This window comes from Algoriphagus sp. (assembly GCF_039969895.1).
Classification (GTDB): Bacteria; Bacteroidota; Bacteroidia; order Cytophagales; family Cyclobacteriaceae; genus Algoriphagus.
Genome location: NZ_JBDVMZ010000025.1, coordinates 1 through 114,924, shown reverse-complemented (window position 1 = coordinate 114,924; position 114,924 = coordinate 1). Strand labels below are relative to the sequence as shown.

The following is a 114,924-nucleotide window of genomic DNA, read 5'->3' as shown; positions in this document are numbered from 1 at the left end:
TTCTATGATTTACTCCAGAGCCAACAATCCCAATCGGCACGCTTTGGAGAGGCTGTTGGCAGGACTGGAAAAAGGTGCAGATGCAGCGGCTTTCTCCTCAGGTAATGCCGCGGGAGTTGCAGTTTTCCAAGCTTTGGAGCCTGGATCGCATCTTATTGCGCCGGACGATATGTACCATGGGTTGAAAAATGCCATACTTTCCATTTTCAAAGGAGTGCTGGAAGCCACTTTTGTGGATATGACGGATTTGGAACAGGTAGAGAGTGCCTTTCGCCCCAATACACAATTGGTATGGGTGGAGACGCCCTCAAACCCACTTTTGAAGATCACGGATATAGCGGCAGTCGCCAAATTGACAAAGGATAAAGGTGCCATTCTAGCTTGTGATAATACCTTTGCCACTCCTGTTTTCCAGAACCCACTAGAACTGGGAGCAACTATCGTCATGCATTCTAGCACTAAATATTTTGGAGGACACTCCGATATTTTGGGTGGAGCTTTGATCACTCGTGAGGCGGATGAGTTCTGGGAAAAAGTAAAAAATGTCCAAATCGGTGGGGGAGCAGTGCCTTCCCCTATGGATTGCTATTACTTGTGTAGAAGTATCAAAACGCTTCCTTACCGGATGAAAGGCCATGCAGAACATGCGATGGTTTTGGCTAATTTTCTTTCTCATCACGATAGGGTAGAGAAAGTTTATTATCCGGGATTGAAAGACCATCCCGGGCACATGATAGCCGCCAATCAAATGACAGGATTTGGAGGAGTGCTTTCTTTTTTGGTAAAAGATGGGGCGGACGCTGCAGATCGAGTGATCTCCAAATTGAAATACTTCACCAATGCGACCAGCCTAGGAGGAGTGGAAAGTCTCATCGAGCGGCGTGCAGCTTCCGAAGGTCCAGATACGCTGACTCCGCAAAATTTGATTCGAGTGTCCGTTGGGCTAGAGCATTTGTATGATCTTTTGGAAGATTTGGAAGATGCATTGAAATAATGACTTATGCCTCAGAAGGCAAGGAGCATTTCGCAGACAGCGCAATAGAAATTAATTTCATTAAACCTTAAACTAACGAAACCCAGCCAACCGGCCGGGTTTTATTAGTTAGTTTGTCTGGATCATGTCTCCCGACCTGCCTGACTGGAAAGCAGGCTTGGACCTCATTCATTGCAGTCTTCAGACTGAGTTCAGTGAAACCCACGTTTGGTTTTACAGGATGAGTGATTTTTATACTGATTTTCGAAATGCTTTTATTGATACCAGTTTCTTAATCTAACATCCACTTTTGGTGCAGATTCATTCACCAAAGTTTTGAATTTCTCTACATCACTCAAGCCTTCTGTACCTCTGTAATGATAGGGATAAACTATCGTCGGTTTGAATTCTGCTACGGCACTTGCAGCTTGTTCTACGTCCATCGTGTAGGGTAGATTCATACAGACGAATGCTACATCGATATTCTTTAGCGCACGCATTTCTGGAATATCCTCCGTATCTCCAGAGAGATAAATTTGCTTGCCTCCGAGATGAACTATATATCCATTCCCTCTACCTTTTGGATGTCTTGAATCAGAGGTTTCAGGAAGATTATACATAGGAATGGCTGTGATTTTCACTTTGTTGATGGTTTCACTCAGGTCGTTTCCGATTACGACTATCGATTTTCCACTTCCTTTCGGGAGCTTATCCGCCACTGCCTGTGGCACTACTAAGATGGCCTCTTTCAGATCAAGCCCATTCAGCGTTTCCTGATTGAGGTGATCACCATGGATGTCGGTGATCAAAACCAACGTGGGTTTTTTCTGATCGTCAAAAGCAGCTGCGCCTCCATAGGGATCCACGTAAATCACCTGGTCGTTGTATTCTAATACCAATGTGCCGTGCGTGATAGGGTTGATGGTAATGTCACCGTTTTTGGTGGGAATGATGTCTTGGCAAAATGCGCCGAAGGAGATGAAAAGGAAGAGTAGCGTGAGGTATTTCATGTATTTATGGACTTAGTTTATATAGGAATACAAACTTGAGTACTTGGTAATTGTTTGTTACAATCAATTATCATCCGAAATACCCGATGCCTTTTGCCATCAAGCCAGCCAGAAGCGGAATGATTGTTAAAATCAGAAGTTCTATGCGAAGTAGCATGAAAATAGATTTGGGAATGGAAATGACCTCCTGAGGATCGCCTTTTCCTTGTTTGAGAAAAAATATGGTGGGGTAGATCGATAGAATTCCAAGGGTAGCAAATAGTGTCACCTTGGTGTGGAAAATATAGTTTTTTGAGTAGAACTCAGTTGGCTTACCATACCCACCCAGCCAAAGCGTAAGTCCCACGCCCAAAAGTAGTAAAGCGGCGATGCCATATACCCCATCTATAGTCGAGATTCTTTTAATTTCTTTTCTGGTTAGTTCTTTTTTCAACAAGAGATGCTCGGCCACCAGAGAACCTACAATCGCGAAGATGCTGATAAAGTGAAGGTAGCGGAGGAGGATTTCGGTGGGCATTCTTTAGTCTTTGAATTTTGTGAAATATTGTAAGTCAACTTCATAAACAGTTTTAGGTTTAACACCAAGCTGAACTTTCTCAAACATTTGCACAAGCTTTTTACCATCTACTAACTCAATTTTTGGAGCACCATCTCTGGAGGCTTCATTTTCTGCAGAATTTGTAAATGTCCCAGTGGTAATAATGATACCTTTTTCTGCCCTTCCAATCATAGCGTTTCTGAAATCTCCAACTTGTGATCTAGATACAGATCCTTGATATCTTTTACATTGAAAAAGTACTTTGAAACTAACAAATGGATTGATTTCCAATATACCATAGCCGTCAATTCCTCCATCATGAGATTTACCGGTGACTTCCACGTTTTCAAATCCATGTTCTCTCAGTAATTCTTTACAAACTCTTTCAAATCCTGAGGGTGATAAACTTTGTAAAACTGACAGGAGATTGTTTTCAGCATTAATTTTTACAGTATCTGGATCTGTTTCTTCTTGTTCAATAATAACTTCCTTCTCAGTTTTATTTTTTCTTGCTATTTGATTGATTTCTACCCATTTCAAAAATAGTTGATGAGCTTCGTTATAGGTCAAATGAGTGTTTTTTCCTTTTTCAGTAAGTTTCCATGTCCCCCGAACAGATGAATCTAAAAGCCCTTCCCAAGTCATGTACTGTCTTGCCCAAGCGACCTGATTATGGAATTTGTTGGTTCCAGATTTCAATGTTTGGTCTAAAAAATCATCATCTAATTTTAATTCTTTGGCTATTTTGTCAGAGACTTCTCGCGGTTTGCCAGAATACCCAAGATCTCTCAATGCATCCAGAAGAGGCCCAAACCATTTCACGAATTCAGCCTGCTTATTTCTTTTGGCCATAACTTTAAACTCTTACAATTTTTTTATTTCCTCAATTATCCTATCCCGCCCAGCCTTCTCTATCCAAACTTCTGTACTGTATGGCTTCGGCCAGATGTTCGACTTTGATTTCCTCAGATCCTGAGATGTCAGCTATAGTTCTGGCTACTTTAAGAATCCGATCATAAGCTCTGGCTGATAGACCTAGTCGTTCCATGGCAGTTTTCAAAAGCGTTTTACCAGCCTCGGATATTTGACAGATTTGCTTGGTCAAATGGGAAGGCATCATGGCATTACAAAAAACCTCTGGATTATCTTTGAATCGCTCTTTCTGTTTTTCTCGCCCTCGAATCACACGCTCCCGAATCTCCATACTTGATTCATTTCTACGAGTGGAGGTCATCTCATCAAATTTCACGGGTGTCACTTCCACATGTAGATCTATCCGATCTAGTAGTGGGCCAGAAACTTTGTTCAAATACCGCTGAACGATGCCGGGGCCGCAGACACATTCTTTTTCTGGGTGATTGTAATAGCCACATGGGCAAGGATTCATACTGGCGATCAGCATAAAATTGGCAGGAAAATCCACCGATACTTTTGCTCTGGAAATCGTCACTCGGCGCTCTTCCAATGGCTGGCGCATGACCTCCAGCACAGTTCTTTTGAATTCTGGCAGCTCATCTAAAAACAAGACTCCATTATGGGCAAGGGAGATTTCTCCTGGCTGAGGATTTCCACCTCCTCCTACTAACGCGACATCACTGATGGTATGATGGGGGGAGCGAAAAGGGCGGTTAGCAAGAAGAGATCCATTTTTTCCTAGTTTGCCTGCCACGGAGTGAATCTTGGTCGTCTCTAATGCTTCGATCAAAGTTAGCGGCGGAAGGATCGAAGGAAGTCTTTTTGCTAGCATGGTCTTGCCAGCTCCCGGAGGGCCAATCATGATTACGTTGTGTCCGCCTGCCGCAGCGATTTCCATAGCTCGCTTGATGTTTTGCTGACCTTGCACATCCGCAAAGTCAAACTCAATGTCGTCCAGCGAATGATAAAAAATCTCTCTAGTATCCGTCACTAGCGGGACTATTTCCAATTCTCCCATCAGAAAATCAGTGGCTTGTTGAATGTTTTCTACGGCTATGATATCCAGGTTATTCACAATAGAAGCTTCCTTGGCATTTTCTGTGGGGAGAATGAACCCTTTGAATCCTTTCTTTCTAGCTTCTATGGCTATCGGCAGCACGCCCTTGATGGGTCTGAGATTTCCGTCAAGCGAGAGTTCGCCCATGATCACATAGTCTCCTAGCGTAGGAAATTCCACCTGCTCGGACGCCTGAAGTATTCCCATGGCTATCGGTAGATCGTAGGCCGATCCTTCCTTACGGATATCAGCTGGAGCTAGGTTGATTACCACTTTTTGCCGAGGCATTCTATATCCAAAATATTTCAGTGCGCTTTCTACTCGCTGCTGTGATTCTTTCACCGCGGAATCAGGCAGGCCTACCATAAAGAAACTGGTTCCCTGACCTACATTGACTTCGATAGTGATGATGTTGGCATCTACGCCGGATACTGCGCTTCCAAAAGTTTTAGCTACCATATTTTACGAAAAAAGGAGACCTGATTGGTCTCCTCAATATACTAGTTTGATAAATTTAAAATCTTACTTATCTGTAAAATTTTGTCTTGGAGGGATATTACTCTGCTCTGATTCTGAAGGGGGCGATGTAGGACGGGTACTTGGCCTCACTGGAGTGGCCGGGTGTTCAAAATCATAAATCTTCGCTTTCAAAGCATTGGTTTCACTTTCCATTTTCTTGATTTGGGAAGATAGACTGCTATAGGCCGCATAGCTACTTCCCCACGCGGCTAGGAAAAGAATCAGTCCAATCAACGTGATGGTTACCATGGAATCTGAAGTGATTTCCTGCATGCCAAAGAGTCCTCCTAAGGTGTCAAAGGCTATGAAGAATATTAGAAAAGCGCCAAAATAGACCAAAAGGGCAATTTGGAGGATTTGGTGAAGTTTTTTCATAAGAATATAAGTTGAGTGTTGGTAGTCAATGCCTTTGTCGATTTTCTGAGATAAACTCTCACGATTAAATCTTCTCGGTATTACAACCTTTAATTGGTTTTAGAATATGTTTGAACGAATATACTAAACTGACTGAATAGTAGAAAGCTTCTGGTACAAGCCTTCGATTTGATTCAATTCCGCATGTGTACCTCTCTGTACTACTTCTCCCTGCTCAATCACCAAGATCTCATCCGCATGCTGAATCGTGCTGAGTCTATGAGCGATCACCAGAGTAGTTCGATTACTCATCAACTTGGTCAACGCTTCTTGCACCAAAAGCTCTGATTCAGAATCGAGCGCTGAGGTAGCCTCATCCAGAATCAGGATTGGCGGGTTTTTCAAAACAGCACGCGCGATACTCAGTCTTTGACGCTGACCTCCAGATAGTTTGGATCCACGTTCACCTATACTTGTATGGTAACCTTCTTCCAGCGTGGTGATGAACTCATGAGCATTGGCGATTTTTGCCGCTTCCTGCACCTGACTTTCTGTGGCTCCTTCTATTCCAAATGCGATGTTATTAAAAACACTGTCATTAAATAAAATTGACTCTTGGGTGACTATTCCCATGAGGCTGCGCAATTCTGAGAGGTCAAAGTCTTTTATATTCTGACCATCCAGCAAAATCTCACCTTCGTTTGGATCATAGAATCTAGGTAAAAGATCTGCCAAAGTTGATTTCCCTCCTCCCGATGGCCCTACTAGCGCGATGGTTTTTCCTCTCGACAGCGTGAAATTTATGTTTTTTAAAACGGTAGCTTCTTGATAGGCAAAGCTTACATTTTTGAATTCTACACTTTTTTCAAAGCTCCTCAAAGGGGAAGGGCTAGCTGGCGAACTGATTTTCGGAGGTGTATCTACTACGGTGAAAATACGCTCTGCTGAGGCGATTCCACGCTGTATGCTACTCACTGCTCGTGATATTTCCTTGGCAGGATTTAGGACTTGGGTGAAAATAATAATGTAGGTGATGAAGTCTGATGCTCCCAGATCCGAGGTTCCACTTAGGACTAACCCACCCCCATAGACCAATATACCTGCTACTACAAATACGCCTAGAAATTGAGAGATAGGAGAAGCAAGCTCGTTTTTTCGCGCCATGTTTACATTTACACCAGCATAGTAGTCTGTTTCTTGGTCAAATTTCCCACGCATAAATCGCTCCGCATTGAAAGCTTTGATCACGCGCATGCCGCCTAAGGTCTCATCAAGAATATTCACGATTCTTCCGAGTGATTCCTGACTCTGTACAGCTTTTTTCTTCAGCCTTCTGGTGATCCCGCCGATGATCGCTCCTGTGATCGGGATGATCAAAATGGTGAAAATCGTAAGCCTGGGAGACATAAAGAAGAGTACCGAAAAATACAGAATAATGGTCACTGGCTCACGAAAAACCACTCGAAGCGATTGGACAATCGTATTTTCAACCTCCTGCACATCATTCGTCATTTTTGACATCAGATCGCCTTTTCGTTCATTGGAAAAGTAGCCAAGGTGAAGTTTGCTGACTTGACCAAAAATATCCATCCGCATCCGCTTGATTACCGTGGCACGCACTTCTGCCAATACTACTCCTGATAAATAAGTAAATAAATTGGCGAGAAAGACGGATATCACGATGATGGCACATACATAATAGAGGGTACCCATTTTCCCGTATTCTTCAGCGATTTGAAGAAAGTTATAATTGAACAGGTGGGAAAAGTATTCTAGCGAAAAGCTGAACTCAGGCTTTTCGGAGTATTGGGTGAGGGTCTCAGGATCTACCTGCTCGAAGATCACATCGAAAAGTGGCTTGAGCAAGGTGAAATTCAGCAAGCCAAAAACGATGGATAGAAATGCGTAAATGATATAGGTAGGCACGAATTTTCCGTACGGTTTGGCATAGGATAGAATTCGCAGGTAAGTGTTCATAAACTTATATTCGTGGAATTAGCGCGCAAGTTACGCAAAAATGACAGCTAGACTTCTTCTTAATAGTTGTAGTCTGGCCTCAAAAAGTTCCATCGAAACGCCAGTTGCAGGTATTGGGACGTCTCCGGACTGTCCAGATCTTGAGCGGTTCTTCTCCTGAAAGTATGTGAGGCGTCAATGAAGAAGTTGTGCTTGAGCATGTAGCTGGCGTTAAGGTTGGATTGAATTACGGTGTTTTCGATTCCCTGTCCGATTACATTGCCAAATAATCCCGTAGGACTTCCTTCCAATCTGTTTTTCAGAACATCCCCTCCCCAGTTGGTTTCGGCATCCGGATCTGCTCCATAGAGCTGATGCATTCCAGTGAGCGTCAGGTTAAGCTTAGGAATAGGCTGATAGCGGATGATGCCTATGAATTCCCGGAAGTTTGCACCGCGAGGATGCGTCAATGGTGTTCTCCAGTTGGAAAAGGACTGATGATCGAATTTTTCCTGAAAGGTATAAGGTCGCGCTTGGTTCCATTCCAACTGAAAATCGAGATTGGAGACGCCCAGTACATCCATGTATTTATAGCCCATTTGCACTCCATACTTATTCCTCTTGGAGTTTTTCCCATCTATCCCAAAGAACTCATTGAAAACAAACTCATCCAGCGCAAATTGCCCATAGAGCTCCATGCCGGGAATAAATATCCACTTACCGTCCAGCCCCAGCATCACTTTATCCGGCGTGCCTTGCTGCTGTTCTACCCAGCGCAGGAATATGAGTGGATTGAAATAATTAAAGTTGATTTTATCTGTCATGACAGAGGAATAGAAGCCCAGGTTCAGATTTTTGCCAATATTCATTCCTAGACGATTGAATGAAAAGTACTTCTGTGGGTATCTGCCGTCAGTGGGCCTCCCTCTATCATAAAAGACGTCAGCGGTCATTTGAGTCCAGATATTGGTGAGTTGGAATTTCCATACCTGCGTATTGAATTTTACAAACATGTATGGGTTGGAAAAGTCGGAAAGTATAAATGACCTGTATCCCTCTCCGATAAAGTTCCGGTCATGTCCTACCTCCACTTGGATATGCTTGGTGATATTAAAGCTTACATGCCCCAAAGCGGAAAAATAGCTGTAGCCATCTCCATTGTATTCTTTCCAAAATCCTTCGCCAGGTACGGCGCCGTTATACTCCGAATAGTATTTTACCCAACTAGGAAAAAAAGCCTCAGACGAAGTGAAATAAGTGTAAAAGCCAACCTTGTTGTCAATAGACCCACGGAGCACCAGTCCTCTTGAGAAGCGATTTGGGTTCCGATCATTGTCTGGCTCTACTCCACCATTTAGGTAAAAAACCGGACTGACATGGATGTCAAACTCCTCACTATCGTAATAAGCGAAATCTCCGGGCCTCTTATAGATAGAGTTGAATAGAGGTTTTTTGGATAAAGAGGTCTCTCTGCTGACAAACTCCCAATTGTCTTGGCTCAAATAGTCCAGGTTGAACTGATCGACTCTCGAGCGGATGATGGCGTCATTGGCGATGCTATCTAAGAATTGGGCTACATGATCTCTGCGGTAGGGTTTTGCCCCGGTGTGAAACGCGGGATTGTTTTTGCCCTGTAAAATTTCAAATCGATCTATTTTGTGGTAATAATCACGATCGTATGGAATGTAGCTGCCCTGAGCAAGGACAAAAAGTGGAAGTAAAAAGAAGCTTAAAAGGATAAGCGTACGATAGTAGGACGGTCTTAGCATTGGTTAAATCTAAAAAACATTCATGAATTAGGAATCTTATGAAATTCAAAGCACGCTATATTTGTAAGACTTCTCACCTCTGCTAGCTTCGGATCTTTACTTTTTTATTGCTTTTGATCAATTGACTTAGAAATACTTGACAAAGATTTGGTGAGTTTTCTGAAAAAGCCTAGCTTTGTGCCTCATTTGAAAAAGGACATTATATAACTAGCAATACTATGAAAGCTGATATCCATCCAAACTACAGAGACGTCGTTTTCTACGACACTTCTAGCGAGTTTAAATTTCTTACTAAATCAACTATCGAAACAAGCGAAACTATCACTTGGGAAGATGGAAACGAATACCCACTGTTCAAAGTGGAAGTGAGCTCTCAGTCTCACCCGTTCTACACTGGTAAGAAAATGATGCTTGATACGGCGGGTCGTGTTGAGAAATTCAACAGAAGATACGCTAAGAAGTAATTCTTCTTTATCTCAGGCTAAAACGTCTCCCGGAGCATGGATTCCGGGAGACTTTTTTATTTTTGCCTCATGGACTCAATTTTGTTGTTCGATGATCCCGCCATTCGAGGTTCATTGCTCCCGTTTACTTTTACTCGACCAGTTGCGGACATTCGCATTGGTATTCTGAAAATCTCCGAAAAATGGGAGAAGCTAATCGGGGCTTCAGTTTCATTCCTCACACAAGATTACCTTCAAAAGAAATTTCCTCGCAAAGAAGGAAATGCACTTGCTATAAATGGCGCCTGGCTGCCGGATAGCAAAAGTCTGAACCTATTACAATCACTTTCTGCAGACCAAGCGCTTTACTTTGGAAAAACGCTGATCGCTACCTATATAGGTGAAACTGAGAAAAACCTAAGCGCAGTGAAGGGTAAAGAAGTCATCCAGCTGGATGCAGAACCTACCTTGCTCTTGAAAACCTGGAATATCTTTCAGTTCAATGGTGCGGAGATTAAAAAGGATTTTGAGCTAATTACTAAAGGAAGAAAATCGGGCACGATCACTGATCCTCATACCAAGCTTTACTCCCCTGAAAACATCTTCGTAGAAGAAGGAGCGGTAATTCGGGCTTCAGTTTTGAACGCAGATTCGGGACCTATTTATATTGGCAAAAACGCAGAAATTCAAGAAGGGGCGTTGATTCGTGGGCCATTTGCGCTATGCGAAAGCTCAACTGTAAATATGGGCGCCAAAATAAAAGGTGATACCACTGTTGGTCCTCACTCCAAAGTGGGGGGTGAGCTTTCCAACGCTGTCATCTTTGGCTACAGCAATAAAGGGCACGAGGGATTCTTGGGCAATTCGGTGATCGGCGAGTGGTGCAATATGGGAGCCGACACGAACACAAGTAATCTGAAAAATAATTATTCCCCAGTGAAACTCTGGGACTATACCGTCGGGAATTATGCCAATACGGGTTTGCAGTTCTGCGGCCTGATGATGGCAGACCACTCCAAATGCGGGATCAACACCATGTTCAATACCGGAACCGTGGTGGGAATAGGTGCCAATGTTTTCGGAGCTGGTTTTCCGCGTAAATTTATTCCTTCTTTTGCTTGGGGTGGGGAGGAAGGATTTTCTACCTTTTTGTTTCCGAAATTTCTAGAAACAGCACAAGCCGTAGTGGCAAGAAGAGGGCTGAAGTTAGATTCTGAAGATGAACGCATCTTACGCTCGATTTTTGACCTGTCCAAAAACTATAGAATTTGGGAAACCTCATCCTGATCATTTAATTCATGCAATTCGCAGCCATACCGGGACTTCCCGAGACTAAAACTAACCTGATCAATGCCGTCAACAATAATCATTTGGCGCATGCATTATTATTCCACGGACCTGAAGGATCTGCTAATCTGACGATGGCGCTGGCGCTTTGTACTTATTTGTACTGCGAAAATCCTACCGCTACCGACTCCTGCGGTACTTGTGCTTCTTGCCAGCGAATGAGTCGATTGGTGATGCCGGATCTGAATTTTGCATTTCCTACGATCGCGACTTCGAAGGAAGATGAGAAAGACGACGATGATAAAGTGGATGTTCTGACAAGCTGGAGGAAGTTTGCAACTGAGCAACCCTACGGCAACGTGCATGATTTCATCTACTTCAATAATTTTGAAAAGAAGCAGTTAAACATTTCCAAGGGCGCTGCACGCAAAATCATCCAAGCGCTCTCCCTGATGTCTTTCGAGGGGGGCTATAAAATCATGATGATCTGGGCGCCAGAGTACCTTCATCCTTCTGCGGCCAATGCGCTGCTGAAGATTCTCGAAGAGCCCCAGCCCAAAACGCTGTTTATGCTGGTGACTAGTGCTGCAGATCAGTTGCTGACTACGATTCTATCCAGAACGCAGAAAGTCACCATTCGTGGTTTTTCTGACGAGGAAGTGAAAAGTCACTTGATCGAAAGAGGACTTTGCGAGGAGACTTCAGCAGATCAAATCGCCATGCTGGCTGATGGAAATCTTCGTGAAGCTTACAGACTCGTGGATCAAGTGGAAGACCTTCAGGTGAAAAAAATTAGAGAATGGTTTTTGTCCTGTTACAAGGCAGATTTCAAAGGTATTTTTGGAATGGCAGATGATTTTCACAAGTCAGATAAAGAAGCTCAAAAGTCCTTACTCCTGACTGCATTGAATGTGCTTCGGGAGATTTTGTTGAAAAATGCCGGCCTGGATGAGTTGCTTCGTACCCATGATGAGGATCGGGATTTTGTAAATAAGATCAGCGGCAAAATCCTCAAAGAAGAACACGTGGGCAAGCTGTATGGCGATTTTAATACGGCACATTATCATTTAGAACGAAATGGAAACGCCAAATTTATCTTCACGGATCTATCGATGAACGTGACTAGGTTGATGGCGAAAATCAGTTGAAATGGAGCAAAAAATAATCGGAAGAAAAGAAAAAGTGAGCCTGCCAGACTTAGGCTTGGAATTGGTCTGGGCCAAAGTAGATACGGGGGCTTATACGAGTAGTATTCATGCCGAGAATTTGGAAGTAAAAGAAATCGGTGGAAAGCGAGTTTTGCAATTTCAACCCTTACTTCCCGGTCACAAATCCTACACGGGTGAGGTGGTTACGTTTGAGCACTTTAGAGAGAAGAAAGTCAAAAATTCCTTCGGACATGCCGAGGTTCGCTACTTGATCGAGACTACCTTTGAGCTAGCGGGAGAGGTTTATTCGGCTGAGTTTACGCTTTCAGATCGATCGAGTATGAGAAATGCGATTCTTCTCGGTCGAAAAATCCTTAGAAATCGTTTCTTGGTAGATGTTTGTAGAGTCAACTTGGCGAAGCAATACAGAGCTAAGTAAGCATAAATTCACCTTTCCCACAGGTTCAAACCTCGATATAAACCTGCCATTGATTTACTGTTGAAATCGAGTCTGCCTGAAGTAGATAGGCTTGAATCAAGAGACAGACCAAGGAATCAGCCTTCGTGGAGAGATTTCACTAGCTATCCAGATGCCTATCGGGATAGGGACAATTGAAAAAATTATACTATCATGAAAATCGCAATATTATCCAGAAACCCAAATTTGTATTCTACCCGAAGGCTTTTCGAAGCAATTCAAAAGGCTGGGCACGAAGCAATTATTGTCAATCACGGAGTTTGTGATTTGATCATTGAGCAGCAAGGACCTTCCATTATATATAAAGGGGAGAAAATCACTGATGTGGATGCAATCATTCCTAGGATCGGCGCGTCGGTTACGTTTTATGGAACAGCCGTGGTGCGACAGTTTGAGCTGATGGGGGCTTTTTCTGCAGTGAATTCTCAGGCGATCGTCAGAAGTAGGGATAAACTGCGAAGCTTGCAGATTTTGTCTAGCGCTGGATTAGGAATGCCGAAAACGGCTTTTACCAATTTTTCCAAAGGTGGGGAAAAGCAAATCATAGAACATGTGGGAGGTGCACCACTGATCATCAAGTTACTGGAAGGTACACAGGGACTAGGCGTAGTTTTGGCCGAAACCAAAAAAGCCAGCCAGTCTGTAATTGAGGCGTTTCATGGGTTGAAAGCTAGAATTATCATTCAGGAATTTATCAAAGAAGCTAAAGGTGCGGATATCCGGGCGTTCATTGTGAATGGGAAAGTAGTAGGAGCCATGAAGCGTCAAGGCGCAGAAGGTGAGTTTCGATCTAATCTTCATCGTGGAGGCAAAGCCACCGTTATTAAGTTGAGCAGAGCCGAACGCCAAGCTGCTCTGGGTGCTGCGAAGGCGCTGGGACTGGATGTGGCTGGGGTAGATATGCTACAGTCTGCGAGAGGACCGCTGATTTTGGAAGTGAATAGCTCGCCAGGATTGGAGGGAATAGAAAAAGCTACCGGGATAGATATCGCAGGAGCAATCATCAAATTTATAGAAGAGGGTGTAAATAAACGCCCAATGAAAATATCGAGTCAATGAGGCAAGTAGTGAAAATCGGTACCCGTGGAAGTAAGTTGGCGCTTTGGCAGGCTTACCATGTAGAAGAGTTGTTACAAAAAGCAGGACTTCAAACTGAGATAGTGATCATCGATACCAAAGGCGATCAAATCTTAGACGTATCTATAGCCAAAATCGGAAGCAAAGGGGTTTTCACCCAAGAACTCGAGGATCAATTACTCGATGGTCGTATAGATATTGCCGTTCATAGTGCCAAAGACATGCAGTCTAATTTGCCGGAAGGGTTTGAGATTATAGCTTTCACCGAACGCGAAAAGGAAAACGATGTGCTGGTTTCTCATAGCAAATCAATTTCTCTGAAGGACGAACTTGTACTCGGCACTTCATCTACGCGAAGAGTTTCCACGCTCAAGCATTTTTACCCACATGTGAAAACGGTGGAGGTTCGCGGTAATCTCCAAACTCGAATTCGCAAGATGGAAGAGGGATTGTGCGATGCTTTACTTTTGGCCTATGCCGGAGCGCATCGTATGGAGTATGATCACCTGATAGTAGGCGAGTTGGATTTGGACGAATTCACACCAGCCGTGGGCCAAGGCTCAGTAGCGATAGAGGTGGCAAGTAAAATGTCGGGTGATTTGAAGGCTAAAATTTCCTCTGCTTGCAATCATCAGGAAACTTCCCTGCGACTTCGGGCGGAGCGAGCTTACCTGAGGGTATTGGAGGGTGGCTGCAGTATTCCGGTTTTTGCGCTAGCTAATCTCTCCCAAAATCAACTCAGTCTCAAGGGAGGAATCGTAAGCTTAGATGGGAAAAATCGCATCTCGATTCGAGTAGAAGGAGATGCCGCAGAGCCTGAAAAATTGGGACAAGAGCTCGCGGATCGAGTTTTTGCCGCAGGCGGAAAAGCTATTTTGGATCAAATCAAAACTACCCTGAACAAATGAGAGCTGTAAGAATATTCTTTTTTCTTTTGCTTTGCGCGAGCTCTTTTGCCTGCGCAGGAGAGAAAGACTACCTAGTCACGATAGAGACTAGCCATGGCAAAATCGTCGCTGTGCTCTTTGACGACACACCAGAGCACAAGTCAAATTTCATCAAACTGGCAGAGGCTGGGCGATTTGATTCCACCGAATTCCAGCGCGTGATGAAAGATTTTATGATTCAGGGTGGAGATGTTTTTACCAAAGAAAATCTCCCACCGCAAGACTGGCCAACTTTACCAGCCGAAATCAGGCCGCATTATTTTCATAAGAAAGGCATGATCGCAGCAGCTCGTCAGCCTGACGGAATTAATCCAGACCGACGTTCCAACGGCTCTCAATTTTACATCACCATTGGGAAAGTTTATGACGAACTTGAGCTCACGACTGATATGGGAGAGCTGCAAAAATCTCTGATGAAATACATGGAACTGGGGAGTCAGGCAGCCCTCAGAGAGAAATACATCAGACTGTACAACGAGGAGAAATATGATAGTTTGACTGCTTTGATTCTATCCAAAAGGGATGAGCTAGAGAAGTCGCTGAATGTGAATTTGACGAAGGATTTCACAGCCGAGCAGATCGAAGCTTATACTACGATTGGTGGAGTTCCACATTTGGACAAGGAGTACACGGTTTTTGGAGAAGTGATCCAAGGACTGGAAGTGGCGGAGGAAATATCCAATGTGCCTACAGGCTATAGAGATAGGCCAAACGAGCCGATACTGATGACTGTCAAAGTGGAGAAAATGTCCCGAAAGAAAATTGAAAAAAATTATGGCTATAGCTACCCCAATGAAAACTAAAAAGAAAATTTTTATCACAGGAGCGAACGGACTACTCGGTCAAAAATTGGTGAATCAACTGGTAGATAAGGGAGAGTTTCAGGTCATAGCCAGTGGAAAAGGCGACTGTAGATTGCCCGGAGATGGCTTTGATTATGTGCCGTTAGATATTACCAATGCCTCTGAGGTAGAAAAAATCCTGGCTTCGATTAAGCCCGATGTCATCATTCATGGAGCTGCTATGACTCATGTGGATGAATGCGAAATGAATCAGGAATCATGCTATAATGCTAATGTAAATGCGACGGCCTACTTGGTGAAAGCAGCGGAAGCAGCGAAGTCCCACTTCATCTTTGTGTCCACAGACTTTATTTTCTCAGGAGAAGAGGGACCGCTCGATGAAAATGCGGTCGCAGCTCCGGTCAACTATTATGGAGAAACCAAGCTGGAAGGAGAGAAATTGGTCATGGCTTGTAAAACGAGTTGGGCGATTTCCCGGACAGTTCTAGTTTTTGGAATTGCGCATGACATGAGCAGGACGAATATTGTGCTTTGGGTGAAGTCATCTCTGGAAGCTGGAAAGGAAATCCAGGTAGTCGATGATCAATTCAGAACACCTACACTTGCGGAGGATTTGGCCGCAGGTTGTATTTTGATAGCTGAGCAAGGAGCAGAAGGAGTTTTCAATATTTCTGGGCCCGATTTTCTCACGCCATACGAGATGGCTATCCATGTCGCAGACTATTTTGGTCTAGATAAAAGCCTGATCAAGCGGGCAGATTCCAGTACGTTCACTCAGCCAGCGAAGAGACCGTTAAAAACAGGATTTATCATCAAAAAGGCCAAGGAAGAGCTAGGTTTTGAGCCGAAAACTTTCCAGACGGCAATTGGTATTTTGGCAAAACAAATTAACTTAGCCCGCGCTTAAAAAGCACTTTATACACCCTAATTTAACTTTAAAACAATTTATGGCAGTTAACAACGAAACCGAAGAAAGAGGCGAATTTGGATCTAGTTTAGGATTTATCATGGCCGCAGCCGGTTCTGCCGTAGGTCTTGGGAATATTTGGAGATTCCCCTATTTGGTGGGTGAAAACGGAGGAGGAGCATTCGTATTTGTGTACGTTCTCTGTGTACTTTTCATAGCGCTTCCTTTACTTTTAAATGAAATAGCTCTGGGTAGAAAATCAGGGAAGAACCCGATCGGGGCAGTTCGTGAAACAGGAGGAAACAAGTTTTGGCAGACGGCTGGAGTACTTTGCGTACTAGTTTGTTTCTTTGTTTTCAGCTACTATTCTGTGATTGCAGGCTGGACAGTTGGCTACATTATCACCGAGATAATTAATGTGCCGGTTGATTTTGCGGATTTTGTTCAGACGCCTTTGTATGTCATTCCACTGACCTTCTTGTTTATTCTAATGACCATCCTGATTGTATTGGGAGGCGTATCTGGAGGTATTGAGAAAGCTTCTAAATTCTTGATGCCGGTGTTGTTCATCATCATCATATTCATCGCAGGTAGAGCGGTTACCCTTGAAGGAGCCGGAGCAGGTATTGAATACTATTTGAAGCCTGATTTCAGTAAAATCAATCCGGCGGTAGTGCTGCAGGCTCTTGGCCAGGCATTCTTTTCTATGTCTGTAGGGTGGGGTTTGATGATCACATTTGGATCCTATTTGCCTAAAAAATCAAACATTATCCAATCGGCGGGTTGGATTGCGGGTATGGATACTTCGGTCGCTTTATTGGGTGGTTTGATGGTGTTTCCTGCGCTTTTCGCATTGCTTCCAGGCAAGGATCCTGCTGCAGGTCCAGCGTTGGTATTTGATGTGTTGCCAAAAGTATTTGCTGCGATGCCTGGTGGGCACGTAGTTGGGGCGCTATTCTTCCTTCTGCTGATGGTGGCGGCGTTGACCTCTACTATTTCAATGCTAGAGGTTCCGGTAGCCTACATGATTGATGATAAAAAGTGGGGTAGAAAAAAAGCAACTTGGACTATTGGTATAGCTGCAATGATTCTTTCAGTGCCGTCGGCATTGTCTCAGATTCCTGGTACTTTCTTTGCCAACCTGCACATCAACTTCTTCGGAAATAAACTGGAAGGATTCTTCGGAATCATGGACTTTGTATTTGGTACGTTTGCTGTTATTGTGATCTGTTTGATGCTAGCGCTTTACACAGGTTGGGCATCTAAAATCGCGGATTATGCAGATGAATTAAAACTAGGAGCCCCAGGATTCAAAGGTCCTTATAGAACAGCTTGGATGTTTTTTGTGAAATGGATTTGTCCGGTGGTGATTATTCTATTGATTCTTAATCTTGTTGGGATTTTCGGTACGCCTCAAGCGGCCTAATATTCTACACTGATAGTGTATTGAAAAGGAAGTCTTAGGGCTTCCTTTTTTTGTTTTTTTGACGCAGAGAATTATAGAAGCCAAGCTGAGTTCTCACCTATTTTAATTTTGAGAGACACCAGGTGGATACTTCATATTCAGCAGCACTTCAAATTCCATATTGAAGTTATCCTTCCCTCCGCGACTGAATGACGCTTCCTTTTTCATATCAAACCTTTCACTTGATTTACTGGCTTGGCAGGACAATTGCTAATTTTTCTTAAAATCCATCGTTACTAATTTTACTAAACCAATAACTACATAAGCATGAAAAAACTCATTTTATCATTGGCTTTGTTGGCATTTGCGCTCACGGGCTATTCGCAGGGATTTTCTCTAGGCCCGAAAGTAGGGCTAAGCCAGACTGAACTTGATCTAAAAAGTGACCAATTCAAAAGTGGAAATTCCAAATTCGGTTATCATGTAGGTTTGTTCGCCAGAATAGGATTAGGACCTCTTTACCTACAGCCAGAGGTTTTGTACACACAGACTCAGGGTCAGTTTACTTTTGATCCAGCTGATGCACCAATAAAGGATTACGAAGCAGATTTCAATCGCGTGGATATTCCTGTGATGCTAGGCTTTAAGATGTTCAACTTTCTGAGAATCCAAGCTGGTCCTATAGCCAGTATCAATGTGAACTCAGAGCTAAAGGATGCTGGGAATACCGTGCAGAATGTGGAATTCAAAGATGCGACTATTGGCTACCAGGCAGGACTGGGAATTGATATCGGGAATCTAATTATTGACGCAAAGTATGAAAGTTCTCTGGATGAAGTCTCTGGGAATGTCGGTAATTTCAGTACCGATCAGCGTGTGAATCAGTGGATTTTGTCGGTTGGATTTAAGTTGTTTTAGAGAAAAGGTATTGAATTCAAAAGCCCGATTGATAAGTTCAGTCGAGCTTTTTTTGATGGAGATGTTGTATGCTATTGTTTTGTTAACAGTAGAGAACCAAGGTTCCGCGGAGGACACAAGTTAGTAAGATGTCCTGCTTCTCCAGAAGCTGGACTCCGATTTATAACGCTAACTTATTTCGTTACTAAGCGAGTTTTATAAATCACCGAATAGTCGTTTTCAGCCTCAGAAAAGTTGAGCGAAAACCAGATCTCGTCCTTAGAAACATACTTGGAGAGATTTCCCAAAATGGCTGGCTTGTTGATCAGTCCGCTTATTTGTCTTCCGTCAAAAAGCACAAGACCTACCTTATTGAATTTCAATCCCTCATCAAAAATCTTATTCAGGTCTCCATCTGCATTTGCAGTTGCTTCTTTATAGTCATCATCCGACAGGCCTGCGACGAAATCAACTAAAAAGAGCCCGTCCTCAATTGCAATGAAGCGATTAATAGTGCCTAGGAAAAAATCGCGATAATCGTAGGAGCCTGCTTCTCGATTTTCTTTTGGCTCTTTTTCTATGAAGGTCTCAAAAGGAATGGTTTTTACCGAAGTTGGTGAACTCATCGAATCAAGCCCATTAAAAGGATAGGCGTAGATTTTTGGCTCATTTCTGAAGTTTATAAAAAGTGAGTCCTCCGTAGCACTTAAATTCAAGTAGTAGTTTAACGTAGGGAATGACTTTTCAGAATTGTAAAACTTGGATGCTTGGGGGAAGGGGATTAATGGGGAATATAAACCTGTTTCTAAGTCTAGTACTTCGAGTTGCTTGGCATTTTTTTGAAATTCGACGCCTTGGTATCCATATTTTTCATAGTAACGTCCAGTGAGGTTGGTATAAACTCTATTGTCACGAATCACACTGTTATTGGCGTTACTTATAATTAAACTGACAGAGCTTTTAAAGTCCGGTTTGTAGCTTTTTTGCAATTTCCCTTCGAGGTTATACCTGTAAATACCTCGTGAGGTAGAGATTATGAATTCCGAATTATTCGAAAATTTGGCTATTCCCGTACGATTCCCCGCATAATTATTTGGTCCTTCTCCTTTTAATAGGTATTGCTGAAGAATATCGCCAGAGGCGTTAGCGACGAAAATAGTGTCTGTATTGGTGTCGTTGAGCAGAAAAGTATTCCCATCAGGACTGATATCCATCAAGGCTAAATTCCCCAAATAATCCACCACCAACGAATCATAAATTTCAAATTCAAAGTTTTGCTCTGAAAGAGAGGTGGCAGTGTTAATTTCCTCTTTTTCCCCTGAGCAGGATAGGATGCTGAGTGCAAAAGGGAGGAGGTATAGATAGTGATGGTTTTTCATCTTTGGACCAATTGAAGTTTATAAAAAGTAAGGAAATCCTGCTCTTCACCTAGGTATTCATCGTGTCTGAGAGCATAGAATGGTTTGTCTAGCGACTCTATATTTAGGATAAAATCAATGAATGCTGGAACTTCAATTTCATTGGACAGACCAGACTTTGTATTATAGATTCGAAGAAATTGTTTATTGAAATCAGGATATTTGTAATAGTTGGTTGGCTTTTTTAATTCATTTTGTTTAAAAATATCTTCTTTAATTCCACTTCTATAATAGACAATTACCTTGTCATCTGAGGCGAAAACACCTTCTATTCCGCCTTCATACATAGTGTTTCCGGATACATGGCCTACTTTTTCTTTTTGACCGGGTATAAGGTTGAAATTACTCGGCTCGAAGTTTATACTTTCTAGCCATTTACCTTCCTCGGTTAAAGAGTAAACATGAATTAGCTCCTCGTTAGAAAGTGCCAAATACAATAAATCACCACTTACTGAAAATTGTACATTTGGAGTGTTAAAGAATAAGTCAGAATGGAATTTTGAAGTTTTAGGTAATCTAATTAGTGAATCTGACATTTGGGTTTCAGGATCGAATAGCTCCAATAATGGGTAGTCCCGAAAAAAATGATCTATATACGGACTTATTCCATCTCTGCCGGGATACCAGAGTAGAAACTTGTTTTTCCAGTGAGTGATGTTCTTGGAGTTTCTTCTACCTCCTCTGGATTCTGAGATAAAAGGCATTTCTAGGTCTTCAATCAGATTCAAATTCTTATCAAAATGATGAATTTTCTGAGTATAGGTTGAGGCATATAAATCATCTTGATCAGAAATATTGGTGCTAGAAAACCATTTCACTGCTCCTGGTCCATCTTCAGGATAGGTTTGTTTTGCCACGATGGCACCGGTGGTGTCAAACTTTACTACAGAATTGCTCGAAATATCTCTTAAATAGCCAAAGCCATTCTTAAAGTTTGCATCCCAAATCCTTCCCAAATAATCCACCTGGATAGAATCCACGATCTGAAGCTCCCATTCTTTGGAGGTTTTGACACTTTTTTCTGTGTTTTCAGAAGATGAGCAGGCAAAAAAGCTAGTAATTCCTACGAGAGCTAAAAAGTATCTGGATCTCATTTTTCTGTCAATTTCACTTTGTAAATCCTCAAGAAATCCTCTTCCACTTCACTACTTGGGTTTTTCTGCATCCATAGATATCCTCCTCCTGAAGCAAAAGACTCCAGATCAGCGTTTTTGGGAAGTGATAGATTTCCTAAGAAAGCCAAACTCTTCAAGTCAAAAACCAATATTCCCCTAGACACTTCGGCGTCTAGCTTGTAATACATTTCATCGGCTTCTTCCATTTTGTTTGCCTCATAAAGCTTCGAAAGCTCTGCATTATCTTCAGCTGAGATTCCTCCATAATAGTTGAGAATAAGCTTATCATCGAGGATATGAATATTTTGAATCGCGGAAGTGCTTCCGTTCAGCATCACCATTCCCTCGTCAAATTCAGCTCTCGGCGTGCCTTCGATCCCTGCAAATCCAGGGATAGTAAGATTTACCAGCGTGTCCAACGTTGCTCCTTCAGGAGTAAGCGAGTACCTGTAGAGTGTAGGTTCACCTGCCAGCGCAACGTAAAGCTTGGAATCCTTTGCCTCCACTGCCGGCCAAAAATCACTCTCGAAATATCCCATTCCATCCAAAAAGCGGCTGTTCTGTTCAAAAGGCACAATTTCTACAGAAGACCCGTCAGCTATATTCACCAGTTCAAAATGCTTAAATGTATCGTAGTACTTCTGCTCTCCAGGATAGGTGCCTCTTGTGCGGACCGAGCGGGTTATCAGGTAAGTCTGACTATTCAACTCTACAGTTTCCACCGACTTGCCAGGAAAAGACATAGAACCACCCCCATTCACATCTTCAGGATGAGGGATTTTTTTGATCATCGTTCCTGTCTTATCGTAAAGAAAAATACCAGCCATTCCGACCACAGCAATTTGATCCTCTCCCACAAAGCCCGGCGTTTCCAACATAAACTCATAGGAGTCGGGTGTGTCCTCATTCTTATTGAATTGATTTTGAATTTTACCCTCACTATCTGTTAGGATTATTTCTCTTGACAAAAACTCGTAGAACATAAAAGAATCACCCGATTCACTTACAGAAGTGATCAAGGGGTCACCGAGTACATTCAGGTCTAGAGAGTCGATGATTTCTAAGCCGTATTCGATTCTTGCAGAGTTTTCTGTTGGTTTATTTTCCGTGCAGGAATAGAGGGTAGATAAAATGATGGCCAGGCAAAATTTGTAAGTAGTATTCATTTGATTTCAAGCTTGATAGAAGTTCTATTAAGATACTAGGTAATCTTTTTAGACCAAAAAAAACTCAACGTGCTACGCTGAGTTTCATGTTATATGTTGTTAAATCCCCTATATAAAGCGACTCCACTGTCACGAATTTATCAGGAAAGTTCATTGATTTTTTGTTCTATATAGGGCCATATCGTCTCAAAAACGATTTGGTGTCCTTCTTCGGTCGGGTGGATGCCGTCAGGGAGATTTAGCTCCGGGATACCTCCTACATTTTCCAGTAAAAATGGAATAAGAGTTACATCTTTTTCTTCTGCTACAGCCGGGTACATATCGGTAAATTCACCAGCATATTCCTGACCCATATTTGGTGGGATCTGCATGCCGGCCAAAATGATTTTCGTGTCTGGAAATTTAGCTCTGACCTTGTCTATCATTTTGAGCAGGTTGCTTTTCGACTCGGATACTTTGATGCCGCGCAAACCGTCATTTCCCCCAAGTTCTAATACAAAAATCGCAGGTTCATCTTCTAGAAACCAATCCAATCTACTCAATCCACCGGCAGTGGTTTCACCGGAAAGTCCACCATTGATCACTTTGTAATTCAGGCCAAGGCTGTCAATCCGTTTTTGCGTCAGTCCGGCAAAACCATCCTCTTGATCTATTCCGTAGGCTGCGGTTAGGCTATTTCCGAAGAATAGAATGAGTTTTTCATCTGATTCAGCTTCAGGGGCTTTTTCAGAGATTACCTCCGATTCGGCAGTTTCGATCTTTTTTTCTGAGCAGGAAATCATCACCAATCCAAAAAGAAGGACGACGAAATAAGGAAAGAGACGAGCTAGTTTAGAATGCATCTTATGTAGAACTAAATGTTGTAAATCTATTAACCCAAAAGGATTTTCACGCTAAAAGGTTCGATAAAGGTGCTAATATACCTTTCTTACTACTGTGACTTGTTGGTTGATAGCCTGATTGCTATCTTTCAAAAACTATAGCGAGGGTTTGCCGTTTAGTTTTTGCCAAACCCTTTTTCCCATCCAAGTCCAACACATGAATATTTTATCAGTAGCAAACCTGAGTAAGGTTTACCAAAGTGGCAGCAGAAAGTTGACTGTCCTTGACGAGGTTACATTTGACATTCGAGCGGGAGAAATTATCTCCATCGTAGGGCCTTCTGGCTCTGGCAAAACAACACTTCTTGGGCTTTGTGCTGGTTTGGATTCTGGATCAACGGGCAGCGTGGTATTGGATGGTAAGTCATTGGAGAAACTTTCTGAGGATCAAAGAGCAGCCGTAAGGAATCAAAGTGTAGGCTTTATTTTTCAGAATTTCCAATTGCTGCCAACCTTGACGGCCTTGGAAAATGTGATGGTTCCTCTGGAACTGAAAAAGCGAAAGGATGCTAGAAAGAAAGCGCAGGAATTGCTTGATAAAGTAGGCCTAGGCAATAGAGCGACACATTATCCTACCCAACTATCTGGAGGAGAGCAGCAGCGAGTTTCTATCGCTAGAGCTTTTGCCAACGAGCCAAAAATACTTTTCGCAGATGAACCTACCGGTAACCTGGATACAGAAACAGGCGAAATGATCGAGAAATTGATTTTTGATTTGAACAAAGAAGAGGGAACTACATTGGTTTTGGTCACGCACGATTTAGAGCTGGCAGCGAAAACTCAGCGCATCATTCATATTAAAGGTGGGAAGATTCAGGAGGAGACCAATGCCTGATTTCGAATGGATAATTAAGATGGCTTTTCGGGATTTCCGGAAAAACATCTCACGGCTCTTGCTTTTCGTTTCTTCGATCGTTGTAGGGATCGCGGCGTTGGTTGCAATTAGTTCCTTCGGAGAAAACTTAACAGCAGATATTGATAATCAAGCTAAGGAGCTTCTCGGGGCAGATCTGGTGCTAGAGAATAACAAACCTATTGGCGAGCAGGCAATAGATAGCGCGGCGACGCAGATGGCTTCCGAAGTTAATTTTGCCAGTATGGTGGCTTTTCCGGAGACTGGAGCGAGTCGATTGACACAAGTACGAGCGCTGGAAGGAGCCTATCCGTTTTATGGTTTTTTAGAAACGCTTCCTGCTTCAGGTGATGCGGATTTCCGCTCTGGCGGGAAAAAGGCGCTAGTTGAAAAAACATTGATGGCCCAGTTCAATGCGGAGGTTGGAGATCAGATCAAAGTCGGGAATGTGCTTTTTACAGTAGTCGGTGAGTTGCAAAGTGTGCCTGGCCAAACCGGGATCACAGCTTCAGTTGCTCCGGCAGTTTATATTCCTTTGGCATATTTGGAAGAAACCGGTCTGGTGCAGTACGGCAGCCGGGTTAACTACAGCCAATATTATCAGTTTGCAGAAGGGGTAGATGTAGAAGCACTAATCAAGCCTTATGATGATCAGTGGGAAGAGGAGCGAGTAGATGCCGATACAGTTGAAGATAGGAAAAGGTCCACTGGTCGATCATTTGAAAATCTCGGTAACTTTTTGAGTTTGGTGGCATTCATAGCGCTTCTGTTAGGTTGTGTGGGTGTCGCCAGTGCTGTGAATGTCTTCGTGAAGGAAAAGCTAGCCTCAGTGGCAGTATTGCGATGCTTGGGAGTTTCTTCTAGAGATGTTTTGCTTATTTATCTCACAGAGATCGTCATTATGGGTTTGCTAGGAGCTATCCTGGGTTCATTCTTGGGTACGTTGCTTCAGTTTGTTTTGCCAGCTGTTTTTGCTGATTTCCTACCGGTGGATGTGTCGTTTGGGATCTCTTGGCTTTCTATCGGTTTCGGAGTGACCACAGGTGTATTTGTTTCGGTTCTATTTGCTCTTTTACCGCTTCTGAAAGTAAGAAATGTGTCACCAATGGCCACGCTAAGACCTGAAACTGGCGATTCTACTTTACTGAAAGACCCGCTACGATGGTTAGTGATTTTGGGAATTCTGGGTTTCATCTGGGGATTCTCTTACTATTTATTGGGGCGAATGGATTTTGCTTTTGGCTTTACTGCTTTTGTGGTTTTTGCCTTTGGGATTTTGTGGGGTGTAGCACAAGTAATTATTTGGGCTGTGCGGAAGTTTTTGCCACTATCTTTCACCTACACCTTGCGTCAGTCTCTGGCCAATCTGTACCGACCAAACAATCAGACAGTGTCCTTAATTGCGACGATTGGATTAGGTACAGCGATGATTTCTACACTTTTTTTCCTTCAAAATCAATTGCTGGAAGAAGCGAAGTTTGCAGACAAAGAGGATCAGCCGAATATGTTGATGTTTGATATTCAGACAGCACAAGTGGCAGCTGTGAGGGCTAAAATCGAATCACGTGGACTTCCTATCATGCAGCAAGTACCCATCGTGACTATGCAAGTCAATGAAATCAACGGCATAGATAAAAAAGAAAATGAAGAGTTAGAAGACGATAAAGACTACTCGCGCTTCCTGTATAATCGAGAGTTTCGCGTGACTTATCGAGATACGCTGATAGATTCTGAGACTTTGGTAGATGGCGAACTGATCCCTATGGGAGCTAGAGGCGATAGTATTTTTGTTTCCTTTGACAAAGGGTTTGCTACGGGTAACGGCCTGGCTCTAGGTGATGAAATAGAATTCAATGTGCAAGGAAGACCGATTAAGACGTATATCGGAAGTTTCAGAGATGTGAAGTTTACGCAGGTTTCTACTAATTTCTTGGTACTTTTCCCTGAGGGTGTGCTAGACCAAGCACCTAAGTTCCATGTGCTGATTACCAAAACGAAAGATGATCGACAGGCTGCCGATGTGCAAGCTGAGATCGTGCGGGAGTTTCCAAATATCTCCATCATTAACCTAGGTACTATCGTGGCTACACTGGAAGAGATTCTAGGGAAAATCAGCTTTGTGATCCAGTTTATGGCCTTTTTCAGTATTGCCACGGGTATTCTGGTTTTGATCAGTTCACTGATCATTAGTAAATATCAACGGATGCGAGAGAGTATTCTGCTCAGAACGCTCGGTGCGAGCTCAGCTATAGTGAGTAAAATCAACACCTTAGAATACTTCTTCTTGGGAAGTTTGGCCTCACTGTCTGGGATAGTGCTGTCTTTCGGAGCTACTTGGCTGCTAAGCGAGTTTGTATTCAATTTACCATTCCGTGGAGCATGGCTAGAAGCCTTAATTCTCTACGCCTCCATTACAATTTTGACGATTGTGTTGGGTTGGCTCAATGGTAGAAAAATCATCAATCAGCCGCCGATGGAGATTTTGAGGGGGAATTAAAGTCTGAAATTAGAATTAAAAAATTTGACGAGCTCGCAGCAATGCGGGCTTTTTTTTGATATTCTTTGGTTAAATTTTAAGTATGAAATCCTATGTAAAATTTCTTTTGGAAGATATTCGATTTGCTTTTATGCCAAGGGACCATTTCAGTTCAAAGAGCAAGTCAGAGTCTAACGATGATTTAGACGAGCATTTTGCTGAAATTGAACGTTGGCTGAATATGGATTCGGAACCTAGCTTCGGCAGTTATTGCGGGTTAAAAAGAGCGGATTTTCCTCCAAAGGAATATTTTACGCAAAGAGAATTGAAGGAGGTCGTGATGCTATTTGAGCGAATGATGTTTTCTTGGAATCTCACGCTGGATATACCTCGAAATTTGCCAATAGCCAGGAAATATGAGTTAATGATGGATATTTTGGATAAGCCTACCTTGATAGTGAAAGATGGTTTTGTAGGCTTTGATTATTGCACCGGAAATCCAGAAGGCTGTGAGTTAGGTGAATACTGCCCTTGTTTGAAAAGTGAGTATTATCATCCGAAAAAATCATAAAACAGTTGGGTTATAATAGCTTTTCCAAAGTATAGAGCTTTGGAAAAGTTTTTTTTAAGAATAATGATGAATTGTTCTGCCGTAGCTATCATTCCCAGAAACTCTATTAATCCTATAGCCTCAATTTGTTCTATCATAGGGTGTTCTTACAGTTATTTTTTTTCAATTAGACTTTCAAATTGCATGCTTTTGGGCTCAAAGTGTTCGGATAGAGAGCAGATTGTTTGAATTGGAAAAGATCAAATCTGGAGCTAACCTAAAACAAAAAAAGCCCTTTCTTTTCAGAAAGAGCTTTTGTACCCAGAGCCGGAGTCGAACCGGCACGCCTTGCGGCATTGGTGTTTGAGACCAACGCGTCTACCGATTCCGCCATCTGGGCTTTCGGTAAGCCTGGCCTTACACCTGACTTGGCTCCGTCACTTCCGTAACGGGATGCAAATATGAAGAAAGATTCTTTTTTCTACAAACTCATTTTTCTACTTCTTCTATCTTTTTTGAACTGAAAGCTATCGGCTTATCTGAGAATAGAGTTTTCGTAAACAACCATACTTTTTTAAAAAGCTCAGAATCACGGTATTGATTCAGATGCGCTTCACTTTCCCAATGGCTGTGTGTCAGAAAAATAGATGGATCATTTTCATCCTGCCAGAGTTCTAAGTGACTACATCCAGGGAAATTTCTGATAGATTGCTTGTGAGCATGGAAGTTTTGAAGAAAATCTTCAATTCCCTCAGGCCTGAAAGTCATTCGTACGATTCGGATCAGCATCAGGGGTGGAAGGTTACATAGATCACACTGTCGTACTTCAATCCAAGTAAATCTCCGCCGTGACCATGGTTGATTCCGATCTCCAGAAGATCCAGGCTGTTGAAGAAGGCAAAGCAATCTCCAGGTTCTACTTGGTCGTATCCCTTATTCAATTTGCTTAGAGCTTCTCTACCAAATTCAATCGTGAACTTTCCGGGATTCAATTTTTCGAAGACTTCCTTACTAATATTTGTGATCAGGTTTCCATAGCGATCCACGCGTAGAATATGCCCTATTATCTGCTCTCGATTAGCTTTAGGATGACGGGACATAAGTTTCCTGAAATTATTCAACGGACCACCAAAATCATGAATTGCAGCTCCACTTGCTACCTTGGCAGCTATTGGCGCGAGAATGTCCTTGGTAGGAAAGGTGGAATCTTTCAGATGGATATCGGCAAATTGCACCATGATTCCCGGTTCATGATCTGCCAGCAAACTCAAGATACCATTGTTTGGGCCGATAAAAATATGTTCTTCAAGCTTAACCCCAATATACCCATGGGTGATACTTCCTGTAGTGTTCAGGGAGATCAAATGGACAGTTCCTTTGGGGAAGTCTCTGAAGGTAGAGCGTAGGACGAAAGCCGCGTGGGCTAGGTCAAACGCCTCGATATTATGCGAAATATCAATGATGTTCAATTGTGGATTTACAGAAAGCATTTTAGCCTTTACTGCTGGTACGTAATAATCTTTGTCCCCAAAATCTGAGAGGAATGTCACCAATGCCATAGAAGCAAGTCAATTAAAATTTTTGTACTTTTGTTAGGGAGGGTTACGAACAAAAGTAAATATTTTATTCTTCTACCTTCAATGAAAATCTAATCAGAAGAAATAGTTTGGTCGAAAAAGTAATTACATTAGAAAATGTTCCCTTGGCAGAATTTTTAGGCGAAGCCAATGAGAACATCCGGCAAATTGCCGCCGCATTCCCCCAAAGTAAAATCATTTCCAGAGGCAATGAGATCCGAATTCAAGGCGGAGCTCCTGAGATTCTGCGGATTAATGATGTGCTGAATCTCTTACTGGAGCATATAGACCGCTTCGGTCACCTCACACCGGAAAATGTGAAAGATTACCTGGAAGTGGAAGGAGTTCCCTTCGAAGAGGCTAATCGCGATCAAGTCATTGTTTTTGGCAACAAAGGCTTGGTCATCAAACCTAAATCCGCTAATCAGAGAAAACTGGTCGAGTCGGCCATGCAAAACGACTTGGTGTTTGCACTCGGCCCTGCGGGTACTGGCAAGACCTACATCGCGGTGGCTTTGGCGGTTAGAGCATTGAAAAATCGAGAAGTCAAAAGAATTATCATTACCAGGCCGGCAGTCGAAGCTGGCGAGAATCTCGGATTTCTGCCAGGAGATCTTCAGGAAAAACTAGATCCATACTTGAGGCCGATTTACGATGCACTTCAGGATATGGTACCGCCAGAAAAGCTCAAATACTATCAAGAAACGCGTGTGATAGAAATTGCTCCTTTGGCTTACATGCGTGGAAGGACGCTACACGATGCATTTGTACTGCTGGATGAAGCTCAGAACACTACAAATGAACAAATCAAAATGTTCTTAACCCGTATGGGACCAAATTCCAAAGTGATCATAACAGGAGATCAAACGCAGATTGACTTACCGGTAAGACAAAAGAGTGGGCTATCTGAAGCGCTCAAAATCCTGAAGGATGTGAAAGGGATCGGGGTAGTACACTTGAGTGGAAAGGATGTGATCAGACATCGATTGGTGAAGTCTATCATCGAGGCATACGAAAAGGATACTTATCACAAAGAACAAGAAAGGAATGACGCTGCAGGTAGAAAAAATAACCCGGGATGATCAGCTGACAGCAGCATATTCGATTAGGAAGGAAGTTTTTGTGGACGAGCAGAAAGTTGACCCGGATAAAGAATATGATGAGTTTGAAAATGTGTCCAAGCACTTTATCGCTTATCTTGATGACGAACCCGTAGGGACAGCAAGGTGGAGAATCACCCCGAATGGAGTGAAAATGGAGCGTTTTGCAGTGTTAAAGAAAGTACGAGGGCGAGGAGTAGGACAAGCACTGGTAAAAGCAGTTTTGGAAGATGTAGAAAGCAACCCCGAAGCAGCAACTTTGAAGAAATACCTTCACGCTCAATTATCTGCAGTGCCGCTCTATTTAAAGTTTGGTTTTGAAAAAGTAGGAGATATCTTTGAAGAGTGTAACATTATGCATTATAAAATGCAATTGCCTTAAGCAAAGCTAGACAATAATCAATTTATTAGAGAAATATGTACGCCCTTTCCTTAACTAGGATCGACATTCCACAGGTGTACGAAGCAAGTTTACCAAGCATATCACTAATTCTGGATCATATTTCAGGATGGGCTATGTGACTATTAAAATCAACTACAAAATGATGAAAAAATCAATCTTTACTCTACTAATGATCCTTATAGCAGCGGGATCCAGTTTTGCACAGGAAGTAATATCAAGCAGTAAAGGTTCAACTCCTGTGACTGGTGGATTTACGAATGAAATCCATGTCAATTTCGTGACCTTGATTTGGTTTGGATCTTTAGAAGTAGGCTACGAGCGCTACTTGAGCGATGATACTTCACTTGAATTCAAAGGGCTAATCAACGATAGATTTGGCTTTAATTCCGAGGGAAAAGGTAAAAAATACAAAACCAATTCTGTACAGGCAGCGATGAATTTCTACTTCGGTGATGATCCCAATGGAAGATTTTTCATCTTTCCTCTTGCAAAAGTAAGATTTGGTGACTTCGAGGAGCCTGCTGATGGAGGAGGAATTGACACCACAGATATGACCGCCTTTATCCTCGGAGTGGGCGCTGGTTACAAGTGGGAAATGTCCAAGAATTTCGCATTCGGACCTTTTGCCAGCATGAGTCGTAATTTCAGTAGTGACGTTTCTGATAGATTTTCAAGTATAGAGTTCAACGCCGGCTTTAACTTAGGTTATAGATTCTAAGGCTAAGGCCATTAGTTAAATAAAAGAAGTCCTGCGAAAGCCGGACTTTTTTTATGCCTTTTCAGAATCAGCGAAGTGAGGTTTGGGTGAAAAAATAAGCTACATTTTTTATAAAAATAAGGTAAATTAAATCTCTAATTTTTTGCGATTATGAGATTTGCTGACTTTCCATTTTTACGTTACCTCCCGTTTGTTTTACTGGGGATTTTCTGGGGTAAATCACTTTGGACTCCATCATTTGTCTGGCTGCTTGCCCTGCTGTTTTTTGTTTGGCTAGCTTACTTGGCCACTGTTTATTGGATGGCGAGTCGAAAATCAACTTTCCAGCCTAGCTATTTGGCTTATCTGACTTTGCTAATTTTCGGTGCACTGCTTGGCTCGTTAGAGCAAAACCAATCGCAAAGTTTGTCCGATCTCTCCAGTGTCGAATCTTATCTGGCGGAGGTCACGATGTATGATCAGCAGAAAGCCAATTCCTTCGAAAACTTACTGGAAGTAAAATCTAGTTTTAACGCAGGGAAATGGGAGGACGCGAGCGGCAAGGTGTTAGTTTATCACCAAAGTGTCCTGCCTTTTGAGCCCGGGCAACTTCTTCTGGTGAATAAAAAACCAGAGACGATCCTGAGTCCTACAAACCCCGACGAATTCGATTACAAGGCATTTTTGGCGAGACAGGGCATTACGTATAGGCAGTTTTTAGGTAAAGATTTTCATGTTATCGACTCAATTCCCAGCAAACGACTTGAATACTTTTTAGTGCACCTGAGGTATGCTATAGGTGAGATGCTGAAGGCGAAGATTCCTGATGTGAAATCCGAGCAAATCGCTTTGGCTTTACTTCTAGGGCAGAAAAAAAACCTTGATCCTAGTATTCGCGAAGCTTATACTCAGGCTGGAGTGATGCATATTTTGGCGGTTTCAGGACTTCATGTTGGAATCATCTATGCCTTGTTTTTGCTGATTCTGAAGCCGCTAAAGCTCAAGCGGGAAAAAGCAAGACTTTATCTGTTACTGGTCATTTTGATCATCTGGCTTTACGCTTTTCTGACTGGCTTGTCTCCGTCGGTAGTCAGAGCCGCTACGATGTTTTCGCTACTCACCTTAGGTCAAATGCGGGAGCGACCTCCTTCGGTTTATAATATTTTGGCATTTTCAGCCATTCTGATGATCACTTTCAATCCGGACGTTATCTTCGAAGTGGGATTCCAATTATCCTATTTAGCGGTTTTGGGTATAGTGATGCTTTATCCTATCATTTTAGATTTGTGGTTGCCCCGATCCAAAGCGCTGGAATATATCTGGAAAACAGCTTCTGTAAGTATTGCAGCTCAGTTGGCTACTTTTCCACTTTCTATTTACTACTTCCACGTTTTTCCTACTTACTTTTTGCTGGGTAACCTTCTCATTTTGCCGCTTGCCTTTATCATCATGCAGGTAGGCGTGCCACTTATGATCTTAGGCTGGATTCCGGGTTTGGGAGAGATTTTAGGCTGGACGCTGAGTGGGTTGATATGGGCTCAAAATTGGATTGCGGAGACTATTCGATTGATTCCCGGAGGCAAAATCGATAGACTGACAATGGATATGTCCGGGATGATTTTTGTGTGGGCAATGCTTCTGATATGGACTTCCTGGAGATTTGGTCCCAAAAGAAAACTGACTTGGACTGCACTGACGCTATCGTTTGCTCTGGTGGGATTTCAGTTATACCTGGAATTGCAAACGCCTAGCAAGGAGCTGATTGTTTACCAAGGAAAAAAAGCTCAGTTGCTAGATTTCTCCATTTTTGGGCAAAATGTTTATTCCTGGAATCAGGGGCTAGCAGGTGAGGAAATCAGCTTTGGGGTGGATCCGCATCGTGTTCAAAGACATTGGCCGCAAGTTCCTGAGGAGCTTTCAGCCTATGAACTTGACTCAGGACAGCTTGTGTTTGTCGGAACTGATTTTAGTTTTCTGCCTGATGAGCCGGCGCTATATTTTTCTTCCCCTCCTAAATCAATTCATTTTTGGTCGGATGGTGCCTGGAATGATTTGCCAATTACCAGTCGATTAGCGGTGGATTCTCTAGCTTTCCGAATACTTTTCTGACTTTGATTTTGCAAAGCCTGCTATTGAAACTAACTTGATCCCAAACCCAAATAAATAAGCAAATGAGTGTTGTATTGACAGAGATTAGCGATAGAATAGGAATCATAACACTGAATAGACCTGAAAAGCGAAATGCACTTGGGCCTGACTTGATTGCAGGTTTGCACTCGGCTTTTGAAGCGATGTCTGCAAACGAGGAGGTGAAAGTCATCGTCCTGAGATCTACTGGTAAGGCGTTTTGTGCAGGAGCAGACTTAGCTTATTTGCAGCAGTTGCAGGATTTTTCTTATGAGGAAAATCTAGCAGATAGTCGCAGGTTGATGGAGTTGTTCCGGTTGATTTATTGCTTGCCAAAGGTCGTGATTGCTGAGATTCAGGGTCATGCTTTGGCTGGAGGATGTGGGCTAGCGACGGTTTGCGATTTTGCTTTTGCCGTTCCTGAGGCGCTTTTTGGATACACAGAAGTGAGAATCGGTTTTGTGCCATCTCTGGTTTCTGTCTTTTTGACCGAGCAAATCGGTTACGCTAAAACTCAGGAGTTGCTACTCTCAGGGGAATTTATTTCCTCTGCCAAAGCCGCTGAATTGGGACTAATTACTAAAGTAGAAGCTGCTGAGTTTTTAAGAGAGTCGGTACAAGAGTTTGCGACAAAGCTGGTCACGCAGAATTCTGCCTTCTCTATGAGCAAAACCAAAACACTTTTGCGGCAGCTCAATGAAAATGAAAGGAATAAATCTCTGGATCTAGCAGCGGAAACAAATGCCAATGCAAGAGCTCATGAAGATTGTAAGAAAGGAATTGCAGCCTTTTTATCTAAAACTTCGCCTGATTGGTAGATGCTAAATCGAGCGACTGAGATCCTTCATCAGGTATTTGGACATACTGACTTTCGGCCTGTCCAAAAAGAAATTATCCAGTCCGTGCTGAATGGGGTAGATACGCTTGCGCTTTTGCCAACCGGTGGCGGAAAATCGCTCTGCTATCAGATTCCCGGATTGACGTTGGATGGGATTTGTTTGGTCGTGAGCCCACTCATTGCCTTGATGAAGGATCAGGTGGATGCTCTCAGGTCCAAAGGGATCAAGGCAGCGGCGATTTACTCCGGGATGAGCTATCGGGAGATTGATCGCACGCTGGACAATTGCATTTATGGGGATTATAAATTTCTTTACGTTTCGCCAGAGCGACTGAAAGCCGAGCTTTTTATAGAACGCTTTCGGCAGATGAAGGTCAATCTCATCGCCGTTGATGAAGCACATTGTATTTCTCAATGGGGTTATGATTTCCGCCCACCTTATCTGGAGATCGCGTTGATTCGGCCATATCACCCCAATGTCCCAGTCTTGGCGTTGACTGCCTCGGCTACGCCCCAAGTTTGTGCGGATATCATGGAGAAGTTGGTGATGAAAAAACCTGCGGAATTTCATCAGAGTTTTGCCAGGAAAAACCTCAGCTATTCTGTACGACTGGTGGAAAATAAGTTGGAAAAAGGATTGGAGATACTCAATAGAATCGATGGAACTGCAATTTGGTACGTGAGGAATCGCCAAGGAACACAGCAGATCGCCAAAGCCCTTACCCAGATGGGGATCTCTGCGGCTGCTTATCACGCGGGACTTTCTATGCAAGATCGGGCTAAACGCCAGGAAGCTTGGATGAAAAATGAAGTGCGCGTGATGGTGAGTACCAATGCCTTCGGCATGGGGATCGACAAGCCGGATGTGCGAGTGGTGATCCATAGTGATCTACCAGAAAACATAGAAAATTACTATCAGGAAGCAGGTCGGGCAGGACGAGATAGGGAAAAAGCCTATGGTGTTTTACTTGCCAATAAGCAGGATTTTGAGACCATACTATCCCGTGCCGAACTGGTTTATCCGCCTATTGAATTTGTCCGTAGAGTATATCAATGTCTTGCGAATTACTATCGGATAGCGGTGGGGAGCAATATGCTGAGCAGCTTTGATTTTGAATGGAGTGAGTTTGCAAACACCTATCAGTTGGGTGTGCTGGAGACCTTTCATGTGTTGAAACTATTGGAAGAAGAGGGTTTTATAGGCCTGAGCGAAAGTTATTATTCGCCTTCCAAGGTTCATTTCACTGTAGATCCCTCCAGGTTGTATGAGGTGCAGATTGCTTATGCCAAGCTAGATCCCGTAGTGAAAATCATGCTACGAACCTACGGTGGAAATGTGTTTTCCGAATATGTCAAGATCCAAGAGTCAAAGCTGGCCAAATCGCTCAATATCCAAGAATCCGAGGTAATCAAATCGCTGAAGCAGCTGGAGAAGCTGGAAGTGATGGTCTATGATCAGCGGAAGGATAAGCCGCAGATCACCTTCTTGACTCCGAGGTACGATGCCGGGAAAATGCCACTCAATTTTAAGCGCATTGAGCTGAGGAGGGCATTGACACTGGAGAAGGCTCAACGCATGGCCAATTACGGGCAACAGAAGAGGGTTTGTCGCACCCAGTTTATTCAGGAATATTTCGGAGAACAGACAGATCAGCAATGTGGCGTGTGTGATATATGTCTTTTGCAGCGCAAAGCAAAGCAGCCTGAAACAGCAGAAACAAAACTTAGAAATAAAATTCTGGAAACTTTAAGCGAGGCAGGGGAGTTGACAGAACGACAGCTTTTCGAAACAATTCGATTGCCATTAGCCGAAAAAAACCTTAGAGTTTTGCGCATTTTGCAAGATCAGGGATATATTACACTTCTTGCTTCTGGCTGCTACACCATCATTTCTCATGAGTAATTTTCTCGACGATTTATTCAATAAGGTTTTTAAGACTTCAGGTAAAACTCCAATTTACCATAAAGAAAATATCGTCTTGAAAGAGGAGGAATTAGCTGATGCGATACGCTGGATGGAGTCGGCAGAAGGATTGGGAGTATTTGCACGCATCTCAAAATCCTATCATTTCAAGACTATACAAATAGAGGAGCATCCTCAAGTTCATATCATGAACTCCAAATATGCCAGAGGTTTTGCGGTGAGCTATGATGAACCTTTGGACCAACAAACATTTTCCTTGCTTTTCTTGGCTTTTGCACAGCGAGTTTTAGCTTTGGGATACAGGCAGGTGAGTCTGGATAGAAAAATAGAAGAGATAAACGAGGTGGTGAAGGTGACCGACAAGTTCTATTTGAAGCCACCTCTAGCCGCCTGGGTAGGTGAGAAACAGCTCTCTCAACTCTATGGTAATATTTCGATTGAAAAAATCACGATCAATAACCAACCAAGTTATATCAAGGTGTTGGCCTCGTTCTACTCAGATAGACAATACCAAGACCCTCAACCATTCGATCAATTTATAGATCATTTATTAGAAGCAACTTCATGATGGATAGAAATAACTTAAAAAAACAACTAGCAAGATATCGTACACCATATGAAGAAGAAGCCAGCTTTATACAGGATTTTTTAGAGTTAACTGATGATGTGGACGCTTATCAAAGAGCTAGGCTAGCGGGTCATTTCACCGCATCAGCTTGGATCGTGAATCGAAAGCGTACTCATACGCTACTTACTCTCCATCGCAAACTGGGAAGATGGCTGCAACTAGGCGGACACGCCGATGGCAATGAGAATCTACTCGAGGTGGCGATGAAAGAAGCAGAGGAAGAGAGTGGCCTAAAGAGCTTGGAATTTGTGGACAAAACTATTTTTGACATAGACAAGCATATTATCCCGGAAAGGCCGCATGTGCCAGAGCATTTTCATTTTGATGTACGCTACATTTTGGAAGCAGATCTCTATGAGCCCTTAATCAAGAGTGATGAGAGTATTTCATTGGCTTGGGTGGCTTTTGACTCGGTGCAGGATGTGATAGGCTACAATCCTTCCATCCTGAGAATGCTAGAAAAGACCAGTAAATCTGAAATTTTACTTTGATGCAAAAGATTGATCCCCGTCAGCTGAAGTCAGAGATGACTTTTTGTATTCCTATCCAAGTCAAATTCTCAGATATAGACGGCTACCTCCATGTCAATAATGGGATTTATTTTAATTACTTTGAGCATGCCCGAGGTGAGTTTTTAATGAAACAATGCAACTGGGATATCATGGAGTTTGGTGCAGTGGTGGCGCGTGTGGAAATGGATTTTATCCGCCCTATTCATCTTGAAGATGAGGTAGAAGCATGGTTAAGTTGTACTAGATTAGGAAAAAGCTCCTTTGATTTGGAACAATACCTCGTAGGGAAAACCAAGGAAGGAGAAGAGCTGGTTTTTGCCAAATGCAGGTGCACGGTAGTATCGGTGGATATCCATACCAAACGGCCAAGCCCACTACCGGAAATCTACAGGGCAAAACTTCAGCCCAATTCCTGATAAAAAGGAGGTATTCCCTATCTTTGCCCAAAATTTAAGCTGTGAAAAAACTTTGGATAATTACCGTGTTACTTGCGGGACTGATGGGGTGTAGCCCGAGCGAAGAGGAATTAGTCCAAGCTGGTATCCAGCAGATGGACGCCCAGAATTGGAAAGAAGCAGTCAGCTACTTTGACCGTGTGCTGGAGATCAATCCTGCAAACGGAACTGCACTCAACGCCAAGGGGGCAGCCCTTTTTCAAGAAGAAAAATTTCAGGAAGCTATACCCGTTTTCACGGCAGCTATTGATGCAGATTCTGCCAGTTATAAGGCTTGGTTCAACCGTGGAAATGCCAATTTGAAGCTCGAAAACTTCAAGAATGCAGTGTCTGACTATAATATGGCAACGGTCCTGGATCCTTCCCAAACCGATATTTATTACAACCGTGGCCTTGCGCTACTGGGCCTGGAAGAGTACGAGGACGCGCTATTAGATTTTGATCAAGCGCTCCAAGTGGAACCCAATCAAGCACTCGTTCACTTCAACCGCGGCAAAGCCCAACTTGGCAATAACGATCCTGGAGGAGCGATGCAGTCGCTGACTGAAGCGATTAATCTAGACGGGAAAAACGCCGCAGCTTTTTACCTGCTGGGAGTGACCAGAATGTCTGCTTTGGGTGATGCCGAGAAGGAAGAAGGCTGTGCTGATCTGAAGATGGCGCTACAGTTGGGTTACACGGAAGCCAAAACTTGGATTGACGATTTTTGCGAGTAAAATGGCAGAGATAGGAAAGGACATATCACGCGCGAAAAAGACGCTTGAAGCTGGGGGATTGGTGGCTGTTCCCACTGAGACCGTTTATGGTTTGGCTGGAAATGGCCTAGATCCCGGGGCAGTTGCTTCTATTTTTGAGGCGAAAAACCGCCCAAGCTTTGACCCCTTGATTATTCATGTCTCCTCCTATTTAGAGATTGAAAAATATGTCACAGTCATTCCTGCTCAGCTTGGGCAACTTGCGGAGCGTTTTTGGCCTGGGCCTTTGACATTATTGCTACCAAGAAAAAGCAGTATTCCCGATATTGTGACTTCAGGTTTGGACCGGGTGGCTATTCGGGTACCAGATCATCCACTGACGTTGAAGTTGCTAGCGGAAGTGGATTTTCCTCTGGCCGCTCCTAGTGCAAATCCCTTCGGATACATCAGTCCCACTTCTCCTGCGCACGTAGAGGCACAGTTGGGAGAGCGGGTTTCTTACATTTTGGATGGGGGGAAATGTAAGGTAGGTTTGGAAAGCACGATCGTGGGAATGGAAGGTGAAGCTGTCGTGATCTATCGATTAGGAGGTTTGGAAATATCCGAGATTGAAGACTTAGTGGGGCCAGTAGTTGTAAAAAGCCATAGCAGTTCCAATCCTCAAGCGCCGGGATTGCTTGAAAGTCATTATGCGCCTACCAAGCCGTTTTTCATTGGAGATCTGGATGAGTTGATATCCAAATATCTAGGTCAGGGAGTTGATTTTGCGGTACTTTCCTTGGATAAATCTTTTTCTGTTCTTCCTTTCCGAAATCAAATTGCATTAAGTAAATCCGGAGATTTAAAAGAAGCTGCCACCCATCTTTTTGCGGCTATGAGAACCTTAGATGAGTCAAATGCTGAAGTGATCTTGGCAGAGTGGATGCCTGAGGCAGGACTCGGGCTAGCCATCAATGATCGATTAAGGCGAGCTGCCGCCATCGGTTAAAACTTATTTTAAGAGGGTTTAAGGAAATTGATCTTGTTCGAAAGTCGATTTTTGCCGTAATCTTTAATAAATTCACCCCTGACTTTTACCTATATAATTTATCAAAAGCTATTAACCTTACTATGAACTCTAGAATCAAAAATGTAGATAATCTAAGTTTCGAAGGCAAAAAAGCACTCGTAAGAGTGGACTTCAATGTGCCTTTGGACAAGGACATGAATGTAACCGACGACACCAGAATCCAGGCTGCCTTACCTACCATCAATAAGTTATTGAATGACGGAGGAGCGGTGATTTTGATGTCGCACCTTGGCCGACCTAAGGGAGGACCAGAGGACAAGTATTCATTGAAGCATATTGTAGTTACACTTGAAAAAGCGTTGGGAAGACCTGTGAAATTTGCTCCAGACTGCATTGGTCGAGAGGCTGAAGTTCTATCCGAAGGATTGAAGGCAGGTGAAGTTTTGCTTTTGGAGAATCTTCGTTTTCACGAAGAAGAAGAAAAAGGAGATAAGGATTTTGCGGAAAAGCTGTCCAAATTAGGTGATATCTATGTAAACGACGCCTTTGGCACAGCTCATAGGGCTCACGCTTCAACGGCCGTGATTGCTCAGTTTTTTAACGATAAAGTTTGCGGATACTTGATGCTTTCTGAGTTGGAAAATGCAGATAAAGTCTTGGGCAATGCGGAGAGACCATACACCGCAATCATGGGCGGTGCCAAAATCGCTGATAAGATCTTGATCATCGAGCAGTTGCTGAACAAGGTCGATACGTTGATAATCGGTGGAGGAATGTCCTATACTTTTGCAAAAGCGCAGGGAGGAACTATCGGTGATTCATTGCTGGAAGAGGATAAGTTGGATTTTGTGCTGGAGTTGATGGAGACAGCCAAAGCAAAAGGCGTGAACTTGGTTCTCCCGGTAGATACGGTGATTTCAAAAGCATTTGCCAATGATGCCGAACAAGGTTTAGCCAATAAAGGGGAGATTCCTGACGGTTGGATGGGTTTGGATATTGGGCCAAAAACTGCGGAGCTTTTTGCAGCAGAAATCATGAAGTCAAAGACTATCCTTTGGAATGGCCCGATGGGTGTATTCGAAATGTCATCCTTTGACAAAGGAACCAAAGCGGTGGCTGAAGCAGTGGTAGCAGCTACCAAAGCCGGCGCGTTTTCGTTGATTGGTGGTGGTGATTCCGCCGCAGCAGTGAACAAGTTTGGCTTCGGAGAGGACGTTTCTTTTGTTTCTACTGGAGGCGGAGCATTGCTAGAGCATATGGAAGGCAAAGTACTTCCTGGAGTAGCGGCTTTGGAGCCTTAATAGATGAAAGACCTTCGAGCTTACTACAGTCACGAAGGTCTTTAATATTTTACCACGAAGCGCCAAGGAAGGCACAGATAACATTGCCTCTTTGTTCAGTCCGCCATTCAGAATTCATGTTTCTGAATGGCGGACTATTTATTTATAAGTCTATCAAGACAGGAAATAAAAATGCTGCTTCCGCAGAAGCAGCATAACACAGGGTAATGATGAATAATGCATCCTGAACATTGAATGATGAAGATTTTTAAATCTAAAACTCAACTTCTACTAGTACTGGAAAATGATCTGAAGGGTACTTTTTTCCATAATTATCGGTCAGAATTCCATGTCTAATCACATGTATATCGCCTTTGACAAAGATGTGATCGATGATTCCATCAGGCATTTTTTCCCAGTCAAAACCAGTGAAGGTTCCAGCGGGGCCATAGGCAGAGATAGAGGAGATCAGTCTGCTGTCCTGCCACTGTGGGTTGCTGACGATGGTGGTATAAGCGCCGTCTGTAGGGGTGACATTGAAGTCGCCTAGCAATAGGGCAGGGGCATTTTCGGTAGTGATTTTGGCTACTTGAGTCATTACCAATTTGCTACTTTCCTCGCGAGCCTGTACGCCTCTATGGTCATAATGCACATTGAATACGTAGAAGGTTTTGCCTGCTTCATCTTTAAATTTTCCCCAGGTACACACGCGATTCAGTGCTGCATCCCAGCCTTTGCTTGGCTTCTCGGGAGTCGGCGAGAGCCAGAAGGTTCCCTGATCCAACAGTTCAAACTTGCGCGGGTTATACAGAATCGCAGCATATTCGCCTTTGTCAGTTCCATCGTCTCGCCCCACCCCTATGAATGAATAGCCCAGCTTAGAAGTCAGGTCAATCAGTTGGTTGTGCAGGGCTTCTTGTACGCCTAAAAGCTCAATTTGATGAAACTGAATCAATCCCGCCACCTGCGGTAATCTGTCTTGCCATAGATTTCCTTCATCAGTTTGATTGGCATATCGGATATTGAAGGTGGCGAAATTGTGTGTTTGAGTTTGGGAATAAGCGTTTAATCCTATAATGAAAAGGAAAAGTATTATACCGGATTTCAAAAGATTGCAATAGATTGTTTTCATGGTTTGAGAACTTATTCTTCAAAAATGGTTTATGTAAATGAATTTGAGCTTTAATTTTAGGAATACCAAGATGAAGCACCAAGACTTTGTAATTCAAATTTCAGAAGAATCATCTCACACCCTGCATCAAGCACCCTATAACGCTATCACATGAAAACCATTTATCCAAAAGACCTTTCCACGCCAGAATTTCATGCTTTGCTACAAGGAGCTATAGCGCCTAGACCTATTGCTTTTGCCAGTACGGTGGATCAGGCAGGAAATGTCAACCTGAGTCCCTTTAGTTTTTTCAATCTATTCAGCACCAATCCAGCGATTTTGATCTTTTCTCCCTCTAGAAGAGTTCGTGATAATACCACCAAGCATACCTTGGAAAATGTCTTGGAAGTGCCGGAAGTGGTGATTCACGTGGTTCATTTTGGGATGGTAGAGCAGATGTCACTGGCAAGTACAGAATATGCAAAAGGAGTGAATGAGTTTGAGAAAGCTGGATTTACCCAAGTGAAATCTAATGAGGTGAAGCCACCCAGAATCAAGGAAGCTCATGTGTCCTTTGAGTGCAAGGTGAATGAAGTCAAGTCACTAGGTAGTGAAGGTGGGGCAGGGAATTTGGTGATTTGTGAAGTTCTAGTCGCGCACGTGAATGAGGCGATCTTAGACGAGGCCGGTGTGATCGATCCTCGGAAATTGGACGCAGTGGCCAGACTAGGCGGTAATTGGTATAGTCGGGCAAGTGGAGCCTCGCTTTTCCAGATCCCAAAGCCATTGCGAACGCTGGGAATTGGGATAGATCAACTGCCGCTAGCCGTGAGAAACAGTTCGATTTTGAGTGGAAATAATTTGGGGAGATTGGGAAATGTGGAGGAAATTCCCTCTGAAGAGCAGATTGCGATTTTTGGGAAAAGCGATGAAATTCAAGAGATGAGAGTTCGCTTCCAGCATGATCAAGATTCGATGGTGGATCATTTGCATCTCTTGGCCAAGGAGGCACTGGACGAAGATGATGTGGAACGAGCTTGGCTGATATTGATGCAAGAGGGTTTTGGCGATCAGTAGATAGTTTTAGTGATTAGTATGTAGGATTAAATCGCAGATTGGTATAATTCACCCTCAGGGAAAAGCCAGGAATCCTGGCACTGTTGAGGTGGAATTGATGGCAGCGATTAACCTAGGATTTTGAAAATCGGGATAGTTGGGCTTCGACTTTATTCAGGCTTACTGATTCTAAAAACCTTACTCATACCATTTAGGACGAAAAATGTTTTGCCCTTATGAGTCAACAATGATTAACCACTTCAGGATTTTTGCAAACTCTCCGTGTCTTTGGCTCTCTGCCAGAAACTCTGCGCTCCTTGCGGTTAAAAAATTTTATGAGGAATAAAAAAAGCGGCCTGAGCCGCTTTCTTTATTTGATAGTGATGTCCTGTGGCATCCGGACTTGGATACCTTCGTAGGATTTAAGTTTTTCTACCTGCTGGTATAGCTTATAGTTTTCACCCAATTGACTTTTCAGAACTCTAACCTGAACGTTGTTTCCAAGATCCTCCATTATTGTTTCGAACCATGGTTTTTGAGTAGGGTAATACACTACGCGATAATCATCTGTCGCGCCAATTCTAGCTGCCGCTAACTCGATAGTCGTATTTAGTCCGCCTAATACATCTACTAAACCTCTTTCTTTGGCTTGATTTCCAGTCCAGACTCTTCCTGAAGCAACTTCCTTCACCGCCTCAGGCGACATTCCTCTTCCCTCCGCTACTCTGGAGATGAATGTCTCGTAGCCGTCTTCTACAGTTCCTTGGATGATATTTCGCTCCACCTCGGTCAATGGTCTGGTAGGATTCATGAAGTCTGATAATTCGCCAGTTTTGACAACATCTACCGTGATACCCAATTTGTCGTTTAGCAATTCCTGCGCGTTGAACATCATACCGAATATACCAATGGATCCCGTGATGGTATTTGGCTGGGCTACGATGGTATCCGCTGGGGCAGAGATGTAATAACCTCCAGATGCAGCTACTTCACCCATGGATACATAGAGCGGTTTTGCTTTTTTGGCTTCTGCCATCTCTCTCCAGATCACCTCAGATGCGATCACTGAGCCTCCTGGAGAATTCACTCGTAAGATGATTGCTTTGATATTGTCGTCTTTACGGGCTTTCCTGATTTCTTTCGCAAATCTATCGGAGCTAATAACACCTGAGGCATTTCCTCCGACGATTTCACCTTCAGCGATGATTACGGCTATTATATTTTTGGAAGTGAGATTCTTGGATTTGGCAGCAGAATTAAGGTCGGTTGCATTAATAGTTTCGATATCGTCATCTTCCTCCACGCCAAGCTTTTCTTTTAGCTTCGCTAGCACCTCATCAAAATAGAGCAACTCAGTGGCCAGTCCGTAGCTCACAGCATCCTGTGGCTTGCGAACAAGCATGAGGTCATTGATTTTCTTCAGACTGTCATAAGGAATGCCTCTTGATTCGGCTACTGATTTAAGCGCAAACTGATTCATGTCATCCAGAAAGGATTGTGTTTGAAGTCTTGCTTCTGGACTATTTTCTTCCAGGATAAAAGGCTCCACAGCAGACTTGAATTCGCCTACTCGGAAAATTTCAGGTTGTACACCCACTTTTTCAAAAAGTCCTTTGAAGAAAATTCCTTCTGAAGAAAAACCGTTGAATTCGATGCCTCCCAGTGGATTTAGATAGATTTCATCCGCTACAGAAGCGATGTAATAGCCACCCTCAGTATAAGCTTCGTCATAGGCAACGATGAATTTGCCGGAAGTTTTGAAGTCAACAAGTGCTTCGCGGAGTTCCAGCAAACTAGCCTGCCCGGCCATAATCAAGCCTGTATTTAGGTAAATACCCTTGATGTTGTCATTGGTTTTTGCTTCTCCTATGGCTTTTTTCAGGTTTATCAAACCAGCATTCATGTCTTGGCCAAAGGGATTTCCAAATAGGGATAAATCCAAATCATCCTCCGTGGTACGTTCTACGATTATTCGCCCATTTAAATCCAGGTGCAAAACGGAATTTTCGCTTACAGAAACTTCTTCTGACCCGCTAGATGACGCCACGATTCCAATCAGGCCTAACATAAGTAGCATACCGAGTATGCTGAAAACAAAAAGACCAACGATCACCGCCAGTACATTTCCTAAGAATTTCATAAGCTAAATTATTTGAGGCCTCAAAATAACCTAATTTGGGGCAGGTTTACAAAAGCAATAATACGGATACAATGGTTGAAAAAGTTGTTTTGATTTTGGGAGGAAATAAAGGGGATAGAAACTCACTACTCCGAGCTGCGGTGGAAGCTGTATCCAAGCATGGGGAAGTGGTACTTATATCTAAAGTTTATGAAACGGAAGCATGGGGAGGCGTAGCCAAGGGGGCTTTTTTGAATCAAGTGCTTCAGATTGAGACACATTTATCGCCTATGGAACTTCTCGCTTTGATCCAACAAACTGAAAAAGATCTGGGAAGAAAACGAGCTGAGCCCTGGGGTGATCGAACGATGGATATTGATATTATTTATTTTGGTGAACAGGTGATTGAGACTTCCGAACTTAAAATACCACATCCATTTTTGGCGGAGCGGAAATTTGTACTCGTGCCTTTGGCGGAGATATTACCCGAGTTTATACATCCTGTTTTGGGAAAAAGTAGTTTAGAATTGTTGGAGGACTGTGAGGACAGGAGTGAGGTGTGGGAGTTTTTAAGTGGTGAGAGGTGAAAAGTTTCTAGTAAAAGGTGAGTGGTAAGGTTTGAAAGTAGTAAAATGTGGAAGGTGAAAAATATAATTAATGCGATGCATTACTATTATGGTGCTGAGCTGTTGATAAGGAGAGGATGCAGATACATTAAAATCCTTAAAAACTCGAAGGTTCAGACCAGCTGCCCATTTGATGGGAAAAAGGTTTGAACCTCCGTTTTTCTATTATTTCATCTCCTACACAACAAGCTAAATAGCGAGGAATCTCACTACAAAGTTTGTGGTAAAGATAAGATTATAAGCAAAGCGCTGAGACGTTCCGCCGCCGCGCCGTTGCGAGAAAACTTTACGTAACTAGGGTTAAAGCCCCGATACCTCAGCTTCAGGATGGATTTTTTTCACCAAACCTTGAAGAACTTTTCCTGGGCCACATTCTATAAATTCTACTGCGCCGTCCGCAACCATGTTCTGTACGGATTGAGTCCATTTCACCGGGGCTGTCAGTTGTGCGATAAGATTTGCCTTAATCTCTGAAATCTCAGTCACGGCAGTCGTACTGACATTTTGGTACACTGGGCAGCTTGGGGTGTGGAAAGTGGTGGCTTCGATTGCCTTCTGCAATTTCTCACGAGCAGGTTCCATCAGTGGGGAGTGAAATGCTCCACCCACGGGAAGAGGCAAAGCACGCTTGGCTCCTGCTTCCTTCATTTTTTCGCAGGCTAGTTCTATTCCTTTATTAGAACCAGAGATCACCAACTGACCTGGACAGTTATAGTTGGCTGGCACGACCACTTCTTCAGAAATACCGGCACAGATTTCTTCTACTTTCTCGTCGGCTAACCCTAAAATCGCTGCCATCGTAGAAGGGTTGATTTCGCAGGCTTCCTGCATAGCCAGTGCCCTTTGATAGACTAGGTTTAATCCGTCTTCGAAAGCCAGCGCTCCGTTGGCAACTAGTGCGGACAGCTCACCTAAGGAATGGCCAGCTACCATATCCGGTGCAAAATCAGGAGTGGTCTTAGCTAAAATAACGGAATGAAGAAAAACTGCAGGTTGAGTGACATTGGTTTGCTTCAGCTCTTCTGCAGTGCCCTCAAACATGATGTCAGTGATACGAAAACCTAAAATTTGATTTGCTTGCTCAAATAATTCTTTAGCCTGTGGGTTTTCATTATAAAGTTCTTTTCCCATTCCTGGGAACTGGGCGCCTTGGCCCGGAAAAACAAATGCCTTCATTAACTAGTGTTTTTTGTTCGGGGCAAATATACGGGTTTTCCCAAAGTCAGCTTTATACGTTGCGATCAGTGGGGAAGCTTAATGCCGGTTTGAGCAAGGGTGTCTTCCGAAAGAAATTTGGCTTTTTCGGCAGGCGTAGGCAATCTGCAGGTACTTTTCTTCCCAAACCAGCGATATCGGTTGGTGCCGATCCAATTGTAAATGGGGTCTCGCAGGAATTTTGGGAGAAAAATAAGTGGGTATAAGACTGGCCAAAGTCCGGATAAATGCTTTGCGATTTTGAGTGCGGCGGTACTTTTAAAGTAGATTTTTTCTTGCTCCACTAGTACTATAGAGTCTAAGTAATCTTCTCTGACATCATAGCGCGAGAGTATTTTTTGACTTAAATCCTCTTGCAATGCTCCCACTAAGAATTTGTCATTGGTGTCTCGCTGGATGACAAAATCAATGGAAGCATTACAGAGGTTACATACCCCATCAAAGAAAATGATGGATTTCGGCGCGATCATCTTAGGAGTTGAATTGATCCTTTAAGAGTTTGATTTGCCTTGGCAGGATCAAGTACATCGAAAACAACGTTGCCAGAATAATAGTAGGTACCGGCAGGAAGTTCATTGCCATTCTTATCTGTACCATCCCAGCGAATAAAGATGTCGTTTTCTGTGGATTCTAGGCTATTATAAGTGAATACCTCTACTCCCCATCGATTCACTATCACGATATCTACTCCTACTACAAACCGTGGACACTGAGAGAATGGATTGTCAAAAGCCATGAAGGTCTCGTTAAATCCGTCACCATTAGGAGTGAAGGCATTTGGCAAGAGGTAGTTAGGGCAGTTTTCTACGCAGACCACATTGCTAGGCTCCGATTCATTCCCTGATCGGTCTATAGCTGTGATGTAATAACAACCTCTGTAAGTCGCCAGATTACGAATGGTAGTGGATAGATTCAAAGAAGAAAGTTCTGCTATAAGTTCAAATTGGCTGTCTTCGCCATTGGAAGTATAGTATAATTTATACCCAGCTAGTTCGTCATCACACTCACCCGAGAAATCCGGAACCCAGCTTAGGTCATGCTCATAAGTCGCATTACTGCAAGGCAATTCTGCAAGATATGCGGAACATTCAGGACCTTCGAATGTCAAAACTGGAGGACATGGCAGTCTGTTGTCATCAGGCTTGGCGCAGACGATTTGTGATTTATTTTCCAAAGGATATTCAAGTCCCGCCACATTATAGGATCCTTTTGTGATCACATAATAACAATACTCAATCTCCTTTTCCAGAGGTATTCCGTTGAAGCTCCCATCGTCCAAGAAGGTGAATCCGCTAGTAGTAACATCTACATCTGCTATTTTGACAAAAGTGCTTTCATCTGCTGCGGCGGCATCGGTTCTATTTCTATAAACCTCATGTTTGAATTGGCTGACCGAATTGTTCCAAGGAACAGTAAATTGCCAGTTGACCTCAATCGCCTGATTGATGATAGTGAGCTCAGTCCAGACCGAGGATGCCTTTGATGACGTGTCAATTCGCGTATTTCTGTCTAATAATACCACCTCATAATTATAGACTAAATTTTCAGTGTTGAGACCTGTGTCAGTGAATAAGGTGTCCGCGGTGATGCCTAGTGATGTTCTGTTGGCATTGCCTGTGAAGCCATTACTTCGGAGCAGTTCATAGGTAAATGGACCAGGAAATTGTACCCTATCGATGTCATACGGAGGTGTCCATTTGACAAAGATTTCGCCGGTCGTTGGGTCTGTTTCCTCAACACTAACATTTGTAATGATAGGCACATCCACGTCTATAGTGACACATATCTCCTGAGAGACGATGCTTTCCCCAAGTCTTGGCTCTGGGTAAGCAGCCACCAATCTATAGCAATAGGTATTTCCGGGAGCTAGACCTTCGCCTCCATTCGTATCGATGAAATCTAGCGTCTGCATATTGGTAGTTCCTATCAATTCATACCCTGCTCTTATTCCTGTCTCACAGCTGTCAGGTAGGTAAGGGTCTGAGTTTATTCTTCTCCAGACTTGCATTTCATTTGCTGAATTGGCGCATACGTAAGGATCCCAATTCAATTCTACAGATCTGCCCGGCATCTGCTCGATTTCATCGAACACAGGAGGAGGTCCCACTACTTTGATTCTCCATGTTTTGATGTCCACTAGGGAGGGACCCGAATTAGGATCATCGGTGATTCTCACTCTTACTTCATATTCTCTTGCTCTCACATGGTTGCAGACAGTTTGCCAGTCGAAATTCACAATTCCTGGTGTGGACTGAAATACTGCTTCTGGCGAGTAGGTAGCAGGCGAAGTAGTGATTTCAACAGGCTCTCCGAAGATTTCGATTTTGATAGGGTCGCCGTCAGGATCTTGCCCTTGGATGATTTCTTCGATTTTGGTTCCAGCTTCTACGCAAAGGTCTGGTGGTAATATCAACTCTGGCCTTCTATTATTAGAGTTTTCGATAATGATTTGCATATCTCGGACGACATATCCAATCAATTCCCATTTCCCATTAAGTTTTCTATACTCTTTGATTCGAAAGGCTACGTTGAACTGCCCGGCAGTCCCGGGAGCATCCCATATCAAATCGCCAAAAATGGGATCTAATCTCAAAAATGCAGGTGTAGTTCCATCTTCCTGACTGAAGCTGAATTCTGGAGCAGCTGGGCTTCTGTAGTTATTGACTGGTCTTTGAAAGGCTTGCTTTGGCACGTCCATTTCATAGGCTAAGCTGTCTCCGTCAGGATCATAAGCACCTGGATTGTGAATGTAACGCACATTTACAGCGCCATTGTCAACTGGGGGTATGGTCAATACCGGAGAATTGTTTACTCCAATAAAAGGGTCAATGGTAATTTTAGTCTCTACATAAAAAGGGGTGTCCACCGAATTGTCCATGTTCAGCGTTCGGTCATTTCTGTTGAATTCTTGGAATCGAATGGTATAGGTCCCTGGGCCTTGAAAAGTGTGAGTGATCACAAAAGTATTTTTCTCAATCAGATTCCCTACATCCTCCACAAAGCTAAAATCACTTTCCGTGTTCAGTCCATCGACAATTCTACCGTCTCCAAAATTGATTTCACCTGGGCCGAAAATTACATTAGATCGGGTGTCGGTATAGCCTACCACAGTGATTTTATATGTCAAATTTTGAACAGAAACCCGCTCAGCGATGATTTCACCAGCTCTAATGTGTGTGGCCCAAGCTTCAGAAATTCCAGCAAGTAGGAAGATTAGAAAAAGTCCCAGGGTGATTTTAAGCTTCATATTGGTCAAGTTCATTGTTGGGGAGAAATAGAATGTACGAATTTATCCTCTTTTAAGGTTTTCACTATCATTCTCTTCTGATACGAATTAAATGGAAGTAAGTAGAAAATCCAGCTAAAATCAAACATTAAATCCTGTCATTTAGTTATTGACACATAGAAAACGCTAATGGAAGAAGTCTATTTAGAACTGATTGAAATAACAGAAGTGTTTTTGAATGGATTGTTTCGTACCGGTTCCAAATGTAAATTTGGCGGTATTAATCAATGATTTCGTTTTAAATCTAATCGCAAAAATTGTATGAGCTGGGTTACAAAAACCTTGAGTAGCACACTGGGCAGGAAACTGATTATGGCATTGACCGGTCTTTTCCTGATTCTGTTTTTGACAGGTCACGTATCAGGTAATTTATTGTTGTTTAAAAATGATGGGGGAGAGGCATTTAACATTTATGCCAAATTCATGACCACCAATCCAGCGGTAAAATTGCTTTCTTACTTGACCTACATTTCGATCATAGGTCATGTGATCTTTTCTATATGGCTAGGCAGACTGAATAAAGCTGCGCGTCCGATAGGTTACGGTGTATCTACTCCGCCTTCCACTACCTTTTCCTCTAGGAATATGGGGATCTTGGGTACGATCATTTTGATTTTCCTCGTCGTTCACATGCAGAGCTTTTGGGCTCAGATGCATTGGGGAGATCTTCCTATAGTGACCTATGATGGTGAGCAATACAAGGATTTATACAGCATCGTTTCCTTTGCTTTCCAAAACGAATTGATGGTCATAGGATATGTGGTAGCCATGGCTTTCTTGGCATTTCACCTGTCACATGGGTTTGCCAGTGCATTTCAGACCTTAGGTCTAAACCATGCGAAATATTCTCCAGCCATTGCGGTGATCGGGAAAATTTATTGCATTCTGGTTCCAATCCTCTTCGCCAGCATGCCAGTTTATATCTATTTCACACAGAGCTAATCAGTCCCTCATGATACTAGATTCAAAAGCCCCAATTGGCCCTTTAGCCGAAAAGTGGACTAAACATAAGTTTAACAGTAAGCTGGTGAACCCGGCGAATAAAAGAAAATACGAGGTGATCGTAGTAGGAACTGGCCTTGCCGGAGCTTCTGCTGCAGCATCTCTTGCAGAATTGGGTTACAAAGTGAAAGCATTTTGCTTTCAGGATAGCCCTCGCCGTGCACACTCTATCGCTGCACAGGGCGGTATTAACGCTGCTAAAAACTATCAAAATGACGGTGACTCGGTATTCAGATTGTTTTACGATACCATCAAAGGTGGTGATTACCGTTCCCGAGAATCCAATGTGTACCGTTTGGCAGAAGTATCTGTCAATATAATTGATCAGTGTGTGGCGCAGGGAGTTCCTTTCGCCAGAGAATATGGTGGATTGCTAGCCAACCGTTCATTTGGTGGAGCGCAGGTATCCAGGACTTTCTATGCTAGGGGCCAAACGGGACAGCAGTTGCTTTTGGGTGCTTATTCAGCCTTGAGCCGTCAGGTAGCCAATGGTAAAGTGAAACTTTATCCTCGTACCGAGATGATGGATGTCGTGACTATCGACGGACATGCTAGAGGTATTGTGACCAGAAATCTGATTACAGGTAAGATCGAAACTCACGCTGCACATGCAGTTCTATTATGTACTGGTGGTTATGGGAACGTATTTTTCCTTTCAACCAATGCGATGGGATCAAATGTGACCGCTGCTTGGAGAGCGCACAAGAAAGGCGCATATTTCGCCAATCCTTGCTATACACAGATTCACCCTACTTGCATCCCTGTATCCGGAGATCATCAGTCCAAGTTGACCTTGATGTCTGAATCACTGAGAAATGACGGTCGTGTATGGGTACCAAAAACAAAAGAAACGGCTGAGAAACTTCGCAAAGGAGAAATCAAGCCTAGAGATATCAAGGAGGAGGATAGGGATTACTACTTGGAGAGAAAGTATCCTTCCTTCGGTAACTTGGTTCCTCGTGATGTGGCTTCTAGAAATGCCAAGGACGTTTGTGACGAAGGTCGCGGCGTAAATGAAACTGGCCAGGCGGTATTCTTGGATTTCAGAGATGCTATCAATCGTGACAGCGAAGATGCGATCCGTGCGAGATACGGCAACTTGTTTGACATGTATCAGCAGATCACAGGTGAAAATCCTTACCAAACTCCAATGAAAATTTATCCTGCAGTTCACTATACTATGGGTGGACTTTGGGTTGATTATAATTTATCTACTACCGTTCCTGGGCTTTATTCCCTAGGAGAGGCAAATTTCTCCGATCACGGAGCGAACAGATTAGGAGCTTCCGCTTTGATGCAAGGTCTGGCAGATGGATACTTTGTGATTCCTTATACTATCGGGGATTATTTGGCACAGATCGGCCCAGCACCTGTGGATACCAATCATCCTGAATTTGCGAAAGCCGAAAAAGGCGTGAAAGATGCTATCCAGAAGTTGTTAAGTATCAATGGAACCAAAACTGTGGATCATTTCCATAAAGCTCTAGGACATATCATGTGGGAATACTGCGGTATGGCTAGAAATGCAGAAGGTTTGACCAAGGCTAAGGGTATGATTCAGGAGCTTAAAAAAGAGTTCTGGAAAGATGTGAAAGTGCTAGGTGCAAATGAAGAATTAAACCAGACCTTGGAGAAAGCTAGCCGAGTTGCTGATTTCTTAGAGTTGGGAGAATTGATGATTGACGACGCGCTCAATAGAAATGAATCTTGTGGCGGTCACTTCAGAACAGAATCTCAAACTCCGGAAGGAGAAGCACTTCGAGATGATGAGAACTATGCTTACGTTGCAGCTTGGGAGTTTATGGCGGAGAATTCTCCTGAAACTCTGCACAAAGAGCCGCTTGTGTTCGAAAACGTGAAGCTGACTCAGAGATCTTACAAATAAATTCAAGACTTTAATTCATAGCTATTAATTATGAAACTGACATTAAAAATATGGAGACAGAAAAACGCCAGCGATAAAGGCGGTTTTGTCACCTATCCTATAGATGGAATTTCCTCTGACATGTCATTCCTAGAGATGATGGATGTCTTGAATGAGGAACTTGCTGTCAAAGGAGATGATCCAGTGCACTTTGATCACGATTGCCGTGAAGGCATCTGCGGCATGTGCTCACTTTATATCAATGGTCATCCACATGGCCCGAAGCAGACGACTACCTGTCAACTTCACATGCGTTCGTTCTCTGATGGCGATACCATCACGATCGAGCCTTGGAGAGCTGCGGCTTTCCCGGTAGTGAAGGATTTGGTGGTAGATCGTGGATCTTTCGATAGAATTATCCAGGCAGGAGGCTATGTGTCTGTGAACACCGGTGGTGTTCCTGACGCGAACGAGATTCCTATTCCAAAGAGAATTGCGGATGAGGCATTTGATTCTGCTACTTGTATTGGTTGTGGAGCTTGTGTGGCAGCCTGTAAGAATGCCTCTGCGATGCTCTTTACCTCTGCGAAAATCTCTCAGCTGGCCATGCTTCCGCAGGGTCAGGTGGAAAGAATGTCCAGAGCAGAGAAGATGGTCGCTCAGATGGATGCAGAAGGCTTCGGAGCTTGTACCAATACTGGTGCCTGCGAAGCAGAATGTCCTAAGGGAATCAGCCTGACAAACATTGCTCGTATGAACAGAGAGTATTTCTCTGCTTCAGTGAAGAGCGAGAATGTCTAATTGAATTACGAATTCCTAAAGAATGAAAAAGCCGGCGAGAGTCGGCTTTTTTTGGTTTTGGGGAAAACAGGGGAGGCGTTGTTTATATCTTTTCTATATTTAACTAAAGGAAATATATCATTAGTGGATATCTTTCCAAATAAGGATAATATCACCTATAGGAGATATATACATGTTAGCGTGCATGCTAGGAAACTGATAAACCAAAAGAAAAATGGAAAATTTTTATGTTTACGTTTACATTGACCCAAGAAACTATGAAGAGTTTTACTACGGCAAAGGCAAAGGAAGCCGTAAAGAAGCACATTTGAAATTTGATGAAAATTCCGATAATGACTCTGACAAAACAACAATTATTAAGGAAATCAAAAAAGAAGGACTTGAACCCATAATCAAAGTTATAGCAAAAGGGCTGACTGAAAGGGAAGCTTTATTAGTTGAAAAAACCTTGATTTGGAAGTTAGGTAAAACCTTGACAAATAAATCGTCAGGTCATTTTGCAGATAAATTCAGACCGCACAATAAGCTTCATCTAAACCTCTCAGGTTTTGATTTTGAAAACGGTCTTTATTATGTAAATGTAGGAGAAGGAGACCATCGTTTTTGGGAAGATTGCAAGGAATATGGATTCTTGTCAGCAGGACAACACCCAAAATGGAGCGATCCCTTGAAAACACTAGAAATTGGAGATGTAGTTGTTGCATATTTGAAAAACTATGGATACGTGGGTGTTGGACGGGTTACAGAAAAAGCAGTTAGGGTAAACGAGTTTTTGGTAAACAATAGACCACTAAAAGATTTCAACCTAAAACAACCAAACATTTTTGAAAATTCAGATAATATAAATTCAGAATTTTTGGTAAGGGTAGATTGGATTGAAACGTTAGAAAAGGAAAAAGCAGCTTGGCAGAAAAAGCACAAACTTTTCACCACTCAACTAATCAAAGCCTCTTTAGACAATCAAGCGCATACCCTTTATTTTATTGAAAAGAAATTTGATTTAAAATTCAGTGATATTCTTCATCAAAATGAAGGAAATATTTCAACTGTAAAGCAAATTCAGAAGCTTTCTGAAGAAGAAAAAAAAAGAGATAGGTATTTAGGTTGCATTTTGGGTGGTGCAATTGGAGACGCATTAGGTGCGCCAATAGAATTTTTAAGCTATGAAGCAATAGTTGATAAATTTGGTAAAAACGGTGTGCAAACTTATGTAGAACATTCTAATGGAAAAGGAGAGTTTACTGATGATACACAAATGCTACTTTTTACAGCCGAAGGACTTTTAAGAGCATTGCATAGGTCTGTTATTAAGGGAATTGGTGGTGCTCAAACAACAATTACTTATAATTCTTACTTAAGATGGTTAAAGACACAAGGATACGAAGCGCCTAATTCAAAAATTGAACATGGTTTTGAAGAAGGTTGGCTAATAAAAAGGCAAGAACTGTACAAGCAACGATATCCCGGCAACTCTTGTCTTTCTTCATTACAAAGTGGGAAAATGGGAACACCTGAAAATCCAATTAATGACAGTAAAGGATGTGGAACGGTAATGCGAATTGCGCCATCAGGTTTGGTCTTTAATCATGACAGGGAAGTAGCATTTGAAGAAGGCGTAAAATTATCGGCAATAACCCACGGTCATCCATCAGGATATTTAAGTGGCGGACTTTTGTCATCCATTATAGCAGATTTATCAAATGGCTTAGATTTGGAAACATCCATTGCTAATGGGCTTGAAATATTGAAAAAATGGAAGGACAATGAAGAAGTTTACCAAAAAGTCAAACTTGCATCTGACATCCATAGAAGATATATAAATAAAGAGATTACGAACCTTGAAATTAAAATGATTGGAGAAGGTTGGGTAGCAGAAGAAGCATTAGCTATTTCCTTGCTGTGTACAATGCATTATCCAAATGACTTTAAAAAAGCAGTAATTGTATCCATTAACCATAGTGGCGATTCCGATAGTACCGGAGCCATTACAGGAAACCTAGTAGGATTGATGGTTGGGCAAAATCAAATTCCAAAAGAATGGAAAGAAAATTTAATGTACAAGGAGATAGTTGAAGAAATTGCTGAAGATTTAAGTATCAGGTGCAAAAGCTATACTTATGATGTAGACGAAGAATGGCATTCAAAATACCCAGGATATTGAACAAAAAAGCACGAAACGCTAACAGCGTGTATGTGGCAATAGCGGGTGAAGTGGTAACTCGAAGGTCTATGCATCTAATAAACTTTGTGCCAAACGGACAGGATAGTGCTTTTAATCCGCTACTGCACATACACGCAAAACGTTAGTTGAAATTTCCCCAAACTTCCAATCCGCACTAAAATCACCTGAATCCTCACCTTTACCATGCACCCTTCCAATTTACTTCAACAAGTAGCATTCATCAAAGAAATAGACAAGCTGAAGTACATTCAGCGCAAGACCAAGTTATTCAACAGCGACAGACCCGAAAATGATGCTGAGCATAGTTGGCACTTGGCGATGATGACCATTGTACTGGCTGAGCATTCGGACAAGCCTATTGATGTGCTAAAGGTGGTGAAAATGGTGCTAATCCACGACATCGTGGAGATCGATGCTGGCGATACGTTTATCTATGATTCCACCAAGAACCATACGAATACTGAAGAAGAACTTCTTGCTGCTAAACGGATTTTTGGGCTTTTACCGAAGGAGCAAGCAGAAGAGTTTATAGCTGTCTGGGAAGAGTTTGAGGCTGGTGAAACTGATGAAGCAAAATTCGCAAAAGCCATGGATAGATTTGAACCCCTGCTACAAAACACCTCTAATAATGGTGGAACTTGGGCGGAATTTGATGTTCCCTACCAAAAAGTTTACGATAAGAAAAAAGCAATCAAGCAGGGTTCCGAGGCAATCTGGAGTTATGCAGAGAACTTGATTAACGAAAGTGTGGAGAAGGGGATTTTGAAAAAAGAAGGTGATTAAGAGAACTGGGATGAGAGGCTTCTTCTATTAAGATCTTATTAAAACTAGTCAAAGTGAGGAATCGTTTATTTTTTATATTTGAGTATTAACTTAATGATTTACTGATGGATATTGCTACTAGAAAAATCGAATTTGTTCAGAAATTCCTGAAACTAGAGGATGCTGATTCTCTGTCAAAATTGGAGGTTTTGCTGGAGGAAGAAACTTCAGTAGATGATTTACCAAAGCGATTGACAAAGGAGGATTTGAATAAGCGAATTGATAAATCTGAATCTGATTTCAAAAAAGGAAAGTTTAAAACCACGAAAGAACTTCTTGCCAAGTTTCAGTAATGGAGTTGAAGGTTATCTGGTCAGAATTTGCTGAGCAGAAGCTTGATGATATTTTTGAAAATTATCTTAAAAATGCTAGTTTTTCGGTTGCCAGTAAGCTTTTAGTAGGAATTCTTAATGCTCCTCAGAGCCTAGTGAAAACACCACTCATAGGTCAAGAAGAGTGGTGGCTTGAAGACAGAGAAATAAAGTACCGCTATCTACTTTTTAAAAATTATAAACTTATTTATTCGGTTGATATAGAGAACAGAGTGATTAAAATTGCCGATGTCTTTGATACTCGAATAAACCCTTCTGGAATGACTCGAGGATTGTAGCTTTTTTGTTATACTATCAAAAGTAGTCTTGCATAGTACAGAGCCAGAAAAGAAGTCAATTTTTTTAAACTGTGTGAAGAGCTCATGTTGAATAATTCATTTTTAGAACTATTCCAATCCAAAATTGTATTGAAAGATCAAAATTGCTCTTAAAACCAATTAAAATTTTCAATACGAGCCTTTATGCTTAACTTTGAAAAATTATATTCTAAGAAGATTTTGTTACAAATAGAAAAAAGTCATGAGTTATTTAGATCTGGGGATCTTCGTGGCCTACATGCTGGCTATGCTGGGTGTGGGTTTTTTTTACATGAAAAAGAATTCAGATCAGGAGGATTATTATGTTGGAGGTCGGAGCATTGGACCTTGGCATATCGGGCTTTCGGTCGTAGCCACTGACGTAGGAGGTGGCTTTTCCATCGGACTTGGCGGACTGGGGTTTGTGATGGGGATGTCGGGTTCCTGGATGCTTTTTACAGGACTTTTGGGCGCTTGGCTCGCCGCGGTAGTATTGATTCCGAGAGTAAAGTCAGATCCAGCTTTTGCGAGGTTTTTTACTTTTCCACAGATCATCGGCCATTTGTACAATTCTACCACAGCCAAAGTCGCAGCAGTGATCTGCTTTCTTGGGTATTTGGGTTTTACCTCCTCACAGCTACTTGCAGGTGCCAAACTGGCTTCAGGTACATTCGAAGAGCTCGATCTTTCTTATGCTCTGCTGATCATGGGAGTTATTGCAGTAGTTTACACTGTCATGGGTGGGTTGAAGGCAGTGATCTACACCGATACGATTCAGTGGATTATCTTGATGGCGGGGTTGATGTTTATTGGGATTCCGATTTCATATAATTATGTAGGTGGTTGGGATGGTATTCAGAGCACTTTGCCCCAGGAGTTTTTCTCATTTACTAATTTGACTTGGCAGGATCTTGCGAACTGGGGCATTACAATTATCCCGATTTGGTTTGTGGGGATGACGCTCTATCAGCGGATTTTTGCAGCTCGAGATGTCAAGTCGGCCAAAAAGGCTTGGTTTATCGCCGGGCTATTTGAGTGGCCGATCATGGCACTTTTAGGGGTTTCTTTGGGTTTATTATCCAGAGTGGCCGTAGAGCAGGGTGCGTTGGAAGGGTTTACCACAGCAATGGATCCCGAAATGGGTCTTCCAGTTTTGCTTAGTCAGATCTTGCCTGCAGGAATTCTCGGCTTGATGATGTCCGCTTATTTCTCAGCGGTTCTTTCCACAGCAGATTCCTGTCTGATGGCAGCATCTGGCAATCTTACCACAGATATTATTGGGAAGTACTTCTCACAAAAATCTCTAAAAGCAGAGATGAGAATCTCCCAACTGCTCACCTTAGCCATCGGTATCGTGGCAATTATTATTGCCTGGCAAATGACGGAAGTACTCAGTTTGATGTTATATTCCTATGCATTTATGGTGTCGGGGCTCTTAGTGCCGGTAGTAGCAGGTTTGTTCTTCAATCAGACCAGTGCCAAAGCAGCCACTGCTTCTATGATTACTGGAGGTTCGCTGACTGCAGGATTGATTATCTCTGAGGTGGCACTTCCTTTTGGATTAGATGCTAATTTATTTGGGCTCACGCTGTCCTTGCTGACGTTTTTGTCAGTGATTTATTTCGAAAAAAACAACAGTTCAAAGTTAAAATCTATATGATCAAACTAGAAACTCTATCAACTATTGACTCTGCAACTTATTTACAAAAAAATGAAATTGCGGATTTTCTTTTGCTCCATCTTGGGAAATATGGTGATCCCAAAGAGGATATTATGAAATGCCTGGACTATGCTTTGGATCAAAGCATGCACGCAGGAGGCTTTGTAGTAATGGCTCGGGAAGAAGGTAAATTGGTCGGTGCACTCATCATGAACAAAACTGGGATGTCCGGTTATATTCCTGAGAATATACTCGTGTATATCGCTGTAGATGCTTCGCAAAGAGGTAAAGGAATTGGTGGCAAAATCATGGAAATGGCTATCAAAATGGCCAATGGTTCTATCGCGCTTCATGTGGAGCCAGAGAATCCTGCGAAGAAATTGTACGAACGAATCGGCTTCACAAACAAGTACCTCGAAATGAGGCTGACCAAGTAAAATGGCCTATCTGACTTTAAATAGATCTAAACTCAAGCAGAATTTTGAGTTTTTGAAAGACACTTTTTCAAAAAGTAAAATCTCATGGGGGGTCGTGTCTAAACTGCTCTGTGGCAATCGACTTTTTCTCCAAGAACTGATCGATCTCGGCGTCAAAGAAATCCATGATAGCCGAATCAGTAATTTGGCGATGATCAAATCCCTGAACCCCGATATTCAAACGGTATATATCAAGCCTGTTTCCAAAAGAAATGTCGGAAAAATGGTGCAGTTTGCTGATGTCAGCCTAAATAGTGAGCTGGATACGATCGGATGGATCAGCCAGGAAGCTGTGGAGCAAAACAAGACTCACAAGATCATCATCATGGTGGAGACCGGAGACCTGCGAGAAGGTGTGATGGGGGAGCGATTAGTGGAATTTTATTCCCAAGTTTTCCAGCTTCCGAACATAGAGGTCATAGGTCTCGGTACTAATTTGAATTGCCTGAACGGCGTCATGCCGTCCACCGACAAGTTGATCCAACTTTCTCTTTACAAGCAGATCATTGAACTGAAATTCAATAAAAAAATTCCGTGGGTTTCCGCTGGGACCTCTGTCACTATTCCGCTGATGCTTACGCAGCAATTGCCTAGGGGGGTCAATCACTTTAGGGTGGGAGAGACCTTGTATTTTGGAGTGGATTTATTTGGGGAAAAAGTGATAGAAGGCATGAACGGAGAGGTGTTTGAACTGCACGCTGAGATCATCGAAATGCAGGAAAAACCGCTTTTACCCGTTGGTAATCTGGCTGCTAATCCTCAAGGAGAAACCATTGAAATAGACGAATCACTCTATGGAAAAAGCTCCTTCCGGGCAATCATAGACATAGGCTTGCTGGATGTGGATCCGAAATATTTAATACCCATTGATGGAGATTATGAAATACTAGGTGGAAGTTCAGATATGTTGATCATTAATTTGGGTGAAAATCCTAATGCTTATAAAGTAGGCGACACCCTGAATTTTGACATGAAATACATGGGAGCACTGAGTCTCTTGAACTCAAACTACATCGATAAAAAAGTAATCGGGTAGAGATTGTCTCCCTTCAAATTATTTGGCATGGTCGTGGGACTATTAGTTTTAAACCAACTAGTATTTTGACTATGAAAAAATTATTCTTATTTCTCGCTCTTGGACTTGGTGCCGTCCAGCTGTCTCATGCTCAATCTTCCGAAAAACCAGGAGGTTTTGGTATTAGGGGTGGAGCCAGTTTCTACAACTTAGGCGGAGATGATGTCTCTGAGGCTGATTATACCAACCGCGTTGGATTTCACGTCGGTGGTTACACCATGTTATTTATGACAGATCGATTGGCACTGGAGCCTGGTATTTATTATTCTGTGAAAGGAACTCAGAATGACGATGCAATAAATAGCAGAGCGATTTTCAATTATGTGGAAGTGCCAGTTCTATTTAGATTTTATCCTGCTGATGGGTTTAATATTTTTGCAGGACCGCAGATTTCCTTCTTGGCAAATTCAAAATTTGAAGGTGATTTCTTTGGTTCTACCATCACGCTCGATCCAGATGCAGTCAAAGAAACTGACTTTGCGGCCGTATTTGGAGTGGGTTATAATCTCCCTAAGGGTTTCAATATCCAGGCCTCTTATGATCTTGGACTTACTCCAGTATTCAAAGACAGCGATGCAGATGTATATAACAGAGGCTTTAAATTGTCCGCTGGATATACGTTTTAAAAAACCTACCCTTTAGAAAAGCAAAATGCCTCCATAGATAAAATGGAGGCATTTTTTAGTTAGCAGCAGAGGTCACAGCATGATGCGCAGAGGTCGCGACTCTTTTGTACTAGCTAATTTAAAGTAGGTTTATTCTTATCTGGAATGTTCAATGCGGTCTGAATGAGCGAAGTCGAAGTCCAATTATTCGAATTTCTAAAAACAGATGACTTTTTGTTTTCTTAACTAGTTACAAAAGTATAAGTGCCTTTTCAAGCCAGCTAATTCGTCACAGCGGTCACCGGTCATGTATCACCTTTCACTTCATCCCATTTATCCAATCTTTGATCAGCTGAACACCTTCTTTATGGACGGTAGTTCTTCCTAATTCAGGCATCGCTATCCCCACCTCAGTGGAATTCATTCTGAACGGAAGGATAGATGCGTCAGCTTTGCCCGGCACAATATCAAAGTCAAAACTACCGGCACCGTTCCCCGCGGCAACTGGAATTTTATTCACTCCAAGTTTCAATGGATCAGTTTGATCATACGTGAGAAAAAGCCCTGATGTACTCGCTGGCCCCACTGCACTATGGCAATGAGAGCAATTAATATCCAAGTAGGCCATGGCACGGTCATCTAATGGAAGGCTGCTGTCCTCATAGTTGATCATAGCTGGGTGCGCGCTTTCACTTTCAAAACCTTCTAGCTTACCCAGCTTCGTCCAATGTGCTAATTGGTTTTCTTTTCCCGACTTGAATTCCAGCTCATTGTTCAGATGCTGAACTTTCACGCCAATTGGGGCTAAAGATTCATTCTTGTTATGGCACGTTTTGCACTGATTTTTATTAGGGACGATGTAATTGATCACCTGGTCTTTGCCGCTGTAGTCGGTAAAGGAAACCTCCATTTGCCCGCCTACCACTTTCAGAATCGCTTCCGTCTGGCTTTCGTTCCAGATGTATGGGTAGGCACCCCAGCCATTTTCTTCATGAATCATGAGCCTAGTTTCTATAATTCTTCGTTTGCCCTCCGGCTTTCTGAAATCTTCTGGGTAATAGAAATTCTTAATTAAGATAGTCCCCTGCGGGAAATCAAGTTCGTTAGAAGTCAGCACAGCCTTTTTTCCCTCAGGGAAAAAAACAAATCGGCTTTTCATGGCATAATCTGTAAAAAGCGAAGAGGCAGGCTTGTAAGGAATAACTTCTTCTACGGGATTTAATGCCCGTAATTCCCCCGTAAAGAACCCATAGGTCGATAGCCTTCCATAAGGAAATACGCCAGAGGCTACTTCTTTGCTAAGCGCAGGTTCATCCACTGAGACCTCGGATACTTCTTGCTTACAAGCAAAAGTGGCAAACAGCAGAGCGATCACTAGATTAAAACCCCAGATACTATTTTTCATTCTCATTACCTTTCAGCTAATACATCTACATTGGTCTGTACTCTAACCTCACAGTTTTGGAAAGGTGAGGCATCAGAGAAGCCCTCAATATTATCTTCGCCATTCATGAGGGAGAATCGTGTAAAGTAAAGATCCGCCATGTTTTTTTCTGCTAAGCATATTCTCATCGGGTTTGTGAGGATGTCTTTGCTGATGGACTCATCTAAGATTCCGTCATAGATAATGTCCTGCGTTTTGGCTTTGCCATGGGCATTGTACACACTGATTAATTGTCCCAGTTCTCTGGTTAAATCAGGAAAGCCTTTGGTGCGATCGTATTCATTGTCGTGAATGTAGATGTCGGAGGTGTATGGAGACCAGTTGGGAGCCTCAGCTGGGAAGCCAGTGATATGATAACTAGCAATGCCGATTCCTGTGGTTTTATTGCGCAGGATGCGATTATTATAGATTTCCACTTCTTTGGCTGCTAATAAGATCACTCCCGATCCCGGAGGAATCATCGTCACGGTATTGCCGTTAGGCCCTTCTCCTATTGCTGTCGCAAAATTTTCATGGTTGTTTTCGATGATGTCATTGTCATAGATCTTCGTTTTTGCGCCATCAGCTTTTGGTAATCCTGGAAGGTTAAACACTAAAATTCCACCGGCATTATCTCTGGCAACATTACCAAATACCTCTGCATTGTCGCAGTTTTCGATTTCTATTCCTGCCACATTTCCGAAGGCCAGTGAGTTCTTCACGATGATGTTTTCCGATTGCCCAACGTAGATACCGGCATCCCTGGAATGTGAGGCGATTACCTCATCGATCATCACGTTCTTACATTGAACAGGATAGATGGCATAGGTGCCGTTTTTAGATTTATCTCCATTTGTCCAGGTGACGTTGATTCTACGAAAAGTAATTCCATCTACATGCTGTGCTTTCACTCCGTCTCCAGGTGCGTCCTCTACCGTCAGGTCTTGGATAGTCAGGTTATTGCCTACTAGCTTGATGCCTTCTCCGCCCGTAGTTAAGTTTTTGAAGGAAAGGACAGTTTGCTCCATTCCCGCTCCTTTGATGGTGATGTTTGATTTGTTATCTAGAATAAGTTGAGTTTGAAACTCATAAAAACCTGCTGGAATATCGATTACGGCACTATCTTCGGCAAGGATAAACGCCTCTACTATTTTGTCTGTCTCTTCTACGGTTGCACGAGTAAGTTTGGAAGTGTCAAAAGTCCGCTCATTGGAAGAACTGCTACAACTAACTCCAATAATTGAAAGTAGCAGTAGGATAAAATAGGTTGTTTTTTTCATTAGTTTTTCGATTTTTCAATATAGCTTTCAAAGCTAGGTACTTATAGATGCTTATGTCTTGACTTTTGTCAAGAAATGGTTTATGATGTTTTTAGGAATACTGAAGCCATCTTAGCCAAAGGATTTATTTGATTATGTGCCTATGGCCAAATGTTATGTCCCACAAAAAAGACTGGTTGATGACAAAATTCACTCTTCTGATTGTACTTCTAATTTTTCCTTTTTCATCCAATAAAACAACCGATGAAGGCTTGAAAGATTTGTTTGAAGATAGTTTTTACCTCGGTGTGGCGGTCAATCGCCAGCAAGTTGCAGACAATGAAAAGCAACTATTCCCATTACTAAAAACTCATTTCAACAGCTTAAGTCCAGAAAATGGATTGAAATGGGAGAAAGTGCATCCGCAACTGGATTTATATGATTTTGAGTTTGGAGACGCCTATGTAGGGTTAGGAGAAAAGTTGGGTGCATTTACCGTAGGTCATTGCTTGGTCTGGCATCAGCAGGTTCCGGATTGGGTATTTGAGGATGCAGCAGGTGAACAGCTTGAGAAAAGTGCCTTGCTTTCCAGAATGGAAGACCATATTGCTAAAGTTGCAGGTCGATATAAAAGCAGAATTGATGGTTGGGATGTGGTGAATGAGGCATTCAATGAGGATGGATCTTACCGTGAATCGAAGTGGTTTAAGATTGCAGGGAAAGATTTTATCAAGGAAGCCTTTCGCAAAGCGCATGAAATTGACCCTGATGCTGAACTCTATTACAATGACTACAACATGTGGAAAACCTCGAAGCGAGCCGGAGTTTTGAAGCTTGCCAAGGAGATGAAAGCAGAAGGAATTCGGATCGACGGAATAGGAATGCAAGGACATTATATGTTGGAAGGACCTTCGCTAGCGGATATAGAGCAAGGAATTATAGAGATTGCAGAAGCTGGGTTCACGGTGATGATCACCGAACTCGATGTGGACGTCCTTCCCCGCCCGAGCAATTCAGAAGGAGCAGATCTGAATATGAACTACGCCAATTCTCCTGAGTTTAACCCCTTCGTCAATGGGATTTCTCCTGAAGCGGAGGAGAAACTGGCACAGCGGTACGCAGATCTTTTTCAGCTTTTCCTCAAGCATAAAGACAAAATAAGTCGTGTGACACTTTGGGGTTTGCACGATGGCAAAAGTTGGTTAAATAATTTTCCTGTGCGGGGTAGGACAAATTATCCCTTGCTTTTTGATCGGGAATTGAAGTTGAAAGAGGGGGTTTTTGAGAAACTGAGAGAGGTGGCTGGAGGGTGATTAAGCTTGGTTAATAGTTTTCATGTGCCACTGACCCATTATTGGGTAAGCTATTTGAGAAAACGTTTTTGATCACTTCGTCCATGATATTCTTATTACAGGCTATTATGGCTATTTTACCTGATAGGGTGTGGATTTTTAGCAGGTAAATAGTACGTCAAAAGCGTTAGTCAGCATTACATTTCTTTTTCAAATTATCGCAAATGGAAAAGATTTTTTACCATTTACTAAATAGATCCTACCGATATCTCCTTACTGATTTTATTTCATCCGAATGGAAGTGAATTTCAACCTGAATTTCAATCTAAACTTCTTTCAAGATGAGACTTACAAAATTTTGTATAAGCGCAATAATTTTTTTTGGGGCGTTTAATGGCTTTAGCCAAGACATCATCCAAAAATTGGACAACTCTGTAATTAGTTGTAAAGTTGTAGAGATTAGTGAATCTTCTGTTATTTATAAATTATGGGACCAACTATCTGGGCCAAATCGAAGTTTGGCTAGGGCCTCAATAGTGAAAATAGTTTATGAAAATGGACAGATAGAATTTTTTAATGAAAAGGAATCAACGATTTCAAAACAAACTATTTCAACTGAGGCTCCGGCTGTAAAAAATGGAACCTCTTCAGATATTACACAATCTACCGGTGCTTCAGACGAGTTCGTCAAGCCAGAGTTAGAGGGGCTAAATTATGCTCCTTTACGTGTAACGGCCGCGTTTAATTCGTTAGGGTATTTTTCTCTGGGTATCGATGGGGAATCAAAAATTATTTCAGATTATGTCAACATAGGTTTTGGATATTGGGGACACACTTTCTCAAACATTTCTGATTATACATATTACTCCTTTCGAGCATACACATCAATTTATGCTCCTATAAATAAACTTTCAGGAAAACTTGATAAAGTAAATAGGGGCTTTTTTCCATTCTTTCAGCCTGGTGCAGATATGGTTATTCAATTTCCTGAAGAAGGCGGTACAAACTTCTCTGCAGTCTTTTTTTGGAGAGTAGGCGCGGATTATTACTTGACAGATAAGTTTGGTATTTCTTATTCATTCTCACAAGGAAGTCTAAATAATATAGGCATCAGTTGGAGGTGGTAATCGAAATTTTTAAAACGTAAGTGCTAAATAATTTTAACTTAAATAATAGAAATAATGAACAGATTAAAAATTTTAGGGTTAGCTGTATTAGTTGTACTTTCATCCTGTGAACCACAACCAGAACCAGAATTAGCTGGTAATCCTGGTGATCCGCGTTTCAATTTGCAATTTTCTAATTCCGAAGGTGTGGACTTGGATTTGTATGTGCAAGCGCCTGATGGTCAAATTATTTATTATGGCAATTCTTCTGGCGCTGGAGGTAATTTGGATGTAGATTGTATTTGTGGTATTTGTCCCGGTGGCGGCAATGAGAATATTTATTGGGAACCTGGTCAAGCACCTAGTGGTACCTATAAATATTGGGTAGAATATTTTGAATCTTGCAGTGGAGCTCCTAGCAGTTCTACATTTACACTTCGTGTTCTCAAAAATAGCCAAGTGGTAGATACCCAGTCTGGAACGCTATCGGGAGGGAAATCTCAAGTTTGGACTCATGTCCAATAGTCGTATCACTAGATTCTTAAGCCCTATATTTTAGGGCTTTTTTTTTGAAAAGGATTTTGAATCTGATTTTTTTTATTAATTTAAAATCGAATCCAATTCATTAATTTTTGATTTTTTAAAGTTAAGTATGACGGAAGTTCAAATAACTATTTTAGTGGGATTACTGCCTGTTATTACCGCCTTTTCATTTTTAATATTTGTAGTCTATCGGTCAAGAAGAGAATTAGAATTTAGAAATAAGGAAACTGAAATGAGACTCCAACAAGCTGAAGGCGAATTAAAGGCCTTGAAAGCTCAAATAAGTCCACATTTCATTTTTAATAGTCTTAATTCAATCCATCACTTTATACAAAATCAAAATTCCCAACAAGCTGGGGTCTATTTGATTAAATTTTCGAAGCTAATTAGATATGTATTAGAAAGTAGTTCTAAAAAGTGGGTGAGTCTCCAAGAGGAAATTGAAGCGAATAGCACCTATCTTGAGCTAGAGCAGGTGCGGAGGAAGCATGATTTTGAGTTTTCAATTCATTGGAATGAACCAGATGATTCTGAATTGATTTTTATTCCTCCGATGTTGATCCAACCGTTTTTGGAAAATTCCATCTGGCATGGAATAAAAAAAAACGGGTTTATTCGTGTTGAAATCAGAAGAGAAAATTTCAACCATTTGAATATTCAAATAGAAGACGACGGGAAAGACATTACTCCTAAATCTGAAATCGACCTTTCCCGTTTTGTAAAAAAAAGTAGCATGGGACTCCAATTAATGAAAGATCGATTTAATCAATTGAATAATTTCCCAGGAATTGCCTCCTCTTTTGAGATCAACAAATCACAAGGGAGCGGGACATTAGTAGAAATAGTTATACCATTTGAAGCTGAAGCTTGATGAAAACAATTTACAATGTCGTATTAGTAGAAGATGAAAAGGATGCGCAAGAAAGTCTCTTTAAGCTCCTTCAAAAATGGAAAAATATTGAAGTGGTTGGATTTGCCTCTTCGATACAAGAAGCGGAAGAATTGGTCTCAAGACTTAAGCCCGATTTAGTTTTTTGTGATGTAATGCTTCCTCCTTACATCTCCTTTGACTGGCTTAGTCAAATTCAACACATCTCATTTGAGATAATTTTTACCACCTCATTTGAAGAGTTTGCCATTAAAGCATTTAAGCTTGCAGCGATTGACTATATCCTAAAGCCAATTGATCCTGAAGAATTAAATGTAGCTATGGATCGTTTTTTTGAGAGAAAGTCTGCTAACAAACTCAATATTGAAGAGTTGTTGAAAAATTTAAATAGCCCTAAAGATCAAATAAAAATTGCATTGCCTACACTTCATGGCTTCCTTTTCGTGAAGGTAGGAGATATCATCCGATGCGAATCTGATAATACCTACACCACCTTTTTCATCACTGATGGGAGAAAAATCATTGTATCCAAAACACTTAAACAAGTAGAAGAGATGCTTGATGAATACGGCTTTTTTAGAGTTCATAATTCCCATTTGATCAATCTTTCTTACTTGGTGGAATATTTGAAAGGAGAGGGAGGCCAAGTTAAGCTAAGCGATGGTTCAGTGGTCGATGTGTCAAGGAGGAAAAAGGAAGAGTTTTTAAAACACATTAAATCTTAAAACCTACCGCTTACTAAATCTATTCCACCAAAATCTAATTCAGAGTTCACTTAAGTTATATGATAATGTAATATTATACACACCAAAACCAAAATTGCTATGCCAGACAAAAAGAGTATTGTTTCAGATCCAATTGAGCTGAGAACAGCTCAGGAGTATTTTGCAGCTTTTGAGGAGGAAGGATTCCTTGAGACTTTTAAGCACTATACAGGAGGCATTTTTCATGCGGAAGAAATGAAGAATTGGTCTTCAAAACCTCGTTTCGACGGCATTTTTTTCTGGTATTGTTGGGATGAGGATCAAGTCTATGTAGCCGCAGAATATAGAGATAATTTTAAGTTTGATGATGACCTCATAGAGCAATATCAGCCAATACCAAGTTCGGAGATTATCGAATGTACTAATCTTATTATGAGTTCAGGTGAGAAAGAGTGGAATCCTTTTCTAACAGTATTCGATTTTGAGGTTGATGTTTTATTAGGAAAAAACAAGAATAAAGCGAGTAATTCAGTGGTAATTCAGCCCAAAGTAAATGAATTTTTGCGTCAGACTGAGGGGAAGAATCTGTGTGAAGTTGGTTTTGCATATATGTCAGTAGAGGATGGTCAAGATATTGGACGCTCCTATTTATTGGAATTTCTGGGGAATCCTGATTTGGAATACATTTCATATCATTTTGGATTCGACGCGAATGATTCTCCACACGGATTGAGGTTGGTTTTGATTGCACGAGACGCCCAAGGGAAACCGTTACAAAATAAAATTAAGACAAGTGATTTTAAATTTTACATGATTAATGGATCTAGACCTCCCAGGCCTCGGTAGCATACTTGTATGAATTCATCAACATGGAGATTCTTCACAAATTATCTATAGGAATCGTATGGCTTCCTATGGCAGTATTGTGTGTTAAAATAGCCAGACTTGATACTAATTATATTTTGTTTTTGCTATTTTTATTGGCTTCAGCTTTAATTGACCTTATTGGATATTTAATACCGTTAACTGAAAAAGGTGACAAGATTTATTATCCTTTACATCTGATTTACTTATTTGTGGAAGGTAATCTTATCTTGTTTTTCAGTTTGAAATTTGTCTCATGGCAGATGAATCATATGCTTTTATTTAAGCGAATTGGAGTTGGTTATATATTATTATTTACTCTCTTAATTCCTTTGACACTTATAAATGGAGATTGGGATTCATTTATCAATCTTAGTTCAATATTCTCAGCTACTTTGTTGATATTTTTTTCCTTTATTTCGGCATTTGGTTTATTAGGTTTAGCTGAGAAGAATTATGAGTTATTTAAATGTCCTTGGTTCTGGATTCTTTCAGGAATTTTTACCTATTCATTTGGAAGTTTTTTCATTGATTTGTTAATTCCTACAGAGACAGCTCAAGATGTTTACTTCTTAAGGCATATTATGAATATTATGAGAGGAGTCTTTTTTCTTATAGGTGTAGTTAAGATAAAGATAGAAGAAAGTTCTATTCATTAACCCCAAAAAAAATCATATGAAAAAGTTATTAATATTTCTTGTTCTATTTTCGCTAGCTTATCAAGCTTTCTCTCAATTGGAAAATCCAAACTATAACTCAAATATCAAATTAATTCATTATTGCTGGGAGAATAACCAATTAATTTTGAAGAATGTAGAGTCATACAGCGACCTTAAGATAGGGGAGTTTTATTATATTAAAATTTCTGGAATAAATCAGATTAATTACCAAGTTTTGATAAATCAAAAAGACACTTTAACTACTCAAGAACTTAAGCTTCCTTCGATTGGGGATTTCAATATTGAGGAAATAACATCAAGCCTTGCCTCCGTTAATTTTTCTGGTAGCCAATATATGGGTAAAAGTGATGGTGCCGAGATCATGACTTTATCTAAAGAAAAGAGAATTGAATACAAGAGAATTGAGGAAGTTTTAAAAGATGAATTTCAATTCAAATTACGTGATGCTAGATGGAATTTGAGTAACTATAATAACTCCCTTCTAAAAATCGAATCCCAGATAAATAGTAAATTGGATGAAATAAATGAATACTATTTTGAAATTAAGAAGAGTATTATTTCGGCGAAACTTAATTCTACTCAAACATCATTGAGTTTGGATGATAAGATAACAACTGCGTCCCAGATTCGAGACCAACTAAGTGCTATAGTTATTCCGATTGAAAACGATAACACTTGGAATGATTTCCTAAAATTAGAGGAAAGTCTTAGAATTATATTGGGTTCTTATGATTTCGAAAATCTTGAGGATGGATTGAAAGAGAGATATAAATTTAATGAAGCGTCTTTTCAAGAATTGGTTAAGCAAAAGGGGGTAGTTTTGGATAATATTAAAGCCTTGAAAGGTAGTTTAGTTGCAGCTGTAAATTCAATCACAGGAGAAGATTGGGAAAAATCTATGAACAAAGTTTCTTTTATTCAAAATCTTCAAAACAGAGATTATTACTCTCTGCCAATTCAATATTTAGGAGAGCGAAATAAAACTACAATTAGCCTAATCCTTCGGGATCCTGAATATAAATTGAATTCCTATTCAACTACTTTTGTGTTTCCCCTTGAAAAGACACCTTATTTCGGTGTTAGTTCTTCATTTTATATTAGCGGATTGCAAAGTGAAGTTTTTTCAATCAAAGGCAATATAGAAGGAGATACCGTTTCGAATTATAGTGTTATCAAGGAAGATGGTGGGAATGTGGAGGTTGGAACAGCTATACTTGCCAAATTTGGTAAAAAATTTAATAATAATTTAGGTGGTCATTTTTCATTAGGTGCAGGTATTTCCTTTACAGATAACGTCCGTCCTAGAGTTTTGGGAGGGCTAGGACTGACCTTGGGTACAAAAAACTCTTTTGCATTTGATATTGGAGTTATCGCTGGGCACGTAGATCAGCTAAGTTCAGCATACGATAATTATCCAAATATAACTTACCCTTCCTCTCCTGAGCAAATTACTTATTCAAAAATGGGAGTTTCAGGTTTTGCTAGTTTAGGTTATTTTTTCCGGTTTTGATTTGATTTATTCCGTTCTCTAGTTCAACCTCACCGATTTCGGTTTTATGATTCTCTGGGTACTGTTTTTTAGAGAGATTCCCTCAATAATTTAACCTTAACCTTTGAACATTATGGAATCAAGTACGGAGAAATCAGAATCAGTTGAGTTGGAGTCTAATGAACTCATAGATCTGTCAGAACTTATGAAACCCCTTGTAGGTGTTATTAGTAGCGCTTCTATTCTTCGAATAGAAGAAATTAAATATCATGGCTGGAAGGGCGTAAGGAGCTGCGGGGATGCCAAGAGAGTAAAGAATGAAGTCAACTATGCTATGGAGGATTTGGCAAAAACCAAAATCTATGAAAACCGACACTTGCGGTACATTCGTTATGGACATCTTGGGGGAAGTTATGTGATTTCAAACTCTGGCGGTGGAATAGAACCTCGAAAGTGTAGAGGAAACCTTGAGCTTAAATGTTTTATTGAATTTCAAACTACTTAAGTGATATCTATATGAAATTAGTGTTCGTAGTTGTTTTTTCTTTGGTCCTTTTCATTCCTCCAAATCCTTCTGGCGAATTCGTGTTAGAAGAATCTGCCGAGTTTTCTAATTGGCTATTTGTCCAAAGTGACAAAGCGTTGCAAGTTCGATACCGTGAGGATTCCAGACAAAATGGTGTTGGATCGTTTACGGTAGAGTTTAGAATAGCTTTTGATGATAAGATTTACTGTAGCCTTTCTGATTGCCTAGGTTATTATCTTACGTTTGCGTATCCTACTTTAGATAATCAAACTAGTGTTAGATCCTTCTTCAAATTTTACAATTCCTTTAGAGGGGTTTACACTTTACCAAACCCCATGCTTTTGAAGATGGAGTTTTCAGATGGTAGCAAAAGGGTTTTAAAAGAAAATGGATTTTATTATTCTGAAGCTGGTTCTGAAAATCTTTTTTTCGCAGGTATGTTATTTTCTAGTTGTGTTGATAACATATTAGCGAGTTCTGATTATTCCAGGTGTAATTCAGGACATAGGGCTGGTGAGTTTCAAATGGCCAATGCCATAGTAATTAATTAAAGTATTCAGATAATTATTTCAATAGCCGCGGGTATTTACTCGTGGCTGTTGATTTATTACCTCAATCCCTCCGAAACATCCGCACCGTATAATCCAACAACTCCACCCCGCCAATCTTCCCATGTCCCGGGATCACAATAGAAGTCTCAGGAAATGTGGATTTCACCTTCAAAACAGTTTTTGACCAAGCGCCGATATTGGCGTCTCCCAAAAAGCCATTTCCAGCTGCTAATTCCTTGATCATACAGCCGCCAAATAACACTTGATCGGAAGGAACATAGGCCACAAAGTTGTCTTTGGTATGTCCTTTACCGAGGTATTGATTAATCACTAGAATGTTTCCAGCTTTTAATTCTAGCTTCTTTTTGAATTCATTTTGTGGGATAGGATAACCTGCTTTTTTTGCCAATGCGATAGTTTTGTCTGAAGAGAAGGAAGGGATTTCTCTGGCGTGAAATTCATTTAGACCGCCCAAGCAATCCAAGTGAAAATGTGTAGCGACAACTCCTTTGACAGTAACCATTTGTTTTTTTTCTAGCCAGTTGATCAGCTCTAAGCTTGCTTCATCATCGGTCGGCGTATCAAAAACCAAGGCTTCTCCTTCATTGATTACGATCATGCCATTACAGCCAACTTTCCCATAATCATTGGTATTTAGGTAGCTGATGTGGACAAAGGTATTGGGGCTGATTTGCTCAATTTGGAGGTTCTCAGATTTGTAGATGCTAGTTGGCTGCTGACCCTGAGTGGCAACAGTACTGATTAGAATAAATAGAGTGGTAAGTAGCTTTTTGACTATCATGTGAGGGGAAAAGGATTTTTTTAATGACTCATTAACTTCACGCTTTCATTCTGAATAATGGGTATATCCTTTTGAGTAATTGCCCAGATTAATTTAACATTATGATTATCCGCAATAATGCCTGTCACCTTATATTCCTTGCTTATCTGGTTGGAAGACCGATGACCGAAGCGGCCTCAATTCTTAAGTTTAACATCTGCTACATTGCTTATTCCACCTTACTGGTAGAAAAGCGGATAATCATATTTAACATTTAAGGTGTCCTAGGGGTGACCAATCATATTCCGCAAACCGATTATTTTTTTGATAAATGAAAACATAATAATTGGGTGCTACTCGGTCAGTTTTTTAACTGCTTCTCTAATGATTTCAGGGTCACGCTTGACCTCCCGTTTACCATCAAAGCCTTTTAATAGATCTTGAAATTATTTTCTACTCGAAGTTTGGATAGATAAGTCAACCTTCGACATAGAGATTAAGAGAATAGAGGTCAGAGAATTTAATTTCCTCATCTCTATTCTCCTATTCCCTATTTCCTCAGCGTCTCCAGGTAGCTCACCAAATTCACCAGTTCTGTCTCCGTAAGAGGGAACTTCGGCATGAGCGATTCTTCAAGTTGGGTGATGCTTTCTACATTCGCGAGTTTGTAAATCTTCTGCTCAGCACTTCCCACCAGTTTCACAACCAAGTCATTTTCGGTCTTGGAGTTGACGATGCAGGTAAATTTCGTCCCATCCTTAAGTTTCACTAGGTGTGTTTCATAACCAAAACCCATTCCTTCTGAAGGATTTATGATTGCGTTGAAAAGCCCCTCTTTGGAAAGTTTATCTCCGATCTCTGATAATGCCGGGCCAAAGTCTATCCCTCGATCACCGATCTTGTGACAGGCGAGGCAGTACGTGTCCGATAGCAAAAGCCCCTTTTCTACATTTCCTTGCCGGGCGAGCAAGCTTGGCAGGTCAATCGCAGCTTGACTTGACGAGCTGCCAAATTTATCATTAGCTTCTTTTCGAATGCTTCCGTTCCAGGAAGAAAGTAGGATTTTCTGAGCTATTGGAAGTAAATCAGCAGGGATTTGATCAGTTTTAGCCAGCTCCCAGAGGTAAGGTTCTGAATTGAAACCTTTGGCGGCTTCCATAGCAGCCGTCCTTTTCTCGAGTGAGTTGGAGTTATCTAGGTACACTTCTGCGAGTAGTATTGCCATTTCCTCGTTATCAATTACCCCAAATTTTTCCAAAGACGAAATCGCTTTGGCTTCGTCTGGATCAGTAAATGACTCGGCAATCTCCTCCAACCCAAACAAAGCAGCATAGGTGTTGGCTGCCATCTGAGAGTGCTGCTTGTTTTCGGATTGATAAACTAATTTCTCCAGCCTCGTTTGTTGATCTTTCAGGCGATATTTACTTACGATATCCAGGAAGTCTCGATCATCGGCGATGCTGTTTGCTGTCTTTTTGGCGAGTGATAATATTTCTTGATCCGGGGAGGATGGGTCGAAAGTAATTTGCCTTAATATGATGAGCTGATCTTCTTCGGGGGCATTTGCGAGTAAGTATTTTAGCGTTTTGTTTTTGGCAGCAGAAGCTTGGAAATCCAGCGCTCGATAGTAAGCCTGATTGTTCCTGCCCGGTTGGGTGAGGATTATTTTTCCTAAAAGCTCAGCAGTATTGGATGCCCTGGATCTCCAGACGATATCTTTTGCCTGTTGATTTTCGAGCCAACTTTGCTCTTTATCAGCCAGATACAGAGGAAGGTATTCATCCCAGAAACCTTCGGCAGCTATCCCCAATGCCTCCAAATACCAGCGATCGCCAGATTGGTAACCTTCCACTAATTTCAGCCAAACCTCTGGATTGGCCTTGTAGCGTATGGCGAATGCGACTTCGCGACGAACTTGAGCAGATTCATCACCTGCCATTTCCAGTAGGAAAGCCACATCGCTCATTTTATTGTTTCTGTAGGCTCGAATGGCAGCTACGCGAATGTTTTCATCAGGATCTGAAGCGGCCGTTTTGATGTAGTCATTGCCGTTTGGAAGTTTGGTCAGCACCCAAAAAGCCCTCGCTCTCATTCTACTTTCACCTTCGGTAAATAGTTTTTCCAGTGCATCTTTTGCCTCAGTCCCTTTTTCTTGCAAAGCCATGAACGCTTTGAAGTGAGTGGCGCGATTTGGATTTTGGAGTAACTCCATCAAGGAAGAAATGCTTGAGTAATCTGGTTTTTTCACAGTGTATTCTACACCTTTTGGCGCTAGACGATACACTCGTCCTTTGTCCAGATCTCCCATAGCATGGCCTCCTACCCCTGGATCGTACCAGTCCGAAATGAACAAGGAACCGTCCGGCGCGACAGTTACATCCGATGGTCTGAACCACTTGTCTCTGGAGTTCCCATCCAAGAGGTTGATGATTTTCGCTTCAAAGCCTGCCCCGGATGCGACAGCTGGATAGGCCCTCACAACATTCGGTCCCGGGTCTGAGTGGATTATTTCGTTTTGGTATTCTTCAGGAAGCAATTTTCCCTCGTAAATCAAAATCCCCGTAGGTGAGCCGGCGTATGTCTGAAGGAGATTGGGAACCACGCCCGGGTCATTCAGATGCCAATGCTGCTGATATACGGAGTCTTCCATGTTGATACGTCTCGCTCGCCAATCCTGCCCGGTCATTTCATCCTTGAAACCATAATTGCCATAATCCATCACGTAGTTGATTCTGGTGCTTCGGTTGCCGTCGTCATCGTTGTCGGATTGCCACATTCGCCCGTAGCTGTCGGTAGCGAGCTCGAAGTTGTTGCGGAAGTTCCAAGCCAATATTTCCGTATCTGACCCGTCTGGATTCATCCGAAAAACCATCCCCTCGCGATAGGGCTGAGTTTCGCTGCTGACCGGTCTTCCTAGCGGGTCCACTATCGGAGATCCATCAGCATGGCGGAGTCCTTTGCCTTCATTTCCGTAGTTAAAATATAGTTTTCCGTCAGGGCCAAAAGTAAACGAGTGCATGCCGTGATCATGCTGCACTCCTCCGACTCCTTCGAATAGAATTTCTTTTTTCTCAGGCACATCATCACCATCTGCGTCGGTGAACACATAGACATACGGACTGACTGATACATAAACTTTATTTCCAAGTACAGCAATTCCCAACGCCGCGTTGATATCCGTTCCTTGGTAGAAAACCTTAGATTCATCCGCTACGCCATCGCCGTCGGTATCCTCCATAATCAGGATTCTATCGCCTTCAGCGCGCGTGGGATTTCTTGGGTTCAATGCCATTCGATAGTTGTAAGCTTCAGCAATCCAAACTCGCCCCCTGTCATCGATATCCATATTGGTAGGGTTGGACATCATCGGTTCTGATGCAAAAAGTGTGAGCTCCAAGCGATCATCAGCAACAAGAATTCCGTCAAGTGCATGTTCAGGGCTTCGCTTTTGCTCGTCTGTCAGCTTAGCATATTCTTCATCTGTGAGTTGAGCAGGCTTTTTTTCACAGGAAAATAAGAAGAATCCCAACAGACTGAGAATGGTTAATTTTTTAAACATAAAACGCGAGGTTAGTAGGGTTTGAAAATCAAGACTTCAAATTATAAAAAAGTCTGGAAACCTGAGGTAAAGTTGCGTTGCAAAGAGGTGATAATTAGGGCAAATGAAAACCAGTAAGCAGGATTGGCTCACTAGCCGAATTGCTTAGACTGTTTCGGTGATTGATCGTCTGTCCAGGAGAGCAAGGTGAATTTTAGATAGGTAAGATTGCGGTTATTCAGATTAATTGAATTAGAAATAGGTCACTTGTCATGAGGAGTACTATTTTAGCTAAATAGACTCACTTTTCATCTCACTTCTATTCATAGCAGCATGAACATTACTCGAATTACGCTACCCGCCTTTGTGTTTTTTCTCTTTTCCTATACGACTTGGGCGCAGGAATTTAAATGGTTTGGGGAAAGTCCAGAAATGATGAAGGCCGTGGAAGGTAGAGGCTGGGATGATATTGGATTCAACCGCTTACCAGATTCAGTAGAGAGTAGAGTCAGGCCTCCCGTGTGGAATTTGTCTAGGCAAACAGCTGGTTTGACGCTGAGATTTACCTCTACCAGTCCTGAGATTCATGTTTCTTATGCTCCTACCGGTAATCTTCAATTGCCTCATATGCCTGCCACAGGTGTATCTGGCGTTGATTTATATACCAAGGATCAGAAGGGTAACTGGCTGTGGGTTCGAGGTGGTTATTCTTTTGGTGAAAAAGTAACTTACAAATTCCAAGTTGATAATAGTCAGGCGGATACCAGGGAGTATTATCTCTATTTACCACTTTATAATGGAGTGAAAGGATTTGAAATCGGAGTGCCTGTGGAAAAGGATCTTGCTTTTCTTCCTGCACGAACAGAAAAACCTATTCTGATCTATGGGACATCAATAGCCCAAGGTGCTAGTGCTTCCCGACCTGGGATGGCTTGGACAACTATTTTGGCTAGACAACTCGATATGCCTTTGATTAACCTAGGTTTTTCTGGAAATGGTAGAATGGAGCCAGAAGTGATTGAATTGCTTACTCAACTAAAACCGGCAGCTTTCGTCTTGGATTGCCTTCCCAACTTAGGGAGCTTTACTGAGGATGAAGTCAAAGGCAAACTGATATCTGCAGTTCGCGCCATTCGCAATAAATACCCGGATATTCCGATTCTTTTGACTGAGCATGCTGGCTATTCTGACGGCTTGGTGCTAAATCAAAGAGCGGAGATTTATACCAACTTGAATAGATGGCTTCAAGAATCTGTAGTAAACCTGAAAGGAGAAGGAGTGAAGGCTATTTATGTATTGACTAAGGATGAAATAGGGATGGGGATAGAAGATTTTGTTGACGGGACTCATCCAAGCGACTTGGGTATGGTGAAGTATGCCGATGCTTACTCTAAGAAGTTGAGAGAGATTTTGGGGAAATCTAGATAGGAATGGATTTCCCCGATTCAGGAATCTATGTTGAATTATTCCCATGGGGTATTTTTTTCGAAACGAAATGCTAGTAGCTAAAAACCCATCCTATTCAGCTACATCATTGTTTTTTGGGAAATGGGCATATAGACTGTTCCATTAGGCAGTCAGTTTGCATGAGTTGAGTTGAGCCCCCACTTGGGCTGGTAATTAGAAAAACTTAATCAACGATACTATGAACTCCATTAATGAAAACCAACAGGAAAATAACCGGGAAAACCTAGCTGGGGCCAAAGCGGTAGAGAAAATCCGTGAATTGATTGACAAGTCAGGCTCTTGTTTTTTTGTCACCTCCACGAGTTTGAATAATTCGCATAAGTCCCGTCCGATGTCTGTACAGAAGACAGACGAAGCAGGAAATATCTGGTTTCTCTCGGCAAAGGACAGCATGAAAAACATGGAGATCGCAGCCGATACGGATGTGACACTCTATTTTCAGGGCTCTTCCTATTCCGATTTCCTAGAGCTGAATGGACGCGCCTTCATTACAGACGATAAAGCTAAAATAGATGAGCTCTGGGATCCAACCGTGAAAGCTTGGTTTACGGAAGGAAAAGATGATCCTAGAATCTCTGTGATTCAATTTGTCCCAGATAGCGGGTATTATTGGGACAATAAACATGGCAATACAGTAGCTGGTATCAAAGTTTTGATCTCGGCTATATCTGGAAAAACAATGGATGATTCCATTGAAGGAACTTTAACAGTGTAGTTGGGGCACTTTAAAGTTCATCATGTGATCCGGGCAACTGGGTCACATTTTTTATTTTAAGCCACAAAGGACGTGAAGAATTTACTTTGAAAAGTAATTCATTCAACCTGAGGCATTGTCAAAATACAAGCCTCCGTTCGTGTCACACAAGCGGAGTTAACTGTTTCCTTCTGGATTTTTGAAGGTGGCACATTTCTAAAAGAATTAGTGCTGCTTCTGGAGAATCAGCACAACAGGTGGTACTTATCTAAAAGAATTAGTACTGCTTCTGGAGAAGCAGCACAACAGGAGCACAACAGGACAACAGGTAAAGTTTCTGTTTAGCCAAATTCTATTTTATTCCTCCAAAAGCTCCAAAGCACATATTTTTGTGGAGGATTTCCACTTGGCTGAAGCCTACTTTTTTCATCAGATCCAATTGATAATTCATCGATCTCGGAGAATCTTCTTTGTCCACATACGCCAGTACTTTTTCCCTATAATCTTTTCCACCTATGCTCTCCAAATAATCTCCATAACGTTCCCAAGTGTATTCATTGAGCAGTTCGGTGTCTTGCGTGATCAAATCAGAGATCATCAGACAGCCCCCAGGTTTGAGTAGGAAAAATAGCTTTGCAAAGGTCTTTTCCCAATCTTCATCTTCCCGCAAATGATGCAGAACTGCTCCAGCCAAAATGATGTCAAAGCTCTCTTCCGGAAGATATACGTCCCTGATGTCACCTTGGAAAGCGGAGACTGTTCCTTGGGTTTCGGCTGACACTCTTTCCAGTGCTTTCTCCAGCATTTTGCCACTCAGATCGACCAGCCAGCAGGAGAGGTTGGGGAGTTTGCTCAGCATTTTCAAGGAGTAATTTCCCGCTCCACAGCCTACGTCCAGGATATTTGAAGCAGCAGGGACTATTCGCTTGGCAGCTTCAGTGATGAGTTCTAGGGAGATTGTCGCGTCGATAGTGGCGACTTGACCTGTATCTAAGTTGGAAAAACGTGCTACATCCTGATCGAAACGCTCGCGGATTTCGGCATTGCTGGATTTATTCATGGGATTAAAAGAATTGTATTTATAAATGCTGATCAAATAAAATCATATTTCCATCGGGATCTTTGACCATACAGCTAGCCGGGCCAGTGGTGTTCTCGTCTGCAGGATTCAATATCTCAATAGTGCCGGCCTTAAGTTTTTTTTGGATTTCTCGCACATCCTCAAATTCTTCTAAGGCTTGAGCATTTTCATCCCAGCCTGGATTGAAAGTCAGGATATTTCCTTCAAACATGCCTTGAAAAAGCCCGATGAGGGTCCCCTCATTTTTCATAATCAGGTAGTTGCTCTCCATGGATCCACCCACTTGTGCGAAGCCAAGTTTTTCATAAAATGACTTAGATGCTTCTAGATTTTTGACACTGAGACTGACGGAAAATGCCCCTAGTTTCATCTCTGTTGGGGTTGTTACTAGAACGGATAAGGAAGCTTGCTTATCGGAGGTGATAAATGAATGACAGAAAAACCCAAGGCTAAACGCAGCTGTCATGGCTGTAGCCAATTGTACTAGTCTATTCATGATGCTGCAGGTTTTATTATAGAAATTTCAAAAAGGAAACCATCGTGCCTAGGTGTAAGGCTTCGTGGTAATTGTTGAAGGTGATTGCGTCTTCTACATTCGCTAGATGGAAGCCTTTGGAGGTGGTGAACTCTTGGTATGCAGTGAATTTCCCGCTTTCATAATCCTGGATCGTTTGCTCCACGGGTGAGATCAGTAGCTCTTTGAAAAGGTTAACCGTCTCTTCTGATACCTGTTCTTCAGGCTTGGTGCCAGGTTTGTAAGCTGCGAAAAGCTCGTCCGAAATGGCCATCGGCAAGCCTGAAAGTGCATATACCAATCGCTGCTGCACTACGATCACGTGACCTATGTTCCAGATCAGGTTGTTGTTAAATCCTTCCGGAATTTTGTTCAGCTGAGCTAAGGAATTATGGTGAAGAAATTTGGAGTAAATGGTTCGGTTAGTTTTCCAGATGTGAAAGTTGGTCGTCATAGTTAATTAGGAGGGTGAGTTTAGTTATTTTCTAAATCGAGACGTCTAAGTTTATTTTTGGCCTCGGCGAGTTCGCTTTTGAGTTCATCTACTTTTTGAAGGAGGTTGAGGATCACATCTATTCCTTCTGGATTGACTTGAAGATCCTGATGGATTCGGATCATTTTCTCTAAGTCAGCTACTTTTTCCTCAGGAATAAACCGCACCTGCTCTATGGTGTGGATTTCGATCAAACCCAGACTGTAAAGTGAGTCCACAAATGAGACTTCGATCTCGTAGTGGGAGCAAAGCGTCTCTATTACTATCAATTCTTGCTGTGCCATCTTATCGTAGTTTTTGGAGTTCTTCAAATAACTTTTTCTCTTTTTCCGTCAGGTTGGAAGGGTTTTTTATGGAATAAGTGAGAATTAAATCTCCGAATTCTCCCTCTTTTTTATAGACTGGAAAGCCTTTTCCTTTGAGTCTTACCTTGGTTCCGTTTTGTGTTTCGGGGGCGACTTTCAATTTAACTTTTCCGTCAAAAGTATCCGCCACTAGCTCGCCACCCAGGATAGCGGTATAGAGATCCAGTTCTACTGTGGCATAGAGATTATCGCCTTCGCGCTGGAAATTTGTGTCATTTTTGAGAATAAATTTGATGTACAAATCTCCGTTTGGGCCTCCATTGACGCCGGGAGCGCCCTTGCCTTTGATTTTGATTGTTTGCCCATCGGCAATGCCTGCGGAAATAGTGAGACGGATATTTTCGCCATTTACCGTGAGTACCTGCTTGTGAGTGGTGTAGGCATCGCGTAGGTTGAGCTGTAACTCGGCATTGAAATCCTGTCCTTTGAACTTAGTGGTGCGACCTCCCTGTCGAAATCCTCCTCCAGCACCACCAAACATAGACTCGAAGAAATCGGAATAGTCTGCCCCGCCAAAGTTCTCGCCACTGAATCCAGATCCGTAATTCCCCTGACTTCGCTGCTGCCTTCCTCCGCTCGCGCCAGCCTGCTCAAACTGATCCGCATGCTTCCAGTCTTTGCCGTACTTATCGTATTTCTTACGTTTTTCGGGGTCGGAGAGCACCTCATTCGCCTCATTGATTTCTTTGAATTTTTGCTCCGCCGTCCTATCATCAGAGTTGACATCCGGGTGATATTTTCGGGCGAGTTTGCGGTAAGCTTTTTTGATGTCTGCTTCACTGGCATTTTTGTCAATGCCTAGCACGCTATAGTAGTCTATAAATGCCATAATCTTAACTGAAGTTTACTATGGGGTTGGAAAAAAGAATTCGAAATACTGGATAGAGTTCTTTGCCTTCAATATAAAAAGAAAGTGAGCGATAGCCTGATAATTTGTGGCAATATGTGCCCGCCTACACGTATTTAGCTCGACTGGCTGTGGCATTAAAAAGGATAGCCGATGGCGAAATTGAAAATCAAGTTTTCTTTCCTCCATGTTTTACTACTGATATCAAAGGAGTTGCCCCAGCGTTCACCTTCTGGTAAATAAGGGATGCGCACTGGCGTCGCCAGATCCATTCTAATCACAAAGAATTCAATGTCCACCCGCAAACCTACGCCTGTGCCTACGGCCATTTGATTCCACCAATCTGAGGTGAACTTTCCGCCTGGAAGGGCTTCATTTTCATTGATCAGCCAGATGTTACCTGCATCCATAAACAGCGCGCCCTTCAATAAGGAGACGATGGGGAAGCGGTACTCTATATTTCCTTCGATTCGAACATCACCTGTTTGATCGAAAAATGAATTGACATCAAAGTCTTCCGGACGATAGGTTCCCGGGCCTATGGATCGGATTCGGAAGGCTCGCACGCTATTAGGTCCGCCAGAGAAATATTGCTTGATGTAAGGCAAGGATCCTGAGTTGCCAAAAGGAAAACCAAAACCAGCAAATAGCCGAGTAGCGATTGCCTGGTTTTGGGAAATATTCAAGTGATACCTCAGGTCTAGATCTACTTTGCCATATTGAGCGTATTCTAGCCCGAGTATTTTTCCATTTTCGTTGCCACCTATTTTGTCGATAAGGTTCAGCGCATTTCCCGCAAAATCCAATCCCAATCCTAGGAAATATCCGTGAGTTCGGAACCTGTCATTGAGTTTATTATAATTGAAATTATAATTGACTCCGGCGATGAAGTTTTGTTCAAAACTTCGCCTCAAGAAAGGATTTTCATCTAGAATCTCCTCAAATTCAGGTGAAGTCTTGCTAAGGTTGACCACGTTCAGACTGATGGGATTTATTTCATGATAAGCATACTTGTTTGCATTCCAGAAGTAGCCATAGTTGGCCGATACCGAATTGAGATTATAGAGCTGACTTCTGCTTAGGTATTCTGCGGCCAAGCCCATTTTAGTCTTGGGTACTGAGTAGCTGAACTTTTCTTTTATCGGTACGAAAAAGATAACTCTAGGGAAAATAAGATCCGCAGATAGACCGAGCTCTAGCGACTGAAGCCCTTTTCTATCTTCTCCACCCGCTATTTGGAATTCATAGCCTATCCTGCCGGTTAGATTCAGCGTTTCTCCTCCTTTGAATAGATTTCTATTTCTATAGACTAGATTCAGAGCCGGTCCTGCAAAATTGTTGGATTTGGAAACGGCCAACAACTCAGCTCTAACCGATCGCTTGGTCATCGGCGATAAATAAAAACTACCCTTCAGGTGGCCGAGAGAATCTGAAGTGCTAAGCGCCTCATACCTGAGATTGACAAATTTATAATTGCCGATGGAACTTAGCCGATTGCTCGAAAGCCTGGATAGCTTGGGGTTGTATCGCTGACCTTTCTGGATCAGAATGTAATCGTTAAGTAAGCGAGGTTTGAAGACGTCTTCCCCCTGAATGAAGTTCTTCCCATCTAGGTAGGTAGTGTCGATTTTCTGCCCATTTTCATCGATTGAATAATCTGGGAAAACATTGATAGAGTCAATGGTGTACGGTATAATACCAGTGGTGGGCACATTTCTTTTCATCCTAAGGTATAGTTTGAAAAGGCGAGCGCTATCCGAAATATTGGTGTCCGCTTCAAAAATCAGGTAATCGCTGTTGAAATTATAGTAGCCTTTGGCTTTCAGCGCGGAGTCGATTCTGGTTCTTTCAGCATTTAAGGTGTTTAGGTCAAATCTACTTCCTTCCTCTAGCAGGGACTCATCCATGAGTGCGATGATTTCCCGGTCTATCTCCATACTATCTCTAGCTACGACCAGCTCGGTAAGTTTGTAAGGAGTAGAAATCGATGCGGAGTAGGATACCGATGCGAATTTTTCTTTTCGCGTGACTTCTGAGGTCGCGGTGCTGTAGAAAAAACCTCTGTTTTCCAGTCTGTTCAAGATCAGGTCTTCGGTACGACTTGGAGTGACTTGGCTAAAATAGACTGGTTCTTCACCTAGTTTTTTGTTTAGAAAGCGGTTGATGAAGCCTGGCTTCTCTTTGGTTCCTTTATAATGAGCCCAAAGACCCACATACATCCCAAGGATTTTGGAATTCGGTTCTGGTCTCAGAAGACTTTCAAGTTCCTCTTCTACGTCTTTGAATCCTTTAATGTCCTCCTCTGTCTTTACATCAAGGGTGGCTCCAGTGTACAGAAATTCATCTTCAGGGATATATTTTTTCACGTTGCAGCTGAGCACAGCCACCAAGAGAAGTAAATAACTAGCCGATATGAATTTCTTAATTTTCATTTTCCTCCTTATTCTTCTTTTTATCAGTATTCTCCAACTCATCAGTTGGATTGGTCTTGGGTTGATCTTCTGCGCTGATAGGGGATTTGAAAAGCTCCGAGAATTCATTGAATTCCCGGTTGAAAATCAAGCCACCGCCAGTCACGACGAGCTGACCATCGATGATACTTTCGAATTGGTTTTTGCGGAAGGCACGAATTCTCCAGCGCCCGTCCTCAGTTAGTAAGTACTCAAAACTCACATTGGCGAGGATTGAATTGGCTTGATCGGTACCTTGAGAGCTACCTTCAAGATCTACCTGGCTGCCCACCTGTACGATCAGTCTGTCGTCAAAAAGCGTCTGCTGGGCATTGATGTTCAAATCTGTTCGGTTGGTAGCGCTACCAGATTGGTAATCTTGATAGCTATCTACATCAAATCCTACCTGAAAACCGCTGTCTCCAAATAGTTTATTCGAAAGGGCGTTCATCTGGTCTGAAAGTACCTGACTTACGGAGTTTCTGGCGATTGCCTCAGCTCCTCCTCCCGAACCATCACTGCCAGAGGAAGGAAAAAATCTATTCAAAACCAGGAGTGAAAATACCTGCTTGTTCAGCTCATCTTCCTGCTCATTGATTTGAAGCACCCGGGAATAGACATTGCCGCCAAATGCACCACGCTGGTCTTCGGGCATGTCTAGTAAGAAAGATATTTCTGGCTGTAGCAATTCTCCGTTGACGTTGAGATATACCAAGAAAGGGATTTGCTGCTTATACTGCGCCTGAGTCTCCTTATTACTTCCAGTCAGCTGGGCAGACATGAGATCTGCCGCTGCCGTTTCTACTCTGTAAATCGCCTGAATATCCAAGTCAGCATCCATAGGATCCCCATTCCAGCTGATTCTGCTCCCCGGATTGATTTCAAATTTTCTACTTACGAGGTTATAAAGGGACATTTCATAGTGCCCTGTAGAAATCTCAAAGTTGCCACTTAGGGTGATTCTTCCATTTGGGTTGATGTCCATTTGCAGATCTGCTTCACCGCCTATCTGTAGGTTATCTCCTGTGGATGGATCTATTATTATGGTGAAAAGCGCAATGGGATCAATATTCAAAATAGCCTGAATATCATATCCAGAGAAAGCAGAAGTGTTTTCTTCCAGTTGGCGGGTGAGAATATTATCTGGATTTTGCTTGTTGACAAATACTACAACGCCTTGTCTTTCCACCAGATCCAGTTCTGACTCGGGTATGATGATAGTCAGATCGGTGTTGTCCTTGATTGTCAGTCTGGCTCTCACTACAGGTAAAATTAGATCGCCATTTATAGAAATATCCGCACTTAGCGTGGCTTTTCCATATACCAATTCATTTTCACTGTCCGTAGAATTTACCGCCATGAAATTGTCAGCCGTGAGTTCCAAATCAAAAGTTGGATTTAGAAAACTTTCTGTTCCTACCATTCCATCCACTTCAAACGTGTTCTTGTCAGTATCTTCAAAGGTGAATTTATCAAAATATACACCTTCATTATCAACCCTGATTTTCTCGTCAGCCAGCATATAAGTGGTGCTGAGCTGTGCCGGCACAAATGAAGTTTTGTTGAATTGGATTTCTCCTTCATACCTTGGATCGCTAGTGGTTCCGTTTGCCGTAATCGTCCCGGTTAAGTAGCCTGAAGCATTCAAAATCTGATCTTGTGACAACGCAGCGATTTTTTCCATCTCGATTCTATTCAGATCTAGCTGCAGATCAAACTCTCCTCCTGCTTCGCTAGCGACATAATCTCCCTTCAGATCAAGATCAAACCCGCCGTCTTTCAAGCCGAGTTCCAAGACGTAATTCCCAAGGCTTTTTGCTGTTGCCAGTAGATTTAGATTGCCAAGAGGCACATTCACGACTTTTAAGCTATCGATCGTCAAATCTCCCATCAGCCCCAGTGCGCCAAAGGGATTCTCCACCACTAGTCTTCCGTCCATTTTGCCACCGGCAATTATTTCCTCTGGATTCAGCAAACTGGTAATTGTGGAAAGTCTAAACTCTTCGAATACCATGGCGATATTTTCCTCCGTGAACCCATCTACATTATTCACAAAGGAGATTTCTTGGTTAGCTTTTGTAAAATGAAATTCTTTGAATTCTAGCTTTTGACTTGAGTATTCTACTAAATTCCCCTCGGGGACCTGCCATTCTTCACCTTTGAGCAAGAGCTCTTTTGGAGAAATATGAAGGCTGATCGTGTCGCTGTTGATGCCTATGTCAGATGCTACATGGTACGTACGCTCTTCCTCTTCGTAGGAATTAAAATCAAAGTAAAGTCTAGCGTCTGACAACTGGCCAGTGAAGTAAGTTTTACCAATGTCCAAAGGTCCAGAAGTCAGATTTTGGAACCCGAAATAAACCGAAAGTGAATCTCTATCCGACCGAACTCTAACTCCAAGACTATCTACTTCCGTTCCTCCATAGTTCACATAAGGAAAATCAATGTTTGCAGTGAGGGAATCCAAATCCTGGAAATAATCCATGTGAATTCTCGCTGAGTCGAATTGCTCAATGCCCTGAAGCAATACCTCGCTGAGTAGGGGATCATCGGATATTTTCAAATCCACGTTCATCACGATATCTCTATCCGCGGCACGTCTTAAGGAGTCATCGCGATCCAGGTATTGTCGGAAGTGCTCGCCCAGCGCAGTAGCCAATTCTGTTGGATTAGTGTTGGTTCGCACAAAGCCATTCAGCAGCGAACTGGCTATATCCACACTCGTAGAGTCCTCTCTTACGCTGCCGTTGAGAAGTAATTCTCCTACTGGATAGGTTCTTCCGTCGTAGATCAATGTGGCATCCTGCAGCTCGGCATGAAGGTCGAATTCTTCCAGATTTCCTTCGAAATCTGCAAGTAATTTGAGCTGGGCTCTCGTACTTTTTTCTGTAAGACCAAGTTCAAAGAAATCTGCTCCCTGCAAATCCAGTTGGAGGTCCACCTTCGCATTAGTAGAGTCCAAATCTACCTCAGTGAGTAGGTCAAAAACCAAAAACTCAGAATCCAATCCGGCTTCTATATCGCCTGCACCATTTACTATTTTACCCTCTAGCTTCAATCCAGAGTAATCCGAACCGTAAAGTTTTAATCGCTCAAAAGTGGAGGTCAATTCGGCATTGAGGTCCTGTAGGCTAGACCCTGATCCGTTTATTTTAATGCCAACAGTCAAGGTGTCAAGTTCTGGTTGCTGGAGTAAGTTGCCCAGCTGAAGTTGATTCACGCGTAGGTCGGCATCGAAGGCTAGTTGACCATTATTTTGATAGGCCCCGTCCAGCAGCACAGTTCCAAAATCTGTTTCCAGCGATAGGTCTGCCAGTAGGTCTTCCAATGTCCCGCTGGTACTTGCTTGCATACTGATCTCTTCTGGCAACTGGATGCCATAATCCTCTTCATTGATGAATTTAAGAAGAGTTGTGCGATTGGTGCGCAGGTGTAGCTTTGGGAAATCAAACGCAAGTTGATTCACATCCAATGCATTCTGAACAGAGCCACTCGCATCAAAGGTTGTTTGTCCCCAGGCCAGGTCTGCTTCCGAGACTTCTAGTGAGGCCAGGTCCCCTTTTGCTTGAAGCTGTAGCTCGAATGGGGCAGCCTCTAGCTCTTGGATAAGTGTGTCTTGAGCTAGTTCTGGGGCGAAAAAGTAACTGTCTCTCACATCCAGGGTGGAGTTATTTACCAGGAAGTCAAAGTCAATGATAGTTGGGTTTTCTATCAATTCCTGAATCGATGGATAATCCAGTGAAATCTCTGCATTTATGCTACTTCGATTGGTAGCCAGAATAAGGTTGTCAATCGTTGTGGTACTATTCCCGGCTTCCAGCCCGAACTGGAATTCCTTGAGCTCAAATCCACTTGCTTCTTGGAAATGAAACTCCTGCAGTGAAGCTCCTGCTTTTTTATCCTCAAGGAAAATATTAGTTGCCGCAAAAGTCAAGTCAGAAATGCTGATCGCTTCTGGATTGAAAAATCCTTTTTGAAAAGGAACATCAGCTGTTTTGTATTCGATATTCGTGGAGTCAATCCTTATTTCATCTGCTTCTACTGTCCACGCTGGCCACTCAAAAGGCGTCGATGAATCCTCGCTCGTAGAGTCAGGACTCGTAGGGATAGAGAAATCGTGGAAAAGAATTGAGGAGTTTTCCAGCGCCAGGGTGCTGAGTTTGACAGTTTGAGATTGCAGATCAGCTTTCGGTAGCTCTACCAGTAGTTGGGCTAGTTGCACCTGGGCTTTTTGCTTGTCCGGAACACTGCTGTAATCCGCCGAAACATTCGTGAGAGAAAGTCTCTCGAGTGTAAGATTAGGTAATAAGGATTCTGTTTCCGTCTCTTCAGTAGGAGGAAAAGGTTTGGTTTGCTGGTAATTGATTTGCGTGTTTTGAAGGGCGATTTCTTCTACATCAAACTCATAGGTTTCCAAATCCAACCCAGGAATGCTGACGTCCATTTGCCCCAAATTTATTGCGGCAGTTATTCCCATTACCTCGTCCAAGTAGCTGACGTCAAAATCCCGAAGTGAAATCGGTGAAAGTTTTATTTTCAGCGGATTTGAGGCGGTGGTATCCGTAGGTGTGATTTGCGTGCTATCCGCAGGTTGGGAAGCAAAAGCCTCAAGTATAAAATCAAAGTTGAACTTCTCAGTTTCCGCACTGCGAGAGACCCTAGCCACTACACCTTCCCAATTCAGCTTGGTGACATTGATGTTTCCGGTGCTGATCAATGGTGCAATTGCGACTCCTGCCTCCAGATTTTTTGAATAAATCAGGGTGTCTCCCTGGGTATCCTCCAAGTATAATCCTTCGAGGTAAATATTGCCTGAGAAGGTAATGAAAAGTCGCTCTATCGCTACCTCCGTGCCTATTTTGTTAGCTACATAGCTTGTGGCTTTGTCCACTAATATCCCCTGCCCCCACGGACTTCTGATGAAAAGAATCAAGGCAATCAGGAGAAGGACAATAACCCCCAGAATTATGCCTAGAATCTTGAAAAATTTGGTAAGAAATGTTTTAATGGGGGCAACTTTTTAAAGGTGAAAAGGATCTTGATTTTATTCAACCTATAAAATAGTCAAGAAATAAGCCAGAATTAAAGGCACTTTCATTTTTTAAGGGATTCATGTAAAAGGTCTATGGCGGAGGATCTACTTATTCTTTTTATAGGTCCTCATATACTCAGCCATTTCTTCTGCTGTCATTTTTGTTTCGGAGCCCGGTGTCAGCTCAATGGCTTCTTGGATCGCCTTGTCTGAGCGATCAATGAATTGCTTCGGCTTTCCTTCGCTTTTGATTAGGTCAAAGGCATCGTACAAATCACCCGTGGCGGTGTAAGCTCCATAGCTCAGACGGTCGCCTTCTATACTTATCAATTGATAAAGCTGGGTGTTGGAAGCAGCACGGTCCATCCATTTGGTCATGGTGAGGTTGTACATTTTTGGGCCACTGACAGATACTACATAAACAGGCCCCTGTGCCTCAGGATCTTGATTGCCTACTCCTGATGGAAGATTTCGGCCTCGGCCATACGAATGATCGTGTCCTTGCAGAATTAGGTCAACTTTGTACTTATCGAAAATTGGCTTGAAAGCCTCCCTGAATTCTGTGTTGTCTCGACCGGTACCCGAAGAATAAATCGGGTGATGAAAAGTGATAATCGTCCATTTCTGGGTGTTTTCTGATAACACTTTTTCCAACCAAACTTTCTGCGTTTCCATAGATTTCTCGTTCACTACGATTTCCTGGGAATTGAGAGAGATCAATCTTAGGTCTGAATAGTCTGTGTAATAAACGGTCTCTGAGAATTCCTTTGGACCATTTTCAGGAAAGGAGAATTGTTTTTTCCAGTGATAGTCCAATACCAGTGAACCATCCTCCTCACTGTCGTATTCGTGGTTGCCGGGTGTAGCCAAGCTCGGGATCATGCCATTGATAAATGAACCGGCGTAGTTCCATTCGCCCCATTCGGCATCATCCTGAGTTCTGTTGATTAGATCACCGGCATGAAGCATAAAAGCCGCTTTTGGCATGTTCGAATACGCCTGACGGATGATTCTGGACCATTGAGATTTGAGGTTGTTCTGAGCATCACCAAAATAAACGAATGAAAAAGGAGTGCCTTTTTCTGGAGCTGTTCGAAATTGCAACCATTCGCTCCAGGTACCTTCTTTACCTACACGATAGGCATACGTAGTGGCAGGTTTTAGGCCTCTGAAGGTAATTGAATGATAATTTGCCAGCACGCTATCCACGTCCAGGGACTCCGTTTTTGCTTCTAAGGTTTCCACCTGTTCCAAATAAATCGGCGTATTTGGAGCGAGAATAAGTTGTGCTTTTGAATCTGAAACTTCGCTAGAAGTTCTCCATGTCACAGATTGAGTTGTTTTGGGGTCGTCCGACCAAGTCAAAATAATACGGTCTGGATAGGCTGAGGGGAAAAAATCCTGTGCAGCTACGCTGAAGGAAAGCACTAGAAAAATTGATGCAATAAAAGTGATCTTGATTAGCCTGTTCATCTGCTGGAAATTAAGTAGTCTCTATGGTGTAAAGTAGGCATTAAATGCTGGGAAATAATGGGAAGGAGCGTTAAGGAATTTTTACTTCTTCTGTGGCTACTGAGATGAGGTCCGCTCGGAAACTCAACGCAGATAAAACCAGTCCTGTGAGTACTACTCCACATGCCACGATCCAATTCCAGTACGAAACCTGAATAGCAAACAATTGCAGCCCAAGGCCTGCCAGCCAAACCAAATGTCCGCTTGCCGTTCTTATTCTTCTTGTTTTGATGTCAAATCGGCTTTTTCCCTCATCAATTAATGGTCTGAAAAAGTCTCGGTACTGCCAAAGTAAGATCAGATTAAGCAGGAGTAAAAATGCCAAAACGTAAGGAGTTCCTCGCCAATCCAACGAAATGGTGACCATCAAAATGTTGGCAATCATAGGAATCATCATGATGCTCCCAAGTAGTTTATACCGCGTAGTGACTAGCATATAACCTATGCAGATTTGGCTCAAAGCGATAAATTTTCCATAAAACCCTAATCCATAAGGCTCGAGTTCTTCTATCAACCATACAGGTCCTATCCAGCCAAAAAACTGATGCTCGTGAAAAAGTTTTGCCATTCCAGCGCCCCAAAAGGTGAATCCCAGGAATATGGAAATGCTAAGTAGGATGAAGTGTAAGAATCTATTCATAGGAAAGTGGTTAAACGGAGATTGAATTTATTCAAAATTCAAATAATCCTGAAGGCGAGTGGAGTTAGATAGTCTCATTTACTCTTGAAAACCAGCTCTGTTAATTTTTTCTTAGATTAATTCTAAATAGATGTTGTTTAGAATTGATCTAATTAATAATATTGTGCCAGATTTGAAAACACAACCCCTATGAATTCAAGAAATTTACTTCTCACCACCCTGTTTTTCTTTAGTTTACTAAAGGTCTATGCACAGACCTCCAGTATAAAAGGAACTGTAACCACCTCAGATAATCAGCCGATAGAATTTGTAAATGTCGGGATAGAAGGCCTGGCAAAAGGTAACGCAACAAATAGAAATGGCTTTTTTGAAATAAAGAATATTGCGCCAGGAAGCTATACGCTCTTTGCATCTTTTGTGGGAATAGAAACCCAAATGAAAACAGTGCAACTCAGCGCGGGGGAAACACTTTCTGTAAACTTTATTTTGAAAGAAAGTTCTACCGAACTGTCCGAAGTGATCGTCACGGATTTGTCTTCTAATAGATTTTATACTGACAGCAACTTCACGGTGGCTAAACTTCCACTCACTGACCTAGAAAACCCTCAGGTTTACAACTCTATTTCGCAGAAAATTCTAAAGGAGCAAGTAGTGACCAATATGAACGATGCTTTGAAAAATGCAACTGGCGTCACCCGTCTTTGGGAATCCACCGGTCGTGGAGGTGATGGTGCAGAGTATTACTCTATGAGAGGATTTTCCGTGCAGCCTACTATGGTCAACGGAATGCCGAGTTTGAATAATGGCGGACTTGATCCAGCAAATATAGAGACGGTGGATGTGATCAAAGGCCCGTCAGGTACGCTTTTCGGTAGCTCGGTGATTTCTTACGGTGGTCTGATTAATATCACTACTAAGCGACCAACGGACACCTTTAAAGGTGAAGTTGGATTTATCACGGGCAGCTTTGGGCTCAATAGAATTACTGGAGACGTCAATGTTCCCTTGAACGAAAATGCTTCAATGCGAGTAAATTCAGCTTATCAGACGAATAATACCTTCCAGGATGCTGGAGGGAGGAACTCCTTCTTTTTTGCTCCATCCTTCAAGTTTGAGGCTAGCGAGCGTCTGACTTTCCTTATCAATACAGAGTTTTTGAGTGCCAGCTCAGTGAATGCTCCGATGATCTTCTTGAATCGAAACAATCCGCTGAGTTTTTCTTCCATCGATCTCTTCGAGCAGAATTATGAGAGATCATTTACAGGAAATGAATTGAGCATCAATAACACTTCTTATGCGCTACAAGCTCAGGCTTTTTACAAGCTTTCAAACAGCTGGACTTCTCAGACGGTAGTTTCCAGAAGTACTACCAAAACAGATGGCTACTACCATTACTTATTTGACGCAAGTAATGGAGATGCTTTCACCAGATTTATCTCAGATAGAAATGGTCAGACTATCGCTACGGATATTCAGCAGAATTTCATAGGTGATTTCACGTTGGGTTCTATGCGAAATAAGCTAATCGCCGGAGTGGATTACTACATGCAAGATGTCCTAAACAGCAGCACAGGCTGGGTAGGCAATGGCGTGGTGACACTTTCAGATGGAAAAGACACCGGAATATTGACTCAGGCTGGGGTTGACGACTTGTTGAAAAATTCCTTCGAAGGAAACTCTACGGGTAGCACCCGAGTGGTAAGTGCTTATGTGTCTGATGTGATGGAGGTGACTTCGAAGCTTTCGGTGATGGCAAGTGTACGAGTTGATAATTTCAAGAATGAAGCTTGGGGAACTGATTCAGAAGAGAATTCCCAAACTGCCGTTTCTCCTAAGTTTGGCATCGTTTACCAACCAGTCAAAGACAAGGTGTCCATCTTCGGTAACTACATGAATGGCTTCTCCAATGTGGCGCCTACTACGGTGAGCGATGCCGATGGATCAAACCCACAGTTTAAAACTTTCGATCCCGAGCGAGCAAATCAATATGAGTTTGGAGTAAAAACTAATATCCTTCAGGACAAGATTGCTGCTACCGCGAGCTATTACAACATTACCGTTTCTAACCGAGTGATGACAGATCCTAACAACATCAATAATACCATCCAAGGAGGAGAAGTAGTGAGTAAAGGATTTGAATTCAGCGTGATCGCAACGCCAGTAGTAGGCTTAAATCTAGTAGCGGGATTCAGTACAAATGATGCTGAGGTGACGGAGGATTTCCCAGAGAGTGGATACTTAGGACTTCGTCCAGAAGAAGCCGGACCTGAATACTTATTTAATTTCTGGGCAAGCTATTCATTCACTGTGGGTGCACTGAAAGGTTTTGGGTTAGGTTTCGGTGGCAACACAGCCAGTGAGCACCTTACCATGAATAGAGAGAATATTGGAAGCTTTGCTCTTCCTTCTTATCAAGTATTCAATGCCTCACTTTCCTATACTGGCTCCCGGTATTTCTTAGCCCTGAAAGTCAATAATCTTACTGACCAGAAATATTATACAGGCTGGTCAACGGTGACACCACAGAACCTTCGGAACGCTTCAATTAGCCTTAACTATAGATTTTAATGGATCTAAAAAAGACAATTAACAAACTTCACCTCTGGCTCGGACTTTCTTCCGGGCTAGTGGTGTTTGTAGTAGCAGTCACCGGGTGCATTTATGCATTTCAAGCTGAGATAAAGGAGTTGACCTATCCCTTTTTATTTGTCGAGCCGCAGGAAAAAGCAGTTTTGCCACCGAGCCAAATCAGTGAGATCGCGCAAGAAGCATTTCCTGAAGGACATCTGCACGCCATTCTTTATCCTACTGCCGAAAAATCAGCCCAAGCAATTTTTTTCAGCTACGGAGAGGGCAATGATCATTACCAGATCGCCTATATTAATCCTTATTCTGGTGAAGTACTCAAGCTTAAAGACGAGTATGCTGATTTTTTCCGAATAGTTTTAGATGGACATTTCTACTTATGGTTGCCGCCTGAGATTGGTCAGCCGGTAGTCGCTAGTTTTACCCTGGTCTTCCTTTTTATGGTGATCTCAGGGCTGATACTTTGGTGGCCCAAAAAGAAGAACCTGAAGCAAAGTCTAAAGATCAAATGGTCTGGAAGATGGAGACGAAAAAACTACGATATGCATAAGGTGTTAGGCTTTTATGTAATGAGTTTTGCGCTGGTTTTTGCTGTTACTGGCTTGGTTTGGGGCTTTGTATGGTTCAGAGATGCACTCTATTTTACAGCATCCGGCGGAGATAAATTTGTGGAGTATTATAATCCTATATCTGATTCCACACAGACTTATCAGGGAGAAATTCCTGTGCTGGATGCGGTGTGGATGAAAATGCAGAAAGAATATCCCGATGCAGATTATATAGAGGTGCATCCTCCGGAATTTGAAGGAGCGGCGATTGCTGCGAATGCGAATCCAGATGCCTCGACTTATTGGAAATCTGATTACAGATATTTTGATCAAAACACATTGGAAGAACTTCCTGTGGATCATTTTTATAACAGATTCGAGGAGGCTACTGTCGCCCAGAAGATGATGCGTATGAACTACGATGTGCATGTAGGAGCGATAGCAGGCCTACCAGGAAAAGTCCTAGCCTTCTTGTTAAGCGCGATCATTGCATCGCTGCCTGTAACTGGATTTTTGGTCTGGTGGGGTAGGAGAAATAAAGTGAAGAAAAAGTCTCTGATTAAGGTAAGGGAGAAGGTGCCTGAGTTGACTGAGGCTTGAGTTCAAGTGAAAAGTAGTAAATCGGAAAGGTTGTCAGTGATTACAGCCTTTCTGCATTTTAGAGTGAAAAGGCAGCAGTTTTTCTTTGTTGGAGATGAGTTTGGGTTTTGTCAAAAATCCTTATTTTCGACACCTAAACCTTCTTAAAATGACTTCAGCAAGCGAACTAGCTCCAGGGAGCAAACTTATACATCCGAAGTTCGGAACGGGGATGATTCTATCTCTGGACGATACGTATTACAAAATCTACTTTTACAACACGGAGGAAGTAAAGACTCTCGCTCGTGATTACGAGGGCTTTACTGTGGAGGAAGCGAAAGTTCCGGATTTCCCGATGCTGACGATGAAGGACGTGGAAAGAGCTATTCGTGAAGCCTTGATCCAAACTTCTGAGCGGGCACCTATAGTGCCTCTAGGTGGAAAATGGATGGGTGGAACTGTCGTTTTCGAACCGAATGACGAATCTCTTCAAGCGAAAGAAATCCCCATGGCAACGTTCTTTCACAAAATCGTGATGGTACGGGAAAAGCTGCGCGTATTGGAACAAAACATCAATAACCATCCAAAGCTGGACGATGAAGATCGTGTACACTTACAGCAATACATCACCAGAGCCTATGGTTCACTGACTACTTTCAATGTCTTGTTTGCTTACAAGGAGGATCAGTTTAAAGGAAGCGGGTCTTAGGATTTCAGCTATCAGGTTGCCGCTTTTTAGATTTTCGGACTTGAGCATATGTTAAATTTTAGCTCTGATTCTGCTGAGTGTCTCTATCGTCATATCGAGGAAAGAAGCGATCTGACCTACAGATGCACGATGGATCACTTTTGGCCGGTATTGCATCAGTTCGAGGTATCTTTCCCTAGCAGTTTTGAATTTGTTGAATATTTGATGCTCTTCGAGGACGATGTAATAGCGCTCCAAAATCATACGATAGGCACGTTCCAGTTCAGGAAAATCAATGAAACTAGCTTGAAGGTTGTCATAAGATATTTTATAAATCCTACTCTTTTCCATCGTTTCAATGTTTTCGTAGGATGGTTTTCGAGTGATGAAGGAGTGCATAGCAGTGACAAATTCTTCATCCAGCGTAAAGGAAACGGTGATATCTCGGCTTTCTCGGATATAATAACTTCTCGCGGACCCCTGAGCTACAAAATAAAGATGTTTGCTGATTTGTCCTTCTCTTTCCAGAAGAAACCCTTTTTCAACTTCAAATTCTTCAAGATGACTTGCAAAAGCTTGCTTGGCTTTATTGCTGATGGTCGGGAATTTGCTAAATAGATTTGAGAAATTTTCCATGGTACGTTGCTAAAAAATTAGGGTATCAAGCGTTCACTAATGATTCGTGCGTATTTTTATGCAGTTAATTTAGAAAGAAGCTCCATAAGTCCTGACTTTATGCTAGAAATATCTTCACTTTTAACCGCTGAAACATAATTTATCTTTACTAATATTTCACTAACTAACTAATAAAACATAATGAAGAAGCTTTTGATCTTATTATTTGCGTTTGGTCTTTTTGGGACAGCCAATGCACAATTTGGTATTCGAGCAGGATATAGTAGTTCCAATTTTACTGATTTTGGAACAGATCCATTAGCTGGATTTCATGCGGGGGCGTATTATAATTTTGGTATGGGATTTTTATCTGTAGAACCAGGAATTCAATATTCCCAAAAAGGACATGTACGTATAGCTGATACTGGCACACCTGCTGTCAAAAACGACCGATTGAATTACGTAGATGTTCCGGTTTTGCTTCGCGTTAATTTTCTTCCTTTTCTAAATGTATTTGCGGGACCGCAGGCCTCAGTGCTAGTTTCTAGGACGCTTGAATTTGAGGATGGAAATACTGATACAAGTACTGAGCCTATCAGAGGTTGGGATCTGGGAGGAGTAGTAGGGGTAGGAGCCAAGTTACCGCTAGGTATAAATGCCCAAGTAAGTTATGATGTTGGCTTTCAAAGTGTAAACTATTACAATCAGGACGTGAAAAACAATGTCCTGAAAATCTCTTTGGGATATGATTTCTAAATGAGTTTTAGAACGGAATAAGTCATAAAAAACCCGGTTGGCGCCGGGTTTTCATTTTTTCAGCCGATCAGGATTTTCTTCGATAAAGGATTTCCATCCGGCATTTCTACCCTTCGTCTGAATCCTGCCGTCATGAAAATGGTGACAGAGCGCCACTGCCAACGCATCCGTAGCATCGAGCATTTTTGGAAGTTCTTCCAGTTTGAAAAGGGTCTGAAGCATAGCCGCCACCTGTTCCTTGGAAGCATTTCCATTTCCAGTCACGGATTGCTTTACTTTCTTGGGTGAATACTCGGTGATGGGGATGTCCCGCGCCAAAGCCGCCGCCATGGCTACGCCCTGAGCCCGGCCGAGTTTGAGCATTGATTGCACATTCACGCCAAAAAATGGAGCTTCCAAGGCCACACTGTCCGGAAAAAATTCCTCAATGATGCCGGTGATCCGTTCAAAAATCTTCTTGAGCTTCAACTCATGCGTTTCATACTTTTTGAGGTGAATCACCCCATATTGAAGCAGTTTGTACTTTTTCCCTTCTGTCAAAATCACCCCGTAACCCATCACGTTAGTTCCGGGGTCTATACCTAAGATGATTTTTTCCTTTGCTGCTTTTTCTTGTTCTTTGCTCACCCTCGCAAGTTAGCCCAAAACATGCTAAGTTTTTACCTGATCTGGTCTTCGAGTTACTTCACAGCGCTCTGGTGGATGAGTAGATTTTGGCTTCAGAAGCCGAATTCTTCTCTGAATCAGGCATTTTTTCCTAAGGTAACTTTGATCATTCCCTTTCGAAATGAAGTACTAAATATCCCGACCCTGAGCGAGAGTCTTTCGCGACTTCGCTATCCTAATCTTCAGGTTCTACTTATCGATGATCATTCAGAGGATTTGTCTTTTCAGTATTTAGAAAAGTGGTTTGAAGGAAATGATACTGTGGAAGTCCTGAGTAGTTCTCTTCCTGGGAAAAAAGCGGCGGTGGAATTTGGTGTGAAGAGGGCTTCGGGAGAAATTATTTTGTGCTCGGATGCAGATTGCATTTTTCCTGAGTTGTGGGTGCAGGGCATGGTCTTACCTTTTCAGAATCCAGAAATCCAGTTGGTCGCTGGGCCGGTGATGGTAGAGGAGAGGAGGGGGTTTTTGCCAGCTTTCCAGTCCCTCGACTGGGCCAGTATTTTATTGATGTCTGCTTATTCCTTTGCTGGGAAAAAACCTTTGATGTGTAGCGCGGCGAATTTGGCTTACCGAAAAACTGCTTTTCAGAAAGTGCAAGGCTATGAGGGAAATCGCCAATTCTTGTCTGGCGATGATGAGTTTCTGATGAAAAAAATAGCACATCAGTTTGGGGGAGTTTCTTGTCACTATTTATCCAGTTCAGATCCTTTGGTAGTGACAAAGGCAGAAGCGAGCTGGAGTGACTTCATCGCTCAGCGCGTTCGCTGGGCAAGTAAGTGGCGAGCACATGCATCTGTATCGCATGGGTTATCTGCCGCAGCCACTTTTTTGACCCAGGTGATTTGGGTAGGGAGTTTTTATTTGATTTCCTTGGGAGGCAAAGGATTGTTAGGTATTGTGTTTGTTTGGTTGGTGAAAATTGGGTCGGAGAGATTGGGTTTGGGGAAGGTTTTGAAAACCCTGGGAAGGAGTCCGTCACCGCTAAGTTTTCTCAAAACTTCCTTCGTCCATCCTTTCTATGTCCTGCGTGTGGGAATAGGTGCTTTGGGCGGAAAAATCAGTTGGAAAGGAAGAAGCAACTAGAGAAGTGTTAATTTAGGGTTTGAAAATAGAACGATGAACGACGCCGAATTTGATTTGATGGATGAGCTTTACTTCGTCCAGCCTTACAGCTACCTACGCGAAACCTTGGCCTGGGAGGAGGAATTACTACTTCTTACCCTACAGGGGCTTTTCTCTCAAGGCTATATTAAATGTCTGGATGATCCAGATACGGAGAGATTTGGAGCAGTAGATATCATGAAAGAAGGGACTAGCTTATATTTTTTGGCAACAAAAAAAGGCTTAATGGCACATAATACCTTATAAAGTTGATCACAGAAACCTATAAATACCAACGCAAGGAACTGCAGTTGAAATCTCTGCTAGAGATCACACAGGCTATCAATGAGAATCAGCCAGAGGCAGTTCTGCTCAATATTTTCAAATTCACCTGTCTCGTCCACTTGAATATCAAAGCGTTGATACTTTACGTCGCTAAGGAGGGTGCTTTTGAAAACAAAATTTCACATGGCGTCAAAGGCAATACGCCCAAGCTTATCCCGGCAAGCCAAGTGGTAGATATTAAAGGGGAGTTGCAGCTGGAGCTTGAGGAAGGATATTCGTTGGAATACCTGGAATATTTGCCTGTTTACCATAAGGACAAGATGCTTGCTATTTTGTTTCTTCGGAGAAAAGAGGAAGCGTTGGAATTGGACTTGGATTTCACGAAGGCGCTAACCAATATTTTGGTGGTTGCTTTGGAGAATAAGCGATTTGCCAGAAAGCAACTTGAGCAGGAAATCCTAAACCGAGAGGTGGCAATAGCTTCCCAAGTGCAACAAATGCTTTTTCCCGCGGAACTTCCTATAGATAAGGAGTTGAAAGCCAAGGTTACCTACCTGCCGCATAGTATGGTGGGGGGTGATTATTATGATCTGATCCGCAAATCCAAGGAAGAGGTTTACTTCTGTATCGCAGATGTATCGGGCAAAGGAATCGCAGCGGCGCTGCTGATGTCGAATTTCCAGGCGGCATTGAGGACCCTTTTGCGAAGCGATGCAGATCTGGAGATGGTAGTAAAGCAGCTGAACTACACCTTGCATGAAAATACCCATGGTGAGCGATTCATTACCTTTTTTCTGGGGTATTTTAATTTCAAAACCCGGGAACTTACCTATGTGAATGCAGGTCATAACGCTCCACTGCTCTGTAGGGAAGAAACGGGAACATGCGAGCCTTTGCATGCTGGAACGACGATTTTGGGAGCCTTCGATGAGTTGCCTTTTTTAGAGATTGGGAAAAGAGAACATCTTCAGAATTTTTCGCTACATCTCTACACCGATGGACTCACCGAGGCGATGAATCCAGCCGAAGAGGAGTATGGTGAGAAGCGGTTGGAGAAATTTGTGAATAAAAATATGGCGTTGGATCCGGATGATTTTCATAGAAAATTTCTGAAAAAGATCGAGCAATTTTCCAAAAACGAGCCACAGCATGATGACCTGACTTTGCTAAGCTTAAAATTTCAATAACATGGTCTGGCATACCGTTCCAAAACTTGTTCAGCATCTTTTCCCAAGGAGGATTTGGAGAAAAGATGGAACTGGGAACAGCATCTACCTGACATTTGACGATGGGCCCGTACCCCAAATTACAGCGTATGTAGTGGAGGAGTTAGCGAAAAGAGGTCAGAAAGCTACTTTCTTTGTCGTTGGCGACAATATTCGCAAAAATCCAGCGCTAGCCAAAGAACTGGTAAGCGCAGGTCATAAAATCGGGAATCATACCTTCAATCACTTGAATGGCTGGAAAACAAATCAGGCCACTTATCTCGAGAATGTGACGCGATGCGATGAGGTATTGGAAGATGTGCTAGGTATTAAGACCAACTTATTTCGCCCTCCGTACGGCATGCTCACATCGAGTCAGGCTCTGGAGATATCACGGTCCCATGAGGTGGTAATGTGGAACATGCTATCGGGTGATTATGATCAAAGCTTAAAGCCTGAAGTCGTTTTGAAGAAATCTATTCAGCATACCAAACCTAGTTCGATTGCGGTATTTCACGATCAGGCAAAAACGGTGGATGTTTTGCCAAAAGTCCTGCCACAATACCTGGATTTTATTCAAGAGATGGGTTGGAAAACTGATGTGCTATGATCACGTGGATAGCTCTCGGAGTGATTTTTCTTATCCTGTGTCAGTTTGTGCTTGCGGTGATTTGGGTGGAGTTTTATTGGAAAAATCACAGCAACAGCCTTCCAGCTTCTTACCCGAACGTGTCTGTGCTGGTAGCTGCCAGAAATGAGGAAAAAGACCTTCCCGAGCTCCTGAGCGCTTTTGATCGCTTGGAATACCCGCCAGAAAAACTTCAATTTCTTTTTGCCGATGATCAGAGTTCGGACAGCACCGCGAGGATTTTGGAGGAGTGGTGTGCGAAGGCTACGAATAGATCTTTCGTTACCATCGCTGAGTCCGACACAGGTAAATACAACGAGAATGGAAAGGCAAATGCTTTGGCTATCTTGGAAGAAATGGCGACTGGTACGTATTATTTTTTCACCGATGCTGACTGTGTAGTGAGTACAACTTGGATACAAGAAGGAGTAAGGTGTTTTGGCGAGAAGGTGGGGATTGTACTGGGAATCACTCATGTGAAGGCTAGTGATTTATTGGCAGAATTTCAGAAAATCGATTGGTGGTTTACCTTAGGTTTTGTTAAAGTGGCTACTGACCTAGGGATTCCTACTACAGGTTTGGGCAACAATATGGTGATCAGCCAGGAAGCCTATAGAAAAAGTGGAGGGTTTAAAAATTTGCCTTTTTGTCTCACAGAAGATTTAGAAATATCCAGGGCGATTCAGCGGGAAGGGTTTGTCATAGCCCATCAAGTGAGCAAAGAGATGCTGGCCTTGACAAAGTCAGAAACCAGTTATTCTAACTTGCTGACTCAGCGGAAACGATGGATGAGCGGGGTGATGACGCTGCCACTTTATTGGAAGGTAGTACTCGCTCTTCAAGTAATTTACTTCGGGGCTTTATTCTTGGTTATTTATATCAACCCTTTAGTTGGGTTAGGCTTGGCTTTTTCGAAAGTGCTAGCGCAAAGTATATTTCTAGCTAGAGTAGTGCGAAAAGCGGGAGAGAGGATTAGCTGGATAAAGCTGCTGCTATTCGATTTTTATAATTTCAATACCACCCTCCTTACTATTCTTTACTATTTTTGGCCTGCCAAGACTAAATGGAAATCCAGAGCCTATTCATGAAGTGGGGCTTTCAGAAATAGACGGGAGTGGGTGGCATGTTACGCTCAGGATGACTATTGTAAGATTCTATGAGGATTTCCAGGACAGGCCATGGCCTTTAAAAAACAACTTTTAAGCAAATGAATTATATAGAAACCCACGCGCATATTTATTCTAGTAAGTTTGATTCAGATCGGGATCAGATTGTCCAGGATATCCGAGATGCGGGGATTGAGCGAGTTTACATGCCAAATGTGGATGTAGAAACTATCCCGGCGATGTTAGCGTGTGAGGAAAAGTATCCGGGACTATGTATTCCGATGATGGGCTTGCATCCTTGTGATGTGAAGGAAGATTTTCGTAAGCAATTGGAAGTGATGGAAGATTGGCTCAAAAAGCGTCAATTTGCCGCGGTAGGGGAGATTGGTCTGGATTTATATTGGGACAAAACTTTTTTTGAGCAGCAAAAGGAAGCGTTGAGAATTCAGATCGGCTGGGCCAAAGAAATGAATTTGCCGATTGTTTTGCATTGTAGAGATTCTATAGACGAAACTATCGCTATTGTGAAGGAGGAATTGAATGGTTCGTTAAAAGGGATTTTCCATTGCTTCAACGGTACATTGGATCAAGCCAAGCAAATTATCGACATGGGATTTCTGCTTGGAATAGGCGGGGTAGCGACTTTTAAAAATGGAGGTCTGGATCAGGTAATTCCAGAAATCAGCATTCAGCATTTGGTTTTGGAAACTGACGCTCCTTACCTTGCTCCGGTGCCTCATCGAGGGAAAAGGAATTCTCCAGCTTTTCTGCCCATTATAGCTGAGAAAATAGGAGATTACTTGCAGCTTTCGAAAGAGGAAGTAGCGCTCAGGACAAAAGAAAATGCACTCAACCTTTTCCGCGAGATTAAATCATGAACTATAAGATAGTACGATTAAATACTGCACTTCGCACAAGTAAGACTTCCTCTGTGCTTATTATTTACACGGGAGGTACACTTGGGATGGCTTATGATGAGAGTGGGGCTTTAGTACCATTCAACTTTGGGCAAATTCTGGAGAAAATTCCTATTCTCTATACCATGGATATCGCCATTACGGTGATTTCTTTTCCAGAACCAATTGATTCCTCTAATGTCTCCATGAGTCACTGGAAGGACATGGCCTATATTATCTATGAGAATTACGATAGTTACGATGGCTTTGTCGTGCTTCACGGTACTGATACCATGGCATATTCTGCATCCATGCTTAGCTACATGCTTCAGGGGTTGAACAAGCCCGTGATCTTCACCGGAGCTCAACTTCCGATCTCTGCTATGCGGTCTGATGCTAGAGAAAACTTGATGACTTCCTTGGAAATAGCGACGGCAAAGATCAATGGAGAGCCGATCGTCCCGGAGGTCTGCATATTCTTTAATCACCTGTTGCTTCGCGGCAATCGTGCCAAAAAAGTGCAAAGTGTACATTTCGATGCGTTTGAATCCGAGAACTATCCCCCGCTAGCGGAATCAGGAATAGTCATTGATTACAATACACAGGCTATTCGTCCTTTGGAATCTCATAAGAAGCTAGTGACCAGAAATTCCCTGGATAATAATGTGTTGATACTGAAGTTGTTTCCGGGTATCACTCAAAAAGTGATAGACGCAATGCTTAATATCGATGGACTTAAAGCAGTTGTGCTGGAGACCTATGGCTCAGGAAATAGCCCAAGTGAGGATTGGTTTATGGACTCTTTGCAGAAGGCGATCAAAAAGGGCGTGATCATTCTGAATGTATCTCAGTGCAATGGGGGACGCGTCATTCAGGGGCGCTATGAGACTAGTAAGGAGCTTTTGAATGTAGGGGTGATCAGTGGAACAGATATGACTACGGAGGCGGCAGTCACCAAATTGATGTTTTTGCTAGGGCAGGAAAGAAGCCATGCAGATGTGGTAGCCAAACTAAAAATAGCACTAGCAGGTGAGATGAGCGCCTAGTCATAAATTCATTGGCTATTTTCGCGTTTGATTTGGAAAGCGTACTAATAATAATTTTCTTTGCACTCCGATTCGGGATATTGAGTCGGTAAATAAGCTAGAGAGGTGGCCGAGTGGCTGAAGGCGCACGCTTGGAAAGCGTGTATACTGCAAGGTATCGAGGGTTCGAATCCCTTCCTCTCTACTAGTAAAGAATTGAATATCAATAGGTTACAGGTTTAAAAATCTGTAACCTATTTTTGTTTTTACCTTAAATATTAGCAAATAATTGATTTTCAGATATTTACGTTTATAAACGTTAAGATTTTCCAGAAAATGCGAAGGCCTGTAATGAGTTGTGTTACAGGCTTTTTTGTATTCAAACCCTCAAAGTTTTCACAATTGCCTGTAATTCCAGTGCGTCATTCGTGTAGTTCACCTACTTCGAAAAAAAAGACGCACTGAGATCTGTATTATTCTTTGAATATCAACTAGTTCAATATTTAAACCTCTTGTGGATTAGAGTCTGTTTTTCGAGTTTTATTAACCTAAATCAGTGCGTTATGTTAGAAAAAAGCTTCGGATTGCTCTTCTTTTTGAAGCAATCCAAAAAAAACAAGAATGGAGAAAAGTACATCTATCTCCGAATTACCGTCGATGGAATTCCTAAGGAGTTGTCAACCAAAAGATTATGGCAACTTTCTAAATGGAATGTGTCTGCCGGTAGGGCTTTTGGGAATTCTGAAGAAGGAAAGACCCTTAACTCCTATCTGGACACTCTTTATTACAAAGCCTTACAGGCCAAAAAGCAATTATTGGATCGGGATCAAGAGGTCACAGCAGAAGCAATCAAAAATATACTGCTGGGAGTGTCTGAAAAGAAAAAGATGATCATGGAGATTTTCAAGGAGCACAATGAACAAGTGGAAGCTCTTTTAGATAAAGAATTCGCTCCGGGCACCTTGCAAAGGTATCGTACCTCTTATGACCACACCAAGGCCTTCATGAAATGGAAATATAAAAAGGAGGATATGGATATACATGCCTTGGATTATGAATTTATCTCTTCCTATTCCTTTTGGCTTAAAACTGTTCAGAATTGCAGCCATAATACCACCATGAAGTATTTGGCTAATTTCAAAAAGATCGTTCTAATTTGTCTTAAAAATGGCTGGCTAGACCGTGATCCTTTTATCCGTTTTAAAATGGCGAAAAAGGAAGTTCATCGTGTCTATCTAACATCAGAGGAGATTGCTATTGTTGAAGCAAAAAGATTTCCGACGGAGCGACTACGGCATGTCAGGGACATTTTTCTATTTAGTTGTTATACTGGCTTGGCATATATTGATGTCAAGCGACTAACTAGATCTCAGATAGTAATCGGAATCGACGGAGAGAAGTGGATCTTTACCAATCGGCAAAAGACTGATACTCCCACCCGTCTTCCATTGTTGCCAAAGGCACTTAAGCTTGTTGAGAAATATAAGGACCACCCCTTGTGTGAAGATGGATCGCATGTCCTGCCAGTATTGAGCAACCAAAAAATGAATTCGTACCTCAAAGAGATCGTTGATGTGTGTGGGATTGATAAGCCCTTAACCTTCCACATCGCCAGACATACATTTGCCACGACTATCACTTTGGGAAATGGAGTTCCTATTGAAACGGTGTCCAAAATGCTTGGACATAAGTCTATCAAACAAACGCAGCATTATGCCAAAATCTTGGACACGAAGATAAGTTTTGACATGAAGGCTCTAAGAGAGAAGCTTCAATGAATCTAGACTGACTTCTTTTTAAATGAAGAGACTGAAACCCAAAAATGAAACTTAAATTGAACAGTAACAATGGAAAATAAAATCGAAATATACCAAGCAGAAAATGGGCAGACTCAGATTGAGGTAAGATTTGAGAATGAAACTACCTGGTTGACGAACAGCCAGCTAGTAGAGCTTTTTAAATCCAGTAAAGCAAACATCAGTGAACATATCAAACACATTTTCGAATCTGAAGAACTGGACAAAGACTCAACTGTTCGGAATTTCCGAACAGTTCAAGTGGAAGGCAAAAGATCAGTTGAAAGAGAAAGAGTACATTATAACCTAGATGTAATAATCGCTGTCGGTTATCGGGTTAACTCCAAAAGAGGCACACAATTCCGTCAATGGGCAACCCAACGGCTTAAAGACTTCCTTGTGCAAGGCTATGCAATAAATGAACAGAGACTTTCTCAGAAGCAACAAGAAGTCCAGACCCTTAAAGACGGAATCCGAATCCTAAGCCGGGCAATAGAACAAAAGGCACTCGATCAGAATTTGGACTGGCTCAATCATTTTGCCAAAGGATTGGAGTTACTCGATGATTATGATCATGAGAACTTAGATAAGAAAGGGTTAAATAAAAGACAGGCAAACTATCCAGGGTTAGTTGACTACAAAGAAGTTATCCAGTCAATGAAATCAGATTTTGAATCCGGTGTGTTTGGAAAGGAAAAAGACGGAAGCTTTGAAAGTGCAATTGCACAAATCAGTAAAGGTTTTGGTGACGAGGATTTCTATCCGACCTTGGAAGAAAAAGCCGCTACGCTTCTATATCTGATTGTCAAAAATCACGGATTCGTCGATGGCAACAAACGGATTGCAGCAGCTTGCTTCCTTCTCTTTTTGCAGTCAAATGATCTATTACATAATAGTGAAGGCCATTCTATAATCAGCAATGATGCATTGGCAAGCCTGACCTTGTTCATTGCTTCCAGCAAACCTGAAGAGATGGAAACGGTAAAGAAACTGGTGATCAGTGTATTGAATAGGAATTTGTAATTGAATTCTTGGTTTACCATTTGATTTTATAACGGCGATTATCGCCGTTATTTCTTATTTATATAAACAAAGAATTTATATAAATTTGTTTTTACGGTGATTATCGCCGTGTAAATTAAACTATATAAACATGGCGATTATTACTGAGAGACGTAAACTTTTGGAACAAATAATGCCTGTGACTATGATTGTTACCCGAAATTGGTTGGCAAATAAGGCTTTTTTGGATAAACATGCCATCGATAATCTAGTTAAGAGTGAGCAGCTAAAGTTACTATGGCCGGGGCTTTATACACGAGGAAAATCGCAGCTTTCTTGGCAAAGTATGGTTTATACGCTTCAGGCTGTTATGAAAACTGACTTCGTTGTAGGTGGATTGAGTGCATTGGAGCTAAAGGGATATTCCCACTACATACCGATTTCTAAAAAAGAAACAGTTCATTTATACGGCAATGATAAATTACCAGGATGGGCAAATAAGCTAACTGAAAAGGTAGCCTTTAAACGCCATACCCGAAATAAACTGTTTTCAGGCATGGAAAAGGAAATATCTGAAAAATATACTACTACTGTTACCTGGAAACTGGAATTAGACGAACTGAGAATATCATACCCAGAAAGAGCCTGCCTTGAAATGTTAAATGAAGTTCCGGGAAAAATATCCATCGAAAATGCCGGCCAGCTAATTCAAGGGATGACAACATTATCTCCACGGACTCTACAAAATTTATTGGAAGCCTGTACTAATGTGAAAGTCAAACGGCTATTTCTTTGGTTCGCTTCAAGGCACAACTATATCTGGTTTTCAAAATTAAATATGGACAAAATAGACCTTGGTTCTGGCAACAGGGTAATTGTCAAAGGTGGTAAACTTGATAAAACCTATCAAATAACCGTACCCAAAGATTTCCAATACTAAAATGAAAAAAGACAGTATATACTATAAGCAGGTTCAGTTATTGGTCCGTGTACTTCCGCTATTGGACTCTGAAAAATGTTTTGCATTGAAAGGAGGAACTGCGATTAATCTATTTTAGAGAGAACTTCCCAGGCTTTCGGTGGACTTTGATTTGCTCTACATTCCGTCAGAAGGGCGCGAAGTAGCTCTTGCTAATATTCGTAATGCCTTGTCACGATTAAGCGAATTGATTATGAGAACCATCCCGGGAATCCATATTCAAAATACACATGAACAGGGAAATGCACTCCGGTTGATTTTGCAGTTGGACGATGTGCGTATAAAAATAGAATTATCTCCTGTTATCTGAGGGTCAGTATTTCCTGAAGTGCACATGGAAGTATGAGAAACCGTAGAGCAAGAATTTGGATACGCGGAAATTCAAGTAGCTTCCTTACCTGATTTATATGCAGGGAAGATCGCTGCAGCTTTGGATAGGCAACACCCACGAGATCTTTTCGATGTAAAGTTTTTGTTAGAAAATGAAGGTTTTACAGATGATTTACGAAAGACTTTTCTGGTATTCTTAATCAGCCACCAGAGACCATTTGCAGAACTGCTGGATCCGCACCGCAAAGATCTAAAGGAGATTTATGAGGCGGAATTTACGCAAATGGCACTAAGGTTCAAAAACGTTTTACCCATTCGGGGCGTAGGTGTAAAAACAATAGCTGTTTTACCAGCAGAGACAAATGGCCTTGAAACTTTTTGAAAGCCAAGGGCACCTGGTAAGCTATTCCGGCAAGACCATGATGTCCAAAAAAGGGAATGTCTATACCCGGTGGGTTATGCATTTATCGGCATTTTTAGAATTCAAATACTGGTCATCTCTTTACAAACTTATATAGCCTGTTGATGGAAAGAGGGAAAACAAAAATGCTGGCATAAGTAGCTGTGCAGAGAAAATTATTGATCCTAATCTGGGACTATGGAAAAACGACCAGCTCTACTATCATGATTGCCCTCACAACAATTACAAGCGTAATTCCGGTAATGTTAAGCCTAAGCTCCTCGCTAATGTAAAAAGAATAATCTTTATAATGATTTGGTATTTAAGACAGTACCTCTATTATGTCTTCGTTGTTCTATTTCGTCAGTTGCGGTGGGGCATCCATACTCTTTGGCAAGTTTTGGCTTGCGTTGCTCGAATTGAGTGACTTGCCAATGTATATGGATGTGACAGATTGGATTGATTCTGTCTAAAGATAATAGCTGAAAAGTCTGAAAAAATAGAGACTTAAATAAAGTAACGCCAATCCGCTTATAATTTGAATACTTTTCCTTAACCAAGTCAATTTGGCAAGTTTTGAAACAGAGCTCGCAAATAGTCCAACGACCAAAAAGGGTAGTCCTCTTCCAATTCCAAACAAAAGTGCCAAAACTAATCCGTTTAAAACGCTTGCCTTAGCTGCTGCAAAAGATAACAATAGTAGTAATGGAGCTGCTGATGTTCCTATGCTAAAAATTAAGCCGTATAAAAATGACCCACCCATTCCCGGGCTCCGAAGCGATTCAAGTTGACGAACACGTAGATATGGCCCATAAAAAGCAATTTCGGCTGCGATTAATGATATTATACCCATTGCCATTGCCCAGTATTTTCCAAATATTTCTGTTAGGAACGCCCCTAAATAACCTGCAATGGCTCCTAATAATGTCAAACAAAATACAATACCTAAAAAGAATGAAAAAGTTATAGAAAAACCTGTTTTCGATTCTCGAACAGAAGCACTGCCAACATAGCCCGCAAAACCAAGTCCAACGGGTAAAGTGCAGGGGCACACACCACTTGAAATTATACCTGCTAACAAAGCAATCCCTAAACTCACAATCGAGCCTTCTTGAAGTGTGCTTATAAATCGGTTTAGAAAGTTCTCTAACATTATTCCATTAATTCTTTTATGTCGCCTGCCTTATAGCCAATTTTATTTATAGCCTTCTTCAATTGCTCCGAAGTAACTTTTTCAGAGTTACACTTTATCGTTGCATTTTTATTCTGAAGGCTTACATTTGCTCCCATTACCCCATCAATACTTGTCAGTGTCTTTTTTACATTTGCAACACAAGACATACAACTCATACCCTCAATAGATATTTCTATTGATGTTACCTCTCCTTCATTTAAACCTGTTTGATTTTTTTGAGAATTATTTCCTGAACAAGCCATAAAGAATGTTTGCAGAATGAACAAAATGGCAAATGATTTTCTTATGCTCATAATTCCACTTTTGGTTGATATCCTGCTTTTGTCAATATGGCTATGAGTTCTTTTTCATTCGTTTCAGTGGGGCTAAATTTAATGTTCACCAATTTTTTCATAGCCTTCGTATTTACATCTTCCACACCATTTGTTTGCTTTAAAATATCGGATATATTTTCCGCACAACCCTGACAAACCATATTGTCAATGGTTAATGATATTTCTTTCATACTTTCCTTTTTAGTGAGTAAAAATTCATAAATCTTATCAATCTCCTGCATTTTGTCTGTTAGTTCGTAAAGTCCTAAATCAGGAAATTGGTTTTTAATAATTGCTATTCGTTCTTCTTGTCCACAATTACCAGGACAGGCTTCCAATGCCTCTGAAATTTTCATTGCCAAAGTTTTCCTGAAAACTTCATCTAATAGAAGCTGCTGGGTTTTCTCAAATCCTTTGTTGATCGCTTTAAACTGGTTTAATATTTGGGCAGGGTCATTGCTTTCGTCAAGCATTTTTATTATTCCTACAACCTGACCTTTAATGCTATTTAGTCGGTCTTTAAGATCTTTTGTCAAATCTCTTGGCAACATATTAATTAAGTTAAAAACCACCCAGACTCCATTATTTGCAAGTTGGGTGGTAATGGTTAATAAATTAAATAGCTTTACCGATACCTGCTGCTGCTAATTCTTCCTTACTTACGCCTCTGCTCTGACAGCAAGCAAGTAATTTTCCATTAACTGCAATCGCTGGTAGGGAAGTAATATTATACTCTTTCATTTTTTCAATACAGACTTTGTCGTCACATTGTTTAACAAGGTCGTAAACGGTTACTTCACAAGAGTCGCAAGCCATTTCTTTTACTGTTTTTACAGTTGGTTCACATACCGGACACCCGGCTGTAAATACTTCAATTTGTCGTTTCATTGTTTTACGTTTTTAATGATTAATATTAATTACGCTACAAAGATGTGTCAGGTCAGGGGGTGGTCGCCAAATTTTTTTTTCAAATTCTTTTTTTAAGCTTGTGGCGTTGGCAAATATTCAGCCTCTTTTGGTTTTCAGCATTTGCCGTGAGTTTCGGGAAAATCATATGTGTCTGAATATGCGGTCAGCGTCCTACAATGAGGCATAACTTGGATATAATAGTCGCCGTCGATTACCGAGTTTATTCCAAAAGAGGCACACAATTCCGTCAATGGGTAACCCAACGAATTAAAGATTTCCTCGTTCAGGGCTATGCAATTAATGAACAGAGACTTTCTCAGGAGCAACAAGTAGTCCAGAACTTGAAAGACTGAATCAGGATGTTAAGCCGGGCAATTGAGCAAAAGGCCCTGGATCAAAACTTGGAGTGGCTCAATCAATTTGCTATGGGGCTTGAGTTACTGGATGGTTATGATCATGAGAATCTGGATAAAACCCGTGTTAATCTAATTAAACAAGATGGCTTTAGTTATTGTCAAATTTTTATTAAATAATCGGATTATTTCCGATTCTTGAGCTATATTGTGACAGTATGGAGTTTAAAGATCTTTTATCTGAGTACCAAGAAGAACCACTAACGAGGCAGGTTATTTTGTCGCTATTGAAGAACTATAAGCGGCCTAATGATAAAATATCTGAATTGATAAAGGCCAGATGGCTGATTGGTTTGAAAAATGGCTTGTATGTTCCAGGGCCAAAAAGTAAACTGTTGTTGCCTGAATCCCTTCTTATTGCAAACCACCTATGGGGGCCAAGTTATGTCTCCATGGAATCAGCCCTTTCATTCTGGGGATTAATACCAGAGCGGGTCTTTGAAACCACTTCAATGACAGTTAAACCTACTAAGACATTCAAGACTGAACTTGGGAGATTTAGCTATAAGCGTACTTCGTTGCCTTATTATTCTTTTGGTATCAGAACGGTTGATGTTACTCCAAAGCAGGCAGTGATGATTGCATCACCTGAAAAGGCTATTTGTGACAAAATTGTTATGACAAGTAGACTGAATTTGAGAAGTATAAAACAAGCAATGGGATTTTTAACAGAGGACATAAGAATTGACGAAGACATAATTCGAGGTTTGAAAGTAGATGTGATCGAAACCTGGATTTCTGATGCTCCAAAACAAAACAGCCTACTCATGCTCATCAAAACAATCCGAAATTTATGATAAAGGAGTGGCTAGCCGAATATGATCCCAAATCACAGGATGAGGCATTCTCAGCTTTACGTGAAATCATGCAGGAGGTAGCTTTGGCAGGACTGCAGCGTGCGGGTTTTTTTGAGAAAGCCGCATTTTATGGAGGAACGGCATTACGGATTTTTTATGGACTGGAAAGATTTTCTGAAGATCTTGACTTTTCACTGTTGGAAGTTGATCCTGAATTTTCACTGGATATTTACTTTGAAGCTATTATCACGGAATTTGACGCTCTTGGGATGAAGGTCACAATTGCTGAAAAGAAAAAGCAGAAAGAGTCAAGTATAGATTCCGCTTTTCTCAAATCCGCAACTGTTTGGAAAGAGTTGGTATTGGAAGGTATCATCCCCCAATCAGGTGTTAAATTGATGCCTAGTATAAAGATTAAATTGGAAGTTGACAGACTTCCACCTTTAGGTTTTGAAACTGAGGAGAAATTGCTGTTGCGCCCATTTTCTTTCTATGTTAAATGTTTTACGCCTCCAAGTTTATTTGCAGGCAAAATGCATGCATTGCTTTTCAGGAAGTGGCAAAAAAGAGTGAAGGGGAGGGATTGGTATGATCTGGAATGGTATATTAAAAAAAGAGTTCCTTTAGATCTTTCCCATTTTCTACTTAGGGCTTTAGACACGGATGATTGGCAGGAAAAATCAATTACGAAAGCGCAGGTTTTAGAACTTATAAGAGAAAAAATTCAAAGTGTAGACTTTAATAGTATTAAGGAGGATGTAATCCGATTTATCCAAGATGATTCATCATTATCAATCTGGAGTCCGCAATATTTTACAGACCTCATAGAAAGTTTGAAATTCAAGGAGGGATAAGTTGGTCTTTATTACTTTGAAGTAATTTCATTTGAAACAGCTAAAATGTTTACATTGGTTTTAGCCTGACCTCACTCCCAAGTTTCGGGTGATAGGAAGGCCGATAATCCACCATCCCACGGTCTTTTAACTCACTAATGCAGCTATGATACGTTACGATACTTTTTATCCCTGAAAGTTTCATGATCTTTCGTCGCGATATCTGAAAAGGATTACTGTGTTTCTGTTCTTTCCAGAGTTGGAGAATCGCCAAATAAACTGAAATCCGACTTGGCTGCAGTCCTTTTTCTTTAACGATCTTTTCCACCCAATATTCCATTTTGAGAGCTGTCATAAGTCGCAGATTTATTGTTTGAAAAGTGATTTCAGCTCTTCGCTTTTGTAGTAATATAGCCCCGAGATTTTGACAGGATGCACTACTCCGCGGATGCGTAAGTTCTGCAAGGCTGCATCGGAGATGCTCAGCATTTTTTTGACATCCCTACTTCTTAGCCATTCCTTGCTGTCCGTTTGGGGTTCATCCTGTTTTTCTAGCAGTTCTTTCAGGTCGGCAAACAGCTGAAAGCGTAGAGTTTCCAGATCTTCTTTGGTGATAGTTTCCATGGTTTTCTGTTTTTAGATGGTCTAGATTTAGTTTTGGACAGTTTCTTCTTTGGAGGATAGGCTTACTTTGCTTTGACTCATCCGGTTGAAAGTAGGCAGGTAGTGTATGTAGCCGTATTCGTGGAGTTGGCGGATGATCTTAAAGTATGTGGCTGTGCTGGATATTTTGGCTGATTTCATCAGCTCGTCCCGCTTGATGGGAAAGGGTTCTTCACCATCAAATTCTTCCCGTACATGGAGCAGCACGGAGAACAGCCCGATATGGGACAGACTGATCCTTGGATCTTTATCAATCCCGGACATAAAGTTCTCCAGTGCTTTTTTTATCTGCTCCATCTTGGGGTGAATCAACCGGCTATTCCTGCACTTTTCCTTTTTCTAGTTTTCTTCGAGGGTAAATCATCCGACTCCTCAGCGACATCCTTTTTCTCGGATTTAGACTGGTATGCTGAGGCGTTTTCTTTCTGTGATTCTGAAGTCCTCATCTGGTTGGAGTCATACACGTTGAGGTTCTTGAATTGGGGACTTGCTTCTATAAAGCGTTTTTGCTCACCGCCTTCCAGTTGGAATGTGACCGATTGGCGGTTTCCTTTTTTAAGTGAATCCTGCAGCCTGGATAGATCCTCAGGGTTATTAAGCTCCTTGATCGGGTGTTTTTCCAGCGCTTTATTCAGGTCAAAACCATAATTTTCATGGAACTGCTTGAGTTTAAAGTTTCCCTGATTATCGGTTTCCTTAAAGTCCAACTGCACCCAGGCATTGTATTTTTCCTGCTCCTTGTTGACCAGGTCCTTGTTGACTGCCCTTCCATCCAAGAGATTATAGCCCTCTTTGAGGGTGATGTTGTTGTCCTTTCCGATGTAAAAAGTCTGGTTGATGGCAGGTTCATCCTGCCCTGATTTGGTGAGGCTCAGATCGTACTTGTTGAAGAAATACATATCTGTCATGGCTGATTTTCTGAAGTGGAGATTGGCATTGACCGTATCTCCTCCGAAATCAGCCTGATGTTTAAGCGAGAAATCAGGTTCTCCTTTTTGGATCTGTTCCTTCAGGGGCGCTTCCAGCGAATCTCCGAACCCGCTGTACTTGACCTGGTTTTTGAGGTAATCAAAATTTTGCTCGTTCATGGTTTTTGTGTTTTGTGGTTAAAGTTTAGGTATGTGAAATGTGTTGAATTTGCTTGATATCTAGTC

At 42.0% G+C, this 114,924-nt stretch carries 110 protein-coding genes, 2 tRNA genes and 1 pseudogene (1 of these 113 only partly in view); 71 read left to right on the top strand and 42 right to left on the bottom strand.

What is annotated here, in order from left to right; translation table 11 throughout:
- Positions 1-994 carry the 3' portion of an aminotransferase class I/II-fold pyridoxal phosphate-dependent enzyme gene (locus ABJH64_RS18125; protein ID WP_348275253.1) on the top strand. 107 nt of this gene lie to the left of the window's left edge, so the window shows 994 of its 1,101 coding nt (coding positions 108-1,101); its start codon lies off the left edge, out of view; its stop codon occupies positions 992-994.
- 254 nt (positions 995-1,248) lie between these two features.
- On the opposite strand, the gene ABJH64_RS18120 is transcribed toward ABJH64_RS18125, so the two are convergent.
- The 7 genes from ABJH64_RS18120 to ABJH64_RS18090 form a co-directional block, all read right to left on the bottom strand.
- A complete protein-coding gene (locus tag ABJH64_RS18120; RefSeq protein WP_348275254.1) occupies positions 1,249-1,983 on the bottom strand; it encodes an MBL fold metallo-hydrolase in 735 nt (244 codons plus the stop codon).
- Positions 1,984-2,053: 70 nt separating this feature from the next.
- Positions 2,054-2,500, bottom strand: a complete 447-nt coding sequence (locus ABJH64_RS18115; protein ID WP_348275255.1) for a DUF2214 family protein — start codon at positions 2,498-2,500, stop codon at positions 2,054-2,056.
- A gap of 3 nt (positions 2,501-2,503) precedes the next feature.
- Positions 2,504-3,373, bottom strand: a complete 870-nt coding sequence (locus ABJH64_RS18110; protein WP_348275256.1) for a restriction endonuclease — start codon at positions 3,371-3,373, stop codon at positions 2,504-2,506.
- A gap of 40 nt (positions 3,374-3,413) precedes the next feature.
- Complete coding sequence (locus tag ABJH64_RS18105; RefSeq protein ID WP_348275257.1) at positions 3,414-4,952, bottom strand: YifB family Mg chelatase-like AAA ATPase; 1,539 nt, start codon at positions 4,950-4,952, stop codon at positions 3,414-3,416.
- A gap of 63 nt (positions 4,953-5,015) precedes the next feature.
- The gene (locus tag ABJH64_RS18100) at positions 5,016-5,387 is read right to left on the bottom strand and encodes a hypothetical protein (protein ID WP_348275258.1); all 372 of its coding nucleotides are present in this window, start codon (positions 5,385-5,387) and stop codon (positions 5,016-5,018) included.
- A gap of 123 nt (positions 5,388-5,510) precedes the next feature.
- A complete protein-coding gene (locus ABJH64_RS18095; RefSeq protein WP_348275259.1) occupies positions 5,511-7,343 on the bottom strand; it encodes an ABC transporter ATP-binding protein in 1,833 nt (610 codons plus the stop codon).
- Positions 7,344-7,402: 59 nt separating this feature from the next.
- Positions 7,403-9,091 carry a hypothetical protein gene (locus ABJH64_RS18090; protein ID WP_348275260.1) on the bottom strand — a complete coding sequence of 563 codons (1,689 nt, stop codon included), beginning with the start codon at positions 9,089-9,091 and terminating at the stop codon, positions 7,403-7,405.
- A gap of 218 nt (positions 9,092-9,309) precedes the next feature.
- Between ABJH64_RS18090 and ABJH64_RS18085 the strand changes: the two genes are divergently transcribed.
- The 10 genes from ABJH64_RS18085 (at position 9,310) to ABJH64_RS18040 (ending at position 18,504) form a co-directional block, all read left to right on the top strand.
- Entirely contained in the window at positions 9,310-9,555 is a 246-nt protein-coding gene (locus ABJH64_RS18085) for a type B 50S ribosomal protein L31 (RefSeq protein ID WP_091695367.1), read from the top strand.
- Positions 9,556-9,624: 69 nt separating this feature from the next.
- A complete protein-coding gene (locus tag ABJH64_RS18080) occupies positions 9,625-10,821 on the top strand; it encodes a GlmU family protein (RefSeq protein WP_348275261.1) in 1,197 nt (398 codons plus the stop codon).
- An 11-nt stretch (positions 10,822-10,832) separates the two neighbouring features.
- Positions 10,833-11,969, top strand: coding sequence for a hypothetical protein (locus ABJH64_RS18075; RefSeq protein WP_348275262.1), 1,137 nt, complete (start codon positions 10,833-10,835; stop codon positions 11,967-11,969).
- Position 11,970: 1 nt separating this feature from the next.
- A complete protein-coding gene (locus tag ABJH64_RS18070; protein ID WP_348275263.1) occupies positions 11,971-12,408 on the top strand; it encodes a RimK/LysX family protein in 438 nt (145 codons plus the stop codon).
- Positions 12,409-12,600: 192 nt separating this feature from the next.
- The gene (gene rimK, locus ABJH64_RS18065; protein WP_348275264.1) at positions 12,601-13,506 is read left to right on the top strand and encodes a 30S ribosomal protein S6--L-glutamate ligase; all 906 of its coding nucleotides are present in this window, start codon (positions 12,601-12,603) and stop codon (positions 13,504-13,506) included.
- The gene (gene hemC, locus ABJH64_RS18060; protein WP_348275265.1) at positions 13,503-14,432 is read left to right on the top strand and encodes a hydroxymethylbilane synthase; all 930 of its coding nucleotides are present in this window, start codon (positions 13,503-13,505) and stop codon (positions 14,430-14,432) included. Before rimK ends, hemC begins: the two co-directional genes overlap by 4 nt.
- Entirely contained in the window at positions 14,429-15,274 is an 846-nt protein-coding gene (locus ABJH64_RS18055; RefSeq protein WP_348275266.1) for a peptidylprolyl isomerase, read from the top strand. The genes hemC and ABJH64_RS18055 overlap by 4 nt, the downstream gene beginning before the upstream one ends.
- On the top strand, positions 15,246-16,181 hold the full coding sequence (locus ABJH64_RS18050) for an SDR family oxidoreductase (RefSeq protein WP_348358234.1): 936 nt from the start codon (positions 15,246-15,248) through the stop codon (positions 16,179-16,181). Before ABJH64_RS18055 ends, ABJH64_RS18050 begins: the two co-directional genes overlap by 29 nt.
- A 40-nt stretch (positions 16,182-16,221) precedes the next feature.
- Positions 16,222-17,607: a sodium-dependent transporter gene (locus tag ABJH64_RS18045; RefSeq protein WP_348275268.1), complete on the top strand. Its 1,386-nt coding sequence runs from the start codon at positions 16,222-16,224 to the stop codon at positions 17,605-17,607.
- Between the two features lie 306 nt (positions 17,608-17,913).
- The gene (locus tag ABJH64_RS18040) at positions 17,914-18,504 is read left to right on the top strand and encodes a porin family protein (protein ID WP_348275269.1); all 591 of its coding nucleotides are present in this window, start codon (positions 17,914-17,916) and stop codon (positions 18,502-18,504) included.
- A gap of 173 nt (positions 18,505-18,677) precedes the next feature.
- On the opposite strand, the gene ABJH64_RS18035 is transcribed toward ABJH64_RS18040, so the two are convergent.
- The 4 genes from ABJH64_RS18035 to ABJH64_RS18020 form a co-directional block, all read right to left on the bottom strand.
- A complete protein-coding gene (locus ABJH64_RS18035) occupies positions 18,678-19,862 on the bottom strand; it encodes a hypothetical protein (RefSeq protein ID WP_348275270.1) in 1,185 nt (394 codons plus the stop codon).
- Entirely contained in the window at positions 19,859-20,995 is a 1,137-nt protein-coding gene (locus ABJH64_RS18030) for a hypothetical protein (protein WP_348275271.1), read from the bottom strand. The genes ABJH64_RS18035 and ABJH64_RS18030 overlap by 4 nt, the downstream gene beginning before the upstream one ends.
- Positions 20,992-22,182 carry a hypothetical protein gene (locus ABJH64_RS18025; protein WP_348275272.1) on the bottom strand — a complete coding sequence of 397 codons (1,191 nt, stop codon included), beginning with the start codon at positions 22,180-22,182 and terminating at the stop codon, positions 20,992-20,994. The genes ABJH64_RS18030 and ABJH64_RS18025 overlap by 4 nt, the downstream gene beginning before the upstream one ends.
- Before the next feature lie 140 nt (positions 22,183-22,322).
- Positions 22,323-23,024: an arylesterase gene (locus ABJH64_RS18020; protein WP_348275273.1), complete on the bottom strand. Its 702-nt coding sequence runs from the start codon at positions 23,022-23,024 to the stop codon at positions 22,323-22,325.
- Positions 23,025-23,220: 196 nt separating this feature from the next.
- Here ABJH64_RS18020 and ABJH64_RS18015 point away from each other — a divergent pair, with 196 nt between their 5' ends.
- The 3 genes from ABJH64_RS18015 (at position 23,221) to ABJH64_RS18005 (ending at position 26,963) form a co-directional block, all read left to right on the top strand.
- Positions 23,221-23,898: an ABC transporter ATP-binding protein gene (locus ABJH64_RS18015; RefSeq protein WP_348275274.1), complete on the top strand. Its 678-nt coding sequence runs from the start codon at positions 23,221-23,223 to the stop codon at positions 23,896-23,898.
- Complete coding sequence (locus tag ABJH64_RS18010; protein WP_348299078.1) at positions 23,891-26,413, top strand: FtsX-like permease family protein; 2,523 nt, start codon at positions 23,891-23,893, stop codon at positions 26,411-26,413. Before ABJH64_RS18015 ends, ABJH64_RS18010 begins: the two co-directional genes overlap by 8 nt.
- Before the next feature lie 82 nt (positions 26,414-26,495).
- A complete protein-coding gene (locus ABJH64_RS18005; RefSeq protein ID WP_348277279.1) occupies positions 26,496-26,963 on the top strand; it encodes a hypothetical protein in 468 nt (155 codons plus the stop codon).
- A 297-nt stretch (positions 26,964-27,260) separates the two neighbouring features.
- On the opposite strand, the gene ABJH64_RS18000 is transcribed toward ABJH64_RS18005, so the two are convergent.
- The 3 genes from ABJH64_RS18000 to ABJH64_RS17990 form a co-directional block, all read right to left on the bottom strand.
- A tRNA-Leu gene (locus ABJH64_RS18000) sits at positions 27,261-27,342 on the bottom strand.
- A gap of 89 nt (positions 27,343-27,431) precedes the next feature.
- A complete protein-coding gene (locus tag ABJH64_RS17995) occupies positions 27,432-27,731 on the bottom strand; it encodes an antibiotic biosynthesis monooxygenase family protein (protein ID WP_348277280.1) in 300 nt (99 codons plus the stop codon).
- Positions 27,731-28,501, bottom strand: coding sequence for an SAM-dependent chlorinase/fluorinase (locus ABJH64_RS17990; protein WP_348277281.1), 771 nt, complete (start codon positions 28,499-28,501; stop codon positions 27,731-27,733). The genes ABJH64_RS17995 and ABJH64_RS17990 overlap by 1 nt, the downstream gene beginning before the upstream one ends.
- 107 nt (positions 28,502-28,608) lie before the next feature.
- On the opposite strand from ABJH64_RS17990, the gene ABJH64_RS17985 reads away from it, so the two are divergent.
- From ABJH64_RS17985 to ABJH64_RS17930, 12 genes are all read left to right on the top strand, one after another.
- Positions 28,609-29,601 carry a PhoH family protein gene (locus ABJH64_RS17985; RefSeq protein WP_348277282.1) on the top strand — a complete coding sequence of 331 codons (993 nt, stop codon included), beginning with the start codon at positions 28,609-28,611 and terminating at the stop codon, positions 29,599-29,601.
- The gene (locus ABJH64_RS17980; protein WP_348277283.1) at positions 29,567-30,001 is read left to right on the top strand and encodes a GNAT family N-acetyltransferase; all 435 of its coding nucleotides are present in this window, start codon (positions 29,567-29,569) and stop codon (positions 29,999-30,001) included. Before ABJH64_RS17985 ends, ABJH64_RS17980 begins: the two co-directional genes overlap by 35 nt.
- A gap of 190 nt (positions 30,002-30,191) precedes the next feature.
- Positions 30,192-30,740: a DUF3575 domain-containing protein gene (locus tag ABJH64_RS17975; RefSeq protein WP_348277284.1), complete on the top strand. Its 549-nt coding sequence runs from the start codon at positions 30,192-30,194 to the stop codon at positions 30,738-30,740.
- A gap of 150 nt (positions 30,741-30,890) precedes the next feature.
- Positions 30,891-32,828 carry a ComEC/Rec2 family competence protein gene (locus tag ABJH64_RS17970; protein ID WP_348277285.1) on the top strand — a complete coding sequence of 646 codons (1,938 nt, stop codon included), beginning with the start codon at positions 30,891-30,893 and terminating at the stop codon, positions 32,826-32,828.
- A gap of 62 nt (positions 32,829-32,890) precedes the next feature.
- The gene (locus ABJH64_RS17965; protein ID WP_348277286.1) at positions 32,891-33,664 is read left to right on the top strand and encodes an enoyl-CoA hydratase-related protein; all 774 of its coding nucleotides are present in this window, start codon (positions 32,891-32,893) and stop codon (positions 33,662-33,664) included.
- Entirely contained in the window at positions 33,665-35,587 is a 1,923-nt protein-coding gene (locus tag ABJH64_RS17960; protein ID WP_348277287.1) for an ATP-dependent DNA helicase RecQ, read from the top strand. It begins immediately after the preceding gene.
- Entirely contained in the window at positions 35,580-36,176 is a 597-nt protein-coding gene (locus ABJH64_RS17955; RefSeq protein WP_348277288.1) for a hypothetical protein, read from the top strand. The genes ABJH64_RS17960 and ABJH64_RS17955 overlap by 8 nt, the downstream gene beginning before the upstream one ends.
- Complete coding sequence (locus ABJH64_RS17950; RefSeq protein ID WP_348277297.1) at positions 36,176-36,727, top strand: NUDIX hydrolase; 552 nt, start codon at positions 36,176-36,178, stop codon at positions 36,725-36,727. Before ABJH64_RS17955 ends, ABJH64_RS17950 begins: the two co-directional genes overlap by 1 nt.
- The gene (locus tag ABJH64_RS17945; protein WP_348277289.1) at positions 36,727-37,164 is read left to right on the top strand and encodes a thioesterase family protein; all 438 of its coding nucleotides are present in this window, start codon (positions 36,727-36,729) and stop codon (positions 37,162-37,164) included. Before ABJH64_RS17950 ends, ABJH64_RS17945 begins: the two co-directional genes overlap by 1 nt.
- An 83-nt stretch (positions 37,165-37,247) precedes the next feature.
- On the top strand, positions 37,248-37,919 hold the full coding sequence (locus tag ABJH64_RS17940; RefSeq protein ID WP_348277298.1) for a tetratricopeptide repeat protein: 672 nt from the start codon (positions 37,248-37,250) through the stop codon (positions 37,917-37,919).
- 1 nt (position 37,920) lies between these two features.
- A complete protein-coding gene (locus ABJH64_RS17935; protein WP_348277290.1) occupies positions 37,921-38,886 on the top strand; it encodes an L-threonylcarbamoyladenylate synthase in 966 nt (321 codons plus the stop codon).
- 122 nt (positions 38,887-39,008) lie between these two features.
- On the top strand, positions 39,009-40,208 hold the full coding sequence (locus ABJH64_RS17930) for a phosphoglycerate kinase (protein ID WP_348277291.1): 1,200 nt from the start codon (positions 39,009-39,011) through the stop codon (positions 40,206-40,208).
- A gap of 253 nt (positions 40,209-40,461) precedes the next feature.
- Here ABJH64_RS17930 and ABJH64_RS17925 read toward each other — a convergent pair whose 3' ends face one another.
- Entirely contained in the window at positions 40,462-41,319 is an 858-nt protein-coding gene (locus ABJH64_RS17925) for an endonuclease/exonuclease/phosphatase family protein (RefSeq protein WP_348277292.1), read from the bottom strand.
- A gap of 150 nt (positions 41,320-41,469) precedes the next feature.
- On the opposite strand from ABJH64_RS17925, the gene ABJH64_RS17920 reads away from it, so the two are divergent.
- Complete coding sequence (locus ABJH64_RS17920) at positions 41,470-42,375, top strand: flavin reductase family protein (protein ID WP_348277293.1); 906 nt, start codon at positions 41,470-41,472, stop codon at positions 42,373-42,375.
- A gap of 349 nt (positions 42,376-42,724) precedes the next feature.
- Here the strand turns inward: ABJH64_RS17920 and sppA are convergent, their stop codons facing one another.
- On the bottom strand, positions 42,725-44,494 hold the full coding sequence (gene sppA, locus ABJH64_RS17915; RefSeq protein WP_348277294.1) for a signal peptide peptidase SppA: 1,770 nt from the start codon (positions 44,492-44,494) through the stop codon (positions 42,725-42,727).
- A 71-nt stretch (positions 44,495-44,565) separates the two neighbouring features.
- Here sppA and folK point away from each other — a divergent pair, with 71 nt between their 5' ends.
- Positions 44,566-45,060, top strand: coding sequence for a 2-amino-4-hydroxy-6-hydroxymethyldihydropteridine diphosphokinase (gene folK / locus ABJH64_RS17910; protein ID WP_348277295.1), 495 nt, complete (start codon positions 44,566-44,568; stop codon positions 45,058-45,060).
- A gap of 339 nt (positions 45,061-45,399) precedes the next feature.
- Here folK and fabD read toward each other — a convergent pair whose 3' ends face one another.
- The 3 genes from fabD to ABJH64_RS17895 form a co-directional block, all read right to left on the bottom strand.
- On the bottom strand, positions 45,400-46,275 hold the full coding sequence (fabD, locus tag ABJH64_RS17905) for an ACP S-malonyltransferase (protein WP_348299077.1): 876 nt from the start codon (positions 46,273-46,275) through the stop codon (positions 45,400-45,402).
- Positions 46,276-46,340: 65 nt separating this feature from the next.
- Positions 46,341-46,784 (bottom strand): DUF393 domain-containing protein, encoded by a 444-nt coding sequence (locus ABJH64_RS17900; RefSeq protein WP_348274305.1) that lies wholly within the window; start codon positions 46,782-46,784, stop codon positions 46,341-46,343.
- Entirely contained in the window at positions 46,781-49,561 is a 2,781-nt protein-coding gene (locus tag ABJH64_RS17895; RefSeq protein ID WP_348274304.1) for a gliding motility-associated C-terminal domain-containing protein, read from the bottom strand. The genes ABJH64_RS17900 and ABJH64_RS17895 overlap by 4 nt, the downstream gene beginning before the upstream one ends.
- 300 nt (positions 49,562-49,861) lie before the next feature.
- On the opposite strand from ABJH64_RS17895, the gene ABJH64_RS17890 reads away from it, so the two are divergent.
- The 11 genes from ABJH64_RS17890 to ABJH64_RS17840 all read left to right on the top strand — a co-directional run bounded on the left by ABJH64_RS17890 (position 49,862) and on the right by ABJH64_RS17840 (position 60,736).
- Complete coding sequence (locus ABJH64_RS17890; RefSeq protein ID WP_348274303.1) at positions 49,862-50,542, top strand: succinate dehydrogenase cytochrome b subunit; 681 nt, start codon at positions 49,862-49,864, stop codon at positions 50,540-50,542.
- Between the two features lie 10 nt (positions 50,543-50,552).
- Positions 50,553-52,487, top strand: coding sequence for a fumarate reductase/succinate dehydrogenase flavoprotein subunit (locus tag ABJH64_RS17885; RefSeq protein ID WP_348277116.1), 1,935 nt, complete (start codon positions 50,553-50,555; stop codon positions 52,485-52,487).
- A 30-nt stretch (positions 52,488-52,517) separates the two neighbouring features.
- Entirely contained in the window at positions 52,518-53,267 is a 750-nt protein-coding gene (locus tag ABJH64_RS17880; RefSeq protein ID WP_348277115.1) for a succinate dehydrogenase/fumarate reductase iron-sulfur subunit, read from the top strand.
- Between the two features lie 214 nt (positions 53,268-53,481).
- Positions 53,482-55,428: an ADP-ribosylglycohydrolase family protein gene (locus ABJH64_RS17875; RefSeq protein ID WP_348277114.1), complete on the top strand. Its 1,947-nt coding sequence runs from the start codon at positions 53,482-53,484 to the stop codon at positions 55,426-55,428.
- Positions 55,429-55,632: 204 nt separating this feature from the next.
- The gene (locus ABJH64_RS17870; RefSeq protein ID WP_348277113.1) at positions 55,633-56,232 is read left to right on the top strand and encodes an HD domain-containing protein; all 600 of its coding nucleotides are present in this window, start codon (positions 55,633-55,635) and stop codon (positions 56,230-56,232) included.
- A 104-nt stretch (positions 56,233-56,336) separates the two neighbouring features.
- Positions 56,337-56,564 carry a hypothetical protein gene (locus ABJH64_RS17865; protein WP_348277112.1) on the top strand — a complete coding sequence of 76 codons (228 nt, stop codon included), beginning with the start codon at positions 56,337-56,339 and terminating at the stop codon, positions 56,562-56,564.
- Positions 56,564-56,881 carry a type II toxin-antitoxin system RelE/ParE family toxin gene (locus ABJH64_RS17860; RefSeq protein WP_348277111.1) on the top strand — a complete coding sequence of 106 codons (318 nt, stop codon included), beginning with the start codon at positions 56,564-56,566 and terminating at the stop codon, positions 56,879-56,881. Before ABJH64_RS17865 ends, ABJH64_RS17860 begins: the two co-directional genes overlap by 1 nt.
- A 241-nt stretch (positions 56,882-57,122) precedes the next feature.
- A complete protein-coding gene (locus ABJH64_RS17855; RefSeq protein ID WP_348277110.1) occupies positions 57,123-58,559 on the top strand; it encodes a sodium:solute symporter family protein in 1,437 nt (478 codons plus the stop codon).
- The gene (locus tag ABJH64_RS17850; RefSeq protein WP_348277109.1) at positions 58,556-58,996 is read left to right on the top strand and encodes a GNAT family N-acetyltransferase; all 441 of its coding nucleotides are present in this window, start codon (positions 58,556-58,558) and stop codon (positions 58,994-58,996) included. The genes ABJH64_RS17855 and ABJH64_RS17850 overlap by 4 nt, the downstream gene beginning before the upstream one ends.
- A gap of 1 nt (position 58,997) precedes the next feature.
- The gene (locus ABJH64_RS17845; RefSeq protein ID WP_348277108.1) at positions 58,998-60,071 is read left to right on the top strand and encodes an alanine/ornithine racemase family PLP-dependent enzyme; all 1,074 of its coding nucleotides are present in this window, start codon (positions 58,998-59,000) and stop codon (positions 60,069-60,071) included.
- A 71-nt stretch (positions 60,072-60,142) separates the two neighbouring features.
- Positions 60,143-60,736 (top strand): porin family protein, encoded by a 594-nt coding sequence (locus tag ABJH64_RS17840; RefSeq protein WP_348277107.1) that lies wholly within the window; start codon positions 60,143-60,145, stop codon positions 60,734-60,736.
- Positions 60,737-61,034: 298 nt separating this feature from the next.
- Here ABJH64_RS17840 and ABJH64_RS17835 read toward each other — a convergent pair whose 3' ends face one another.
- Together ABJH64_RS17835 and ABJH64_RS17830 are read right to left on the bottom strand one after the other, a co-directional pair.
- The gene (locus ABJH64_RS17835) at positions 61,035-62,120 is read right to left on the bottom strand and encodes an SO2930 family diheme c-type cytochrome (protein WP_348299106.1); all 1,086 of its coding nucleotides are present in this window, start codon (positions 62,118-62,120) and stop codon (positions 61,035-61,037) included.
- Positions 62,121-62,125: 5 nt separating this feature from the next.
- The gene (locus tag ABJH64_RS17830) at positions 62,126-63,418 is read right to left on the bottom strand and encodes a parallel beta-helix domain-containing protein (RefSeq protein ID WP_348277105.1); all 1,293 of its coding nucleotides are present in this window, start codon (positions 63,416-63,418) and stop codon (positions 62,126-62,128) included.
- A gap of 179 nt (positions 63,419-63,597) precedes the next feature.
- On the opposite strand from ABJH64_RS17830, the gene ABJH64_RS17825 reads away from it, so the two are divergent.
- The 10 genes from ABJH64_RS17825 to ABJH64_RS17780 all read left to right on the top strand — a co-directional run bounded on the left by ABJH64_RS17825 (position 63,598) and on the right by ABJH64_RS17780 (position 72,041).
- On the top strand, positions 63,598-64,710 hold the full coding sequence (locus ABJH64_RS17825; protein WP_348277104.1) for an endo-1,4-beta-xylanase: 1,113 nt from the start codon (positions 63,598-63,600) through the stop codon (positions 64,708-64,710).
- A gap of 320 nt (positions 64,711-65,030) precedes the next feature.
- Positions 65,031-65,816 (top strand): hypothetical protein, encoded by a 786-nt coding sequence (locus ABJH64_RS17820; RefSeq protein WP_348277103.1) that lies wholly within the window; start codon positions 65,031-65,033, stop codon positions 65,814-65,816.
- 54 nt (positions 65,817-65,870) lie between these two features.
- Positions 65,871-66,320 carry a hypothetical protein gene (locus tag ABJH64_RS17815; RefSeq protein ID WP_348277102.1) on the top strand — a complete coding sequence of 150 codons (450 nt, stop codon included), beginning with the start codon at positions 65,871-65,873 and terminating at the stop codon, positions 66,318-66,320.
- A 127-nt stretch (positions 66,321-66,447) separates the two neighbouring features.
- Positions 66,448-67,209: a histidine kinase gene (locus ABJH64_RS17810; RefSeq protein ID WP_348277101.1), complete on the top strand. Its 762-nt coding sequence runs from the start codon at positions 66,448-66,450 to the stop codon at positions 67,207-67,209.
- Positions 67,209-67,952 carry a LytTR family DNA-binding domain-containing protein gene (locus ABJH64_RS17805; protein WP_348277100.1) on the top strand — a complete coding sequence of 248 codons (744 nt, stop codon included), beginning with the start codon at positions 67,209-67,211 and terminating at the stop codon, positions 67,950-67,952. Before ABJH64_RS17810 ends, ABJH64_RS17805 begins: the two co-directional genes overlap by 1 nt.
- 99 nt (positions 67,953-68,051) lie before the next feature.
- Entirely contained in the window at positions 68,052-68,777 is a 726-nt protein-coding gene (locus ABJH64_RS17800; RefSeq protein ID WP_348277099.1) for a hypothetical protein, read from the top strand.
- A 23-nt stretch (positions 68,778-68,800) separates the two neighbouring features.
- A complete protein-coding gene (locus ABJH64_RS17795; RefSeq protein ID WP_348277098.1) occupies positions 68,801-69,454 on the top strand; it encodes a hypothetical protein in 654 nt (217 codons plus the stop codon).
- 16 nt (positions 69,455-69,470) lie between these two features.
- On the top strand, positions 69,471-70,985 hold the full coding sequence (locus ABJH64_RS17790) for a hypothetical protein (RefSeq protein WP_348277097.1): 1,515 nt from the start codon (positions 69,471-69,473) through the stop codon (positions 70,983-70,985).
- Positions 70,986-71,097: 112 nt separating this feature from the next.
- On the top strand, positions 71,098-71,469 hold the full coding sequence (locus ABJH64_RS17785; RefSeq protein ID WP_348277096.1) for a hypothetical protein: 372 nt from the start codon (positions 71,098-71,100) through the stop codon (positions 71,467-71,469).
- Positions 71,470-71,549: 80 nt separating this feature from the next.
- Positions 71,550-72,041 (top strand): hypothetical protein, encoded by a 492-nt coding sequence (locus ABJH64_RS17780; RefSeq protein WP_348334557.1) that lies wholly within the window; start codon positions 71,550-71,552, stop codon positions 72,039-72,041.
- 61 nt (positions 72,042-72,102) lie between these two features.
- Here ABJH64_RS17780 and bla read toward each other — a convergent pair whose 3' ends face one another.
- Both bla and ABJH64_RS17770 read right to left on the bottom strand, forming a co-directional pair.
- Complete coding sequence (bla, locus tag ABJH64_RS17775; RefSeq protein ID WP_348277094.1) at positions 72,103-72,843, bottom strand: subclass B1 metallo-beta-lactamase; 741 nt, start codon at positions 72,841-72,843, stop codon at positions 72,103-72,105.
- Positions 72,844-73,372: 529 nt separating this feature from the next.
- Positions 73,373-76,381: a PVC-type heme-binding CxxCH protein gene (locus ABJH64_RS17770; RefSeq protein WP_348277093.1), complete on the bottom strand. Its 3,009-nt coding sequence runs from the start codon at positions 76,379-76,381 to the stop codon at positions 73,373-73,375.
- A 312-nt stretch (positions 76,382-76,693) separates the two neighbouring features.
- Between ABJH64_RS17770 and ABJH64_RS17765 the strand changes: the two genes are divergently transcribed.
- Together ABJH64_RS17765 and ABJH64_RS17760 are read left to right on the top strand one after the other, a co-directional pair.
- Positions 76,694-77,788, top strand: a complete 1,095-nt coding sequence (locus ABJH64_RS17765) for an SGNH/GDSL hydrolase family protein (RefSeq protein ID WP_348299076.1) — start codon at positions 76,694-76,696, stop codon at positions 77,786-77,788.
- A 217-nt stretch (positions 77,789-78,005) separates the two neighbouring features.
- Positions 78,006-78,542, top strand: a complete 537-nt coding sequence (locus tag ABJH64_RS17760) for a pyridoxamine 5'-phosphate oxidase family protein (protein WP_348275776.1) — start codon at positions 78,006-78,008, stop codon at positions 78,540-78,542.
- A 331-nt stretch (positions 78,543-78,873) separates the two neighbouring features.
- Here ABJH64_RS17760 and ABJH64_RS17755 read toward each other — a convergent pair whose 3' ends face one another.
- The 9 genes from ABJH64_RS17755 to ABJH64_RS17715 form a co-directional block, all read right to left on the bottom strand.
- Positions 78,874-79,581, bottom strand: a complete 708-nt coding sequence (locus ABJH64_RS17755) for a class I SAM-dependent methyltransferase (RefSeq protein WP_348275777.1) — start codon at positions 79,579-79,581, stop codon at positions 78,874-78,876.
- Positions 79,582-79,600: 19 nt separating this feature from the next.
- The gene (locus ABJH64_RS17750; RefSeq protein ID WP_348275778.1) at positions 79,601-80,098 is read right to left on the bottom strand and encodes a VOC family protein; all 498 of its coding nucleotides are present in this window, start codon (positions 80,096-80,098) and stop codon (positions 79,601-79,603) included.
- Between the two features lie 16 nt (positions 80,099-80,114).
- Entirely contained in the window at positions 80,115-80,570 is a 456-nt protein-coding gene (locus tag ABJH64_RS17745; RefSeq protein WP_348275779.1) for a DinB family protein, read from the bottom strand.
- A gap of 20 nt (positions 80,571-80,590) precedes the next feature.
- Positions 80,591-80,893 carry a chaperone modulator CbpM gene (locus ABJH64_RS17740; RefSeq protein ID WP_348275780.1) on the bottom strand — a complete coding sequence of 101 codons (303 nt, stop codon included), beginning with the start codon at positions 80,891-80,893 and terminating at the stop codon, positions 80,591-80,593.
- A gap of 1 nt (position 80,894) precedes the next feature.
- A complete protein-coding gene (locus ABJH64_RS17735) occupies positions 80,895-81,803 on the bottom strand; it encodes a J domain-containing protein (RefSeq protein WP_348275781.1) in 909 nt (302 codons plus the stop codon).
- A 155-nt stretch (positions 81,804-81,958) separates the two neighbouring features.
- A complete protein-coding gene (locus ABJH64_RS17730) occupies positions 81,959-84,253 on the bottom strand; it encodes a BamA/TamA family outer membrane protein (RefSeq protein WP_348275782.1) in 2,295 nt (764 codons plus the stop codon).
- On the bottom strand, positions 84,243-89,204 hold the full coding sequence (locus ABJH64_RS17725) for a translocation/assembly module TamB domain-containing protein (RefSeq protein WP_348299075.1): 4,962 nt from the start codon (positions 89,202-89,204) through the stop codon (positions 84,243-84,245). The genes ABJH64_RS17730 and ABJH64_RS17725 overlap by 11 nt, the downstream gene beginning before the upstream one ends.
- A 204-nt stretch (positions 89,205-89,408) precedes the next feature.
- Positions 89,409-90,776: a metallophosphoesterase family protein gene (locus ABJH64_RS17720; RefSeq protein WP_348275784.1), complete on the bottom strand. Its 1,368-nt coding sequence runs from the start codon at positions 90,774-90,776 to the stop codon at positions 89,409-89,411.
- Between the two features lie 70 nt (positions 90,777-90,846).
- A complete protein-coding gene (locus tag ABJH64_RS17715) occupies positions 90,847-91,455 on the bottom strand; it encodes a hypothetical protein (protein WP_348275785.1) in 609 nt (202 codons plus the stop codon).
- 189 nt (positions 91,456-91,644) lie between these two features.
- On the opposite strand from ABJH64_RS17715, the gene ABJH64_RS17710 reads away from it, so the two are divergent.
- The 3 genes from ABJH64_RS17710 (at position 91,645) to ABJH64_RS17700 (ending at position 95,877) form a co-directional block, all read left to right on the top strand.
- Positions 91,645-94,023 carry a TonB-dependent receptor gene (locus tag ABJH64_RS17710; protein WP_348275786.1) on the top strand — a complete coding sequence of 793 codons (2,379 nt, stop codon included), beginning with the start codon at positions 91,645-91,647 and terminating at the stop codon, positions 94,021-94,023.
- A complete protein-coding gene (locus tag ABJH64_RS17705) occupies positions 94,023-95,189 on the top strand; it encodes a PepSY-associated TM helix domain-containing protein (protein WP_348275787.1) in 1,167 nt (388 codons plus the stop codon). Before ABJH64_RS17710 ends, ABJH64_RS17705 begins: the two co-directional genes overlap by 1 nt.
- Before the next feature lie 148 nt (positions 95,190-95,337).
- Entirely contained in the window at positions 95,338-95,877 is a 540-nt protein-coding gene (locus ABJH64_RS17700) for a hypothetical protein (RefSeq protein WP_348275788.1), read from the top strand.
- A 51-nt stretch (positions 95,878-95,928) separates the two neighbouring features.
- On the opposite strand, the gene ABJH64_RS17695 is transcribed toward ABJH64_RS17700, so the two are convergent.
- Positions 95,929-96,492 (bottom strand): Crp/Fnr family transcriptional regulator, encoded by a 564-nt coding sequence (locus ABJH64_RS17695; protein ID WP_348275789.1) that lies wholly within the window; start codon positions 96,490-96,492, stop codon positions 95,929-95,931.
- A gap of 180 nt (positions 96,493-96,672) precedes the next feature.
- On the opposite strand from ABJH64_RS17695, the gene ABJH64_RS17690 reads away from it, so the two are divergent.
- Positions 96,673-97,227, top strand: a complete 555-nt coding sequence (locus tag ABJH64_RS17690) for a porin family protein (protein ID WP_348275790.1) — start codon at positions 96,673-96,675, stop codon at positions 97,225-97,227.
- A gap of 51 nt (positions 97,228-97,278) precedes the next feature.
- Here ABJH64_RS17690 and ruvC read toward each other — a convergent pair whose 3' ends face one another.
- Complete coding sequence (gene ruvC, locus ABJH64_RS17685; protein WP_348275791.1) at positions 97,279-97,854, bottom strand: crossover junction endodeoxyribonuclease RuvC; 576 nt, start codon at positions 97,852-97,854, stop codon at positions 97,279-97,281.
- 21 nt (positions 97,855-97,875) lie between these two features.
- Here ruvC and ABJH64_RS17680 point away from each other — a divergent pair, with 21 nt between their 5' ends.
- The 12 genes and pseudogenes from ABJH64_RS17680 to ABJH64_RS17625 form a co-directional block, all read left to right on the top strand.
- Positions 97,876-98,976 carry a glycosyltransferase gene (locus tag ABJH64_RS17680; protein ID WP_348275792.1) on the top strand — a complete coding sequence of 367 codons (1,101 nt, stop codon included), beginning with the start codon at positions 97,876-97,878 and terminating at the stop codon, positions 98,974-98,976.
- 33 nt (positions 98,977-99,009) lie between these two features.
- Positions 99,010-99,261 carry a hypothetical protein gene (locus tag ABJH64_RS17675; protein WP_348275793.1) on the top strand — a complete coding sequence of 84 codons (252 nt, stop codon included), beginning with the start codon at positions 99,010-99,012 and terminating at the stop codon, positions 99,259-99,261.
- Between the two features lie 2 nt (positions 99,262-99,263).
- Complete coding sequence (locus ABJH64_RS17670; RefSeq protein WP_348275794.1) at positions 99,264-100,466, top strand: PP2C family protein-serine/threonine phosphatase; 1,203 nt, start codon at positions 99,264-99,266, stop codon at positions 100,464-100,466.
- 1 nt (position 100,467) lies between these two features.
- The gene (locus ABJH64_RS17665; RefSeq protein WP_348275795.1) at positions 100,468-101,094 is read left to right on the top strand and encodes a polysaccharide deacetylase family protein; all 627 of its coding nucleotides are present in this window, start codon (positions 100,468-100,470) and stop codon (positions 101,092-101,094) included.
- Positions 101,091-102,200, top strand: coding sequence for a glycosyltransferase (locus ABJH64_RS17660; protein WP_348275796.1), 1,110 nt, complete (start codon positions 101,091-101,093; stop codon positions 102,198-102,200). Before ABJH64_RS17665 ends, ABJH64_RS17660 begins: the two co-directional genes overlap by 4 nt.
- A gap of 119 nt (positions 102,201-102,319) precedes the next feature.
- Entirely contained in the window at positions 102,320-103,096 is a 777-nt protein-coding gene (locus ABJH64_RS17655; RefSeq protein ID WP_348275797.1) for a TatD family hydrolase, read from the top strand.
- Positions 103,093-104,160 carry an asparaginase gene (locus tag ABJH64_RS17650; RefSeq protein ID WP_348299074.1) on the top strand — a complete coding sequence of 356 codons (1,068 nt, stop codon included), beginning with the start codon at positions 103,093-103,095 and terminating at the stop codon, positions 104,158-104,160. Before ABJH64_RS17655 ends, ABJH64_RS17650 begins: the two co-directional genes overlap by 4 nt.
- 99 nt (positions 104,161-104,259) lie before the next feature.
- A tRNA-Ser gene (locus ABJH64_RS17645) sits at positions 104,260-104,344 on the top strand.
- 358 nt (positions 104,345-104,702) lie between these two features.
- On the top strand, positions 104,703-105,917 hold the full coding sequence (locus ABJH64_RS17640; RefSeq protein WP_233753818.1) for a site-specific integrase: 1,215 nt from the start codon (positions 104,703-104,705) through the stop codon (positions 105,915-105,917).
- Positions 105,918-105,986: 69 nt separating this feature from the next.
- A complete protein-coding gene (gene rhuM / locus ABJH64_RS17635; protein ID WP_233753817.1) occupies positions 105,987-106,958 on the top strand; it encodes a RhuM family protein in 972 nt (323 codons plus the stop codon).
- A gap of 130 nt (positions 106,959-107,088) precedes the next feature.
- Positions 107,089-107,877: a type IV toxin-antitoxin system AbiEi family antitoxin domain-containing protein gene (locus ABJH64_RS17630; protein WP_348275799.1), complete on the top strand. Its 789-nt coding sequence runs from the start codon at positions 107,089-107,091 to the stop codon at positions 107,875-107,877.
- Between the two features lie 136 nt (positions 107,878-108,013).
- Positions 108,014-108,628: pseudogene (locus ABJH64_RS17625) on the top strand (nucleotidyl transferase AbiEii/AbiGii toxin family protein); the annotation flags it as partial.
- 487 nt (positions 108,629-109,115) lie between these two features.
- Here ABJH64_RS17625 and ABJH64_RS17620 read toward each other — a convergent pair.
- From ABJH64_RS17620 to ABJH64_RS17605, 4 genes are all read right to left on the bottom strand, one after another.
- Complete coding sequence (locus ABJH64_RS17620) at positions 109,116-109,799, bottom strand: cytochrome c biogenesis protein CcdA (RefSeq protein WP_348275800.1); 684 nt, start codon at positions 109,797-109,799, stop codon at positions 109,116-109,118.
- Complete coding sequence (locus ABJH64_RS17615) at positions 109,799-110,134, bottom strand: heavy metal-associated domain-containing protein (protein WP_233753814.1); 336 nt, start codon at positions 110,132-110,134, stop codon at positions 109,799-109,801. The genes ABJH64_RS17620 and ABJH64_RS17615 overlap by 1 nt, the downstream gene beginning before the upstream one ends.
- Positions 110,131-110,706 carry a metal-sensing transcriptional repressor gene (locus tag ABJH64_RS17610; protein WP_233753813.1) on the bottom strand — a complete coding sequence of 192 codons (576 nt, stop codon included), beginning with the start codon at positions 110,704-110,706 and terminating at the stop codon, positions 110,131-110,133. Before ABJH64_RS17610 ends, ABJH64_RS17615 begins: the two co-directional genes overlap by 4 nt.
- Before the next feature lie 64 nt (positions 110,707-110,770).
- The gene (locus tag ABJH64_RS17605; RefSeq protein ID WP_233753812.1) at positions 110,771-111,043 is read right to left on the bottom strand and encodes a thioredoxin family protein; all 273 of its coding nucleotides are present in this window, start codon (positions 111,041-111,043) and stop codon (positions 110,771-110,773) included.
- Between the two features lie 197 nt (positions 111,044-111,240).
- Here ABJH64_RS17605 and rhuM (ABJH64_RS17600) point away from each other — a divergent pair, with 197 nt between their 5' ends.
- Genes rhuM (ABJH64_RS17600) through ABJH64_RS17585 form a run of 4 tightly spaced genes read left to right on the top strand, consistent with a single transcriptional unit; the run spans position 111,241 to position 113,128 of the window.
- Positions 111,241-111,417: a RhuM family protein gene (rhuM, locus tag ABJH64_RS17600; protein ID WP_233753811.1), complete on the top strand. Its 177-nt coding sequence runs from the start codon at positions 111,241-111,243 to the stop codon at positions 111,415-111,417.
- Between the two features lie 6 nt (positions 111,418-111,423).
- Positions 111,424-111,597 carry a hypothetical protein gene (locus ABJH64_RS17595; RefSeq protein ID WP_339870266.1) on the top strand — a complete coding sequence of 58 codons (174 nt, stop codon included), beginning with the start codon at positions 111,424-111,426 and terminating at the stop codon, positions 111,595-111,597.
- A gap of 38 nt (positions 111,598-111,635) precedes the next feature.
- Positions 111,636-112,274, top strand: a complete 639-nt coding sequence (locus tag ABJH64_RS17590; protein ID WP_233753810.1) for a hypothetical protein — start codon at positions 111,636-111,638, stop codon at positions 112,272-112,274.
- Positions 112,271-113,128 carry a nucleotidyl transferase AbiEii/AbiGii toxin family protein gene (locus ABJH64_RS17585; RefSeq protein WP_233753809.1) on the top strand — a complete coding sequence of 286 codons (858 nt, stop codon included), beginning with the start codon at positions 112,271-112,273 and terminating at the stop codon, positions 113,126-113,128. Before ABJH64_RS17590 ends, ABJH64_RS17585 begins: the two co-directional genes overlap by 4 nt.
- Positions 113,129-113,177: 49 nt before the next feature.
- Here ABJH64_RS17585 and ABJH64_RS17580 read toward each other — a convergent pair whose 3' ends face one another.
- The 4 genes from ABJH64_RS17580 to ABJH64_RS17565 are packed head-to-tail and all read right to left on the bottom strand — an operon-like array spanning position 113,178 to position 114,858.
- Entirely contained in the window at positions 113,178-113,462 is a 285-nt protein-coding gene (locus ABJH64_RS17580; RefSeq protein ID WP_348275801.1) for a hypothetical protein, read from the bottom strand.
- Positions 113,463-113,473: 11 nt separating this feature from the next.
- Positions 113,474-113,731 (bottom strand): DNA-binding protein, encoded by a 258-nt coding sequence (locus tag ABJH64_RS17575; protein ID WP_339870262.1) that lies wholly within the window; start codon positions 113,729-113,731, stop codon positions 113,474-113,476.
- A 27-nt stretch (positions 113,732-113,758) separates the two neighbouring features.
- On the bottom strand, positions 113,759-114,067 hold the full coding sequence (locus ABJH64_RS17570) for a hypothetical protein (protein WP_339880969.1): 309 nt from the start codon (positions 114,065-114,067) through the stop codon (positions 113,759-113,761).
- An 11-nt stretch (positions 114,068-114,078) separates the two neighbouring features.
- Complete coding sequence (locus ABJH64_RS17565) at positions 114,079-114,858, bottom strand: hypothetical protein (protein WP_339880970.1); 780 nt, start codon at positions 114,856-114,858, stop codon at positions 114,079-114,081.
- Positions 114,859-114,924: the final 66 nt, after the last annotated feature.

What these genes read in the sequence shown, in the direction of transcription:
- ABJH64_RS17605 (WP_233753812.1), bottom strand. Translation starts at nt 111,043, where the DNA reads ATGAAACGACAAATTGAAGTATTTACAGCCGGGTGTCCGGTATGTGAA.
- ABJH64_RS17565 (WP_339880970.1), bottom strand. Translation starts at nt 114,858, where the DNA reads ATGAACGAGCAAAATTTTGATTACCTCAAAAACCAGGTCAAGTACAGC.
- ABJH64_RS17570 (WP_339880969.1), bottom strand. Translation starts at nt 114,067, where the DNA reads ATGGAGCAGATAAAAAAAGCACTGGAGAACTTTATGTCCGGGATTGAT.
- ABJH64_RS17895 (WP_348274304.1), bottom strand. Translation starts at nt 49,561, where the DNA reads ATGAAGCTTAAAATCACCCTGGGACTTTTTCTAATCTTCCTACTTGCT.
- ABJH64_RS17995 (WP_348277280.1), bottom strand. Translation starts at nt 27,731, where the DNA reads ATGCTGATCCGAATCGTACGAATGACTTTCAGGCCTGAGGGAATTGAA.
- ABJH64_RS17705 (WP_348275787.1), top strand. Translation starts at nt 94,023, where the DNA reads ATGGATCTAAAAAAGACAATTAACAAACTTCACCTCTGGCTCGGACTT.
- ABJH64_RS17805 (WP_348277100.1), top strand. Translation starts at nt 67,209, where the DNA reads ATGAAAACAATTTACAATGTCGTATTAGTAGAAGATGAAAAGGATGCG.
- ABJH64_RS18005 (WP_348277279.1), top strand. Translation starts at nt 26,496, where the DNA reads ATGAAATCCTATGTAAAATTTCTTTTGGAAGATATTCGATTTGCTTTT.
- ABJH64_RS17860 (WP_348277111.1), top strand. Translation starts at nt 56,564, where the DNA reads ATGGAGTTGAAGGTTATCTGGTCAGAATTTGCTGAGCAGAAGCTTGAT.
- ABJH64_RS17700 (WP_348275788.1), top strand. Translation starts at nt 95,338, where the DNA reads ATGACTTCAGCAAGCGAACTAGCTCCAGGGAGCAAACTTATACATCCG.
- ABJH64_RS17610 (WP_233753813.1), bottom strand. Translation starts at nt 110,706, where the DNA reads ATGTTGCCAAGAGATTTGACAAAAGATCTTAAAGACCGACTAAATAGC.
- ABJH64_RS17680 (WP_348275792.1), top strand. Translation starts at nt 97,876, where the DNA reads ATGCTAAGTTTTTACCTGATCTGGTCTTCGAGTTACTTCACAGCGCTC.
- ABJH64_RS17970 (WP_348277285.1), top strand. Translation starts at nt 30,891, where the DNA reads ATGAGATTTGCTGACTTTCCATTTTTACGTTACCTCCCGTTTGTTTTA.
- ABJH64_RS17820 (WP_348277103.1), top strand. Translation starts at nt 65,031, where the DNA reads ATGAGACTTACAAAATTTTGTATAAGCGCAATAATTTTTTTTGGGGCG.
- ABJH64_RS17955 (WP_348277288.1), top strand. Translation starts at nt 35,580, where the DNA reads ATGAGTAATTTTCTCGACGATTTATTCAATAAGGTTTTTAAGACTTCA.
- ABJH64_RS17835 (WP_348299106.1), bottom strand. Translation starts at nt 62,120, where the DNA reads ATGAAAAATAGTATCTGGGGTTTTAATCTAGTGATCGCTCTGCTGTTT.
- ABJH64_RS17855 (WP_348277110.1), top strand. Translation starts at nt 57,123, where the DNA reads ATGAGTTATTTAGATCTGGGGATCTTCGTGGCCTACATGCTGGCTATG.
- ABJH64_RS17875 (WP_348277114.1), top strand. Translation starts at nt 53,482, where the DNA reads ATGGAAAATTTTTATGTTTACGTTTACATTGACCCAAGAAACTATGAA.
- ABJH64_RS18075 (WP_348275262.1), top strand. Translation starts at nt 10,833, where the DNA reads ATGCAATTCGCAGCCATACCGGGACTTCCCGAGACTAAAACTAACCTG.
- ABJH64_RS17950 (WP_348277297.1), top strand. Translation starts at nt 36,176, where the DNA reads ATGGATAGAAATAACTTAAAAAAACAACTAGCAAGATATCGTACACCA.
- ABJH64_RS17830 (WP_348277105.1), bottom strand. Translation starts at nt 63,418, where the DNA reads ATGAAAAAAACAACCTATTTTATCCTACTGCTACTTTCAATTATTGGA.
- ABJH64_RS18025 (WP_348275272.1), bottom strand. Translation starts at nt 22,182, where the DNA reads ATGAATACTACTTACAAATTTTGCCTGGCCATCATTTTATCTACCCTC.
- ABJH64_RS17825 (WP_348277104.1), top strand. Translation starts at nt 63,598, where the DNA reads ATGACAAAATTCACTCTTCTGATTGTACTTCTAATTTTTCCTTTTTCA.
- ABJH64_RS17890 (WP_348274303.1), top strand. Translation starts at nt 49,862, where the DNA reads ATGAGCTGGGTTACAAAAACCTTGAGTAGCACACTGGGCAGGAAACTG.
- ABJH64_RS17655 (WP_348275797.1), top strand. Translation starts at nt 102,320, where the DNA reads ATGAATTATATAGAAACCCACGCGCATATTTATTCTAGTAAGTTTGAT.
- ABJH64_RS17800 (WP_348277099.1), top strand. Translation starts at nt 68,052, where the DNA reads ATGCCAGACAAAAAGAGTATTGTTTCAGATCCAATTGAGCTGAGAACA.
- ABJH64_RS17965 (WP_348277286.1), top strand. Translation starts at nt 32,891, where the DNA reads ATGAGTGTTGTATTGACAGAGATTAGCGATAGAATAGGAATCATAACA.
- rhuM (WP_233753811.1), top strand. Translation starts at nt 111,241, where the DNA reads ATGAGGCATAACTTGGATATAATAGTCGCCGTCGATTACCGAGTTTAT.
- ABJH64_RS17840 (WP_348277107.1), top strand. Translation starts at nt 60,143, where the DNA reads ATGAAAAAATTATTCTTATTTCTCGCTCTTGGACTTGGTGCCGTCCAG.
- ABJH64_RS17590 (WP_233753810.1), top strand. Translation starts at nt 111,636, where the DNA reads ATGGAGTTTAAAGATCTTTTATCTGAGTACCAAGAAGAACCACTAACG.
- ABJH64_RS17710 (WP_348275786.1), top strand. Translation starts at nt 91,645, where the DNA reads ATGAATTCAAGAAATTTACTTCTCACCACCCTGTTTTTCTTTAGTTTA.
- ABJH64_RS18105 (WP_348275257.1), bottom strand. Translation starts at nt 4,952, where the DNA reads ATGGTAGCTAAAACTTTTGGAAGCGCAGTATCCGGCGTAGATGCCAAC.
- ABJH64_RS17795 (WP_348277098.1), top strand. Translation starts at nt 68,801, where the DNA reads ATGGAGATTCTTCACAAATTATCTATAGGAATCGTATGGCTTCCTATG.
- ABJH64_RS18115 (WP_348275255.1), bottom strand. Translation starts at nt 2,500, where the DNA reads ATGCCCACCGAAATCCTCCTCCGCTACCTTCACTTTATCAGCATCTTC.
- ABJH64_RS17810 (WP_348277101.1), top strand. Translation starts at nt 66,448, where the DNA reads ATGACGGAAGTTCAAATAACTATTTTAGTGGGATTACTGCCTGTTATT.
- ABJH64_RS17660 (WP_348275796.1), top strand. Translation starts at nt 101,091, where the DNA reads ATGATCACGTGGATAGCTCTCGGAGTGATTTTTCTTATCCTGTGTCAG.
- ABJH64_RS17580 (WP_348275801.1), bottom strand. Translation starts at nt 113,462, where the DNA reads ATGACAGCTCTCAAAATGGAATATTGGGTGGAAAAGATCGTTAAAGAA.
- ABJH64_RS17975 (WP_348277284.1), top strand. Translation starts at nt 30,192, where the DNA reads ATGATCCTTATAGCAGCGGGATCCAGTTTTGCACAGGAAGTAATATCA.
- ABJH64_RS17765 (WP_348299076.1), top strand. Translation starts at nt 76,694, where the DNA reads ATGAACATTACTCGAATTACGCTACCCGCCTTTGTGTTTTTTCTCTTT.
- ABJH64_RS18035 (WP_348275270.1), bottom strand. Translation starts at nt 19,862, where the DNA reads ATGAAAAACCATCACTATCTATACCTCCTCCCTTTTGCACTCAGCATC.
- ABJH64_RS17615 (WP_233753814.1), bottom strand. Translation starts at nt 110,134, where the DNA reads ATGAGCATAAGAAAATCATTTGCCATTTTGTTCATTCTGCAAACATTC.
- rimK (WP_348275264.1), top strand. Translation starts at nt 12,601, where the DNA reads ATGAAAATCGCAATATTATCCAGAAACCCAAATTTGTATTCTACCCGA.
- ABJH64_RS17770 (WP_348277093.1), bottom strand. Translation starts at nt 76,381, where the DNA reads ATGTTTAAAAAATTAACCATTCTCAGTCTGTTGGGATTCTTCTTATTT.
- ABJH64_RS17980 (WP_348277283.1), top strand. Translation starts at nt 29,567, where the DNA reads ATGACGCTGCAGGTAGAAAAAATAACCCGGGATGATCAGCTGACAGCA.
- ABJH64_RS18100 (WP_348275258.1), bottom strand. Translation starts at nt 5,387, where the DNA reads ATGAAAAAACTTCACCAAATCCTCCAAATTGCCCTTTTGGTCTATTTT.
- ABJH64_RS17665 (WP_348275795.1), top strand. Translation starts at nt 100,468, where the DNA reads ATGGTCTGGCATACCGTTCCAAAACTTGTTCAGCATCTTTTCCCAAGG.
- ABJH64_RS17690 (WP_348275790.1), top strand. Translation starts at nt 96,673, where the DNA reads ATGAAGAAGCTTTTGATCTTATTATTTGCGTTTGGTCTTTTTGGGACA.
- ABJH64_RS17640 (WP_233753818.1), top strand. Translation starts at nt 104,703, where the DNA reads ATGTTAGAAAAAAGCTTCGGATTGCTCTTCTTTTTGAAGCAATCCAAA.
- ABJH64_RS17620 (WP_348275800.1), bottom strand. Translation starts at nt 109,799, where the DNA reads ATGTTAGAGAACTTTCTAAACCGATTTATAAGCACACTTCAAGAAGGC.
- ABJH64_RS18110 (WP_348275256.1), bottom strand. Translation starts at nt 3,373, where the DNA reads ATGGCCAAAAGAAATAAGCAGGCTGAATTCGTGAAATGGTTTGGGCCT.
- ABJH64_RS18080 (WP_348275261.1), top strand. Translation starts at nt 9,625, where the DNA reads ATGGACTCAATTTTGTTGTTCGATGATCCCGCCATTCGAGGTTCATTG.
- ABJH64_RS17735 (WP_348275781.1), bottom strand. Translation starts at nt 81,803, where the DNA reads ATGGCATTTATAGACTACTATAGCGTGCTAGGCATTGACAAAAATGCC.
- ABJH64_RS17850 (WP_348277109.1), top strand. Translation starts at nt 58,556, where the DNA reads ATGATCAAACTAGAAACTCTATCAACTATTGACTCTGCAACTTATTTA.
- ABJH64_RS18030 (WP_348275271.1), bottom strand. Translation starts at nt 20,995, where the DNA reads ATGAGATCCAGATACTTTTTAGCTCTCGTAGGAATTACTAGCTTTTTT.
- ABJH64_RS17935 (WP_348277290.1), top strand. Translation starts at nt 37,921, where the DNA reads ATGGCAGAGATAGGAAAGGACATATCACGCGCGAAAAAGACGCTTGAA.
- ABJH64_RS17880 (WP_348277115.1), top strand. Translation starts at nt 52,518, where the DNA reads ATGAAACTGACATTAAAAATATGGAGACAGAAAAACGCCAGCGATAAA.
- ABJH64_RS18020 (WP_348275273.1), bottom strand. Translation starts at nt 23,024, where the DNA reads ATGCATTCTAAACTAGCTCGTCTCTTTCCTTATTTCGTCGTCCTTCTT.
- ABJH64_RS17945 (WP_348277289.1), top strand. Translation starts at nt 36,727, where the DNA reads ATGCAAAAGATTGATCCCCGTCAGCTGAAGTCAGAGATGACTTTTTGT.
- bla (WP_348277094.1), bottom strand. Translation starts at nt 72,843, where the DNA reads ATGATAGTCAAAAAGCTACTTACCACTCTATTTATTCTAATCAGTACT.
- ABJH64_RS17715 (WP_348275785.1), bottom strand. Translation starts at nt 91,455, where the DNA reads ATGAATAGATTCTTACACTTCATCCTACTTAGCATTTCCATATTCCTG.
- ABJH64_RS17930 (WP_348277291.1), top strand. Translation starts at nt 39,009, where the DNA reads ATGAACTCTAGAATCAAAAATGTAGATAATCTAAGTTTCGAAGGCAAA.
- ABJH64_RS17870 (WP_348277113.1), top strand. Translation starts at nt 55,633, where the DNA reads ATGCACCCTTCCAATTTACTTCAACAAGTAGCATTCATCAAAGAAATA.
- ABJH64_RS17790 (WP_348277097.1), top strand. Translation starts at nt 69,471, where the DNA reads ATGAAAAAGTTATTAATATTTCTTGTTCTATTTTCGCTAGCTTATCAA.
- ABJH64_RS17675 (WP_348275793.1), top strand. Translation starts at nt 99,010, where the DNA reads ATGAACGACGCCGAATTTGATTTGATGGATGAGCTTTACTTCGTCCAG.
- ABJH64_RS17760 (WP_348275776.1), top strand. Translation starts at nt 78,006, where the DNA reads ATGAACTCCATTAATGAAAACCAACAGGAAAATAACCGGGAAAACCTA.
- ABJH64_RS17900 (WP_348274305.1), bottom strand. Translation starts at nt 46,784, where the DNA reads ATGATCGCGCCGAAATCCATCATTTTCTTTGATGGGGTATGTAACCTC.
- ABJH64_RS18045 (WP_348275268.1), top strand. Translation starts at nt 16,222, where the DNA reads ATGGCAGTTAACAACGAAACCGAAGAAAGAGGCGAATTTGGATCTAGT.
- sppA (WP_348277294.1), bottom strand. Translation starts at nt 44,494, where the DNA reads ATGAAATTCTTAGGAAATGTACTGGCGGTGATCGTTGGTCTTTTTGTT.
- ABJH64_RS18085 (WP_091695367.1), top strand. Translation starts at nt 9,310, where the DNA reads ATGAAAGCTGATATCCATCCAAACTACAGAGACGTCGTTTTCTACGAC.
- ABJH64_RS18015 (WP_348275274.1), top strand. Translation starts at nt 23,221, where the DNA reads ATGAATATTTTATCAGTAGCAAACCTGAGTAAGGTTTACCAAAGTGGC.
- folK (WP_348277295.1), top strand. Translation starts at nt 44,566, where the DNA reads ATGGTTGAAAAAGTTGTTTTGATTTTGGGAGGAAATAAAGGGGATAGA.
- ABJH64_RS18090 (WP_348275260.1), bottom strand. Translation starts at nt 9,091, where the DNA reads ATGCTAAGACCGTCCTACTATCGTACGCTTATCCTTTTAAGCTTCTTT.
- ABJH64_RS17960 (WP_348277287.1), top strand. Translation starts at nt 33,665, where the DNA reads ATGCTAAATCGAGCGACTGAGATCCTTCATCAGGTATTTGGACATACT.
- rhuM (WP_233753817.1), top strand. Translation starts at nt 105,987, where the DNA reads ATGGAAAATAAAATCGAAATATACCAAGCAGAAAATGGGCAGACTCAG.
- ABJH64_RS17815 (WP_348277102.1), top strand. Translation starts at nt 65,871, where the DNA reads ATGAACAGATTAAAAATTTTAGGGTTAGCTGTATTAGTTGTACTTTCA.
- ABJH64_RS18010 (WP_348299078.1), top strand. Translation starts at nt 23,891, where the DNA reads ATGCCTGATTTCGAATGGATAATTAAGATGGCTTTTCGGGATTTCCGG.
- ABJH64_RS17575 (WP_339870262.1), bottom strand. Translation starts at nt 113,731, where the DNA reads ATGGAAACTATCACCAAAGAAGATCTGGAAACTCTACGCTTTCAGCTG.
- ABJH64_RS17940 (WP_348277298.1), top strand. Translation starts at nt 37,248, where the DNA reads ATGGGGTGTAGCCCGAGCGAAGAGGAATTAGTCCAAGCTGGTATCCAG.
- ABJH64_RS18070 (WP_348275263.1), top strand. Translation starts at nt 11,971, where the DNA reads ATGGAGCAAAAAATAATCGGAAGAAAAGAAAAAGTGAGCCTGCCAGAC.
- ABJH64_RS17750 (WP_348275778.1), bottom strand. Translation starts at nt 80,098, where the DNA reads ATGAATAGACTAGTACAATTGGCTACAGCCATGACAGCTGCGTTTAGC.
- ABJH64_RS17925 (WP_348277292.1), bottom strand. Translation starts at nt 41,319, where the DNA reads ATGAAAACAATCTATTGCAATCTTTTGAAATCCGGTATAATACTTTTC.
- ABJH64_RS18120 (WP_348275254.1), bottom strand. Translation starts at nt 1,983, where the DNA reads ATGAAATACCTCACGCTACTCTTCCTTTTCATCTCCTTCGGCGCATTT.
- ABJH64_RS17650 (WP_348299074.1), top strand. Translation starts at nt 103,093, where the DNA reads ATGAACTATAAGATAGTACGATTAAATACTGCACTTCGCACAAGTAAG.
- ABJH64_RS17920 (WP_348277293.1), top strand. Translation starts at nt 41,470, where the DNA reads ATGAAAACCATTTATCCAAAAGACCTTTCCACGCCAGAATTTCATGCT.
- ABJH64_RS17785 (WP_348277096.1), top strand. Translation starts at nt 71,098, where the DNA reads ATGGAATCAAGTACGGAGAAATCAGAATCAGTTGAGTTGGAGTCTAAT.
- ABJH64_RS17755 (WP_348275777.1), bottom strand. Translation starts at nt 79,581, where the DNA reads ATGAATAAATCCAGCAATGCCGAAATCCGCGAGCGTTTCGATCAGGAT.
- ABJH64_RS17595 (WP_339870266.1), top strand. Translation starts at nt 111,424, where the DNA reads ATGTTAAGCCGGGCAATTGAGCAAAAGGCCCTGGATCAAAACTTGGAG.
- ABJH64_RS18040 (WP_348275269.1), top strand. Translation starts at nt 17,914, where the DNA reads ATGAAAAAACTCATTTTATCATTGGCTTTGTTGGCATTTGCGCTCACG.
- ABJH64_RS17695 (WP_348275789.1), bottom strand. Translation starts at nt 96,492, where the DNA reads ATGGAAAATTTCTCAAATCTATTTAGCAAATTCCCGACCATCAGCAAT.
- ABJH64_RS17990 (WP_348277281.1), bottom strand. Translation starts at nt 28,501, where the DNA reads ATGGCATTGGTGACATTCCTCTCAGATTTTGGGGACAAAGATTATTAC.
- ABJH64_RS17730 (WP_348275782.1), bottom strand. Translation starts at nt 84,253, where the DNA reads ATGAAAATTAAGAAATTCATATCGGCTAGTTATTTACTTCTCTTGGTG.
- ABJH64_RS18055 (WP_348275266.1), top strand. Translation starts at nt 14,429, where the DNA reads ATGAGAGCTGTAAGAATATTCTTTTTTCTTTTGCTTTGCGCGAGCTCT.
- ABJH64_RS17745 (WP_348275779.1), bottom strand. Translation starts at nt 80,570, where the DNA reads ATGACGACCAACTTTCACATCTGGAAAACTAACCGAACCATTTACTCC.
- ABJH64_RS17720 (WP_348275784.1), bottom strand. Translation starts at nt 90,776, where the DNA reads ATGAACAGGCTAATCAAGATCACTTTTATTGCATCAATTTTTCTAGTG.
- ABJH64_RS17865 (WP_348277112.1), top strand. Translation starts at nt 56,337, where the DNA reads ATGGATATTGCTACTAGAAAAATCGAATTTGTTCAGAAATTCCTGAAA.
- ABJH64_RS17885 (WP_348277116.1), top strand. Translation starts at nt 50,553, where the DNA reads ATGATACTAGATTCAAAAGCCCCAATTGGCCCTTTAGCCGAAAAGTGG.
- fabD (WP_348299077.1), bottom strand. Translation starts at nt 46,275, where the DNA reads ATGAAGGCATTTGTTTTTCCGGGCCAAGGCGCCCAGTTCCCAGGAATG.
- ABJH64_RS17845 (WP_348277108.1), top strand. Translation starts at nt 58,998, where the DNA reads ATGGCCTATCTGACTTTAAATAGATCTAAACTCAAGCAGAATTTTGAG.
- ABJH64_RS17740 (WP_348275780.1), bottom strand. Translation starts at nt 80,893, where the DNA reads ATGGCACAGCAAGAATTGATAGTAATAGAGACGCTTTGCTCCCACTAC.
- ABJH64_RS18095 (WP_348275259.1), bottom strand. Translation starts at nt 7,343, where the DNA reads ATGAACACTTACCTGCGAATTCTATCCTATGCCAAACCGTACGGAAAA.
- ABJH64_RS18050 (WP_348358234.1), top strand. Translation starts at nt 15,246, where the DNA reads ATGGCTATAGCTACCCCAATGAAAACTAAAAAGAAAATTTTTATCACA.
- ABJH64_RS17585 (WP_233753809.1), top strand. Translation starts at nt 112,271, where the DNA reads ATGATAAAGGAGTGGCTAGCCGAATATGATCCCAAATCACAGGATGAG.
- hemC (WP_348275265.1), top strand. Translation starts at nt 13,503, where the DNA reads ATGAGGCAAGTAGTGAAAATCGGTACCCGTGGAAGTAAGTTGGCGCTT.
- ABJH64_RS17630 (WP_348275799.1), top strand. Translation starts at nt 107,089, where the DNA reads ATGGCGATTATTACTGAGAGACGTAAACTTTTGGAACAAATAATGCCT.